The 89,079-nt window shown below is 39.6% G+C and carries 80 protein-coding genes (1 of these 80 running past the window's edge); 38 read left to right on the top strand and 42 right to left on the bottom strand.

Going from position 1 to position 89,079, the window contains the following annotated elements:
• The first annotated feature begins 768 nt into the window (after positions 1–768).
• From HDF25_RS13600 to HDF25_RS13550, 11 genes are all read left to right on the top strand, one after another.
• On the top strand, positions 769–1,698 hold the full coding sequence (locus HDF25_RS13600; RefSeq protein WP_184625552.1) for an outer membrane protein assembly factor BamD: 930 nt from the start codon (positions 769–771) through the stop codon (positions 1,696–1,698).
• Complete coding sequence (locus HDF25_RS13595; RefSeq protein ID WP_184625550.1) at positions 1,698–2,024, top strand: DNA-directed RNA polymerase subunit omega; 327 nt, start codon at positions 1,698–1,700, stop codon at positions 2,022–2,024. Before HDF25_RS13600 ends, HDF25_RS13595 begins: the two co-directional genes overlap by 1 nt.
• A 46-nt stretch (positions 2,025–2,070) precedes the next feature.
• Positions 2,071–3,270 (top strand): bifunctional phosphopantothenoylcysteine decarboxylase/phosphopantothenate--cysteine ligase CoaBC, encoded by a 1,200-nt coding sequence (gene coaBC / locus HDF25_RS13590; RefSeq protein ID WP_184625548.1) that lies wholly within the window; start codon positions 2,071–2,073, stop codon positions 3,268–3,270.
• Entirely contained in the window at positions 3,267–4,166 is a 900-nt protein-coding gene (locus HDF25_RS13585; protein WP_184625546.1) for a DUF4835 family protein, read from the top strand. The genes coaBC and HDF25_RS13585 overlap by 4 nt, the downstream gene beginning before the upstream one ends.
• An 87-nt stretch (positions 4,167–4,253) precedes the next feature.
• Positions 4,254–4,637: a BlaI/MecI/CopY family transcriptional regulator gene (locus HDF25_RS13580; protein WP_184625544.1), complete on the top strand. Its 384-nt coding sequence runs from the start codon at positions 4,254–4,256 to the stop codon at positions 4,635–4,637.
• A 4-nt stretch (positions 4,638–4,641) separates the two neighbouring features.
• Positions 4,642–6,396: a M56 family metallopeptidase gene (locus tag HDF25_RS13575; RefSeq protein ID WP_184625542.1), complete on the top strand. Its 1,755-nt coding sequence runs from the start codon at positions 4,642–4,644 to the stop codon at positions 6,394–6,396.
• Positions 6,397–6,505: 109 nt separating this feature from the next.
• Complete coding sequence (gene recN, locus HDF25_RS13570) at positions 6,506–8,167, top strand: DNA repair protein RecN (protein WP_184625540.1); 1,662 nt, start codon at positions 6,506–6,508, stop codon at positions 8,165–8,167.
• Between the two features lie 37 nt (positions 8,168–8,204).
• Positions 8,205–9,026: an enoyl-ACP reductase gene (locus HDF25_RS13565; RefSeq protein ID WP_184625538.1), complete on the top strand. Its 822-nt coding sequence runs from the start codon at positions 8,205–8,207 to the stop codon at positions 9,024–9,026.
• Between the two features lie 82 nt (positions 9,027–9,108).
• The gene (locus tag HDF25_RS13560) at positions 9,109–10,338 is read left to right on the top strand and encodes a carboxypeptidase-like regulatory domain-containing protein (protein ID WP_184625536.1); all 1,230 of its coding nucleotides are present in this window, start codon (positions 9,109–9,111) and stop codon (positions 10,336–10,338) included.
• A 41-nt stretch (positions 10,339–10,379) separates the two neighbouring features.
• A complete protein-coding gene (locus tag HDF25_RS13555; protein ID WP_184625534.1) occupies positions 10,380–11,453 on the top strand; it encodes a PA0069 family radical SAM protein in 1,074 nt (357 codons plus the stop codon).
• Between the two features lie 68 nt (positions 11,454–11,521).
• Positions 11,522–13,114, top strand: coding sequence for a hypothetical protein (locus HDF25_RS13550; RefSeq protein WP_184625532.1), 1,593 nt, complete (start codon positions 11,522–11,524; stop codon positions 13,112–13,114).
• A gap of 18 nt (positions 13,115–13,132) precedes the next feature.
• On the opposite strand, the gene HDF25_RS13545 is transcribed toward HDF25_RS13550, so the two are convergent.
• From HDF25_RS13545 to HDF25_RS13535, 3 genes are all read right to left on the bottom strand, one after another.
• A complete protein-coding gene (locus HDF25_RS13545) occupies positions 13,133–14,578 on the bottom strand; it encodes a TlpA family protein disulfide reductase (protein WP_184625530.1) in 1,446 nt (481 codons plus the stop codon).
• A 96-nt stretch (positions 14,579–14,674) separates the two neighbouring features.
• The gene (locus tag HDF25_RS13540; RefSeq protein ID WP_184625528.1) at positions 14,675–17,215 is read right to left on the bottom strand and encodes an ATP-dependent Clp protease ATP-binding subunit; all 2,541 of its coding nucleotides are present in this window, start codon (positions 17,213–17,215) and stop codon (positions 14,675–14,677) included.
• 345 nt (positions 17,216–17,560) lie between these two features.
• Positions 17,561–17,782 carry a hypothetical protein gene (locus HDF25_RS13535; protein WP_184625526.1) on the bottom strand — a complete coding sequence of 74 codons (222 nt, stop codon included), beginning with the start codon at positions 17,780–17,782 and terminating at the stop codon, positions 17,561–17,563.
• A gap of 91 nt (positions 17,783–17,873) precedes the next feature.
• Between HDF25_RS13535 and HDF25_RS13530 the strand changes: the two genes are divergently transcribed.
• From HDF25_RS13530 to ettA, 3 genes are all read left to right on the top strand, one after another.
• The gene (locus HDF25_RS13530) at positions 17,874–18,464 is read left to right on the top strand and encodes a Crp/Fnr family transcriptional regulator (RefSeq protein ID WP_184625524.1); all 591 of its coding nucleotides are present in this window, start codon (positions 17,874–17,876) and stop codon (positions 18,462–18,464) included.
• 76 nt (positions 18,465–18,540) lie between these two features.
• Positions 18,541–18,897, top strand: coding sequence for a DUF4406 domain-containing protein (locus HDF25_RS13525; RefSeq protein ID WP_184625522.1), 357 nt, complete (start codon positions 18,541–18,543; stop codon positions 18,895–18,897).
• 491 nt (positions 18,898–19,388) lie between these two features.
• Entirely contained in the window at positions 19,389–21,068 is a 1,680-nt protein-coding gene (gene ettA, locus HDF25_RS13520) for an energy-dependent translational throttle protein EttA (protein ID WP_184625520.1), read from the top strand.
• A gap of 6 nt (positions 21,069–21,074) precedes the next feature.
• On the opposite strand, the gene HDF25_RS13515 is transcribed toward ettA, so the two are convergent.
• From HDF25_RS13515 to HDF25_RS13500, 4 genes are all read right to left on the bottom strand, one after another.
• A complete protein-coding gene (locus HDF25_RS13515; protein WP_184625518.1) occupies positions 21,075–23,774 on the bottom strand; it encodes an outer membrane beta-barrel protein in 2,700 nt (899 codons plus the stop codon).
• A gap of 157 nt (positions 23,775–23,931) precedes the next feature.
• Positions 23,932–24,180 carry a DUF1456 family protein gene (locus HDF25_RS13510; protein WP_184625516.1) on the bottom strand — a complete coding sequence of 83 codons (249 nt, stop codon included), beginning with the start codon at positions 24,178–24,180 and terminating at the stop codon, positions 23,932–23,934.
• A gap of 2 nt (positions 24,181–24,182) precedes the next feature.
• Positions 24,183–25,490 (bottom strand): DEAD/DEAH box helicase, encoded by a 1,308-nt coding sequence (locus HDF25_RS13505; protein WP_184625514.1) that lies wholly within the window; start codon positions 25,488–25,490, stop codon positions 24,183–24,185.
• 93 nt (positions 25,491–25,583) lie between these two features.
• Positions 25,584–25,802, bottom strand: coding sequence for a hypothetical protein (locus HDF25_RS13500; RefSeq protein ID WP_184625512.1), 219 nt, complete (start codon positions 25,800–25,802; stop codon positions 25,584–25,586).
• Between the two features lie 221 nt (positions 25,803–26,023).
• Between HDF25_RS13500 and HDF25_RS13495 the strand changes: the two genes are divergently transcribed.
• Positions 26,024–27,805 (top strand): glycoside hydrolase family 15 protein, encoded by a 1,782-nt coding sequence (locus HDF25_RS13495; RefSeq protein WP_184625510.1) that lies wholly within the window; start codon positions 26,024–26,026, stop codon positions 27,803–27,805.
• A 19-nt stretch (positions 27,806–27,824) separates the two neighbouring features.
• Here HDF25_RS13495 and HDF25_RS13490 read toward each other — a convergent pair whose 3' ends face one another.
• Positions 27,825–30,020, bottom strand: coding sequence for a bifunctional alpha,alpha-trehalose-phosphate synthase (UDP-forming)/trehalose-phosphatase (locus HDF25_RS13490; protein WP_184625508.1), 2,196 nt, complete (start codon positions 30,018–30,020; stop codon positions 27,825–27,827).
• 216 nt (positions 30,021–30,236) lie between these two features.
• Here HDF25_RS13490 and HDF25_RS13485 point away from each other — a divergent pair, with 216 nt between their 5' ends.
• Positions 30,237–30,710: a ribonuclease H-like YkuK family protein gene (locus HDF25_RS13485; RefSeq protein ID WP_184625505.1), complete on the top strand. Its 474-nt coding sequence runs from the start codon at positions 30,237–30,239 to the stop codon at positions 30,708–30,710.
• A 10-nt stretch (positions 30,711–30,720) separates the two neighbouring features.
• Here HDF25_RS13485 and HDF25_RS13480 read toward each other — a convergent pair whose 3' ends face one another.
• Genes HDF25_RS13480 through HDF25_RS13470 form a run of 3 tightly spaced genes read right to left on the bottom strand, consistent with a single transcriptional unit; the run spans position 30,721 to position 33,792 of the window.
• A complete protein-coding gene (locus HDF25_RS13480) occupies positions 30,721–31,344 on the bottom strand; it encodes a hypothetical protein (protein WP_184625503.1) in 624 nt (207 codons plus the stop codon).
• Positions 31,334–32,368 (bottom strand): outer membrane beta-barrel protein, encoded by a 1,035-nt coding sequence (locus HDF25_RS13475; RefSeq protein ID WP_184625501.1) that lies wholly within the window; start codon positions 32,366–32,368, stop codon positions 31,334–31,336. The genes HDF25_RS13480 and HDF25_RS13475 overlap by 11 nt, the downstream gene beginning before the upstream one ends.
• A gap of 41 nt (positions 32,369–32,409) precedes the next feature.
• On the bottom strand, positions 32,410–33,792 hold the full coding sequence (locus HDF25_RS13470; protein ID WP_184625499.1) for an ammonium transporter: 1,383 nt from the start codon (positions 33,790–33,792) through the stop codon (positions 32,410–32,412).
• A 323-nt stretch (positions 33,793–34,115) separates the two neighbouring features.
• Here HDF25_RS13470 and HDF25_RS13465 point away from each other — a divergent pair, with 323 nt between their 5' ends.
• Positions 34,116–34,604, top strand: a complete 489-nt coding sequence (locus HDF25_RS13465) for an SRPBCC family protein (RefSeq protein WP_184625497.1) — start codon at positions 34,116–34,118, stop codon at positions 34,602–34,604.
• Here HDF25_RS13465 and HDF25_RS13460 read toward each other — a convergent pair.
• Entirely contained in the window at positions 34,577–35,539 is a 963-nt protein-coding gene (locus HDF25_RS13460) for a TIGR01212 family radical SAM protein (RefSeq protein ID WP_184625495.1), read from the bottom strand. The genes HDF25_RS13465 and HDF25_RS13460 overlap by 28 nt on opposite strands.
• A 181-nt stretch (positions 35,540–35,720) precedes the next feature.
• Here HDF25_RS13460 and HDF25_RS13455 point away from each other — a divergent pair, with 181 nt between their 5' ends.
• Complete coding sequence (locus tag HDF25_RS13455) at positions 35,721–36,185, top strand: hypothetical protein (protein ID WP_184625494.1); 465 nt, start codon at positions 35,721–35,723, stop codon at positions 36,183–36,185.
• Positions 36,186–36,228: 43 nt separating this feature from the next.
• Here HDF25_RS13455 and HDF25_RS13450 read toward each other — a convergent pair whose 3' ends face one another.
• Positions 36,229–37,650, bottom strand: coding sequence for an APC family permease (locus tag HDF25_RS13450; protein WP_184625492.1), 1,422 nt, complete (start codon positions 37,648–37,650; stop codon positions 36,229–36,231).
• A gap of 382 nt (positions 37,651–38,032) precedes the next feature.
• Here HDF25_RS13450 and HDF25_RS13445 point away from each other — a divergent pair, with 382 nt between their 5' ends.
• The 4 genes from HDF25_RS13445 to HDF25_RS13430 all read left to right on the top strand — a co-directional run bounded on the left by HDF25_RS13445 (position 38,033) and on the right by HDF25_RS13430 (position 44,233).
• Positions 38,033–40,297, top strand: a complete 2,265-nt coding sequence (locus HDF25_RS13445; RefSeq protein ID WP_184625489.1) for a sodium-translocating pyrophosphatase — start codon at positions 38,033–38,035, stop codon at positions 40,295–40,297.
• A gap of 127 nt (positions 40,298–40,424) precedes the next feature.
• On the top strand, positions 40,425–41,909 hold the full coding sequence (locus HDF25_RS13440) for an amino acid permease (RefSeq protein ID WP_184625487.1): 1,485 nt from the start codon (positions 40,425–40,427) through the stop codon (positions 41,907–41,909).
• Between the two features lie 184 nt (positions 41,910–42,093).
• Positions 42,094–43,578 carry an amino acid permease gene (locus tag HDF25_RS13435; protein WP_184625485.1) on the top strand — a complete coding sequence of 495 codons (1,485 nt, stop codon included), beginning with the start codon at positions 42,094–42,096 and terminating at the stop codon, positions 43,576–43,578.
• An 88-nt stretch (positions 43,579–43,666) separates the two neighbouring features.
• Entirely contained in the window at positions 43,667–44,233 is a 567-nt protein-coding gene (locus tag HDF25_RS13430; protein ID WP_184625483.1) for a MarC family protein, read from the top strand.
• On the opposite strand, the gene HDF25_RS13425 is transcribed toward HDF25_RS13430, so the two are convergent.
• From HDF25_RS13425 to HDF25_RS13405, 5 genes are read right to left on the bottom strand one after another with little or no spacing between them, the layout of a single operon-like run.
• Positions 44,234–45,397 carry an RsmB/NOP family class I SAM-dependent RNA methyltransferase gene (locus HDF25_RS13425; protein ID WP_184625481.1) on the bottom strand — a complete coding sequence of 388 codons (1,164 nt, stop codon included), beginning with the start codon at positions 45,395–45,397 and terminating at the stop codon, positions 44,234–44,236. It abuts the gene before it with no gap.
• A gap of 32 nt (positions 45,398–45,429) precedes the next feature.
• Positions 45,430–46,665, bottom strand: coding sequence for an ABC transporter substrate-binding protein (locus tag HDF25_RS13420; RefSeq protein ID WP_184625479.1), 1,236 nt, complete (start codon positions 46,663–46,665; stop codon positions 45,430–45,432).
• Positions 46,622–48,151 (bottom strand): glutamine-hydrolyzing GMP synthase, encoded by a 1,530-nt coding sequence (gene guaA, locus HDF25_RS13415; protein WP_184625476.1) that lies wholly within the window; start codon positions 48,149–48,151, stop codon positions 46,622–46,624. Before guaA ends, HDF25_RS13420 begins: the two co-directional genes overlap by 44 nt.
• An 8-nt stretch (positions 48,152–48,159) precedes the next feature.
• Positions 48,160–48,612, bottom strand: coding sequence for a deoxycytidylate deaminase (locus tag HDF25_RS13410; protein ID WP_260409372.1), 453 nt, complete (start codon positions 48,610–48,612; stop codon positions 48,160–48,162).
• A 4-nt stretch (positions 48,613–48,616) separates the two neighbouring features.
• The gene (locus tag HDF25_RS13405; protein WP_184625474.1) at positions 48,617–50,224 is read right to left on the bottom strand and encodes an MFS transporter; all 1,608 of its coding nucleotides are present in this window, start codon (positions 50,222–50,224) and stop codon (positions 48,617–48,619) included.
• 170 nt (positions 50,225–50,394) lie between these two features.
• On the opposite strand from HDF25_RS13405, the gene HDF25_RS13400 reads away from it, so the two are divergent.
• Positions 50,395–51,021, top strand: a complete 627-nt coding sequence (locus HDF25_RS13400) for a LysE family translocator (protein ID WP_184625472.1) — start codon at positions 50,395–50,397, stop codon at positions 51,019–51,021.
• Between the two features lie 24 nt (positions 51,022–51,045).
• Here the strand turns inward: HDF25_RS13400 and HDF25_RS13395 are convergent, their stop codons facing one another.
• Positions 51,046–52,260, bottom strand: a complete 1,215-nt coding sequence (locus HDF25_RS13395; protein WP_184625470.1) for an alpha/beta fold hydrolase — start codon at positions 52,258–52,260, stop codon at positions 51,046–51,048.
• A gap of 183 nt (positions 52,261–52,443) precedes the next feature.
• Entirely contained in the window at positions 52,444–54,345 is a 1,902-nt protein-coding gene (locus tag HDF25_RS13390; protein ID WP_184625468.1) for a class II glutamine amidotransferase, read from the bottom strand.
• A 318-nt stretch (positions 54,346–54,663) separates the two neighbouring features.
• On the opposite strand from HDF25_RS13390, the gene HDF25_RS13385 reads away from it, so the two are divergent.
• A complete protein-coding gene (locus HDF25_RS13385) occupies positions 54,664–55,776 on the top strand; it encodes an alginate lyase family protein (RefSeq protein WP_184625466.1) in 1,113 nt (370 codons plus the stop codon).
• A gap of 182 nt (positions 55,777–55,958) precedes the next feature.
• Here HDF25_RS13385 and HDF25_RS13380 read toward each other — a convergent pair whose 3' ends face one another.
• The 14 genes from HDF25_RS13380 to ubiE form a co-directional block, all read right to left on the bottom strand.
• Positions 55,959–57,137 (bottom strand): hypothetical protein, encoded by a 1,179-nt coding sequence (locus tag HDF25_RS13380; RefSeq protein WP_184625464.1) that lies wholly within the window; start codon positions 57,135–57,137, stop codon positions 55,959–55,961.
• A gap of 121 nt (positions 57,138–57,258) precedes the next feature.
• Positions 57,259–58,089, bottom strand: coding sequence for a glutamate racemase (gene murI, locus HDF25_RS13375; RefSeq protein WP_184625462.1), 831 nt, complete (start codon positions 58,087–58,089; stop codon positions 57,259–57,261).
• A 59-nt stretch (positions 58,090–58,148) separates the two neighbouring features.
• Complete coding sequence (locus HDF25_RS13370; protein WP_184625460.1) at positions 58,149–58,721, bottom strand: OmpH family outer membrane protein; 573 nt, start codon at positions 58,719–58,721, stop codon at positions 58,149–58,151.
• Positions 58,722–58,766: 45 nt separating this feature from the next.
• Entirely contained in the window at positions 58,767–59,294 is a 528-nt protein-coding gene (locus HDF25_RS13365) for an OmpH family outer membrane protein (protein WP_184625458.1), read from the bottom strand.
• Between the two features lie 7 nt (positions 59,295–59,301).
• Positions 59,302–61,857, bottom strand: coding sequence for an outer membrane protein assembly factor BamA (gene bamA, locus HDF25_RS13360; RefSeq protein ID WP_260409371.1), 2,556 nt, complete (start codon positions 61,855–61,857; stop codon positions 59,302–59,304).
• 63 nt (positions 61,858–61,920) lie between these two features.
• Positions 61,921–62,661 (bottom strand): isoprenyl transferase, encoded by a 741-nt coding sequence (locus HDF25_RS13355; protein ID WP_184625456.1) that lies wholly within the window; start codon positions 62,659–62,661, stop codon positions 61,921–61,923.
• 161 nt (positions 62,662–62,822) lie between these two features.
• Entirely contained in the window at positions 62,823–63,596 is a 774-nt protein-coding gene (locus tag HDF25_RS13350; RefSeq protein ID WP_184625454.1) for a DUF6089 family protein, read from the bottom strand.
• Between the two features lies 1 nt (position 63,597).
• Positions 63,598–64,479, bottom strand: coding sequence for an NAD kinase (locus HDF25_RS13345; RefSeq protein WP_184625452.1), 882 nt, complete (start codon positions 64,477–64,479; stop codon positions 63,598–63,600).
• A 38-nt stretch (positions 64,480–64,517) separates the two neighbouring features.
• Positions 64,518–65,180, bottom strand: a complete 663-nt coding sequence (locus HDF25_RS13340; protein WP_184625450.1) for a CBS domain-containing protein — start codon at positions 65,178–65,180, stop codon at positions 64,518–64,520.
• Between the two features lie 2 nt (positions 65,181–65,182).
• The gene (locus tag HDF25_RS13335; RefSeq protein WP_184625449.1) at positions 65,183–65,947 is read right to left on the bottom strand and encodes an alpha/beta fold hydrolase; all 765 of its coding nucleotides are present in this window, start codon (positions 65,945–65,947) and stop codon (positions 65,183–65,185) included.
• Between the two features lie 117 nt (positions 65,948–66,064).
• Positions 66,065–66,511, bottom strand: coding sequence for a GatB/YqeY domain-containing protein (locus HDF25_RS13330; protein ID WP_184625447.1), 447 nt, complete (start codon positions 66,509–66,511; stop codon positions 66,065–66,067).
• Positions 66,512–66,528: 17 nt separating this feature from the next.
• A complete protein-coding gene (locus tag HDF25_RS13325) occupies positions 66,529–67,287 on the bottom strand; it encodes an SDR family oxidoreductase (RefSeq protein ID WP_184625445.1) in 759 nt (252 codons plus the stop codon).
• Between the two features lie 59 nt (positions 67,288–67,346).
• Entirely contained in the window at positions 67,347–68,099 is a 753-nt protein-coding gene (locus HDF25_RS13320) for an outer membrane beta-barrel protein (protein WP_184625443.1), read from the bottom strand.
• Positions 68,100–68,108: 9 nt separating this feature from the next.
• Positions 68,109–68,843 (bottom strand): bifunctional demethylmenaquinone methyltransferase/2-methoxy-6-polyprenyl-1,4-benzoquinol methylase UbiE, encoded by a 735-nt coding sequence (ubiE, locus tag HDF25_RS13315; protein WP_184625441.1) that lies wholly within the window; start codon positions 68,841–68,843, stop codon positions 68,109–68,111.
• Between the two features lie 52 nt (positions 68,844–68,895).
• Here ubiE and yihA point away from each other — a divergent pair, with 52 nt between their 5' ends.
• The 4 genes from yihA to HDF25_RS13295 are packed head-to-tail and all read left to right on the top strand — an operon-like array spanning position 68,896 to position 74,132.
• The gene (gene yihA, locus HDF25_RS13310) at positions 68,896–69,525 is read left to right on the top strand and encodes a ribosome biogenesis GTP-binding protein YihA/YsxC (RefSeq protein ID WP_184625439.1); all 630 of its coding nucleotides are present in this window, start codon (positions 68,896–68,898) and stop codon (positions 69,523–69,525) included.
• A gap of 12 nt (positions 69,526–69,537) precedes the next feature.
• Positions 69,538–70,404: a UbiA-like polyprenyltransferase gene (locus HDF25_RS13305; protein WP_184625437.1), complete on the top strand. Its 867-nt coding sequence runs from the start codon at positions 69,538–69,540 to the stop codon at positions 70,402–70,404.
• 4 nt (positions 70,405–70,408) lie between these two features.
• Complete coding sequence (locus tag HDF25_RS13300) at positions 70,409–72,124, top strand: M3 family oligoendopeptidase (RefSeq protein WP_184625435.1); 1,716 nt, start codon at positions 70,409–70,411, stop codon at positions 72,122–72,124.
• Positions 72,125–72,176: 52 nt separating this feature from the next.
• A complete protein-coding gene (locus HDF25_RS13295) occupies positions 72,177–74,132 on the top strand; it encodes an amino acid permease (RefSeq protein ID WP_184625433.1) in 1,956 nt (651 codons plus the stop codon).
• Positions 74,133–74,213: 81 nt separating this feature from the next.
• Here HDF25_RS13295 and HDF25_RS13290 read toward each other — a convergent pair whose 3' ends face one another.
• From HDF25_RS13290 to HDF25_RS13270, 5 genes are all read right to left on the bottom strand, one after another.
• On the bottom strand, positions 74,214–75,494 hold the full coding sequence (locus HDF25_RS13290; protein WP_184625431.1) for a hypothetical protein: 1,281 nt from the start codon (positions 75,492–75,494) through the stop codon (positions 74,214–74,216).
• 28 nt (positions 75,495–75,522) lie between these two features.
• A complete protein-coding gene (locus HDF25_RS13285; RefSeq protein ID WP_184625429.1) occupies positions 75,523–76,179 on the bottom strand; it encodes a DUF6266 family protein in 657 nt (218 codons plus the stop codon).
• A gap of 35 nt (positions 76,180–76,214) precedes the next feature.
• On the bottom strand, positions 76,215–76,853 hold the full coding sequence (locus HDF25_RS13280) for a DUF6266 family protein (RefSeq protein ID WP_184625428.1): 639 nt from the start codon (positions 76,851–76,853) through the stop codon (positions 76,215–76,217).
• Between the two features lie 318 nt (positions 76,854–77,171).
• Entirely contained in the window at positions 77,172–78,386 is a 1,215-nt protein-coding gene (locus HDF25_RS13275; RefSeq protein WP_184625426.1) for a S41 family peptidase, read from the bottom strand.
• A 35-nt stretch (positions 78,387–78,421) separates the two neighbouring features.
• Positions 78,422–79,147: a porin family protein gene (locus HDF25_RS13270; RefSeq protein WP_184625424.1), complete on the bottom strand. Its 726-nt coding sequence runs from the start codon at positions 79,145–79,147 to the stop codon at positions 78,422–78,424.
• 265 nt (positions 79,148–79,412) lie between these two features.
• On the opposite strand from HDF25_RS13270, the gene HDF25_RS13265 reads away from it, so the two are divergent.
• The 9 genes from HDF25_RS13265 to HDF25_RS13225 all read left to right on the top strand — a co-directional run bounded on the left by HDF25_RS13265 (position 79,413) and on the right by HDF25_RS13225 (position 86,575).
• Positions 79,413–79,922: a T9SS type A sorting domain-containing protein gene (locus HDF25_RS13265; protein WP_221450900.1), complete on the top strand. Its 510-nt coding sequence runs from the start codon at positions 79,413–79,415 to the stop codon at positions 79,920–79,922.
• A gap of 140 nt (positions 79,923–80,062) precedes the next feature.
• On the top strand, positions 80,063–80,674 hold the full coding sequence (locus HDF25_RS13260) for a fumarylacetoacetate hydrolase family protein (RefSeq protein ID WP_184625422.1): 612 nt from the start codon (positions 80,063–80,065) through the stop codon (positions 80,672–80,674).
• 5 nt (positions 80,675–80,679) lie between these two features.
• Positions 80,680–82,401: a M23 family metallopeptidase gene (locus tag HDF25_RS13255; RefSeq protein WP_184625420.1), complete on the top strand. Its 1,722-nt coding sequence runs from the start codon at positions 80,680–80,682 to the stop codon at positions 82,399–82,401.
• Between the two features lie 2 nt (positions 82,402–82,403).
• Positions 82,404–82,868, top strand: coding sequence for a thioredoxin-dependent thiol peroxidase (gene bcp / locus HDF25_RS13250; RefSeq protein WP_184625418.1), 465 nt, complete (start codon positions 82,404–82,406; stop codon positions 82,866–82,868).
• A gap of 112 nt (positions 82,869–82,980) precedes the next feature.
• Complete coding sequence (locus HDF25_RS13245; RefSeq protein WP_184625416.1) at positions 82,981–83,826, top strand: transketolase; 846 nt, start codon at positions 82,981–82,983, stop codon at positions 83,824–83,826.
• A 53-nt stretch (positions 83,827–83,879) separates the two neighbouring features.
• On the top strand, positions 83,880–84,833 hold the full coding sequence (locus HDF25_RS13240; protein ID WP_184625413.1) for a transketolase family protein: 954 nt from the start codon (positions 83,880–83,882) through the stop codon (positions 84,831–84,833).
• 3 nt (positions 84,834–84,836) lie between these two features.
• Complete coding sequence (locus HDF25_RS13235) at positions 84,837–85,397, top strand: RNA polymerase sigma factor (protein WP_184625411.1); 561 nt, start codon at positions 84,837–84,839, stop codon at positions 85,395–85,397.
• Positions 85,398–85,483: 86 nt separating this feature from the next.
• The gene (locus tag HDF25_RS13230) at positions 85,484–86,122 is read left to right on the top strand and encodes a hypothetical protein (RefSeq protein WP_184625409.1); all 639 of its coding nucleotides are present in this window, start codon (positions 85,484–85,486) and stop codon (positions 86,120–86,122) included.
• Positions 86,123–86,128: 6 nt separating this feature from the next.
• On the top strand, positions 86,129–86,575 hold the full coding sequence (locus tag HDF25_RS13225) for a hypothetical protein (protein ID WP_184625407.1): 447 nt from the start codon (positions 86,129–86,131) through the stop codon (positions 86,573–86,575).
• Between the two features lie 3 nt (positions 86,576–86,578).
• Here the strand turns inward: HDF25_RS13225 and HDF25_RS13220 are convergent, their stop codons facing one another.
• Positions 86,579–87,499, bottom strand: a complete 921-nt coding sequence (locus HDF25_RS13220) for a DUF58 domain-containing protein (protein ID WP_184625405.1) — start codon at positions 87,497–87,499, stop codon at positions 86,579–86,581.
• A 46-nt stretch (positions 87,500–87,545) separates the two neighbouring features.
• Here HDF25_RS13220 and HDF25_RS13215 point away from each other — a divergent pair, with 46 nt between their 5' ends.
• Positions 87,546–87,977, top strand: a complete 432-nt coding sequence (locus tag HDF25_RS13215) for a hypothetical protein (RefSeq protein WP_184625403.1) — start codon at positions 87,546–87,548, stop codon at positions 87,975–87,977.
• 51 nt (positions 87,978–88,028) lie between these two features.
• Here the strand turns inward: HDF25_RS13215 and trxA are convergent, their stop codons facing one another.
• Together trxA and dnaE are read right to left on the bottom strand one after the other, a co-directional pair.
• Complete coding sequence (gene trxA / locus HDF25_RS13210; RefSeq protein ID WP_037439851.1) at positions 88,029–88,346, bottom strand: thioredoxin; 318 nt, start codon at positions 88,344–88,346, stop codon at positions 88,029–88,031.
• A gap of 72 nt (positions 88,347–88,418) precedes the next feature.
• On the bottom strand, positions 88,419–89,079 hold the 3' end of the coding sequence (dnaE, locus tag HDF25_RS13205; protein ID WP_184625401.1) for a DNA polymerase III subunit alpha. It continues 3,773 nt past the right edge of the window; only the last 661 of its 4,434 coding nucleotides appear in the window; its start codon lies beyond the right edge, outside the window; it ends in the stop codon at positions 88,419–88,421.

Raw genomic sequence — 89,079 nt, 5'->3', positions numbered from 1 at the left:
AAAACTCCTATTTTCACATCCTTTCAATCTTCTTCTTCTTTATCCTTTTCAAGTTTCCCTTCCTCCGAAGCGGGATGCAAAAGTAGGAAAATTATACCGTCCTCCAAACATTACACCACTATTATTTGTATTAAAACACTAATACGCTGGTTTTCAACTATAAAAATTTCAACACACTTAACACCGAGCTAACATTAACTTAATTTCAGCCCGGCAGATCAGGAAAATCAGCCCAAGCCCCTCCTCTTATATACTATATACCTGTGGCTCGGGTCAGCCTGCAGTCAGCCTTTGGATAGAACTATCGCTGACATACTGATACTACATAGTGAGTCCATACATTTCAACTAGTTCAAATACATGGACTGGCCATAGACCAACAACGTGCCCATACTGGCTCAGTCTCCACCAGTACCCGAACACCACCCGACTACAACCCTATTCATATACTATATAGTGTAGTCTGTTTTAAGAAGTCACATCGCAGCAATAATTTCCTGATATAACGTTATATATATGATACGTTTTAATCAGGTCATTCCAGGAAACTCCAAATCGGTTGTTTTAAAAACAAATTGACCAGCTGCAATGACAAGGAATAATTGCCCTCCCGGGTTCTTCTTTTACTATTTATGAAGGCGATTAGGGCCTTTACACGATTTATTTGTTAAAATATGTTAACAGCTTGACTTATAAAAAGGCTTTATATAGCTTAGCGGTCGATTATTTTTAATTGACGTTATCGTATTATTAACTTATCTTTGCACAATGTTTAAAATTAAACACGTTTTTATACTAACTTTTACTGTAATTGCCCTGAGTATTGCAGGTTGCAAAAGCCGTTTTGAGAAAATCAGGCTCAGCAATGATGTAGCCAAAAAATATCAGGAGGCAATTAAACTATATAACAAGAAGGATTATTCAAAAGCCCTTATCTTATTTGAAGATCTTTCCCAGAAATATAGAGGAAGAGCGGAAGCAGAAGATTTGAATTATTACTACGCTTATACGTTATACAGACTAAAAGATTACACTACTGCGCGTTATCAGTTCAAGTACTTCGCGGATACTTATCCAACCAGTAAAAATGCTGAAGAATGCCGGTACATGGGTGCTTATTGCTATTATCTTGACTCTCCGGAATTCCACCTGGAGCAGGAAAATACTTATAAAGCAATTGATGCCTTACAATTATTCATCAACTTATATCCAAAAAGTGAACGTGTAGCACAGGCAAGTCAGTATATTAATGACCTGCGTGCAAAACTGGAATTAAAAGCTTATACCAACGCAAGATTATACTATGATCTGGGCGGATATGATCTATCTTACTATAAATCTTCAGTAATTGCTTTGAAAAATGCGGAAATCGATTTCCCGGATATCAAGTATATTGAAGAAATGGATCTGTTAATTGTGAAATCACAATATTCATATGCTAAAAACAGTTATCCGTTCCGTCAGGAAGACAGATACAATGAAGCTATCGGATATGCGAATGATTTTATGGAAGCACATCCTGAAAGTAAATACCTTGCTGAAGTAAAAACACTGAAAACAAACAGCGAAGAAGGAATAGCAAATGCAAAACAAATCATGGCGCAGGATGCTAAACTAACCGCAAAATATAAAGCATTAATGGAAAAAGATGCAAAAAAAGACAGTACTAGTAATACGACTAAAACCCCCAACCCATAATGAATACGAATAAACCCGCAATACCAAATACTACGGTAACAAGAAATGTAAACGATTTAGATCAAAAGACCCACAATATTTATGAGTCTTTAGTGATTATTTCTAAAAGGGCTAATCAGATTTCTAATAACATGAAAGAGGAGTTACATGGCAAATTAGCTGAGTTTGCTTCTTCTAATGATAACCTGGAAGAGATTTTCGAAAACAGAGAGCAAATTGAAATCAGTAAGCATTATGAGCGCATGCCTAAGCCTAGCCTTATTGCAATTGATGAATTTCTGAATGATAAAATTTACCACAGAAATCCAGCTAAAGATTCACTATAATTCCGGCATAGGTATTAAATCGCATAAACATTTGCATTAATAAACCATGCTCAGAAATAAAAATATCATCCTTGGCGTTTGTGGCAGTATTGCAGCCTACAAATCGGCAGTATTAGTCAGGCTACTGATTAAAGCTGGTGCAAACGTCAGGGTTATTCTTACAGCAGATGCGGCAAACTTCATTACGCCGCTTACCCTTGCTACCCTATCCAAAAATCCAGTCTATACCAGGTATTTTGAAGAAGAAACCGGCGTATGGAGTAATCATGTTGAATTAGGCCTTTGGGCAGATTATATGATTATTGCACCAGCCAGTGCAAATACTATGGCTAAAATGGCTGGCGGACTTTGTGATAATCTGCTCAGTGCAGTTTATCTCTCTGCAAAATGCCCTGTCTTTTATGCTCCTGCAATGGATCTTGACATGTGGAAACATGAAAGTACACAAGCTAATATCAGTAAACTGACCAGTTTCGGTAATACGATGATTGCGCCAAATAATGGGGAACTGGCCAGTGGTTTACATGGTGAAGGCAGAATGGCCGAACCAGAGGAAATCGTGGCTTTTCTTACGGATACCATTAAAAAAAATCTTCCGTTGTCTGGGGTTAAGGTACTGGTCACTGCCGGCCCTACCTACGAACCTATAGATCCGGTACGTTTCATCGGTAATCATTCCTCAGGTAAAATGGGTTTTGCCCTGGCAGATCAAATGGCTGTTTTAGGTGCAGATGTGACACTGATCAGCGGACCTACAGCAGAAAAAAGTACGCAGCAGGTAACCCGGATCAATGTAACTACTGCCAGCGAAATGCTGGAAGCCTGCAAGCTCAATTTCTCTGGCACTTCAATTACAATCATGAGTGCTGCAGTAGCAGATTATACCCCTGTACATGTCGCATCGCAGAAAATCAAAAAAGCAACCGAAGAATTCAGTATTGAGCTTAAAAAGACCACCGATATCCTCGCAACCTTAGGAAAACTCAAAACCAAAGAACAGATTCTGGTGGGTTTTGCATTGGAAACGAATAATGAAGAGGAACATGCAAAAGGCAAACTGATTAAGAAAAACCTTGATCTGATTGTCCTGAATTCACTGAATGATGCCGGTGCCGGATTTCAAAAAGATACAAACAAAATTACTATCTTTAATCAGAGTCTGGAAAAAACGGTATACGAAGTAAAATCAAAAACTGAAGTTGCCAAAGATATCTGCACTGAAATATTAAAGCTGCGCATGGCATGAAAAGAATCATTACGCTCATTTTTGTCTCACTCTTCTTTGTCAAAGGTTACACCCAGGAATTAAATGCCAGGGTACAGGTTAGTGCTCCCGCAGTGCCTAACATGAATAAAAAGAATATTGAGCTGATCCAGACAACAGTACGTGATTTTCTCAATAACAATAAATGGACTAACGAGACCTACCAGCCTATTGAAAGGATTGAATGTAATCTGGTAATTACAATCAGTGCCTGGGATGGTGCATCTGGTTACAAGGCCGAAGCACAGATACAAACCAGCAGACCTGTATTTGGTACTTCCTACAACAGCACTATACTTAATCTGAGTGATAAGGATTTCGATTTCAGCTATAATGAAGGTGAACCTGTAAATTTCTCTGATCAGAACTTTCTCAGTAATCTGAGTTCCCTTCTGTCCTATTACGCTTATACAATCATCGGATTGGACAAAGACAGTTTCAGTAAATTAGGTGGTACTCCATACTATCTGAAAGCCCAGAATGTACTTAATATAGCCCAGACATCAGGAAACACAGGATGGAAAGCATATGATGGTTTGCGCAACAGATACTGGATGAATGAAAATCTGCTGGACAAAAGTTTTGAAGATCTCCGTATTTTCATCTATAACTATCATTCCAATACACTTGACCGCATCCAGGAGAATCCGACCAAAGGTGCTCAGATGCTGCTTGCCTTCTTACCCGATCTGAAACAGATGGATAAGCAAAAACTAGGTTCTATTTTCCCTAATGTCTATCTGGCAACAAAAGCAGATGAAATGGTCAATATCCTTTCTGCAGGGAATACGCAGGATAAAATCCAGGCTTACAATCTTCTCAGTGAGATTGATCCGGCCAATATCAATAAATACGAAGCGCTGAAAAAGAGCTTATAATCCCCCCTCTCTATTTTTTTTAAAATATATTTTGGATATACGAATATATTCGTACATTAGTACTACGAAACAATTCGTAAACAAGATATGTCATCACAACTTACGGCAAAGCCAACAGAGAGCGAACTGGAAATACTCCAGATATTATGGGAGAAAGGGAACTGTACAGTTAGAGAAGTGCATGAAATTCTGACTCTGAATAAAGAAGCCGGTTATACAACTACGCTTAAGCTCATGCAGATTATGCACGAAAAAGGGCTGGTTCAAAGAGATACCAGCTCAAAGACCCATATCTACAGCGCGCTGGCCAGTCAGCAAAAAACACAGCAGCATCTGGTATCCCGGTTAATTGAGAACGCTTTTAGCGGATCTGCAGCAAGTCTGGTTATGCAGGCACTCGGGAATCATACTTCGAGCAAAGACGAGATAGAAGCGATAAAAAAATACTTAAATGAACTAGAAAATAAATAATGTTATGGAAGCTTTATTAAACAATATAGTACAGGCAACCGGATGGAGTATTTTGCATTCACTGTGGCAGGGTGCCTTAATTTACGCATTGCTGATGCCAAGCCAGATGAAGATGTTTCATCTGTCAGCAAAAATTAAGTACACTTTTGCTTATACAGCAAACCTTCTTTTGTTTATAAGCTTTACCATTACCTTCTTTACGCTTTTTAAATGGCCGGCAGATCAGCAACAGGCCGCGATCAACGCAAATATGGCTTATCACCCTGCAATACTCTCTGATTCTGCCGCAGCAATTTTAACGCATTATGCGGAAAAACTGTTCCCTTATCTTGTTCTGTTTTATAGCGCAGGTCTTCTGGTACAATCATTTATCGTTATCAAAGGCTACAACAAAGTTCAGCAACTGAAAAAAGCTGCCCGGATAGCCATTCCAGAGGAATGGAATACCTTATTTAACAGTTTGATCGGCAAGATGAATATTAGTATACCTGTTACGTTTCATCTTTCGGCCCATGTTAATGTTCCGCTGGTTATCGGTTTTCTTAAACCCGTTGTTCTTTTCCCGGTGGCACTGGCTGCCCAAATGGAGATGAAACAGGTAGAGGCTATCCTGATCCATGAACTCTCCCATATCAGAAGAAACGATTATATGTTCAACCTGATCAGAACGATGATCGAAACAATCCTGTTTTTCAATCCGTTTGTATGGCTGACAGGTAAATTTATAGATATCGAGCGGGAACATGCCTGCGATGATCTGGTTGTGAAACTAACACATACCCCATTAACCTATGCCCATGCCCTTTTGCAACTGGAATTACTGGCTGATCAGAGTTCTCCGGTATTTGCACTGGCGGCAACAGGAAAAAACCAACACCTTTATCAACGCATTAAAAGAATCACAGATATGAAAACGAGCTATATGAATTCAAAACAGAAGCTTTTTGCCGTAACACTTACACTGGCAACTATAGTTTCCCTGGCCTGGATCAATCCTGCAAAAAGTGAAAAGACCAGAAAAAATTTAAATGTATTACCACTGGTATCTGTCGCTGCCCCTGCTATCCAGCTTCCTATAGATACTGGTAAAAAGAAAACAAAAAAAGTTATCATTAAAAATGTGGATGCACCAGCTGTAATGATGATCAGACTTGATACTACAGTTGCTAATCCTGAAGTATCCGTAAAAAGCATTTCAATAGATCCGAAAGTGACTACCAATCTTGAAACAGATTCAGTTTTAAGTCCAGAATTGAGTACTTCTATCAGTAATTTCACAGTAAATATCAAGGACATGGTCTTGTCTGGCCTCAATGGGGATCAGGCTAAGCTGGCCAAACTAAGTGCCGAGATGGAGAAAAGAGGCAATGAAATGCAAAAGAAATTTGATTCTCCCCAGCAGAAAGCTAAATGGGAAAAGATGGCAGCAGAGATGAAAGCCAAATATGATAACCCGAAAGAACGTGCCAGACTAGAAAAACTTGGCAAAGAGATGCAGCTTAAGTTTAATTCACCTGCACAAATGGAAAAGATGAAAAAATTGCAGGTCCTGGCAAAAGTACAAGCCGAAAAAGCACAAAAAATGATGATTAGTCCTGAGTTCAGGCAAGCAATGCAGATCAGGTTTGATTATGCACTCAATGCGAATGATGATCAGCAAAAGATCAAACAAACTCCCGAGTACCAGCAGCTGAAAAAGAAGTTTGATGAAGATGTAGAAAAGTTAAAAGCTAAAGAACTCCAAAAAAATAACAATTAAAATCAGGTTAACACACAGATAACCTTAACGGCAGAAGAAAATCTTCTGCCGTTTTTTGTTCAGAAAGAATAAACGCCGGTCGTAAAGTTTTCATATTTTAGCAATCAATATGCTACAGAAACTTTCTATACGTAACTATGCACTGATCGACAGTGTGGATTTGAAACTTGATCAGGGTTTGAATATCATTACAGGAGAAACCGGTGCAGGAAAATCTATTATGCTGGGTGCATTATCCCTGATTCTGGGACAGCGGGCAGAAACAAAATACTTTTTCAATCAGGCAAAAAAATGTGTCATAGAAGGTCAGTTTAAACTCTCCGGTTCCGGGCTGCAACTTTATTTCGAAGAGTTCGACCTGGATTTTCAGGAAGAAAGTATATTAAGAAGAGAGATTTCTATTGATGGAAAATCAAGGGCTTTCATCAATGATACTCCGGTAACCCTGGCTGTCATGAAACAAATCGGAGAAAAACTGATTGATATTCATTCACAGCATGCCACTTCAGAAGTGAATGATCCCGGTTTTCAATTATCGGTAGTTGATACCTTATCGGATCACCTGCCTCTGCTCACTCAATACAGACAGAAGTTTAAAGAATATAAAAAGAGCCTGCAGCATCTGATCAACTTGCAGACATCGGCCGATGAGGCCAGAAGCAAACAGGATTATGAACAATTTTTGTTTAATGAACTGGAAAATGCAAATCTGCAAAGCGGAGAACAGGCTGCACTGGAAATAGAGATAGAGGCACTAAACCATGCCGAAAGCATTAAAAGAGGTTTACTGAATGGCCATGTTTTACTCGCTGGCGAAGAAACTGCCGTATTACCTATCTTAAAGGAAGTAATTAATCAGATCCAGGGTATAGAGAAATTCAGTCCGGCATACAGTGCCATGAATGAACGCTTACGTTCTGCTTTGATTGAAATTAAAGATATCGCAGAGGAAACGATCGTACTGGAGGAAAATATTGTTTTCAGTCCGGCCAGGATTGATGAAATTAATACCAGACTGGATACACTCTACAGCTTACAACAAAAACACAGGGTAACTTCTGTCGATGAATTGCTTGCTATCCAGGCTGAGCTTTCAGATAATCTGAATACACTTTTAAACAGTGATGAAGAGATTGAACGTTTGATTTCTGCGATCAACAAGCTGAAAATCGAACTGGAAAAAATAGCTGATACTTTATCCAAAAACAGGACTAAGTCAATCAGTGTCGCTCAAAAACAGGTAGGCGAAATATTAGTTCGCGTGGGAATGCCTAATGCCAAAATTAAAATTGAGCAGACAGTCGTAGAGAACCTGAACAAGGATGGTAAGGATATGATCTCCTTATTATTCTCGGCAAATGCCGGACAGGCACCAGCTCCGGTTGGGAAAGTAGCTTCGGGTGGGGAATTATCCCGCTTAATGCTGGCTATAAAATCTATTATTTCAAAACATACTTCATTACCAACTCTGATTTTTGATGAAATCGATACGGGAATTTCGGGCGAAACTGCCCTTCGTGTAGGTGATGTCATCGGCGAGCTGGAACAGAATATGCAAGTAATCTGTATTACGCATCTTCCGCAAATTGCCGCCAAAGGAGAAGCACATTATTTTGTTTATAAAAAAGAGGAGTCTGAACGGACAACCACAGGAATACGCAGACTTGATCACCAGGAACGCATTCTGGCCATTGCAGAAATGCTAAGTGGTAAAAATCCTGGAGAATCTGCTTTAAAAAATGCGCAGGATTTATTAAGTTTCAAAGATTAAGAGGCTAATCATCGAATATCACAACTAAGAAAAAAATATGTATAATTTATTAAAAGGTAAACGAGGTATCATTACTGGTGCTTTGGATGAAAATTCTATTGCATGGAAAGTTGCAGAAAAAGCTCACGAAGAAGGTGCAACATTCGTTTTAACCAATGCTCCGATCGCTATGCGTATGGGAGAAATCAACAAACTGGCAGAAAAGACAAACTCTCAGATCGTTCCTGCCGATGCAACCAGTGTAGAAGATCTGACTAATTTATATATCCAGGCACAGGAAATACTAGGTGGTAAAATTGATTTTGTTTTACATTCTATCGGTATGAGTGTTAACATCCGTAAGAAGATACCTTATACTGACCTGAACTACGATTACTTCCAGAAAGGAATCGATGTATCTGCTTTGTCATTGCATAAAATGCTTGCTGTTGCCAAGAAACTGGATGCAATCAATGAAGGTGGAAGTGTGGTTGCCCTGACTTATATGGCTGCACAAAGAACTTATCCTTTCTATACGGATATGGCTGATATTAAAGCTATGCTGGAATCTATCGCCAGAAGTTTTGGTTATCATTACGGCGTTGAGAAAAAAGTGCGTATCAATACAGTATCTCAGTCACCAACTAAAACAACAGCTGGTACTGGAATTAAAGGATTTGGCGATTTTTATGATTTTGCCGATTCAGTTGCACCATTGGGAAATGCAGATGCAGCCTCATGTGCAGATTATTGTATCACGCTTTTCTCTGATCTGACCCGTATGGTTACGATGCAAAACCTGTTTCATGATGGCGGTTACTCCTCTACCGGAGTGAGTGATGACGTTATGCATAAACTAGGTGTCGACACCGAAGGATAAATTAACTTTTTTTAACATTTTAAAAGCCCTTTAAGGGCTTTTTTTATTGCAAAATAACTTGAATATCAGTTAAATTAGCTCCATGATTAAATATCTCCTCGGGACGGTTTTACTTTTGTTATTCTGCCTGAATACGCATGCACAGAAATTGTATTCGATTAACGGACAGGTAAAGGATAAAAAAGGAGAAACACTCCCCGGAGCGGGTATCTATCTGAGCGGATATACCACCGCTACAGTAACCAATCAGGATGGCCAGTTCAGTCTCGGAAAAATAAAGCCAGGCTCCTATGAAGTCGTGGTTCAAATGATTGGTTATCTGCCTTATAGTAAAAGTGTAATTATATCTGATCAGTCAGTCAACATCTCGATTACGCTCGCCGAAAATACCATACAACTGAACGAGGTAGTGATCAGCGCCGATCCGAACAGGGCTAAAAATCTCAAGGTGTTCGAGGACTATTTTATCGGAAAAACACCCAATTCTGCAAAATGCAAGATCTTAAATCCACAGGTATTGTATATTAAATACGATGGAGATGCCAAAGTCCTCAGTGTAACTACCAATGAGTTTTTGATAGTTGAAAATAAAGCACTAGGCTACCGGCTTAAATACATGCTTAACCTTTTCGAATACAATTACAATACGAGGATCGTTTATTTTTCCGGACTCCCAGTGTTTGAAGATCTTAAAGGTTCTGGCAGAAAGAGAAAAACGTGGTTGGCTAACCGCGAGATAGCCTATGCCGGTTCACCGCAGCATTTTTTCCAGTCCTTATATCAGAATAAGGTGGAGGAAAATGGGTTTATCATCTATAAACGGATTAAAACAAAAAATCCGAACAGACCTCCTGACAGTTATATCTATACGACTAAGGAGCGTTTACTCAAGAAAATGCATGGCTCTAGTATGATCGGTTCTGTCATCAGTGATTCGTTATTACTGATGCAACGTTTACAGGATATGCCAAAGGAATTTACTTCTCTGGATATGTCGGGCGTAGCCACTGATACACTGGTCAAAAGTATCTATCCCAATATGAAAACGATTAATTACAAGGATGAACTTTATGTCATGTATACAAAAGAGGAAGAAAGTATCGCATATTCCAATTCGGGACATTATGTAATGAGGCCATTAACCATTCCTAATTATGAAATTTCTGTGGTGAGTATGATTAAAGGGCCGGTAAGTTTTTATCCCAACGGAGCTATTCACGATTCCAGAGCCATATTGTTTGAAGGTTTCTGGGCCTATGAGAAGATCGGAGATATGGTCCCCATGGACTACATCCCTATGAGCAAAAGATAAATTCATTTTTTTAATTACTAATATTTTTAGTAATTTTAAACATGATAGCAGAGGAAAAGTCAGAAGAGCAATATTTGAAAGGCAGAGGTGCGCAATTTAACCCGCACAACCATTTTTTAGCCCATTCTTATGTTCGGGAACACGTTGAAGGGATTGATGACTGGGAGAACGAAAATAATAAAACCAGCTTCATTATCGGAAAGTCTAAATCTATTGTCAATAAAGTAGATAGTCCGGATGTGGGTATGGCCTACTCCCTGAATCCATACCAGGGCTGCGAACATGGCTGTACCTATTGTTATGCCAGAAATGCACATGAATACTGGGGTTTCAGTGCTGGCCTCGACTTCGAAAGAAAGATCATTGTTAAAAAGGATGCCCCATTGCTCTTCAAAAAATTCCTGGAACGCAAAGGCTGGGATGCAACTACCATCTCACTCTCTGGCAATACAGACTGTTATCAGCCTGCGGAACGGGAATACAAACTTACCCGTCAGCTGCTGGAGATTGCACTGGCCTACAGGCAGCCTATTGGATTGATTACAAAAAATTCCCTCATCCTCCGTGATCTTGATATCCTGCAGGAAATGGCTAAACTCAATCTCTGCCTGGCTTATGTATCCATCAATAGCTTGAATGAAAAACTCAGAGCGAAAATGGAACCACGTACAACAACGATAAAACAACGGTTAAGGGTCGTTGAGGAACTGAGTAAAGCTGGTATTCCAACAGGAGTTATGGTTGCTCCGCTGGTACCCGGACTGAGTGATCACGAAATTCCGGCGATCCTGAAGACCATTGCCGGTTGTGGTGCAACCAGTGCGGGTTACACTGTTGTCAGATTAAACGGGGCCATAGGGCCGATCTTTGAAGATTGGTTACGTCAGAATTTCCCTGACAGATTTGACAAGGTCTGGCATATGATCCAGTCCTGCCATGGCGGACAGGTCAATGACAGCCGGTTTGGAGAAAGAATGAAAGGTGATGGTCAGATTGCCAAAATAATTAATGATACTTTCAAACTGCATTGCAGGATCAATAAACTCAATACTAAAACCTTCCGGCTGGATTCTAGTTTATTTACTGTCCCCAAAGCGCAAATGAGTTTATTCTAAGCTTATCGCCTTAGCTAAAATAAAAAATGAGTTATATTGCTGGACAATAAACAATTTTAATACGGAGTATGCTGCCCTTTATCAGAAAACACCTTCCTATCACCTTACTTCCTTTTTGTATCATACTGATGTTCTCTGTGGCCAGCGCGCAGGAAAACAAAATCGCAGGTCTTTATCAGTACTCACAAAATGAAGCTGTGATACAGCTCTATCTCTCACCAGGTAATCGTTTTGCCATGGCACTGGAATATGGAGCAACTAATCTGGAAATAAGAGGGAAATATATCCTGAAAGGGGATTCTGTATACCTGGAACAGGATAAAACAGAGCAAACTTTTTTTGATATCCATGCGGCTTATAACCCAGCCATCCCCGAGGGTAAAAGAATCGTTTACAATTACCGGCCAGAGTTTGTCAATACGATGTTCTCTATTGGTAAAACCTATAATATCACTACTATAAGCTCTCCTGGTCTGAACCGCGAGGATAACAACTGGAGTGAAAAGGATATCACTTTAAACAAGGAGGATAAACTTTGGTTATATACACCAAATAACCCGCATATGGTCGAAGAATATCTATTACCGGAGAAATATAATGAGCTTAATATTGTACCTGATCTTTTGCTGATTAACCAGTTTAAATTGCCTCGTAAAATGAAAGCTGCATTTAATGTACAAAAAGATCTGCTTATCGAACTTAAGCCAGGATCAGAGGCCCTTCTGTTTAAACATTCTACCGACCTTTTAACTGAAACAGAGCGCCTGGGACTAGAGAAACCATTACCGATGAAACCTTTACACACAAAAAATGTAAGCTATACGACACTAAAGGTAAACCGGCAGTTTGAAGACAAGAATACAGATACGCTGACTATTATAGATGAAGAACTGCCTAATACAGGAAATCAGTCTTCGAAGAAATCCGGGACATTAGAAAAATATGATGGGGCATTCGCCGGTCATGACGAAGCAACTACTACAGCAATCTGGTTCAGACTGGAAAGACTAAATTTTGTGTCGAAGATCAGTCCAAAAAATCCGGCAAAAGGAGAGCCAGAAGAAATAGGGGTTGACGGCACTTTCAAATTAAAGAATGACACTGCTTACCTGACAAGTAAATCGACTTATGATGAGATCAGACTTTATGCAAGGGAAAATGAGAAGATTAAAAAAGGACAATTAAAAATAATTTTCCCTGCAGCAGAAAAATCAAAAATACGGTTCAAATCTGGTCATAATTATACTTCATCAGTGAATTACTCTAAATCAACAGATTTTATCAAGGTCAATGATACTACGCTTAGTTGCACTCTGAATAAAACAGATAGCCTGTGGGTTGCTTACACTGAGAAAGGGCCTCATATCTACACTTATACCTTCGATAATCCACTGACCAGCCCTTACAATGAAATCATCATCGCCCCTGGGCGGTATAAGGCTTTCAATATGGTTGAGTGTCCGGTTTATCAAAATAAAGAAGGGCAATTGTTTCTCAACCGGAATAAAAAGTCTACCCTTCAAATGCTGCCAGCTAATCAACAGACCGATATGGAAGACTTTACCACTCCTCCAAATGATTTCTTCAGGATAGACAATGGGCCCATTTTTGACGAACTGGAGCGAAAAGGGGTGTTCATTGATCCGGGATTAAAAAAATAGCATCAAACCACTACCATTTTAGTTTTTTACTAATCCCATTAATTTCTGAAGAAGTAATGGAGAAGAAGGTCTTTCTTCAAAAGGTGTAATCATATTACCTTCATTATCAATTAGGATATATCTTGGGACCGTATTGATGAAGTATTTATTACTAAAATCAGATTTATTATTGGTTAATATAGCATTTGTTCCACTAATTGGGTTTGATTTAATATATTTTTTCAGCTCATTAATATCATTATCCAGATATAGATTTAAAAAAATAATATTATCAGCCTTTTTAAATTGATCAGCAATCTTATTTATGTTTTTCAACTCTTCTACCGAATTATGGCAAGCTAAAGTCCAAACGTTAATAAAAACACTTTTACCTTTAAACTGTTCAAGGGTTATCTTTTTCTCATTAATATCTAGCATATCAATTTGAGGAGCTTTCTTTCCAGTACCAATTTCCTTTAATGCTGAATATTTTTCTGTTGCGACATTCAAGTACTTTGTATTTTGAAAAGTAGTTTGAGCAATTTTAACTTTTTCATTGAAAGCAGAGTCGAAGCCAAGGTCAAGTAAGCCTAAAAGGATCTGCGTTGTTAAAAATTGTGCAACCTCTTTGTCCTTGAATAAAGTAGTTGATAAAAGGAACTTCTCATTGAAAAAATTTAGTTGTTCTTCTTTTATGCTCATTTCTTTTGCGGCGGTGCTTCGTTTAATCAGACTGCTTGTGTATCTGGACAAAAGGTCAACGTAGTTCTTAGATAATAATCCATACTGATTATTTATGGAGATGTCTTCTGGTAAGTTACTGAAATGATATAGTGCAGGATTCTTTTCTTTCGTGAAATAATAGTGATAATCGGGATAATTCACCTTTCTAATGAACAGCAGAGAAGATATATCTGCTGAATCGTATTCTTTAAATCTATTATCAACCGTTGATGAAAAGGAATATTTCTTCCTGAGCGCAGTTATTTCAGAGCTAATAAGTTCGTTAAATGAACCAAATTTCTCAGGTGACATAGAATAAATATCCTTAATATCCATCGGCGTCAAAATGTCTAACTTATCTTTTTTTTCTGCCAGGTACTTATTGACATTTGAATAAGATCCCCCATAATTGAATACAGGTTTATTGCCTTTGTAGGTTATTGTAACGGAAGTTTTGCTCCCTTTATCAATATAAATCGGGTAGATCGAACTTTTACAAGTAATGTAGATTATTGAAGGGGAACTGCATTTAATTCTGATTATCTCGTTGTTCTTTTTAGGAATTCCCGAGTATAATATTTTTTCCTCTCCATTATTTATAGGCTCGTTCGTGCTTAAGTATATTTTATCAACTAAATCCAAAGGAGTATTAATTCGAATTTCTGCATAATCAATGTTATATGAAGATGAAGCAGAGTAGTAATTAAGCCCTACTAAAAGGAAGGTCAAGAGTAAAGTCCTGATGGTTGTAATTAGTTTCATGAAATGAGAAAAAGTTGAGAGACTACTTTAGTATTGTAAAAACAAAAAAAAGGCTGTCCTTTGGAGACAGCCTCATTATATAATTACCCGAAGGATTTATTCCACACTTCCTTCTTCTTTTTTCTTCTTTTTACCCGGGCTTCTATTCTCTACTACAATCAGATCAGTCTCTTTATTGTAGTCAATTTCAAGCGTATCTCCGTCATTGATTTCACCCTTCAGGATTTCCTCAGCAATCGGATCTTCCAGATATTTTTGTATTGCACGTTTCAACGGACGGGCACCGAAGTTAATGTCAAAACCTTTGTCAGCAATAAAGTCTTTTGCTCTTTCGGTTAACTTCACTTCGTAACCCAGTGTATGCACACGGCCAAACAAAGATTTAAGTTCTATATCAATGATTTTGAAGATTTCTTCTTTACCTAAAGTATTGAATACAACCACATCATCCACACGGTTTAAGAACTCAGGAGCGAAAGCACGTTTCAAGGCATTTTCGATCACTCCTCTTGAATGCGCATCTACCTGATTAGTTTTAGCATTGGTAGAGAAACCTATACCCTGACCAAAATCTTTCAGCTGACGTGCACCAATGTTTGAAGTCATAATGATGATCGTATTTCTGAAATCGACTTTACGTCCCAAACTATCAGTCAGCTGACCTTCATCCAATACCTGTAACAGGATATTAAACACATCAGGGTGAGCTTTTTCAATCTCATCCAACAGGATTACTGCATAAGGTTTACGACGAACTTTCTCAGTTAACTGACCACCTTCTTCGTAACCTACATATCCCGGAGGCGCTCCCACTAAACGGGAAACAGCAAATTTCTCCATGTACTCACTCATGTCAATCTGGATCAGTGAATCGTCACTGTCAAACATGAATCTCGCCAGTTCCTTAGCCAGCTCAGTTTTACCTACCCCTGTAGGGCCCAGGAAAATAAATGAACCAATTGGCTTTTTAGGATCTTTTAATCCTGCTCTTGTACGCTGAATAGCCTTACTTAATTTTTTGATCGCATCGTCCTGACCAATAATTTTGGTAGCAATAGTATCATACATATTCAGCAGTTTCACGCTGTCTGTCTGACCTACACGTTGTAAAGGAATACCAGTCATCATGGAAACAACCTCTGCAACATTATCCTCAGTTACGGTGTAACGTTTGGTTTTAGTTTCAGCTTCCCATTCTGTTTTTGCACGATCCAGCTCTTCCAAAAGATTTTTCTCTGTATCTCTCAGTTTCGCCGCTTCCTCATATTTCTGGCTTTTTACTACCTTATTTTTCTCAATCTTGATATTTTCAATTTTGTTTTCAATATCAATGATGTTTTCAGGAACGTGGATATTTGTCAAATGCACTCTTGAACCTGCTTCATCCAGTGCGTCAATAGCTTTGTCCGGAAGGAACCTGTCAGTAATGTATCTTGTCGTTAAAGCAACACAGGCATTTATTGCCTCATTTGTGTAAGTAACACCATGGTGCTCCTCATATTTTTCTTTAATACGATTTAATATTTCGATAGTCTCATCTGGTGAGGCTGGTTCGATCATTACTTTTTGGAAACGACGGTCTAATGCGCCATCTTTCTCAATATACTGACGGTATTCATCCAGGGTAGTTGCTCCGATACATTGTATTTCTCCCCTTGCCAAAGCAGGTTTGAACATATTGGATGCATCCAGGGAACCTGAAGCTCCACCAGCACCAACAATAGTATGGATCTCATCAATGAATAAAATTACATCAGTTGATTTTTCCAGTTCGTTCATAACTGCCTTCATGCGTTCCTCAAACTGTCCGCGATATTTAGTTCCTGCAACCAAAGAAGCAAGATCTAAAGTAACCACACGTTTGTTGAAAAGCACTCTTGATACCTTACGCTGAACAATACGCAGTGCAAGACCTTCAGCAATAGCTGATTTACCTACACCCGGCTCACCAATCAGAATAGGGTTATTCTTTTTACGACGGGAAAGAATTTGAGAAACACGCTCAATCTCTTTTTCACGCCCTACGATAGGATCCAGACGACCTTCTTCTGCAGCTTTTGTTAAGTCTCTTCCAAAATTATCCAGAACCGGGGTTTTAGATTTAATATCAGATACTTTTTTCGGACTGCTGAAACTTTCCTCTTCACGATAATCATCATCACCACCTGTAGAAGCGCTTCCCTGAGTTTCATCTCTGAAGCCGTTTTTATTTACTTCTACTTCCTGCTTGAAGATTTCGTAATTGATGCTGTATTGTAATAATATCTGAGAAGCGATATTATCATCATCGCGAAGGATGGACAACAACAGGTGTTCTGTTCCAATCAAATCACTTTTGAAGATTTTAGCTTCAAGATAAGTGATTTTTAATACTTTTTCGGCCTGTTTAGTTAAAGGGATATTTCCCAGGTTAACTGTCACACTGGATGTACCCCTTACTGCCTCCTCAATTGAGCGGCGCAATTTAGATGTATCAACCCCCAGCGATTTCAATATTTTGATAGCCATTCCATCGCCTTCGCGAATCAGACCTAACAAAAGATGCTCAGCGCCTATATAATCATGACCTAATCTCAGGGCTTCTTCCCTGCTAAACGAAATCACGTCTTTTACTTGTGGTGAAAATTTAGCTTCCATAATATACCTTTTCTTAAACGCAACGCCCCTAAACTATAAAATATGTTTTACAAAAGAGCGTCACCTATACGATTTATTTTATCAACAATTACGCCATACAACAGAGGAAGGATTTCGACTTTATCCTTATTTCACTAAACTTACTAAGTTTTGACACTAATAGCAATATTATTTAATTAGCCTTCGAAAAATAAAAACTACCCTAATAGTAGTTTAAATAACTATCTCTAAGATATCCATGCCATTTTCCTAATGAATTGTCCAGGAAATGTAATGATTATCATGCCATAAATCACCTGTCATTTTGTTAGTTAGACCTGCTTTAAAGCAACAAAATGGCAGTCTCTAGTTCGAATTTTCAATCCACTCCCCTATTTTACGCGCAATAGGCTTTAATACATCATATTCTGTTTTCCAGACCAGCCCGGTTTCATTGCTGACCGGGTTGATTGATCCGATAAATTTCGTTTCACAGAACACTCTGTACCCCGAACTATCAGCTACAGACAGGATTAATAATTTTCTTTTCTGTCCGCGGTATTCATCTTCATAGATGTATTGTTCCATATGCTGGCTTTAGTATATATTTAACGCGGTAAAGCTCTGAAAATTTCAGCAACCAACTCTATATATTTCCTTTTATTAAAAATACTGTCTGATGAACAAACCCCTGCCTGATCTTATCCTGAAAAACGTAGCCCGGCACATTACCATGAACCAAGAGGAAACTGCCTGTTTTGTTTCTTTTCTAAAACCATTAACCGTTCCCAAAAAAGAATTTATTCAGAAAGAAGGCCAGCTTTGCAGATATATCAACTTTGTTCATTCTGGTACACTCAGAGCTTACTACACAGACAAAACAGGCAGAGAGTCAACGATCATGTTTGCTGTGACCGACTGGTGGATAACCGACATGTTCTGCTTCATCAACCAGCAACCGGCCATGCTGACTATAGAAGCGGTTGAAGAGAGTTCTATCTTCCAGTTGCAAAAGAATGATATGGAAACCTTATACCTGAAGGTCCCAAAACTGGAAAGGTTTTTCAGGATAATTTTTCAAAATGCCTATGTACGCGAGCAGTTAAGGGTAATCCAGGGTTTATCGCTTTCGGCCGAGGAACGCTACGACATCTTTCTGGCTAAATATCCTCAGGTAGTCAGACAGGTTACCCAGAAGCAAATTGCTTCTTATTTAGGGATCACACCTGAGTTTCTGAGTATGATCCGCGGAAATAAGCGTAAAAAATGAATTTTGAATACGTTCTTAAACTACCTTATTTCTTTCCTGATTTTTCTTCCTTTGCTTTGTTAAAAAACCAAAAGATATGTTAATACTTATTGCAGGTCCGTACCGCAGCGGGACCAATGACGATCCTGAATTAATGAAACAGAATTTAAGCAGACTGGAAGCAGCGGCTTTACCTTTATTCAGACTAGGACATATCCCGATGATCGGGGAATGGGTTGCCTTGCCATTACTGCATCTTGCAGGTTCAACTCAGCCTGGCGACGAGGCTTATGAAGAAATTTTATATCCTGTCGCACATCGTTTACTTTTAAAGTGTGATGCTGTTCTCCGTCTGGAAGGTGCTTCAAAAGGCGCAGACGAAGATGTAAGGATTGCCAAAGAAAGAGGACTGAAAGTTTATTACAGTTTAGATGATGTGCCAAAAGCAGATTAGCCGTCATTTTTGTAACCTTTGACACTGAAGGGGACACCATTGTCCCCTTCTTTATACAGTAGACCTCCCGAAGTTACTTCGTTTAATCTTCCATTTTCTACCCTGATTTAAGAAACCATTTTTCAGGAACAGACAATATAGTTGTAGTTCTAGTTCTAGTTGGTTTCTCTTTTATGTTGATACGATGTTGAAGCGGGGTTGAACTGGGGTTGAAGTGCTTTAACCTAGTTCAACCCCTCTTCAATCCTACTTCAATCCCGTTAGAATAGAGATTAGAGACTAAACTTGGTTACAACTTGTTTAGTGTGTACCTATAAAAGCATCCATTTACAGATAAAGCATCTTATATCTGTCAAACCCCTTCTTTACTAACTTACCATTCTTATCTTTGTAGCCGCTGGCGATATCCGGATAAATTACCCTCCGTTATATCCCATTTAATTTTAATAGATACCAAAGTCCTATAACAGTATAAAACACAAAAACCATTTATGTCAGACGAAAAAATAATCTTTTCAATGGCGGGGGTAAATAAGATTTACCCCCCTCAGAAACAAGTATTAAAGAACATATACCTTTCATTTTTCTACGGTGCTAAAATTGGTGTAATTGGTTTAAACGGATCAGGTAAATCATCTGTTTTAAAAATCATTGCAGGAATTGACAAAGCATTTCAGGGTGAGGTTGTTTTTTCACCGGGTTATACTGTAGGTTATCTTGCCCAGGAGCCTGAACTGGATGAAAACAAAACTGTCCGTGAAGTAGTGGAAGAAGGAGTTTCCGAAATTACTGCTATTCTAAAAGAATACGAATCAATCAACGAGCAATTCGGTCTGCCCGAAGTTTATGAAGATGCAGATGCCATGGATAAACTGATGGCTAAACAAGGTGAACTTCAGGATAAAATTGATGCAGTAAACGCCTGGGAACTGGATAATAAACTGGAACGTGCTATGGACGCTTTACGCTGCCCTGATCCTGACACCAAAATCGGTGTATTATCGGGAGGTGAACGCCGTCGTGTAGCGATGTGCCGTCTGTTATTGCAGGAACCTGATGTTTTATTACTGGATGAGCCTACCAATCACCTTGATGCAGAAAGTATCGACTGGCTGGAGCAGTTCCTGAAAGACTATAAAGGAACTGTAATTGCAGTAACCCACGATAGATACTTCCTGGATAATGTAGCCGGATGGATTCTGGAGCTGGACCGTGGAGAAGGTATTCCATGGAAAGGAAACTACTCTTCATGGCTGGATCAGAAAGCCAAACGTCTGTCACAGGAAGAAAAAACTGAAAGTAAACGTCAGAAAACACTGGAGCGTGAGTTGGAATGGGTACGTATGGCCCCAAAAGCCAGACATGCTAAATCTAAAGCACGTTTATCCAACTATGATAAACTAGCCTCAGAGGATTCAAGAGAAAGAGAAGACAAACTGGAGTTATTTATTCCGGCTGGCCCAAGATTAGGTAATGTAGTGATCGAAGCCAACAATGTAACCAAATCATACGGCGACAAAATCTTATTTGAAAACTTGAGTTTCTCTCTGCCACCAGCAGGTATTGTAGGTATTATCGGGCCCAACGGAGCTGGTAAAACCACATTATTCCGCTTGATCACTGAACAGGAAACACCTGATGCAGGTACTTTCAGAGTTGGTGAAACTGTAGCACTGGGTTATGTCGATCAAATGCACAATGACCTTGATGGAGACAAAACAGTTTATGAAAACATCACTGGCGGACTGGATAATATTCAGTTAGGAAACAAAGTAGCCAACGGACGCGCCTATGTTTCAAAATTCAACTTCAATGGTGGAGATCAGCAGAAAAAAGTAGGTGTATTATCCGGTGGAGAACGAAATAGGGTACATCTTGCCATCACTTTGAAAAAAGGAGCAAATGTTTTATTACTGGATGAGCCTACCAATGATATTGACGTGAACACTTTACGCGCCTTAGAAGAAGCACTGGAGAACTTTGGTGGCTGTGCTGTAGTAATCAGTCACGACAGATGGTTCTTAGACCGTATCTGTACACATATCCTTGCTTTTGAAGGTAACTCACAGGTATACTTCTTTGAAGGTAACTACAGTGATTACGAAGAAAACCGCAAAAAACGTCTTGGAGACGTAACCCCACACAGAATCAAGTATAAAAAATTAAGCTAATCAAGTTTATTTATGCCCGAACTTCTGTAGACGGTAATTAAAACTCAAGAGGAAATATCTGGTAATTTGGTTGTACCTGCTATCGGTAATCGAATTATCAGATATACTTCTGACCAGGTTATTTCCCTGATTCAATAAATCATAAGCCTGCAAAGCAATCGTTCCCTGCCTGCTTTTAAACAAGGTCTTCTCTATTCCAAGATTAATCAGCAACGGGTTCGCCACGGCCAGTGAATAACCTGAGTTGATCTTTTTAGATACATCCGCATTCAAAGAAAGGCTTTTATTCAGAAAAGCACGGCCACTCAGGTTAAATTGCCAGGTTTCTATATTTCTTAACTGCATTTGTTCTATTGAATAGCGGTTACTGCTTAAGGTATAGGTCGCATAAGTTGACATTGTCAGTTTCCGCTGATTCATTCTAAACTTTAAGGTCTGTGAAAAATTGATATTCCTGTTTGTATTCAGGATACTATTCGCATAGGAAATCATATTTACATAATCAAGTGTTCCCCGCAGCTCTGCGCTAAATTTATTCTTTGCAAATGGCAACGCATAAGAATACATACTGCCTATTAAATATGCCCCCTTCGCATTCTCAAAATGAGTTTCCTGTTTCAGACTGTTTAGTGTATCCTTGATCAGCACAACATTACTCACAACCTGATCTTCTACAACCGATCCGTTCAGTGACAACTGTAGTGTAGATCCGTCTTTCTCATCTGTATGCTGGTAAGTCAGATTTCCGGAATGTGTGAAACTGGATCTCAGGTTAGGGTTACCAATAATAACATTTTGCAGGTTAGTGATATTAGGCACTGGCTGTAACTGATAAAACTCTGGGGCAGTACTATTTCCGCTATATACGAAAGCGACATTGTCCCAGTTCGACAAATTATAACTCAGATTGATGATAGGTGAAAGATTAAGTTCAAAGTTGTTTATTCTTTTATCATATCCATCATACTGTCCGATCAGCTGGCTGGGTTGGGCAGTTAACCCAAGACTGTAATTGAGCCGCTCGGACTGATAACGATAGTTTACTGCAAAACGCTGGAAAATAAAAGAAGTAGAATATCTGGAGCTTAATGAGTCTACAATATTGTTATTACCGGTATTGTTATTAGTCCTTGTATATAAACTGTTCCTGGTTTTAGAGAACGAGAAAAAGTAGGAGAAATCGATATTTCTTTTAACCAGCGAATCTTTATCTCCTTTTAAGGGTTCACTATATCTGAAATCTGCAGTGACCAGGTTCGTCCTGTTTTCGGTATCTACAAAACGGTTAATGAGAGAGTCTTTTACTACTTTATAGTTCTGGTTAATATCCGGCCTGCCATAATAAGTGATCAGGTTACCTAAATCATCCTTAACCTGATTGATTCCGCTGCTCAGCACCAATCCGGCGGACATACTTCTACCTGGTTTTTCCATACTCCTTGCCCAGACAAAATTACCATTCAGATTGGGAGTATTACTATTAGACTTACTGTTACTCGACAAATCCTGCTTAATCAACCCGGTCTGATTCGAAATAATATTCCCGTCCCTGTCCCTGATTGCTAATGTACCACCTAAAGAAGCCTGAAAATAGCTCTTATTGGCTATCGATTGTATATTAAAGTTAATCGTATGGTTATTTTCGTTTGAATTACTTTGTGATTCTAAACGATTGTAAATCGTTCCTTCAGGGTTGATAGTCTCAATTGAATTAAGCTGCCTGGACAAATTCTTATTATAGCTATAATTATAACCTGCACTGGCCGTAACACCATTGGATAATTTATCACGGTAATTAACCCCTGCCGTAGCAGTCGTATTGATACCTGCTTCATTATTAGTGTTGTTTGAACTGCTGCTCAACCCGATCTGCTTACTGCCATCCCAGATATTTCCATTTCCCTGAAGGCCATAACGCGAGTTAGTTCCCCCACTGGCCAGCACATTACCAAAGGTCCCCTTATTTTGTCCAGCTTTAGTAACCAGATTAAGCATTTTCTGAGGTTCTCCGGTTTTAATCCCCGTAAAATTAGCCTCATCGCCATAGTCATTAATAATTTCCAGTTTATCTACTACACTCGCCGGAAGCTGATTAATAAAATCTTTCACATTACTGGTAAAAAAGTCTTCGCCATTAACCCTCAGTTTCTGCAAAGGTTTACCCATTGTAGTTGCATTACCATGTTCGTCTACTTCTACCCCTGGCAACTGCCTCAGCAGGTCTTCCACCCTGTCATTTTCTGAGATCTGATAAAATGACGCGTTGTACTCGATAGTATCCTTTTTCAGCCTGATGGGTTTATCCCTCCCATTAATAACCACCTCATTTAACAGATTGGATTCCAGGTCCAGTACTATCGGTTCAAGAGACATCGTCTGCTGATTTGCCTTATATTGAAAAGTGCGGGTATAAGGTTTAAAGCCCACACTCATAATCAGCAGGGATATACGATCGGATTTAATGCCTGAAAATGAAAACTTTCCGTGAGAATTGGTGACCGAAGTCAGCGTGTCTTTATCAGCAATGATAAAAACATCCGCTCCTGGTACTACGTCTTTTAAAGAATCGATTACACTCCCGTTCAGCCTTCGCTGGACCTGAACCTGGGCATCAGCAGCTGCAGAACAAAGAAATAAAAAGACATGGAATAAAACTATGCATTTTAAATGACCCAAATTTCCAGGAAATTTTAAAAATCTAATCATTCGTCATGCAATCCTTTAGGCCGTTTTCAAAAATGCAATCCTTTTAAGCAGGAAGTTAATATTGCCTTCCTTTCACAAGTATAAGTGTTTATCCGGGCAAATTAATCCGTTTTCAAAAAATACGGGCTAATTTCCGGGATTCTGAGAGACTGGCCGGTTAACCAATACCCGGAGGAGTCAGTTTCTCTACTCTCGGTCCTCTTTTAAAAATAACTAATCCATTCAGGAAATTACGCAGGATCTGATCACCGCATGGTTTAAAATTCGGATGGTCTTCACTTCTGAAGAATGATCCCAATTCGCTTTTTGTCACCTTAAAATTTACCAGTTCAAGGATTTTAATAATATCTTCATTATTCAACTCGAGCGCTACGCGGAGTTTTTTTAAAATGTCATTGTTACTCATAATTACATCGCTACTTCTATCTTAACTTTCTTATTTTTTATTTTCTCGTTGGCCAGAGCCGAAAGCACTTTAGGAACCATATTACGCTTCACAGCAACATATGAACTTTGATCCTTCACTTCAATGAGTCCGACATCATCCTTTTCCAGACCGCCCTTTTTAAGCAGCAGACCTACGATATCTATTTTATTTACCTTATCCTTTTTACCCGCTGCAATATATAAGGTCTGCCACTGGCTGTCCTTTGGCAACTGATAATTTCCTTTCAGTTTCTCTACCTCGATATCCCCTTTCAGAAAAGGATATTTATCCTCTTCAGTCATCATTAAATAAGCTGTCCCTTTAGCATTCATCCGTGCTGTACGGCCATTTCTATGTAAGAAAGCATCTTCTGTGTAAGGTAACTGGTAATGAATAATATATTCAACCTCAGGAATATCCAGTCCTCTTGAAGCCAGGTCGGTAGTGATTAAGATTTTAATACTTCCATTTCTGAATTTTAGCAGCGCACGCTCCCTTTCGTCCTGCTCCATACCTCCATGAAAAATGTCATGCGCCAGGTCTTTATCGATCAGCAGATCACTGATCCGGTCAACGGTTTCCCTGTGGTTACAAAAGATAAGGGTTGTTTTATTTCCGATTTTGCAGATCAGTTCGAATAAAGTATCCAGTTTATCCTCTGCTGTTGTCATAATTTTTTTTAGCTTCAGGTCTGGTGCAACTTTTACATCCTTCAGGAAATTCACCTCTACGGAAGATTTCAGACCAGTAAATTCAGGAATAGCTTCCATCTGCGTAGCAGAAGTAAGCATTCTCTGCTTTAAAGAAAGCAGGTTACCTATGATATAGGACATATCTTCCTGAAAACCGAATTCAAGTGCCTTGTCAAATTCATCCAGTACCAGCGTGGTAATCGATGATTCATCAAAATTCTCTTTTCTCAGATGGTAGGCAATTCGTCCTGGTGTGCCAATTAACACCGCAGGAGGTTGTTCAAAATTATTTCTTTCAGTTTTCACTGGGTGACCGCCATAACAACAGTTCACTTTAAAACCAGTCCCCATTTGTCTGAATACCTGTTCAATCTGTAAAGCCAGCTCTCTTGAAGGGACTAATACCAAGGCCTGCACACCCTTTACAGCAGCATCAAGGTTTTTTAAAACGGGCAATAAAAAGCCAAGAGTTTTACCTGAACCTGTTGGCGCAAGCAAAACCAGATCCTTCCCTTTTGCTGTAGCGGCAATTGCTGCCTGCTGCATTTCATTCAAAGAAGTGATTTTTAAATTACCCAATACCTTTTCTACCATCATGCAGCAAAGATAACGGAATTAAGCTAAGAGCCTGTTTAAATTTAGATGATAAAATTGTTTACAGACTCTAAGAATGGAGTAAAACAGGATTGACTAGTATTTTAAGAATTTTTTTCTGATTTTATTCATCCGCAGCTGCGCATTCTTTTCCAGCTTCATCAGCATCTGACCCCGCTTTGTCATCCAGGAAGTGACTTTATTATTCGCCTTTTGAATAGGAGAGTATATTTTTTCCTCCAGAATATCAAGATATTTAGCATTAGACCTGCTTTGCTGAAGTAAATAGAATTCATTCATCAGTTCTGTATTCATCTCTAATTTTTTTAATGAGGATTGATTCGGGTTAATTAATTGATTTAACGACCGGTAACATCAAATATTACTGCCACCGCCCAGAATAAATGTAACAATAAATTACATCATATTCTCCAAAATTCCGGGCAAAATTAATGCACAATTACCAGCTATTAAATACGCATTGAGACAACAAATGGGCTGGAATTTTGTTCTAATAGTATAAAAAATCACATTTAATGGAGAGACATACCTATCAGACAGGAATAATTGGGAACTGTGCCTTTCTAGCGCACATCAACAAAAACACTAATATAGACTGGTTATGCTGGCCAAGATTTGACAGTTCTTTCGTTTTCGGCGGACTCCTTGATCAGGAAAAGGGTGGAGAGTTTTCTATCCTTCCTCAGGGAGCTTATAAATCAAACCAGTATTACCTGGAAAATACCAACATCCTTTGTACCGAAATCAGTAATGAGGAAGGGAAATACAGGATTACCGATTTTGCACCAAGATTTCACCAGTACGAACGTTACTATAAACCATTAATGCTGATCCGGAAGATCGAACCTCTTGAAGGAAATCCCCGGATTAAAGTAACCTGTAATCCGGTCTATGATTATGGTGAAGGAAAACAACTGGGATCAAGAGGAAGTAATCATATCCAGTTTACCGGAACCGGGCAAGATATGCAGTTAAGCACAAACATTTCTATTTCTTACATTGAGGATCAGAAATATTTTGCACTCAATGATACAAAATACCTGATCCTGACCTATGGTCATGATTTAGATGCACCAATCGAAAGTACTGCAGAACGTTTCCTTACTGAAACCAAAAAGTACTGGAGAACATGGATCAAACATTCAACTATCGCCGGTTTTCACCAGTCTCTGGTTATCCGTTCTGCATTAGTACTGAAAATCCATCAGTACGAAGATACCGGAGCCATTATTGCAGCCAGTACAACCAGCCTGCCCGAGTCTCCGGGAAGTACCCGTAACTGGGATTATCGCTATTGCTGGATGAGAGATACCTATTATGTGATCACTTCACTGAATCACATTGGTCATTTTGAAGAAATGGAAAAGTACTTTAACTATATCACGGACATTTCTTTCAGGGACGACAAACGTTATCAGCCACTTTTTGGGATTGCCGGGGAAAGAGTACTCACTGAACGTATCCTGACTAACCTGAAAGGTTATATGGGCAACCAGCCTGTACGGGTAGGCAACCAGGCTTATGAACACATTCAAAACGACATCTACGGCCAGGTACTGATCTCGATGCTCCCATTATATACAGACAACCGCTTTATTTTCGATGAACGTAAAGATTCGGTCCTATGGCTTGATTATCTGCTGACCAAAATTGAAAATACGATTGATGAAAAGGACGCTGGTATATGGGAATTCAGAAATCAGGCCAATATGCACTGTTATACTAACCTGTTCCAGTGGGCAGGTGCAGGTGCGGCCCTGAAAATGGCCAGAACTATAGGAAACAAAGCGTTTGAAGAAAGGGCAAGCCAGCTGATGAGCAGAGCAGCAGTACACATCGAAGCTTGCTATGACCCTGAAAGGAAAGTATATAATCATGCGGTAGGCAGTGCACACCTCGATGCCAGCACTTTACAGCTTATCCTGATGAATTACCTTGATCCTGATTCGCAGAGAGCAAAAGATCACCTGATTGCATTAGAGCAGGAACTCAAAGGTGCTAACGGACTCTTCTACCGTTACCGCCATACTGATGATTTCGGCAAACCTCAGACTACCTTCCTGATCTGCGCTTTCTGGTACGTCGAAGCACTGGCTATTGTAGGCAGGACCGACGATGCAATAAGGGAGTTTGAATTATTGATTGGATATGGTAATCATCTGGATCTTTTTGCAGAAGATGTAGATGAAAATGATGGCAGTCAATGGGGAAATTTCCCACAGGCTTACAGTCATGTCGGTTTAATGAATGCAGCACACCGGATTGCCATTAAACTGGACAGACCTGTTTTTTTATAACAGGTCTGTTTTTTGAATCTTATTCTGAGGAATTCCGCGTGGTTTCTGCAAGCATTTTCAGGAACTCGCGGACTTCTTCAAAATTTCGCAGATAATACCTTGCGGCCGAGATATTACTTCCTACTTTTATTGTATAGGCTTTGGGATCAAGCGCTTTAAAGATATCTTCGTCTGTATGGTCATCACCAAAGGCAATTATAAAATCGGGATGACTTCCATATAACCAGGCTAAAGTTGCCTTTCCTTTATTAACTTCGATATTTTTGAATTCAATTACCTTATTACCCGGCATCATCTGCAAACCTTTATCAGTAACTGCACTTTTCAGGTGATTGAAGATCTCGTTTGCCCTGAGTTCACCCAATCCTTCTTCTGTCTTACGGTAATGCCAGACGAGTGAATAACTTTTATCTTCTGTGAATGAGCCTGGCGTACGATCAGTATAAGTATCGAGTACTGTTCTGACTTCCTGCTTCCAGCGATCTGTCAATAAAGGCAGAGAATTCCAGCCTTGCCCGTAATGTTTCTGCCAGGCGCCATGTTCTGCAATTAAGTCCAGTTGCAGATGTCCAAACCACTCCTCTAATGTTTCATGTCTGCGCCCACTGACAATCACAACTTTATTAGCAGGATCAGTTGATAGTTGCCGGAGAATAGTATAGATCTCCTCATCTGGTGATGCTTTATCTATATCTCCCTGAAAACCAACAAGCGTACCATCATAATCCAGAAAAATATATCTGTCTCCGGCTTTTTCATAATCCAGTCTGATCTGCTCCCTTACGGCTTTTACCGCGTATTTTGTTAACAATGATTCCTGCATTTGTTTTACCTCGGTTAACTTGTCCATAAAATTCCTGACCCAATGATGTATATTAAACTTCTTCACGATATCCCGCATCCCTGACATTCTCATTTTCTGCTCTTCGACAGGCATATTGATCGCCTGTACAATTGCCCTCATGACCTCACCTATGTTATTAGGGTTCACAATCAGTGCATCGTTCAGTTCTTTAGAAGCGCCGGCCATCTCACTTAAAATCAGTACTCCTGTATTATCCGCCCTGCTGGCTACATATTCTTTACTGACCAGGTTCATTCCATCCCGCATTGGCGTAACCAGGCAGATATCGGCTGTGCTATATAAAGCAGAGAGGAATTCTACAGGAAAAGAGCGGTAAAAATAATGTACAGGTAACCAGCTCAGCGTTCTGAAACGGGCATTGATATTCCCGACCAACTGATCGACCTGGTCCCTTAGTTCTTTATATCTGGGTACAGTATCTCTTGAAGGTACCACGATCATATATAAAGACAATTTGTCTGTATATTCCGGATAGGTTTGCAGCAATAACTCATAAGCCAGCAAACGCTGTAAGATACCTTTACTGTAATCCAGTCTGTCGATAGTTAGAATAAGCTTGCAACCAGGCATAGTTTCCTGAAGAGAGCTGATGTGTTCTGCTACCACTGCATCATCCGTCAGCTGCTCAAACCTGGCCGCATCTATCCCCATAGGAAAAGATTCAACAACAACCTGTCTGTCTTTATAAGTGATTACATTATCTGAAACCTTTGCCAGAGAAAGACGGGAAGCTGCATTTAAAAAATGTCTGACATCATCGAAGGTATGAAACCCAATCAGATCTGCACCGAACATCCCCGAGAGCAGTTCTTCACGCCAGGGAATAATACGAAAGATCTCATATGACGGAAAAGGGATATGCTGAAAAAATCCTATAGTTACTTTAGGTTTGGTGGCACGGATCAGTTCAGGTAATAATAAAAGCTGATAGTCCTGTATCCAGATGGTATCCCCTTCTTCAAGATATGCATTAACAACAGTTCTGAATTTATGATTTACGCACTGGTAAGAATCCCAGTAAACCTGTTCGAAATTGGCGTAAGTGACCATATAATGAAATACCGGCCACAGGACTTCATTAGAGAAACCTTCATAATAAAGATTGATTTCATCAGCAGTCAGGAATACCGGGATCAGGTTTAATTCGGCCAGCTGCCTGGAGACTTCTTCCTGTCTTTCTTCGGGGATTTCAAGGCCGGGCCATCCGACCCAGATATTATTCCCCTTTTTATAAACCGACCCCAAACCGGTTGCCAGCCCTCCTTCACTTGGGCTCAGCAAATACTCCCCATCCTGTTCTACTATTTTTACGGGTAACCTGTTCGATATTATAATTGTTTTATTGACCATGTTCTGAATAATGAACAAGGCATCTTACATATTGTTTGAATTTTTACCTTTTAAAGAAACACAGATTTATTAACACAAATAGTCCTGTTCAAGTAAAAATGTTGACAACCTCCTGATTGTTAGCAAATAAACAATAAAAATTTAACGTATCTTTAACATAATCATTCTAATTTTAGGAAACCTGAATACGGGTTGTTATGCTAACACCAATAACGTATGATGTGGAAAAAATTCAATGGCGAAGTGATACACTCGCCGATCTTGGAAGAAGTAGAAAAAGCTATTATCAGGGAAACTGAAAAAGGCTATCATCTTAAAGTATGCGTTGGTACCGACTCGCAGGTAAAAGGAGCTACTACAGATTTTGCAACAGTGATTGTTTTACTGAGAGAACAGCATGGAGGTTTCATGTATATCCATCAGGAAAAAACCACGCAGAAAATGAGCATTAAAGAAAGAATGCTTATTGAAGTCCAAAAATCTATAGAAACTGCTTATGCGGTATGTGATCTGCTGGACTTGTATGATGTGGATCTGGAAGTTCATGCGGACATCAATACCAATCCGATGTTCAAGTCGAACAAAGCACTGAACGAGGCTATGGGATACATTTTAAGCATGGGGTTTATTTTCAAAGCTAAACCAGAGGCTTTTGCCAGCTCAACCTGTGCAGATAAAATGGTTCATTAGCCAGGCAGGTTTACCAGCTTCGGGTAGAAACAGGACGATCGGGTTCGTGAAAAGGTTTGGCCTTTTGCGATGCAGACAAGTATTCTTTGAACTCAGCGGCCAGGGCAGCCGATTGTCTTCCCGTCTCATTTACGCAGGAAGACCATTCCCCAGAATTTAATTTACCCGGATTGGTTTCTAAAGCTATACCCCGGGTAGTTGAAGGAACAAAATTACCATAGCGGTCACGCTGATAGGGGATAAACAGAAAATCTGTCAGCCAGAATCTGTATTTCCCTTTTTTGGTTTCAAATAACCAGTTATACCGGATTTCTCCCGAAGGATGTGTTAATACAAATGCTGTTTTACTGATAATCAATTTACCCGTTCCCTTCAGCAACCCATCCACAGATTGCTTTACATCCAGTTTTTTTAAGCTAAAAAAAGTAACCGCCCTATTCATCAGCGAATCGCCAGGGGCCCGGTTTTCTACTACTTCATAATGAATATATTTTCCCTGCTCATCTTTTTGCAGCCCCTGTTCTGTTTTCAGGCTTTGAGATTTCAGCTTAAACGATGTAATCAGCAGAACCAACAATACACCGGCCCATCTGAACCGGTGTATTGTAAGAATTATACTCCATTTAAAAAGCATACACTGCTGCTAACGAAAACTGTGAAGCATTTTTTGTCGGATCAAGATTATGATCAACAAATCTGGCAGTCGAACCATTGTCAAACCTTACTTCGGGGATGAATGTCAGCCCACCTGCTTTTAAATTTCCGGATAAGGTTACTGAAGTTACCGATGAACCTTTCAGATCGGGCACGTCTTTAATTTTAAAGTACTCTCCTCTCAGGCCGAGCGCAAAATTTGGAGTAAATGAATTTTGCAGATATAGTGCCGCCCCACTGTGTCCGCCACCATGATTTGCTACGGTATAATCAGCCGCATTCAGACCTATTTTGATTTTATTGCTAAGCTGATAAAAAGTGGTCAGGTCATAAATTGAACCTGTACCCACCGCCCCTGCAGCCCTTCCACTGAGTACATTTAAATAAGCTGTCCACCCATCTACAGGAACCAAGGTAAGCTGTGCGCCAAAATGAGTTACCCCATTTACATCTTTATAAACATTCCAGTCATTAAACAACCCCACCATCAATGCGATCTTTGGCGAAAAAACATAATTAGCCCGGATACCTGCATTCTGAAAGGGCCCGTTCGTAAACAAATAAGAAGTCGAATAATTAAAATTACCCGTAGGCACAATGACTTCATACCCGATAAATGTACTCATATACCCTGCTGTAACAGACAGCTTTCCTGTAAAAGCATAAGACATATACAGATTCTGAATATGAAATGAATTATCCCCGTTAAGTGCTTCTCCAGTGGGCAATGATCCCGACTGTCCTCTCGGCCCAAAAGACAACTCCCCTACAAAAGACGCTTTACCAGTGGTTTTCTTTAAAGCCAGATCAATCATTCCTATAGACACCGAATTCTGATCATTTGCAAAACTTGTCCCGATATTCGGCTTTCCCGAAAAATCGTATTTATAATAAACATCGGCCGCTCCCGAAATCTGCAATGGTGTAGAGGATGTGGTTTCCTGAGCATAAGTGGCCGCGCTCATGGTGAGCGCAGACAGTGTAAAAAAAGATTTAATCTTCATATCGGTTAGCTTGGTTGAGGTTGCGGATGATAGAAACCAGGTCAGCTCAATGGAGAATGCTCCATTTCGACACCTGTAGAAGCGACAATCAGTGTTCCCTGAGAATACTTCTCGTTATGCTGGCTGGCATCAAGGCCTTCTTCTTCCTCTTCAGAGCTTACCCGGATTGGCTGGATCACATTAATCAGTTTGAAAATCACAAAGGATACTACAAAACTAAATACCGCTACAATAAGTACTCCTTTCACCTGCGTGAAAAAGAAACTTGCATTCCCATAAAATAACCCGTCAGCACCTGCCGGATTGACTGTTTTGGTTGCAAAAACACCGGTCAGCAACATACCTACTATACCGCCCACACCATGGCAGGGAAACACATCCAGCGTATCGTCCAGATTAGTTTTGGATTTCCACATCACGGCCAGGTTAGAAATAATCGCAGCTGCAACACCGATAAAAATACTGTGTGGAATAGCGACAAAGCCAGCACCCGGAGTAATCGCAACCAGACCCACTACAGCACCGATGCAAAAACCCAGTACAGATGGTTTCTTTCCTCTCAACACATCAAAAAACATCCAGGAAAGACCAGCAGCACCCGCAGCGATATTAGTTGTGGCAAAGGCCGATACCGCCAGACTGTTTGCACCTAGTGCCGAACCTGCATTAAAGCCAAACCAGCCAAACCACAAAAGACCTGTACCAATTAATACGTAAGGGATATTTGCCGGAGGTATCTCCTGATGATCCTGATGTACCCTTCTTCTTTTAAGGACGAGGGCGCCTGCCAGTGCAGCCATACCTGCAGAAATATGCACTACTGTACCACCGGCAAAGTCAAGTACCCCCATTTTAAACAGGATACCATCCGGGTGCCAGGTCCAGTGAGCCAGCGGAGAATAGACGAATATGGCAAAAAGAACAATAAACAGGATATAAGAAGTAAAACGGATACGTTCAGCAACAGCACCTACAACCAGCCCAGGTGTAATGATGGCAAACATGAGCTGAAATAAAGCAAAAAGGGTCAGCGGAATAGTTGGCGCAAGACTCCAGGCCGGACCAGAATTTACGCCCTGAAAAAACAGAAAAGTTAATGGGTTCCCGATCAGCCCGTGTATACTTTCACCAAATGCCAGACTGAAACCTACAGTCACCCACAATACACTGATCACCCCTGCAGAAACAATGCTTTTTATCATCGTGGAAATCACGTTTTTCCGGTGAACCATGCCCCCGTAAAAGAAAGCCAGACCTGGAGTCATTAAGAAAACCAGTGCAGTTGCCACTAAAATCCACGCAATATCTGCCGCATTATACTTTCCAGCACTAAAATCAGCATGTAAAGGAACAAAAAGAGCTGCGATCGCCACAATTGCAAGAACTACAAAGGGAATAACCTGTTTAAACAGAACTTTATTCATAAATATTATATTTTTATTGGTTAATTAGTTGATTTATTATGTAATTAACATAAAAATATCAATAAAATTCAACAATTAACATTTACTAACCAATAAAAATCAAAAACAAACCACAAAACAACACTAACAAACAACAAAAACACATCATAAAAATTCATTTTTAGAATTTTAACACAAAACAAGAGGTACTTATTTAAAATAACTTCAAAAAATCACACAAAAATATATGATAATTACTTTTATTCTGTTTTCAGTGAAAAAACTCAAAACAACGTACCTACTTTCTGTGTTAATTTGAAGATTTCTATCTTTGCCCTCCAATTATGAAAGCTTTTCACCTTAAATTCTCTCAGAATCTGCCGGTCAGTCTTGATAAAGCATGGGAATTCTTCTCTTCTCCAATGAATCTGGCTAAGATTACTCCTCCTGAGATGGCTTTTACAGTAACTTCTCCTTTACAACAAACAGAAAAGATGTATCCCGGAATGATTATCACTTATAAAGTATCACCGATAGCAGGGATTAAACTAAACTGGATGACAGAGATCACCCAGGTGGAGGAGCATAAATATTTTATTGACGAGCAGAGGTTCGGCCCTTATAAATTCTGGCACCACCAGCATCACTTCAAAGCAATAGAAGGTGGGGTTGAAATGACTGATATACTAACGTATGGTTTACCGATGGGGATCTTTGGAACTATGGCAAACAGCCTGTTCATTGCCACTAAACTGCAACACATTTTTGATTTCAGAAAACAGAAAACAATAGCCTTATTCGGAGATTATACCGCAGCAGCAACAGGCACATAAGCAGAACCCTGTATGACTCCTCTTTTTTCAATTTCCCGGTCTATGTAAGTCTGAATAGACGATTTATTTAATCCCCAGTTAGGCGCGATCAATAAATCCCAGTCTGAAATACCGAATAACCGTTGAATAACTACATCAGGTCTCAGTAATGGAATCAGTTTACATAACAGATCGGTATATTCTTCAAGCGTAAACAGCTTAAATGGTTCTTTTTTGTATTTAACCCCCATGATTGAGCCTTCCACAATGTGAAGGTGATGGAATTTAACAAATTTAATCTGTGGAAACCTGTTGATTTCATGGATATATCCAAGCATCATTTCTTCTGTTTCCCATGGAAAACCAAAGATAGTATGCACACAAAGATCAAGTTTACTGTTTTCCAGCAGTTTTACAGCCTCTACAAATTCCCCGTGACTGCATCCTCTGTTAATCTGGTTTAAGGTTTCATCATAAATAGATTCCATCCCCATTTCCAGATCCACATCAAAACGGTCTGCATAACTTTCCAGCAGCGCTACTTTTTCTGCATCGATACAATCCGGGCGGGTACCTACAGAAAAACCAACTACATCTTCTGGATTAATTGATAAAGCCTCATCGTACATCATCTTTAAATAATGTACAGGCGCATAAGTGTTGGTATTCGGCTGGAAATAAACGATAAATTTATCCGCCTTATAAAAACCCTTACCACGTTCCATTCCCTGCTCCAGCTGTTCTCTGATCGTAGGTAATTTCCTGGAAAGTTCAGGGGTAAAAGAATCTACATTACAATAGGTACATCCCCCATAACCTTTACTGCCATCCCGGTTAGGACAGGTAAACCCGCCATCAACAATTACTTTGAACACACGTTGTCCTTTGTACTTTTCTTTAAGGTGAGTACCGTAATTGTTATAACCTTTTATGCCTGAATCTAATGGAGTTCCCAATTGCTTTTTCTTTTTTCTGCAAAAATACAGCTTTATTTCATAACAACAGACATCCGAAAGTAATTCCCTCCTCTTTCGGTCCTAATGGCTGTTTAAATATTATATTTTATTGGATCATCAGCAGAAATTCAATACCTTAATCCTCTAATAGACAGAGTCCTTAAAATTAAACATCACAGCTATGAAACGTCTGCGGACCTTATTTATCGCATTAACTTTAATCATGACCGGCTCCGGTATCGCTAATGCACAAGTTGTAAAAGCTACAGATCCTGCATTACAAAAGATTATAGATACCTTTTTTAAAAAATATGAAAGCTCTCCCGGCGATGCTGTCGATTATATTTTTGGCACGAACAAATCATTAAGAGCATCCAATCTGCAGCAGATAAATACTTTAAAGGAGAAACTAACCGCTACCACCTCAGTGATCGGTGCCTTTAACGGAGCAGAACGGATAATGAGTAAAAAAGCGACTTCCAGCTTCATTTTTTTTAGCTATCTCGCTAAACATGAGAATGAACCCCTCCGGTTTACATTTATCTTTTACAAACCAAAGGATGAGTGGGAGCTTTACAGATTTAAATTTGATGACAGCGTCGATGCTGAACTGGAAGAAGCAGGTAAATTAAACCTGATCAAATAATTTTATGCGCTACGCTGATTAAGCGTAGCGCATAAATTCAATATTACAGAGAAACCTCTTTAGGTTTAGAAAGATAATACACTGGTATACCAGCCAGCATAATCAATACTCCCCAACCACAGGTACTGAATTTTGTGATCAGCAGCGCGACACAAATAGCTGTTGCTACGATGATATAAACAAAAGGTAATACCGGATAACCAAAAGCCTTATAAGGACGAACAGTATCCGGCTGTTTCTTTCTCAGGATAAAAATCCCGAAGATCGTCAGGATATAAAAAATAACCACGATGATCATTACATAATCCAGCAGATCACCATATTTCCCAGTCAGACATAAGAAAGAAGCCCAGATACACTGGAACCACAAAGCCCAACCCGGTACACTTGACTTATTCAGTTCGGCAGCCTTCTTAAAGAAAAGACCATCTTTAGCCATCGTATAATAAACCCTGGCCCCTGCCATAATCAATCCGTTATTACATGCAAAAGTGGAAATCATGATCATCACAGCAATAGTGGTAGTACCTATATCTCCAAAAATATATTGAGCAGCTACTACAGCTACCCTGTCAGATTTGGCAAAAGCAATTTCATTCAATGGCATGACAGAGATATACATCAGGTTAGCCAGAATATAAATTACACTGACAATGAAAGTGCCCAAAAACAGGCTTAATCCTACGTTTCGTTCAGGCTTTTTAATCTCACCTGCAATAAAGGTTACCCCTACCCAGGCATCACTCGAAAATAGAGAACCTACCATCGCCGCAGCAATTCCCGAAAGCAGGGCTGTACCACCAATGGATACCCATGAACCACTGTGTGCATCAAAAGCTCTCGTACTCCAGGCATCTGCCCAGTTGGCATTCCATACCTTGGTACTTGCAGCGAAGAAAAATCCACCCGCCACTAAACCCAGTAAAGAGAAAATTTTAATAATAGTCAGAAATGTCTGCAGCATTTTACCATCCTTCACTCCCCTGCTATTGATATAAGTAAGCAGAATAATGGTTACAATAGAAACCAGTTGCGCTGCATTCAGGTGAAAAGAACCTACAGTGAATAAGATATTGGCATCACTTAAAGGCTCATAGAGGTAAGCCGCAAATTTAGAGAAAGCCACTCCTACCGCAGCAATAGTACCCGTCTGGATGACAGCAAAGAAACTCCATCCATATAAAAATGCAATCAGTTTATTATAGGCTTCCTTCAGGTAAACATACTGTCCACCTGCTTTTGGAAACATTGCACTGAGTTCTCCGTAACTAACCGCGGCAATTACGGTTACCAGGCCGGTCAGCACCCAGATCAGAATTAGCCAGCCAGCTGATCCGACCTGCCTTGCAATATCAGCACTTACAATAAATATACCTGAGCCGATCATGGAGCCCACGACGAGCATGGTTCCATCTAATAACCCCAGCTCTCTTTTGAAGGAGGTATCCTGAATTTCTTTGTTCATTTTTTTGGTTGGTTGATTGGTTGATTCTATGTCCTGCAAAGGACGGTTTAAGGTTTGCTAATATATTTAAATTATCAAAATATTAGCACCCTAAGAGCTGGTTTAAATTTAGATGCTCAAATTGTTTATAGCATATTTTTATGCGAAACGAGAATTATTTATTTCTGGTAGCCTTCCTACCTGAAATGAATAAGACGATGTTGCACTAAAAAGAAGCATAAACAAATGAGCAGATGAATTTTAAACCGGCTCTAAAATACTCAGCTACAAAATTTTGCACAGTGGCAGCCAAACACGATTAATTTGGCAATGTCAGAAACTCTCTTTATTTTGTATAACGGCCGGACATGCCTTTAACCCTGAAACCAAATTTAAACTACATATGATTTTTTTACAGCACAATTTAATTTACTTCATCCCCTTATTTGGCCTCATCGGGATCCTCGTCATGGCCTTCCAGAGTGCCTGGGTAACCCGGCAGGAAGCAGGAGACAAAAACATGTCTGAACTGGCAGGTTACATAGCAGATGGCGCTATGGCCTTCCTGAAAGCAGAGTGGAAAGTTCTCAGTTATTTCGTCATTATTGCTGGTATATTACTGGCCTGGTCCGGTACCCTTTCGGGCAGTCCGGAAAGCCCCATCCACTCCAGTCCTATAATTGCCGTAGCCTTTTTAATAGGTGCTGTATTTTCTGCATTCGCAGGATACTTAGGAATGCGTATTGCTACCAAAGCCAATGTAAGAACCACACAGGCGGCAAGAACAAGTTTAGCACAGGCTTTAAAAGTTTCATTCAGAGGCGGAACGGTAATGGGCTTTGGCGTTGCCGGATTAGCCATTCTGGGCCTGGGAGGGTTATTTATTATTCTCTACCAGACTTTTGTTCATCCTGGATCGGCAGGCTCTTCAGCAGAATTAAAGAAAACAATTGAAGTGCTGGCAGGCTTCTCACTGGGTGCAGAAAGTATCGCTCTTTTTGCCAGGGTTGGCGGAGGTATCTATACCAAAGCAGCCGATGTTGGAGCCGATCTGGTTGGAAAAGTAGAAGCGGGTATTCCGGAAGACGATGTACGTAATCCGGCAACTATTGCCGATAACGTTGGAGATAATGTCGGAGACGTAGCAGGGATGGGAGCAGATTTATTTGGCTCTTATGTAGCTACAATCCTTGCGACAATGGTATTGGGACAGGAAATCGTCTCTGTCGATCAGTTTGGCGGAATGGCACCAGTACTCCTGCCGATGCTGATTGCCGGTTTAGGTTTAATCTTTTCTATTGTTGCTTCCCTGTTTGTAAAAATAAATAAAGAGACTGATAGTGTACAGGCTGCCCTGAATATGGGCAACTGGTTGTCTATTGTATTAACAGCTATCGCTTCTTTCTTTGCGGTCAAGTGGTTATTACCACCGGTCATGTCTATCCGCGGATTTGAGTTCACTTCTATGTCTGTTTTCTATGCGATATTAGTCGGACTGCTGGTAGGTACACTGATGAGTCTGATCACAGAATATTATACGGCCATGGGTAACCGTCCGGTAAACTCCATCATTCAGCAATCTTCTACCGGCCATGCGACAAATATTATTGGTGGTCTTTCTGTAGGTATGGAATCTACTGTACTGCCTATTCTGGTACTTGCTGCCGGGATATATACCTCTTATTCTTTTGCCGGATTTTATGGAGTAGCTATCGCTGCCGCCGGTATGATGGCCACAACAGCCATGCAGCTGGCTATTGATGCTTTCGGGCCAATTGCAGATAATGCAGGTGGTATTGCCGAAATGAGCGGGCTGCCTAAAGAAGTAAGGGAAAGAACAGATATGCTGGATGCAGTAGGAAATACTACAGCTGCTACAGGAAAAGGCTTTGCAATTGCTTCAGCTGCATTAACCTCACTGGCTTTGTTTGCTGCATTCGCAGGAATCTCAGGAATCACTTCTATAGATATCTATAAAGCGAACGTACTTGCAGGATTATTTGTAGGCGGGATGATTCCGTTTATCTTCTCCTCTCTTTGTATTGCCGCGGTCGGCAGGGCAGCGATGGCGATGGTCCAGGAAGTGAGAAGACAATTCAGGGATATCCCCGGAATTATGGAATACAAAGCTAAACCTGAATATGAAAAATGTGTCGCTATTTCAACTGAGGCCTCTATCCGCGAAATGATGCTTCCGGGAGCTATCGCTTTGATTGTACCACTGATTGTCGGATTTACTTTTGGCCCTGAAGTACTGGGGGGCCTGCTGGCTGGTGTGACCGTATCGGGTGTATTGATGGGGATCTTCCAGTCCAATGCTGGTGGTGCCTGGGATAATGCCAAAAAATCATTCGAAAAAGGCGTAATGGTAGCCGGAAAAATGGAGTATAAAGGATCAGATCCACACAAAGCTTCCGTAACGGGAGATACTGTTGGAGATCCGTTTAAAGATACCTCCGGTCCTTCTATGAACATCCTGATCAAACTGATGTCCATTGTTTCACTGATTATCGCTCCTCATATTGCTGTAGGCATCAGCACTGCTGCCGGAACAACTGGCAATACAGAAATCAGAAAAGAAATTCAGATCAAAAAATCCACTGATTCCAGAGGAAAGATCAAAATTGACACTGTTAAAAACATAACAGACACCGTCATCAAACCTTAACCGAACCATATATTATTCTGAATAAAAGGGATTTCCAGCGAAAATCCCTTTTATTTTTAAATATATTTTAATTAGGTTTGGAATTGAACTTACCCTAAAACAAAACACTTTAACCACTAAACTAAACATGTTATTTAAAAAATCTATTCCACAACTGTTAGCTGAGGCAAATGAAAGCGGCGAAGGTACCTTAAAACGGACCCTGACCAGCTTTAACCTGATCGCCCTGGGTGTTGGTGCTATTATTGGTGCGGGATTATTCTCTCTTACCGGTATAGCAGCGGCTGATAATGCCGGCCCCGCGGTTATCCTTTCCTTCATTATCGCTGCAGTTGGTTGTGGTTTCGCAGGACTTTGCTATGCTGAGTTTGCTTCTATGATTCCTGTTGCCGGAAGCGCCTACACTTACTCTTATGCCACTATGGGAGAGTTTATGGCCTGGATCATCGGCTGGGATTTAGTCCTGGAATACGCACTTGGATCGGCCACAGTAGCCTCCAGCTGGTCTCAGTATTTCTCGCAGTTCCTTCTCGAATTTGGTATTACCTTCCCCGCAAACCTCTTACATGGCCCATGGGAAGGCGGAATTGTAAACATCCCGGCAATCGTTATTGTCTGTCTGTTATCATTACTTTTAATGAAAGGCACCAAAGATTCTTCTACAGTAAATAACATCCTGGTTATTGTTAAAGTATCAGTTGTACTGATATTTATTGCTTTAGGCTGGAGCTTTATCAACCACGCCAACCATCACCCTTTCATCCCGCCTAATCCAGGTGAAGAAGCTGTAAAAGCAGGAACTAAAGGTTTCTTTGAGTTTTTTGCCAGTGATGATTTCGGACATTTCGGTATCAGTGGTATTCTACGCGGTGCAGGTGTTGTTTTCTTTGCATTTATTGGTTTTGATGCCGTAAGTACAGCAGCTCAGGAAGCTAAGAACCCACAAAAAGGTATGCCTATTGGTATTATCGGTTCATTGGTAGTCTGTACTTTATTATATGTATTGTTCTCTTATGTGATGACAGGTCTGGAAAACTACACCAAATTTGCTGGTGATGCCAAACCGGTAGCTACGGCTTTCGCTCAGACAGGCTATACCTTCCTGAACCGCTTTTTAATGATTGCTATTCTTGCAGGTTATACCTCAGTAATCCTGGTGCTGTTATTAGGACAGAGCCGTGTATTCTATAGTATGAGTAAAGATGGTTTATTGCCAAAAATGTTCTCTGACCTTCACCCTAAAAACCAGACACCATGGAAAACTAACCTGATGTTTATGCTTTTCGTAAGTCTTTTTGCGGGATTCGTACCGGTTTCAGATTTAGGCCACATGGTGAGTATCGGTACATTGTTCGCCTTCTCACTGGTTTGTATCGGTGTATTGATTTTAAGAAAAACAGATCCTCAGCTGGAAAGACCATTCCGCACCCCATGGGTACCTTTAGTTCCAATATTGGGTATTATCGTTTGCGTGCTGATGATGGCTTCCTTACCACTGGTTAGCTGGGAACGTCTGGCAATCTGGATGGGACTTGGAATAATCATTTACTACGCTTACAGTAAAAAGCATAGTAAGATCAGAAATGAACACAAGGCAGGTCTTAACGCATAGTCCTGCTACAAAATGAATTAAAAAAAAGAAGCTGTATCAAAACCCGATACGGCTTCTTTTTTTTAAAAGGTATCCAAACGTTCTTATGGAGAAAATGCCTTTTATTTTTAAATATATTTTAATTAGGTTTGGATTTGAATTAACCTCATCCTAAAAAACAAAACAAACAACAATCAAACTAAACATGCTATTTAAAAAATCTATTCCACAACTATTAGCTGAGGCAAATGAAAGTGGCGAGGGTACCTTAAAACGGACTCTAACCAGTTTCAACCTGGTAGCCCTGGGCGTTGGCGCCATCATTGGTGCGGGATTATTCTCCCTTACCGGTATAGCAGCGGCTGACAACGCTGGTCCGGCAGTTATACTTTCCTTCATTATCGCTGCAGTTGGTTGTGGTTTCGCAGGACTTTGCTATGCTGAGTTTGCCTCTATGATTCCTGTTGCCGGAAGTGCCTACACTTATTCTTATGCCACTATGGGAGAGTTTATGGCCTGGATCATCGGCTGGGATTTAGTCCTGGAATACGCCCTGAGTGCGGCTACTGTAGCCTCCAGCTGGTCTCAGTATTTCTCGCAGTTCCTTCTCGAATTTGGTATTACCTTCCCTTCAAACCTCTTACACGGCCCATGGGAAGGCGGAATTATCAATATCCCGGCAATTGTTATTGTATGCCTGCTATCGCTGCTTTTAATGAAAGGCACGAAAGATTCATCGGCTGTAAATAACATCCTGGTTATTGTTAAAGTATCGGTTGTACTGATATTTATTGTTTTAGGATGGAGTTTCATCAACCATGCCAATCATCATCCGTTCATCCCGCCTAATGCTGGTGAAGAGGCTGTAAAAGCAGGTACCAAAGGTTTCTTCGACTTTTTCTCCAGTGAAGATTTCGGACACTTCGGTATCAGCGGTGTACTACGTGGTGCAGGTGTTGTTTTCTTTGCATTCATCGGTTTTGACGCCGTAAGTACAGCAGCTCAGGAAGCTAAAAATCCACAAAAAGGTATGCCTATCGGTATTATCGGTTCATTAGTGGTATGTACCTTATTATATGTATTGTTTGCCTACGTGATGACAGGTCTGGAAAATTACACCAAATTTGCTGGTGATGCCAAACCGGTAGCTACGGCTTTCGCCCAGACAGGTTATACCTTCCTGAACCGCTTTTTAATGATTGCTATTCTTGCAGGTTACACCTCAGTAATCCTGGTGATGCTGTTAGGACAAAGCCGTGTATTCTATAGCATGAGTAAAGATGGTTTATTACCAAAAATATTCTCTGACCTTCACCCTAAAAACCAGACACCATGGAAAACTAACCTGATGTTTATGGTTTTTGTGAGTTTCTTCACCGGACTGGTACCGGTTTCAGATTTAGGTCACATGGTAAGTATCGGTACTTTATTTGCCTTCTCACTGGTTTGTATCGGTGTCTTGATTTTAAGAAAAACAGATCCGGATCTGGAAAGACCATTCCGTACCCCATGGGTACCTTTAATTCCAATATTAGGAGTTATCGTTTGCGTGCTGATGATGGCTTCACTGCCGATTGTGAGCTGGGAACGTCTGGCGATCTGGATGGCTTTAGGTGTAATTATTTACTACACTTACAGTAAAAAACATAGTAAGATCAGAAATGAATATAATGCCGGACTAAAGTCTTAAGCAGCCTTCAAAATGATTTAAATAAAAAAGCCACTACTTAGTGGCTTTTTTATTTAAATCATTTTACATTTACACAAAACGATCTGTTATGGAATTCAATCTAAGTCAAATACTCTCTACCTCAATGGTCTTATTTGCTATCATTGATATATTAGGTGCCATACCAGTAGTTATTCAGTTACGCAGAAAAGCAGGCCATATCGAATCAGAGAAAGCTACGCTGGTTGCCACTGTTTTAATGATTATCTTTCTCTTTGCAGGCGAAGCCCTGTTAAAAGTCATCGGACTGGACGTAGAGTCATTTGCCATTGCCGGCTCACTGGTTATTTTCTGTATTGCTATGGAAATGGTACTCGGACTTACTCTTTTTCATGAAGATGCACCCGAAACAGTTTCGATTGTCCCTTTAGCCTTTCCACTGATCGCAGGTGCCGGAACCATGACTACTTTACTTTCCCTGAAAACAGAATATGCTACTCAGAACATTATTATCGGTATTCTGATTAATATGACCTTTGTCTATTTCGTTCTCAAAAATACAGAAAGACTGGAAAAGCTTTTTGGCAAATCAGGTCTGAATGTCTTGAGAAAGGCTTTTGGAGTGATCCTGCTGGCTATTGCTATTAAACTCTTCAGAAACAATACCGGTCTGTAATCAGGTTTTAATCAGTCTGGCAATAAACATCGTATCTGCTTTATCATTATACCCCGTTATACTCTGCATACTTTCCAGTTTAAGTGGTAAGTTATCCGTCAGATAAGTGATCACATCTTCATTCTCCTGTTTAAATACTGAACAGGTAATATAGATAAGCGGTTTATCAGTCTTAAGATACTTCACCACATGGGCAGCAATATTTTGCTGCAATTTGGAAAAGTATTCAATTTTATGAGTCTCAAAATAGTACAACATTTCAGGCGTACGTCCCCAGGTTCCGGATCCGGTACAGGGTGCATCGAGGATAATTCCGTCAAACGCATAATCATGTAAATCCTGATCGTTGTTTTGCTGGAGATCCAATACCTTCTTCTGATATTTTTTAATACCAGCAGCCTGAAAACGCTCATCGAGGTTATGGAGGCTGTTCTCTCTGACATCACTAACCAGCAATTGTATTTTAGGCTCGATATCATGCAGCAGCAGGGACTTTCCGCCCGAAGCAGCACAACAGTCCCACCAGTAATCATAAGGCTTTGGAGCGAAGGATTCACCTGTTCTCTGAGAAGACAAATCCTGCACCTGATAGTACTGATTATCCGGAAGCACTTTTTCTAATTTTGTTCCGTTAGGCAGCGCCAGAGTTTGAACACTGATTTCGCGGACAGCTATTTCAGCTTTAACCAGTTGCTCAAATATCTGCTGATGATCAGCTGATCTGATCCGGAGAAACAAGTCCGGCTGTATAAAAAATGACGTCAGGAACTCTACAGTATCAATTCCTTCAGATAACTCAGTCGCAAAAGAAAATACATCCTCCAGTTTAAATGCAGGAAAAGCATCTTCCACTAATTTTAACTTTGCCTGTACCGGCAACAACAGCTGATCTTTAAACTGAGGCAAATAATGGCTAACGACTAAACTTTCAGTCTGGTTACACAAAAAATCAGCTACAGCAAGACGTATCAGCTGCTTCTCTTTTTTTAAGGCCATACCCAGACGGAAATAGCTGTACAGATACCTGGTTGCCCAGCGCCTGTCTGACGAGCCCATCTGTTTGTGCTGCTTAAAATAAGTAAACAGGAATCTGTGCAATGGCAAAAGGCCATCGTATTGCTTGAAGGCCTCCTCGAAGGAACGTATCTGATATTCTAACTTCATCTGTTTTATCTATTGTTTTTCTTGCGTGTCCCCTACTCTATAGGATTTAACTCGTAATTTTTATACTCGAGCAGGTAAAGACTCGTATTGATGTAACCTAGTTTTTCGTCCTTAACGAAACGGAAAGAGTTTTCCAGTCCGTCATAACGCTCAGTAGTCAGATGTTTCAGGTAACCAGCTCCATATTGCGCAAAAAGTTTTCCAAAGAAAAAGCCTATATCAAATCCTTTAAAGGAGTATTCGGTAGGTTCAAATTTGTTTTGATGACGATACTGTTTCACAAAACGGATGACGTCTCTGTTCTTATAATCTACCCAGTAAGAAGAAGTAATACGGGTATGCAGCTGCTGGAGTTTTTCTGTATTGTAATTTTGTTTATTCCAGTTTGGATGCCCAAAAAGATCAATCTGATTGCCGGATTTTTGCATTTTAGCGAGCTTGTCCAGACTCGCTACTACAAAAGTCCTGTCCGAAGAAGAAATCAATACCACGTACTGTTTCCCTGGAACCATCTTTGTTTCCATTGTAAATACTGAAGCAAACTCCTGGAAAGTATAGGAGGTACCTTTACCCTGCTGAAAATACTCACGCAATGGGCTGCCTAATATCTCATCTCCTGGTTTTTTGGGATTAATCAGTACAACAACAGTTTTACCCGGATTATATTCTCTCCTGATGTAATCGCCTATTTTACCTGCATGAAGATCAATATTATTCACGACAGAAATCAGGTTAGGATTATTAAATTCATCGGGATGACTGGCCGCAAGCGGTGAAACAACGGGGATATTATTCGCTATGGAGTAATTAGTGATGAACTTGACCCCATCAGGAAAAATCGGACCTACAATTAAATTGCTGCCTGTCAGCTGACCTGATTTAAGCAGTGAAGTAATCTGAACATTATTATCGCGTGTATCCAGCACTTTTACCCGGAAGTTCATCCCGGCAGAAGCGGCAGAGTCAACGCCCATCTTGAAGCCCTGGTAAAAATCAATGGCCATAGCCGATTTTTCCAGTTCAGCCTTGCTTCCCGATTTGATCCTGGCATTATTAAGATTGAAAGGGATCAGCAGAGAGATATTGGCCTCAGTAAATTTCTTTTCCGGTACGGCTTCTTTCTTCTCTTCTTTTTTCCCGGTGTCTTTTTTAGGCAATTTATTTGTTCTTGTCTTAGGCGAACAAGCCGCCAGACAAAAACAAATAAATATCAGATACCAGAATCTATTCCCACTCAATCGTTGCAGGTGGTTTTGAACTAATATCATATACAACCCTGTTTATACCTTTTACTTTATTGATGATTTCATTTGAAATTTTCGCAAGAACCGGATAAGGTAAATGACACCAGTCAGCAGTCATACCGTCAACAGATTCTACAGCACGGAGACAGATTACATTTTCGTATGTACGCTCATCACCCATTACCCCTACTGACTGAACAGGAAGGAATATTGCACCAGCCTGCCAAACCTGATCGTATAAACCAGCTTCTTTAAGGTTATTAATATAGATTGCATCAGCTTCCTGAAGGATAGCCACTTTCTCGGCCGTTACATCTCCTAATATACGGATAGCCAGACCTGGTCCCGGGAAAGGGTGACGGCCTAAAATGAAATCAGCCAGTCCTAAAGACTTACCTACTCTTCTGACTTCGTCTTTAAATAAAGTATTCAGCGGTTCCACCACTTTAAGTTTCATGAAATCAGGTAAACCACCAACGTTATGGTGAGACTTGATTGTCGCTGAAGGACCTTTTACAGAAACAGACTCAATCACATCAGGATAAATAGTTCCCTGTGCCAGCCATTTCACATCCTGTACTTCGTGTGCTGCATCATCAAATACTTCAATGAATACGCGGCCTATAGCTTTACGTTTCAGTTCAGGATCTTTAATTCCCGCAAGCTGACTTAAAAAGCGGTCTTTTGCATCAATACCTTTGATGTTTAAACCTAAATGTTTGTATTGTTCCAGAACAGCTGCATATTCGTCTTTACGAAGTAATCCGTTATCTACAAAAATACAGTGAAGGTTAGTACCAATTGCTTTATGTAATAAAATTGCTGCAACGCTTGAATCAACACCGCCCGAAAGACCAAGGACAACCTTATCGTTCCCCAATTTTTCTTTCAGCTCAGCAATCGTAGTTTCTACGAAAGCATCTGGTGTCCAGTTCTGACTGCAACCGCAGATATCTACCAGGAAGTTTTCTAATAATTGTTTTCCGTCAGTACTATGGGTAACTTCCGGATGGAACTGAATCGCGTAAGTATCCGAGTCTTTAATATGAAAACCGGCAACTCTTACACTATCAGTACTTGCTATAATCTCAAATGATTCCGGAACGACAGTGATGGTATCACCATGTGACATCCATACCTGAGAATCAACGCCTATGTTTTTTAATAATTTATTTGCTGACTGAACAAAATTAAGATTTGCTCTTCCATATTCACGGGTTGAGGAAGCCTGAACTTCGCCACCTGAATGCTGTGCAAGATATTGTGCACCATAGCAAACAGCCAGTACCGGAAATTTCTGATGAAAACGTGTTAAATCAATTTGAGGTGCATCTTCCTGACGCACAGAATACGGGCTACCTGAAAAGATAATACCTTTAACATCTGATAAGGTTTCCGGAATATTATTAAATGGATGTATTTCGCAATAAACATTGAGCTCACGCACTCTGCGGGCTATCAACTGTGTGAATTGAGATCCAAAATCGATAATGATGATTTTTTCTAGCATGGCCAAAGTTAGTATTTATTCACCTCAACACCGAATCTTTTTAAGAAATCCACCCCCTCATCACTGGGCAGTCCCTTATAGGCTGCGTAAGAGTCTTTAAAAACAACTACTTTGATGCCTGAAGAGAGAATTAACCTTGCACAGGCAATACAAGGCGAAAGGGTCGTATATAAAGTTGCCCCTTCAATTTTAGATCCGTTTCTGGAGGCATAGAGAATAGCATTCTCTTCTGCATGAAGTGCCAGTGAGCAACTGCCCCTGGAATCTTTGGCACACCCATGTTCGGGCCATTCTTCATCACAATTATGTGTTCCGGACGGCGGCCCGTTATATCCAATAGAAATAATACGGGTATCCTTTGTTAAAACGGCTCCCACCTGCGCCCTTACACAATGAGATCTGGCAGCAAGATCTACTGCCAGATTCATATAAATATCATTAAAACCGCGTTTAACTGTCATAGAACTAGTGTCCTCCTTCTGCTTCAATATGTTCTACATCGATTCCCTGTCTTTTCAGTACAGTACTCACTTTCCAGGCAAAGAAAATCAGATAGGCAAAACCCATCAGCGGCACAATGTAAGAATGGTGGATACCATGTGTATCTGCCAACTGTCCTTGTACCGGTGGCAGGATCGCTCCGCCTAAAATCATCATAATCAGGAATGAAGAACCCTGACTGGTATATTTTCCCAATCCTGTAATAGAAAGTGCAAAGATAGATGGCCACATAATTGAACAGCACAAACCACCACTGATAAAAGCTAATGTAGCAACTTCACCAGTAGTCAGTAAACCGACCAGCATACAGGTTACACCTAAAGTGGCAAAAATAGCTAGTGTTTTAGCTGGTTTCTCCTGACCAAGGAAGAACCCTACAATCAGTATAGCGATACAAACACCGTATATATATAAGTTACCTACATCTGTACCAGTAAAGTGGTTCACTAAAAGAATCACGCCAAAAGCAACGAAAGGAACAATTACTGTCAATATGTGTTTAGTCATTTTCGATAAGCTGAAAGCACTTACTGCACCAGTCCATCGGCCAACCATCATACTTCCCCAGTATAAAGCGATATAGGGTTTAATAGCCGATTCAGGAAAACCACCGAATTCTTTCAGGTGAAGTAAAGCACCCAGATTACTCTGGATTGTTACCTCTACACCTACATAAGTAAATATGGCAATCATACCCATAATCAACTGAGGATACTGCATCGCTCCCCATTGATTTAAATTGTCTTTCTTTTTAAGGAGTACAAAAATCAATGCCCCTACAATAATGGCCAGTGAAGAATAGACAAAATTTGCTTCAGCTACTCCGGTCATACCAGAAAGTGGCTTAGCAGCCAGTACCATTAAGAACCCAAGGATAATCACAACCAGTGGTCCGTTTGATTTCGGACTGGCTTCCATTGTTTCTTTACTGGTCACTTCTGGTAATTTAGTGATTGCATAGAATCCGGCTACCAATAAGAACAAACCTGAAAGCGCATAATATAAAGTGGTAATTGAGGAAATTTCTACGGTTTTAGCTACGGCATCATTGGCCGAACCAAAAAGCACAAGACTTACAATTACCGGTCCCATTAAACCGCCAAAGTTGTTTACACCACCGGCAAGGTTTAACCTGTGCGTACCGCTTTCGGGCGCACCCAAAGCTACTACGAATGGCTGGGCAGCGGTCTGTTGCAGCGAGAACCCGATCGCAATCACAAAAAACGCGACCAGAATAAACATAAATGAACCTGAATGAACTGCAGGAACCATTAAGAGTGCCCCTCCTGCCGAGATAATCAGCCCGAGGATAATTCCTTTTTTATAACCTATCTTATTTAAAATATCGACTTTACTGGCCTGTGATGCAAAATATAAAATCAATGAACCAATAAAATATCCGCCGTAGAACGTGAAATCAATCAGTTGTGATTCAAATTGTGTGAGGTGAAAATGTGCTTTACAGAAAGGTATAAAAATACCATTCGATGCGGCCACAAAGCCCCAGAAAAAGAACACGGTGATGATGGAATACAACGCCGTTCCATAGTTTTTTTGTTTTTGGTTTTCCATTGAAATTACAAGTTTTTTTTTGGTTATAGTGATCTGCAGGACATAGGCCTGTACAAACAAGCCATAAACATAATTAAAATATTGTGTATAACGTACACAATAAATGAAGCAAAAAAAATAGGCGTAGTTATCCATTAAAATCTGATATTAGCACGAAATATATTGTTTGAATGATTGAAGCAATTTTACAAGGGATTGGTGCGGGTGTTTTATTTTCGTTTTTGACGGGTCCCGTTTTCTTTTCCATGATTAAGACCAGTATTGAAAAAGGTTTCAAAGCTGGTTTTTCTTTGGCTATAGGGGTAATTTTAAGTGACATCATCTTTATCAGCCTTACAATCTTTAGTACTCAGTTTGTAGATTACAATGCGGATTACAACCAGTATATAGGTATTATCGGCGGACTTTTCCTTTTGGGAATAGGATTATATTATCTGATCAACAAGGTAAAAGTCAATTATGATACCTCAGAAATTATCAAGGTCCGTAAACGCGGGTATATACTGAAGGGCTTTTTAATGTGCCTGCTTTCTCCGACAACACTGATGTTCTGGATTATGGTTGGCGGAATTGTTTCTGCCCAGCTGCATTATGAAATGGCCGAAAAAATTGTATTTTTTGTAGTCGCTATGGCGACACAACTTTCGGTCGATTTTATCAAAACCTATTACGCAGCTAAATTAAGATACCGCATCAAAGAGAAAAACATTAAAATCCTGAACCGGATTGCCGGCGCGGTGATTATCATTTTTGCCATCAGGCTGTTTATCGAGGTGATGATTAAATATTACAGCTAATGTCTTTTTGATATTTTCTCCAGCTTAAGGCTTATCCAGATCTGCTATTTTTTCCTTATACTTTTCTATACTAGAATTTGACTGGGCTCTTTTTAAATTTTCAATTGCCCCTTTTTTATTCCCTTGTTTAATCAAAATATCAGCCATTAAAGCAAATGGTGCATCATCATTCGGATGCGAGATAATAATTTGGTCTGCTATGTATTTTGCTTTCACAAGATTGCCTTTGTCCAGATAAAAGTTGGCAAATTGATCATAGAGAAAATCTGGCAGGGCGATGTCAGTTCCGTAAGATTGTTTAATCTTTAACTGTTGTTTATTCAACGCATCGATAGGGTCTGTCTTTTGAGTGGAAAGAACATCCATGGCTAAGCTGTCAGAAAAATGCCAATCCTGATAGATAAAGCAAAGACCTGCTGGAATGCTTACCAATGGAGTTGTCATATGATTAAAGCCTTTAAATTCATCAAAATGCCATTTTAAAAACGCTGGATTGGAACTAGTTAATATACTATCTGCTGTTAATGCCCCCAGGCGAAACATACTATCCTGCATTCCATCATCCCCCACAGAAAAATAATATTTTTGAGGAATACCGATGCTAACTTTACTTTTTACATATTTTTCCATTTGCGTGAGTACTTTCCTTTTATAAAAATTATACTCCTGATTATTGGCCGGATAATTCAATGCTCCACTAATACTAATAACAGATTTAAAAATCTCGGGGTATTTCATCATCGCATCGGACACGAACTGTCCTCCTAAAGAATGGCCTATAAATGTAAAATAATCAGCTATATTATAATTGCTCCGTAGATATACGACAAGGTCATCTTTAATAAATTGCAAAAATTTCATGCTGGTTATCTCGCTCCTTTCCACACCTAACTCCTTACCTCTGTCCTTTTGACAAACCCCAACTAATATAGCTTCCGGAATATCCTTAGTACTCATCAACCGATCAACAACAGCTGAGGTATAGTCAAACAATGTGGGATCGTGTGCATCAAAAATTACAATCACCGGGTAACGCATTTTTGAATGACCATACGATTTAGGTAATTGAATAAAGATCTTATGATCTACCTGTTCTGCTTGTGAGGGGAGAGAAACGATCTTCTTTTCATTTAAGCTTTGCTGCTGCGCTGATAAACGGCAAGATAAAATGACTATTAATAGTATGGTCAGTGAATATATTTTCATGATACCATTAGTAACACCTGCATTAATCTTCATAATCTGATTTGTTTAATTTGCTGTGTTAGACGCCTCCTGTTTGATAAAGGTTGCGACAATAATCAAACTGAGTATATCTAATAGTCTGTCATCAGCCAATACAAAAAATTTCAGCCAAAAAAAAGAGGTTGGTCATCTTTTTACAGATGACCAACCTCTTTTTTGTAACGGATTAAACGCTTATTAGTAAGCTCTCTGGTTGTTACCTTCTCTCCAGTTCACAAATGCCTTATTGACAACTTTGTTTCCTCCAGGGGTTGGATAGTTACCTGAGAAATACCAGTCTCCTGTATGGTTAGGACAAGCGATATGTAAATTATCCAGTGTCTGGTAAATTACTTCAACTTCTGCCTTTGTATTTTCAGGGGTAATGATTTTTGTAATCTGTGCAGAGATCTCTTCCTGTTTGAAAGGTCTGTAGATATCTTTCACGTGATTGACAATTTCTTCTTTTGGTAATAAAAGTGAAGCTTTACATTTCTGATATACTTCTTCAATGATATGTTCCAGTCCACGTTCTTTCAGCAACTGTATAGCTGCCTCGAAAGCTACGAACTGTCCCAGTTTCGACATATCGATACCGTAACAGTCAGGATAGCGGATCTGTGGCGCAGAAGAAACAATGATAATTTTCTTTGGATGCAGTCTGTCAATAATTTTTATAATACTTTGTTTCAGTGTAGTACCCCTTACGATAGAGTCATCTACTGCAACCAGTGTATCGACATGGTTTTTAATTACCCCATAGGTCGTATCGTAAACATGGGCAACCATTTCTTTACGGTCAGCATCAGCAGTAATAAAAGTACGTAGTTTAACGTCCTTAATAGCCAGTTTCTCTACACGCGGAGCCATTGACAATAATTCATCCAGCTCTGCGTCAGTCAGACTTTCCTTACGCTCAATCAACGTATCCTTCTGAATTTTTTTGATGTGTTTATGTAATCCTTCAACCAGACCATAGAATGAAATCTCGGCGGTATTTGGGATAAAAGAGAAAACCGTATTTTTCAGGTCTGAATTCACTGAACGCAGGATCTGATCAATTAATAATCTTCCCAGTTGTTTTCTTTCTTTATAGATATCAGCGTCACTGCCACGGGAAAAGTAAATACGTTCAAATGAACATGCTCTTTTTTCCTGAGGCTCTCTGAAGATTTCCTGGGTAACAGTTCCGTCTTTTTTAACGATTAAAGCATGTCCGGGTTCAATTTCTTTCACACTGTGGATGCCTACGTTAAAAGCGGTCTGGATTGCAGGGCGTTCTGAAGCCGCCACAACGATCTCATCATCCTGGTAGTAATAAGCAGGACGGATACCTGAAGGGTCACGCAGAACGAATGCATCACCGTTTCCTACGATTCCTGATATGGCGTAACCACCATCCCAGGTTTTAGCAGAACGGCGAAGGATATTCGCGATATTTAAATTCTGAGATATTTTAGCTGTAATTTCTACATTGGATAGCCCTTCCTTTTTGTAGGTATCAAAAAGCTCCTGATTTTCATCGTCCAGGAAGTGGCCGATTTTTTCTAATACAGTAACCGTATCAGCTTGTTCTTTGGGATGTTGTCCCAATTCATATAATTGCTCCAGTAACTCATCCACGTTAGTCATGTTGAAGTTACCAGCAATAACCAGGTTACGTGTCATCCAGTTATTCTGACGAAGAAAAGGGTGACAGTTCTCAATACTGTTCTGGCCATGTGTACCATAACGAAGGTGTCCTAACAATACCTCTCCTATGAAACTCACATTTTGTTTCAGCCATTCTGCATCCTGCATGAGCTCGGGTGTTTCATTCTGAATGTCAGCAAATTTACCCTGAACGTATCCGAAGATATCTGCTACTGCATTCTGAGCCATCGACCGGTAACGGCTGATGTACCGGTGACCTGGTTTTACATCTAATTTGATTGTTGCAATACCTGCCCCATCCTGCCCTCTGTTGTGTTGTTTCTCCATCAGAAGGTAGAGTTTGTTCAGCCCGTAAAGCGCTGTGCCGTACTTTTCCTGATAGTATGAGAGAGGTTTTAAAAGACGGATAAAAGCAATTCCGCACTCGTGTTTTATCTGGTCACTCATTTGTTTGTGGTTTGAGCCGCAAATTTACCTTTAATAAAAATCAGAACCTAGCTAAAAATACAATCTTTCATCAGGGAAATGTATGTTTTTTAGCTGCTGGCAAAGAATATTTAGCTGGCCTGTCCAGGACAAAACCCATATACATGATTTGCTAACCACGTTAAAAACAAGATATTAATCTATTGGCAACAGTAAATTAAGGACTCCTGCTGAAAAGGTCCCGATTTAGAATTCCACCCCTCATTAGTTAGGATTTTCTCCTCCTGGATAATTTTTCTATAACTAATTTTCCCTTATCAAATTAACTATTAAAGAATTATGAAAAAACTAAGCTATTTAGCGATTATCGGAATGGTGACCTGTACCGTTGCCTGTAAGAAAGAAGGCACTCCAGGGAAATTGGCTGGTACTGCTACAAAAACACAGAGTGCCATGGACTCGGTGATGTATTCCACAAATCTGGTTTTTAGTGCCAGCGGTTTGTCTAAAATCGGTACAGATCTATCTGGAAGCAATCAGGGCCAGGTACAAAGACTAATTACCAATGTGGCCTATGGTGCTCTGACTAAAACCACTAATACATCCGCAGTCGGAAGCCAGGGAACAGAACTCAAATGTCTGGCGTTGCAATGGGCCATTTCCCCGGGACGGGATACTGCTGTCAAATACCTGGATAAGGCTAAAGGTAATTTACTGGCCTGGGCAGCAGTAAATACACCATCAAGCAGTACGCCTACCGAAGCCGCTTTTATAGAGGTATTCGAAGCCTACTCTTTAATCAGGGCAAACGTAACCGGGACAGATAAAAGCACAATCGACGCATGGTTGAAAAAGACTGCAAACTATTACATCACCAATGCTTCGGGATATACCAGCAGAAAGAACAACTGGGAGACTATCCGTTTAAATCTTCTATTTGATATCGGTTATATCTTAAATGATGCAACCATATTGAATCATGTTAAAAATGCCTATAATGTACAATTGAATGCAAACCTTTTTGCAGGCGGACAAACAGAAGATTATGTAAACAGGGATGCGTTCGCTTATCATGCCTACGACCTTTATTTCTATGCACGGATTTTACGGGCCGTGACTTTGTATGAAGGAACAACTGCCGGAAATACCCTGCTGAATAAAACCAACAATATTAATGTTGCCCTACCGGATGCAATGAGTTTCTGGACACCCTATATGATTGATCCGACAAATAATGTTCATCTGGAATTCGTCAACACAGGATATGCACCGGATAAAAAACGCTCGGACTATAACAAACCATACAATCCTTCAAGTACTGTATATGTACTGGATCAGCTGGCTTATAGTTTTCCGGAAGCAATAGATGACGAAAATATCATAGTAGGTGCCAGTGCCAGCAGATTCAGATCACTGGAATATTATTTGAACACACTGGAATATAATTTGTAAATTATCCTCTCACCAGGATGTTCAGATAAAACTAAAACAGTTCGGGTACTGTTCGGTAAAAGGCCACCATAAGGCCACCATTACCCCACGATTACCCCACCTTTTGCTATAGAGAAAAGGTGGGGTATGGTTGTGTTTAACGGGAGGTATTCGTGGGCATTTGACGAACACAATATTAACTCTTATGGAATATCAAAGACAGGTGTTCCACCGACTACTTTATATTTATAAGACCTGGTTTGGAAACTACCATTCTCTTGTTGCAAACGGACATTCAACTGGTAAGGTCCATCATGATTTGTTCTGAATTCACTAAAAGGCATCGCGACATAAAAACTGTCTAAACCAACCGGGGGACTGGTCCATACCGATGTATCATAATCTTTATTCACCCCGATATCCTGAATATTTCCGTTGGCATCATAAGTCCCCGGATCATTGTAGAAATTGAGTGAATTGACTTTGGTATTAGTTGTAAATTTCCCCGAGACGATAATATTGTTATCCAGCACTTTGGCATGGAAACTACTGATTGAAGTAACAGGTGCGACATACCAGCCGGTTTTAGTAACCGTACTAAAACATTGATTGTTAGCTAAAGTTGCACAATCGGCCCGCGTCAGGAAAGTTGGTGTCTTTAAATAGGATGTATTTCCTGCCCCCATCAGGGATGTCCCGTTCGCAGCACAATCCGTTTTCAGTCCGCCGTTATGTGCCAGCCCCAGGCCATGCCCCAGTTCATGAAAAAGACCACCGATATAAGCAGTTTTACCTGCTTTCGCATCATCAAACATCGTTGGATAATCTACAGCAAAACAGGAGTTCCCACCTACATAACCAAAGAAGGCCCTGCCATTGGCATCATCATGATCCTTACAACCCAGGATCATCAATAATGTTTCACTTGTTTTTTCTGAAGGATGGGCAGCAAAATAGGCATCCACCTCTGACCGGATGACCCCGCTTTTTGCAGAGACATAATAGGCCTGGTCGTTAACACCAGTAATCGTAGTAATTTTAATCAGGTTCTTACTGTTCTTCAGCAAGCCGAAGGTATTTTTACCATAACCGTTTTTATCCATCCAGTCTCTGTAGAAATCCTGGCATTGCAGCATATAAGAACTGATGCGCTGCCGGTAATTTGAATCTGGTGTACGGTCTTTCCCGATAAAATAAATCACATTGAGATTATAGGGCACCGCAGATGTGTAATCAGATAAAGAATCGATACTATGCGTGCTTTTTAATCTTCCGGTATCGGGAGAATCACTCAACTCTTTTTTTTTACAGGAGATAAGACATAACAGCACCACAATCAGGAATGGCGCTCTGTTTTTCAATAAGTTTTTAATGGATTTCATAGTTAAAGGGTTTATAATCTAATATACCCTGAACTATGATGTTGTCTGATTTGTATTTTATTCAAAAAATAAACGCAATCGTTTGATATTCAATTTCAAACGATTGAAATTCTATTTACCGCTATACTTTTAAATCTACATGAGTAGACACAACTTCTTTAGGAAAAAAGATGGAAGCATGTTTATTGAAGTCCTGATCATCACCTGAAGTATAGAATTGCATCTTCCCTTCTTTGCCCAACTGGCTTTCTATTTCGGGATGATTCGCCAGATATTTTTTCAGACTGCCTGCTACTATTTCTCCCTGGGCTACCAATTGTATCCCTTCAGGAAGATAAGCTGCTATCTTAGGAATTAACAGTGGGTAATGGGTACAAGCCAGTAATATGGCATCGATATCAGGGGACTGCTCCAACAGGTTATCGATATACTTGCGAACGAAATAATCTGCTCCCTCATTGACATGTTCATTATTTTCTATCAGTGGAACCCACATCGGGCAACTTTGCTGAATGACTTTAATTTCGGGGTAAAGATGATGGATCTCCAGAAGATAGGACTCTGAGTTTACAGTCCCTCTGGTGCCCATGACTCCAATGGTATCAGATACTGTATAAGAACCAATCACCTCGGCAGTCGGGCGGATCACACCAAGTACGCGGTAACCGGGATATTTGAAAGGCAGTACTTTCTGCTGAATGGTACGCAGGGCCTTTGCTGAAGCAGTATTGCAAGCGAGGATAACCAATGGGCAGCCTTGCGCGAATAACCACTCTACGCATTCTAAGGTGTACTGGTAAATAGTCTCATAGGAATGATCTCCATAAGGGGCACGGGCATTATCACCGAAATAGATATAATTGTAATCAGGTAACTGATCTGCGATTGATCCAAAGACTGTCAAACCACCATAACCCGAATCAAAAATACCTATGGATTTCTTATTTATCATGACAAAAAAAAACGGCACCGGGGAAATACCCGGTGCCGCAATTTAAATATTTTTTAAGATTATTTCTTAGGCGCTGGAGTTGCAGATGCAGAGATCCCTAATTTAGTTTTAACCAAAGCAGTGATATCATCACCACCTTCCCATGCTAACAGGTTGTTTGCACCATTCTGTGCTGAACTGTCAAATACATAAGCTAAACCTTTTTCTCTCGCTACAGCTTTAACTGCAGTCTGGAATTTAGCGTTTAATGGTGCTAATAATTCACCTTGTTTAGTAGCAAGATCTTGTTGAGCTTTCTGGCTTGCTTCACCGATACGTTTTTCCATATCCTGTAATTCAGCACCCATAGCTTGTAATTCTTTACCTACTGTTTCTTTGTTAGCTTCACTTAAAGTTTTGTTTTTAGCAACCGCTGCTTCGTACTTTACAGAATACTCACTTTTCATTTTTTCAACTTCAGCTTGTTTCTGTTTGCTAAGAGCTTCTAAAGTAGCCGATGCAGTTTTCGCTTCAGGCATTACTGCAAAAATAGCTTCAGAATCAAGATGTGCAATTTTTTGTTGAGCACTAGCAACATTAGCAGTAAATACTAAACCAGCTGCTACAAAAAATACGTTAATTAACTTTCTCATTTTTATTGTTCTTAATAATTGTTTTTAAAATTTATTTAGGTGTGTCTATTTTACGGTGTTTGGTTTATAACCTAATCTGATAATAACATCATTGCTCAGATCGTAATTACTGCTTGCATAAATCATCATGGTCGCTTCGCTGCTTTTATCAAAGATAAAGTCAAGAAACTTAGTTTTTGCAAGATCAGAAATCACAGCAGTTACTTTGTCCTGGATAGGCTTCAATAATTTTGCCCTGGTCTGGAAAAGCTCACCATCCGGTCCGAATTTCTGACGCTGGAATTCTTTAGCTGCTTTTTCTTTTTCAATAATATCATTTTCTCTGCGCTTACGCATATCATCAGTCAACAACACCTGGTCCGCCTGATAAGCCTTATACATTTTGTCAATCGAAGTAAAATTAGCATCGACATCTTTCTGCCACTGCTGAGACAATACGTTAAGTTGATTCTGAGCAGATTTATATTCAGGTAGATTCTTTAGAATGTACTCTGTATCTACATAAGCAAACTTTTGTGCAAAAGCGCCAAATCCTGCGAAAACCAAAAACCCGATTAAAATAACTTTCTTCATTTTTCTATTAATTAAATCCACCCAATTGCTGAGCGATACTAAATGTGAAATTCTGTTTACCCCCATCAGTAACTCCGGGAATTTTATCAAACGGAAATCCATAATCGATACCCAACATTCCAAATATCGGTAAAAATATTCTAGCTCCAATACCTGCAGACCTTCTAATGTTAAAAGGATTAAAATCTGAAAACTTGTTCCAGGTATTACCACCCTCAGCAAAACCCACAAGGTAAGCTGTTGCCTGCTGACTTGCAATAACAGGATATCTTATTTCCATTACATATTTACTGTAGATCGGGCTACCTGAAGCTGTTGCATTATTAACCTGGGTAGTTGTCGTAGCTGTTGCCGGAATAACCACGTTGTTCGCATAACCACGCATCGTGATTAACTCTGATCCCTGAAGAAAATCGAATCCCTGCATACCATCACCACCTAGTTTAAACCTTTCAAAAGCTGACTGACCTACAGCCTGGTTGTATGATCCTAAGAATCCGAACTGAGCCTGAGCTTTCACTACAAACTTACCAGCCAGTCTCTGGAACCACTGTCCTTCAAATTTCCATTTGTGATATTCAGTAAATTTATAACGTTCCTTATCTGATGCTGTTGCATAGTTCACATTGTTTAGCAATGAATACGGAGGCGTTGCCTGTACCGTGAATTTAAAATATGAACCTTCAGTCGGGAAGATCGGTGAATTTCTTGAATCTCTGCTGATCTCCTGAGTTAAGTTAAAGTTATATGAAGTTCCAGTGCTGAATAAATAACCTGGATAATTGTTCAGGATATACTGTTGTATGTTAATGGCATGAGATATCTGGAAATAGTTATCAGGCCATTTCAATTTTCTTCCCAAACTAACAGTCACACCGTTTAAACGGATCTTCTGCTGAGCAGTACCTGAACCACCATTCGAAGAAAGAGAGGTGAAAGCACTTAAACCAAAACTCACTGGTTTTTTACCACCTAACCATGGCTCAGAGAAAGAGAAACTGTAAGACTGGTAGTACTGACCGTTGGTCTGACCACGAAGACTTAATTTCTGTCCATCACCTTTAGGTAGTGGTTTGTAAGCTTTTGGATTTAATATATTTCTTAAAGAGAAGTTGTTAAAAGTTAAACCAACTGTTCCGATGACACGACCACCACCAAAACCACCTGATAATTCTACCTGATCGGAAGGTTTCTCTTCTACAGCATACTCAATATCTACAGTACCATCAGAAGGATTAGGTTTCGGAGTCGGTACGGTTTTAGATTCATCAAAGTTACCCAGCTGACCTAAATCACGTACTGTACGAACTAACAAATCTTTGGAAAATTTATCACCCGGTCTTGTACGAACCTCACGTAATACAACCCTGTCATTCGTGATTGTATTTCCTTTTACAGTAATCCTGTTATTGGTATACTGTGGTCCTTCATAGATCCTGATTTCTAAATCTACAGTATCGTTGTATATTTTTGTCTGAACAGGCTCAACGTTAAAAGTCAGGTAACCATCATTCAGATAAATACTCGATACGTCATCGCTTTCTGCACCGTTACCATGAAGTTTGGTATTCAGTTTTTCTTCGCTGAAAACTTCACCTTTCTCCAGACCCAATACTTTGGTCAGATCCTTTGTTGCATATTTTGCATTTCCGGACCAGGTAATATTTCCGATGTAATATTTAGGACCTTCGTATAAATCAATTTTAATCCCTACAGATTTATCATTGTATCTGTAAGTGGTATCTTTGATGATCACCGCATCACGGTAACCTTTATCCTGCATTTTAGCAATCAGCTTCTCTTTATCCTCTTTATATTTATCCTGGCTGAATTTACCAGAACCAAAGACTTTGTAAAATGCCTGCTGCTTGGTTTTTTTAAGATACTTACGCAGGGTAGCTGCCTTAAAATCCTTATTACCTGTAAAGTTGATCTCATGCACCTTTACCTTGTTTCCCTTATTTACAAAAATCTGTAATACCACCCCATTTTCCATATTCGGATCAGGTTTGGTTTTGTAGTCAACTTTAGTAAAGAAATAGCCCTTCTCAGCCAGGTATTTATTGATTATCGCTGTCGTACTGTTGTAAGTATTTTCATTGATAATGGTTTTACCTGATTTTGAATTCAGCTTCTCTGTAATATCCGTTTTCTGTGATTTACTCAGACCATTCAGTTCGAATGAACTTAAACGGGGCCTTTCAACTACCTGAATATCAAAATAAACAGTATCGAGATCTACCTTTGAAATATTCAATTCAATATCATCAAACAGGCCCTGTGCCCAAAGTGTTTTAATGGCATTGGAAGTAGCATCACCCGGAAGTAAAACCTTTTCACCTTTAATTAACTTGGAAAGTGTGATAATAACTTCCTTGTCAATAAACTTTGCGCCACTTAAAGTAGTTCCTCCTATGATATATTCTTTAGGTTGAAAATAGTCCATATCTGTTCCGCCAACTTTTAGGCTCGGGGTATTGGGATTGGACTTTGGACGGGTAATCTGTGCCATCGTCGGAAGCCCGATCAATAGCAATAATATGAGTTGGTATATTCTTTTCATTTACAATCTAAAAAACGTTGCTAAGTTAATTTAAACACATGTTAAAAAGTGTTAAAAGTAAAATTAGTTCAACTGTTCACTAATTTTACCGAAGCGACGCTCGCGCTTTTGGTAGTCTACAATTGCTTCAAAAAGGTCTTCCCTTCTGAAATCGGGCCATAAAGTTTCTGTAAAATAGAGTTCCGTATAAGCCATCTGCCATAGCAGAAAATTACTTATGCGATGCTCTCCGCTGGTACGGATCATCAACTCAGGATCCGGGATATTTAAAGTAGTTAACTGAGAAGAAAATCGCTCCTCATTAATTTCATCTACTTTGATTTTCCCTTCCTGAACCAGTACAGCCAATTTTTTTGCGGCTTCCAGGATTTCCCATTTAGCGCTATAACTTAAGGCAAGGGTCAGCGTACAGGTTGTATTTCCTGCCGTTTTTTCCATCGCACTCTTTAAATCATCTATACATTGCTGAGGTAAGGAAGCAATATCCCCGATTGCATTTAACCGGATATTATTTTTATTCAGTGTATCCGTTTCATTATTGATTGTAGCAATCAGCAATTCCATCAAAGCATTGACTTCATCAATAGGACGGTTCCAGTTTTCAGTTGAAAAAGCATAAATCGTCAGATATTTTACACCTATATCTGCACAACCTTCCACAATATCCTTCACGGATAACACCCCACTTTCATGTCCGAAAGACCTGAATTTACCTTGATTTTTAGCCCATCTTCCATTACCATCCATTATAATAGCGATGTGTTCAGGTAAGCGACTAGTATCGATTTGTTCTTTAAATCCCATTTATTTGTGCAAATATGGCTAAAATGTCTAACATTCAGAAGAATGGCAAGTTTTTAATATGAAGATATCAAAGTTATAAGTTATTTTGTTTATTTCTACCATATCCTGGAAGCAAAACGAAGGATATGTACATTTTATGTTAGATGAGGTAAGAAAATTGATCAGAATTTATAACACTTATCGGAAGTGAATGTATAGGAAAGACCTACATGGACGAAGAAATAAGTATCATTTTTAACATAATTTCCCCGCTGGCTTCCCGGCGGAAAGTTCTGTCCTGAAGGATCTGACAGGTTAAACCCATTCTTTCCAAGAGCAGATACCAGCGGATATTTATCTCCGACATCATCCAGATAATCTGTTTTTGCGGTCCGGTACCCCAGTTGTGTAAATACAGCTAAGCGTTCTCCGATCCTGTATTTCATTCCTACTCCATAAGGAATACTGACTGCATAGTTTTTATATTTCTTACCCTCTGTCTGGTAATATCTTAATTCATATTCGACACCATCATACCTGGCTTTCGGATTGAACAACACTCCGCCAACACCTGCAAACATATAGGGTGTGAACTTCTTGGTCCCTCCCCCGGCAAAATACTCCAGAAAGTTAAAATCTACCTGTACACTCAATTCATTCAGGGAAGTAGAGAAATTGAGATTACGGGCTCTCAGGCTCGCATCATCAGAATTTGCATCATTAGCTTCGACATGACCATAATTATAATGGATACCGATAGCCCAGTAAGGATCTAGATTGTCTTTCACAAAGACACCAAAAGCAACACCGCTGGGTTTGAAAAGATCCTTTGGATTAAGATCTCCGATATATCCCGCAGCCCCCGCATTGGCTCCTATTTCTATAATCTGAGCATGTGCAGCTGTAGACAAAAAACATCCCAGAATAACAGAAAATACAATCTCTTTATACCTCATTTTAATAGTTACGTGTATCAATTCCCCAAAGCAATTTGTTCCTTAAGGTAGTCAGATAACTTTCATTATTCAAACGGATCAGGTTGACATGAAAAGCTGCTTTACTGACAATGATCTTTACAGACCTGTCCACTGTCGCCGTTCTGGAGTCGCAGGACACCAGAAATTTGGTACTCCGGGCTTCTACTTCAAACCGCAGTGTAACATCATCCGGAATAATTACTGGTCTCACATTCAGGTTATGAGGTGCAATCGGGGTAATTACAAAATTCTGTGCACTGGGAAAAATAATAGGGCCACCACAACTTAATGAATAAGCAGTTGAGCCTGTAGGAGTAGCTATAATTAGTCCATCGGCCCAGTATGAATTGATAAATTCATCATTCATATAAGCATGAATAATCATCATGGCTGTATTATCACGCCTGTGAATAGTGATGTCATTCAACGCAAAATTCTCTTCTCCAAAAAGGTTGTGCTTAGACTCTACATTCAGCAGGGTACGTTTATCCAGGGTATATTCCTGGTTAACCAATGCCTCAATGGCATTTCTGATCTCATTTTTATTGATACTTGCCAGGAAACCCAATCTTCCGAAGTTAATTCCTATAACCGGAATCCCGGAATCCCGGATCAGGGCAAGTGTATCGAGTAAAGTTCCATCACCTCCCAGACTGATCAGAATAGTTGCAGGATCGCGTAATTCAAGATGATTGGAAAAGGTTTGAAGGCCCACAGGGAGTTTTACCTTGTCTTCAATAAAGTCATAGTACTCTTTATATACCAATGTCTTGATCCCCATCTGCTGAAGGGCATTAAAGACATCCTGTACAAAGGGTAAAACGCTATTATTAAACTCTCTGCCGTAAATTGCAATCTTCATTCGGTAAATATTGTGTGTTGAATGGTTATAGTAATGAACTAAACATTTAAATAACTCATTAACAAATTGTATCTGTCTTCGGTCCCGTTATCTGTTATGGTACTGTTAAAAACTGCTTTGACCTGATAATCATACCGCTCGAATGCGGATATAATACCAGAAAGCTCTGTTTTATTAATTTTCAGTGTCACCTCTAACCGTGTGGAATCAGGGAAATTCTGGACATAAGAGGATAGGATTTGTGCATTATCAGCCTCTACGATCTGGGCCATATGCGATAAGGAATTGTTACGGTTACTGATTTCCAGAACGATAATCCCACCCGGTTCTTTTACAGCAAAAATATCCGAGGTGTATTTCAATAAATCATGAATAGAAATAACACCCAGATAGTTTTTTTTATAATCCAGTACAGGGACCACTGAAAGTTTCAGCTGGTCAAATATTCTGATAACATCATAGACATGTACGTCCTGGTAAACAAATGGATTCAGAATAGTCAGTGAAAGGGTTCCGATGGGTTCTTCCACATTTCTGATTTCCAGCAGGTGATCTTCGGCAACTATACCGAGAAAAGTGCCATTATTGAGTACCGGTAAATGCGTGAGCTTGAACTCAGCCATCCTATCCAATGCAGTATGTACCGTTTCAGAGGTCTGTAGTGGAGGGATCGAATTGGATATGAGTTCGGATGCAAACATATTTATTTCAGTAAAATTCTATCTAAAAAAGTATTCAGATAATTATTAAAAATTTCGGGATGCTCCATCATAGGTACATGTCCGCATTTATCAACCCAGTTCAATTCAGAATTGGGTAACAGCTGATGGAATTCTTCAGCCACATCAGGAGGTGTTACCTGATCATTTTTACCCCAGATTAAAGAAACCGGGATAGTAATTTTATTCAGCTCTTTAGACATATTATGACGGATCGCAGATTTTGCCAGCGCCAGAATACGGATAACTCTTGACCTTTCGTTTACTGTTTTGTAGATTTCATCCACCATCTCTTTAGTGGCAATAGACGGATCATAAAAAGTAAACTCTACCTTTTCCCGGATATAATCATAACTTTCTCTTCTCGGGAAAGTACCACCAAATGCATTTTCATATAAACCAGAACTACCTGTCAGGACTAATGCTTTCACGCTTTCCTGATGTGCTGCTGTCACAATCAATCCCAGATGTCCGCCTAAAGAGTTACCAATAAGGACAACCTGACCCAATTTCTTGAATTTGATAAATTTATGAATGTATTTAGCCAGGCTTTTAACACCCAGTGTCAGGATAGGCAGTTCATATATTGGTAAAATTGGCACCAGTACATTGTAGCTTTCTTTAAAATGATCAATAACCAGCTCCCAATTACTCAATTCTCCCATCAAACCATGAAGTAATACCAGGGTCTCGCCTTTGCCGGCCTCTATATACTTAAACCCATCCTCTTCTATTACTTCGTATTTCATGTATATATAATTTATTATTTCTTAGATTGCTACTAAGTTAGTCGCCTAATTTAATTTTAACCAAAAAAAACTGTTAATTTTAAAAATAAAGTTCTGCTGAGATCTAACTAACACAATTTATGCCAATTGGGTTTTCACAATTTCAGCAATCAATTTGCCATCTGCTTTACCAGCCAGTTCTTTATTTGCCAGGCCCATGATGCGTCCCATATCTTTTACCGAGCTCGCACCTGATTCTTTAATAAGCGCTGCAATAATGCCTTCTACTTCTTCTTTACTTAATTGCTTTGGCATAAACTGACTGATCACTTCAATTTCTTCCTCTTCAATCACTGACAAATCTTCTCTGCCTTGTTGTTTGTATATATCAGCAGATTCTTTTCTTTGTTTAATCAGGCGCTGAAGGATCTTCATTTCTGCATCCTCAGTAATCTCTTCGGCAGAGCCTTTTTCTGTTCTCGCCAGCAATAAAGCAGCTTTAATTGCACGTAAGCCTCTCAGTGTTGCCTGATCTTTAGCTAACATTGCTTTTTTTATTTCCTGATCTATAATTGTTGATACCATATAATTTTGATTCTATTTTATTGTTTTCTGTTTACTAAAGTTGCAGATGCCTGTGCTGTTGGCATAATCAACATATCATTAATATTTACATGTGCAGGACGACTAACTACAAACCAGATCGCATCTGCTATATCCTGGGCAAGCAAAGGCTCTAGCCCCTCATAAACTTTTTTGGCTTTATCTTCATCGCCCTTAAAACGGACTACAGAAAATTCTGTTTCCACCATACCCGGATTAATCGCTGTCACTTTGATCCCATAAGGAAGAAGGTCCATACGCATTCCTTTATTTAGGGCATCAACAGCATGTTTTGTCGCACAGTATACATTACCGTTAGGATATACCTCTTTACCAGCAATAGATCCGATATTAATAATGTGGCCTTTTTTCGCTTTGATCATCCAGCCGGAAACTATCTTAGTCACATAAAGCAATCCCTTGACGTTGGTATCGATCATGGTATCCCAGTCATTGGTGTCCCCTTTATCAATCGGATCCAGTCCCTGACTTAAACCTGCATTATTGATCAGAACATCTACCTGTTTCCAGTCTTCCGGCAGGCTTTCTAAAACCTGGGTCAATACAGTATTATCCCTGACATCAGCAATCAGCGTCTGAATGGCTATACCGTACTTATCTGTAAGATGTTTGGCGATCTCGTCCAGTTTTTCTGCTCTTCTGGCTACCAGAACCAGTTGATACCCCTGTTGTGCAAACAAGTGTGCACATGATTTACCTATTCCTGAAGTCGCTCCTGTAATTAATGCTATTTTCATCCTTGTATTGTTTTTTATCTGCAATTGAGACAAAGCTATATTTTTTTATCAGCGGCACATCATTCGAAGAATAAACTGAATGTTACGTGACGCAGCATTAATTTATCAATTGGTGCATTGTAAGCATTAATTACCTTGCTATCCATAATATCACTTAAAGAATAAGACAGCTTAATTTCCGGAGACATTTTGAAATATTCAAAATATAAATCCATTCCAAATGCAGCTTCAACAGAGATAAAGTTCTTTTTATTTTTCAGAAATTTATCTAATTCAGCAGCCCCGGCATCATCTGTTTTTTTCTTAGAGGCAATATCCATTGAATATTTTGCTCCGTAAAGCATATAGGCCCTGAAGTTATTTCTCCGGTTAGATTTGATTTTGATCCCCAGCGGAAATTCAACCATCGTAGCAACTACCTTCTTTTCGACATTACCTACATATAACGGATCTGTAACATCATATTCATATTCCATCAGCCTGTCTGTAAAAACCAGCGTAGGCGTCAGGCGCACATCAAGATTATTACTTAACCTGCCATTCACGACAAAGCCAATTCCAAAACCGGGAGATGGCTTACTATATAATGAAGTTAAGGAAGGAGTTATCGGCAGGTTCTGCGGATTATCCACAACAGGTACATAAGGTAAACGCCAGTCCGCTTTTTTTACAACTTTATAGCTGGAGCTGGTATATTGAAAGGTAAAGCCAAAATGGACCAGTTCGTCATCTACACCGCCACCCCAGTTCTGAGCCCTGGCAGCAACGAATGGTAAAAGAAGAAGAACCAGCAGGCTTAGCTTTAATCTCATTTATTTATATTAACCTTTTATACCAGTATATATTGTACTGATCCCAAATGTCAGTGGCCTGTACTTTGTATTTTTATATCCTACCTTATCCATGACCGTGGTCAGGGCCTCTCCGTCCGGGAAAGCTACGGCAGATTCATTTAAGTAAGTATATGCTCTGGCATCTTTGGAAAACATTTTCCCAAAAACCGGCAGGAGGTGTTTAAAGTAAAAATTATAAAGTTGTTTTACCGGAAAAACTACTGGTTTTGAAAATTCAAGGATCACAATTTTTCCGCCTGGCTTGAGCACACGTAACATATCGGATAATCCTTTTTCAAGGTTTTCGTAATTTCTCACCCCAAAGGCAACTGTAATCGCATCAAAATAATTGTCTTCAAAACGAAGCCCTTCAGAATCTCCGGTTTCAACGGTAAAAACATGCTGTAAATTACGCTCTGTAATCTTTTTCCGGGCAACATCCAGCATTCCCACAGAAATATCGACACCAATAATCTTTTTTGGCTGAAGTATTTTGATAGCTTCAAAAGCAAGATCCCCTGTACCTGTCGCAACATCCAGAATAGTCTGGGGTTTCAGGGCTGATAATTCACGAATGGCCTTTTTACGCCAAATAATGTCTATTCCTACAGAAAGAAAATGATTCAGGAAGTCATAAGTACCTGCAATGTTATCAAACATTGTACTCACTTGTTCCTTTTTTGTTATCGTAGCAGATTGGTATGGAGTTATTTTTTCGCTCATGGTATGGGGCAAAGATAAGTATTGTTGAAAACTAATTTTCTACCTTTGTCAAATGATTATAAAATCAGCAACATTTATTTGCAGTAATACCAAGATTTCAGCACTGCCTGTAGCCAACATGCCGGAATATGCTTTTATTGGCCGTTCTAATGTAGGAAAATCTTCTTTGATCAATATGCTGGTGAATCAGCATGGTCTGGCAAAAACGTCCCAAAAACCTGGAAAAACACAGTTAATCAACCATTTTCTGGTTAATGAAAAATGGTATATCGTCGATTTACCTGGTTATGGCTACGCTAAAGTCTCCAAAAACAGCCGCGAGAGCTGGGAGAAGTTTATCCGTAATTATATTACCAAGAGAGAAAGCCTGCAATGTGTATTTGTCTTAATCGACAGCCGCATCCCACCGCAAAAAATCGATATTGAGTTTTGCTGCTGGATGGGTGAGATACAAATACCTTTTGTACTCGCTTTCACCAAAGCCGACAAACAGTCTATCACGAAAACCAATCAGACTGTAGCCTTGTTTAAGAAAGAGCTTTCAGGCTGGTTCGAAGAGATTCCACCGATATTCATTACTTCGGCAGAGAAACAGGCGGGAAGAGATGAAATACTGAATTTCATTGAGCAGACCAATCTTGATTTTGCGATGCCAATCTTAACTCCAGAAGAAGATTTTTAATATCAACCCCAAATGAAGAAATATTTTTCACTGGTGCTTTTCGCACATTCAATTTTCGCCTTACCTTTTGCGATGATTGGTTTCTTTTTAGGCGTTACCACTACGGATCACCCCTTCAACTGGGTGATTTTGTTATTAGTACTCCTTTGCATGGTCTTTGCAAGAAATTCGGCAATGGCTTTTAACAGATATCTGGACAGGGATATAGACGCCAAAAATCCGCGGACTAATATGCGCGATATCCCGGCCGGAAGAGTTTCAGCAAACGAAGCCCTTATTTTTGTAATCGTTAACTGCGTACTTTTTATTATTACAACAGCATTTATTAACAGACTCTGTTTATACCTCTCCCCTGTCGCCCTTTTTGTTGTCCTGTTTTACAGTTACACCAAAAGGTTTACAGCATTATGCCATATGGTACTCGGATTGGGTCTATCTCTGGCTCCTATAGGTGCATATATTGCGGTAACCGGCGAATTTAATATTGTTCCGGTCCTTTATTCACTGGCAGTATTATTCTGGGTAAGTGGTTTTGATATTATTTATGCGCTGCAGGACGAAGAGTTTGACAAGGGAGAAAAATTACATTCTATTCCTTCGGCCATTGGCAGAAAAAGAGCACTTCGTCTTTCAGAGGTTCTGCATGTTTTTTCTGCAATATGTGTCATTCTGCCTTTAATATTTACCCCTTTCAGCTGGGCTTATTACCTGGGTGTGGCTTTCTTTTGTTCTATGTTGATCTATCAGCATCTGCTGGTTAAACCAAATGACATCAGTAAAGTAAACAGGGCATTTGCTACTACCAACGGACTGGCTTCAGTGATTTTTGCTGCCTGCTTTTTACTGGACGCTTTTTTAAGAACAATCTGCAAATTCTAAACCTATGATCAATCTAATTATACCGAAAAAAACCAGAGTATATATTCCTCAGGACCTTGAAATCAAATGGGATAATCTCTCTCCTATCCTGGATGAGTTACTGAACAGATCAATCAGTAATGTCGCTGAACTGGAAAAATGGCTGAAAGACAAAAGTGAATTTGAAGCTGCACTGGAAGAAGATTTTGCCTGGAGATATATCAAAATGAGCTGTGATACAGCTAATGAAGAACTGGTGAATAGTTTTCAGTATTTCGCTACCGAGATCGAGCCTAAGATATCTCCTGTGGCAAATCTGTTGAACAAAAAGCTGGCAGACAGTCCATTTATTGATGAGCTGGATCAGGCTAAATACTTTGTTTATTTAAGAGCGGTCAAAAAAGCACTGGAGATATACAGGGATGAAAACGTAGAATTATTTACTAAACTACAGGTTACACAACAAAAATATCAGGCGACTACAGGCGCGATGAGTGTCGTGATCAATGAGCAGGAATATACCCTTGAGCAGGCTGCTAATTTTATTAAAGATACCGACCGGGCTGTACGTGAACAGGCATGGGAAACTATACAGCAACGCCGTCTTTTAGATAAAGATGCTTTGAACATAGTTTTTGATGAATTAGTATCGATGCGTCATCAGGTATCACTAAATGCCGGATTCGAAAACTACCGGGATTATATGTTCCAGGCTTTAGGCAGATTTGACTATAGCCCTAAAGATTGTTATGCTTTTCATGAAGCTATAGAAAAAGAAATTGTCCCTATTTTAAAACAACAGGCAGAAAAAAGAGCAGAATTATTGGGTCTTGAAGAACTGAAGCCATGGGATATGGAAGTCAGTACTTCAGGGAAAGCAGCACTTAAACCTTTCCGTAACGGAGAGGAACTGATTGAAAAAACGATTGCAGCTTTTAGTGCTATCGATCCCAAATTAGGCCAGATGCTTTCGGTGATGAAAGCAAATAACCTGTTTGATGTGGAAAGCAGAAAAGGTAAAGCTCCAGGAGGATATAACTATCCACTGGCAGAAACTGGCGCGCCTTTTATTTTTATGAATTCGGCAGGTTCACTCAGAGACCTGACTACGATGGTTCATGAAGGTGGACATGCAGTACATACTTTTCTGACTGCTGATCTGGAACTGAATGACTTTAAACATTGTCCTTCTGAAGTTGCAGAGCTGGCTTCCATGAGTATGGAATTAATTTCTATGGATCAGTGGCATATTTATTTTGACGATCCTGCCGAGCTGATCCGTGCAAAAAAAGAACAATTGCAGGATGTACTCAAAACACTTCCATGGGTAGCCGTGATCGATCAGTTTCAACACTGGATTTACACGAATCCAACACATAATGCTGCAGACCGGGAAACCGCTTTCAAACAAATTTATGAGCGTTTTGGTGCTGGCTTTGCAAACTGGGACGGACTGGATCAGGAATTTGGAAATTTATGGCAGAAACAACTGCACCTGTACCAGGTACCATTCTATTATATAGAGTATGCCATTGCACAACTGGGTGCTATTGCGATCTGGAAAAACTATAAGGAAAATCCGGAAAAAGCATTACAGCAATACCTGGATGCTTTAGCGCTTGGCTATACAAAACCTATGAATGAAATCTATGAAACTGCAGGAATTAAGTTTGATTTCAGTGTGAGTTATATCAGGGAATTGGCTTCATTTGTAAAAGATGAACTAGATAAATTGGGTTAGTTCTATAATATTTTTATAATTTCAGCGAATCAATCTAACCAAATTGCCCATTATGTTTGAAAATCTTTTCAGAAAAAAATCAATTACTAAAATATTAGAAGATGCCGAAAAGGGCTATGGCGATCATGGTGCACATTTAAACAAAACATTGGGGGTAAGGGACCTTACCGCATTTGGTATAGCAGCAATTATTGGAGCAGGAATTTTCAGTACGATCGGAAAAGCGAGTGCAGACGGAGGACCGGCGGTCATCTTCTTATTTATATTCACTGCGGTTGCCTGCAGTTTTGCAGCCTTTGCCTATGCTGAATTTGCCTCCATGGTTCCGGTATCAGGAAGTGCCTACACTTATTCTTATGTTGCCTTCGGAGAATTGGTAGCCTGGATTATAGGCTGGTCACTCATTATGGAGTATGCTATCGGGAATATTACCGTCGCTATCTCCTGGTCGGATTATTTTACGGGTTTACTCTCTTCTATCCGGATACCGGCATTAGGGATAAACGGGATTAATCTCCCAGACTGGACGACTATGGATTATCTGACGGCATTCAATGGTCATAAACATGCTGAAGCCTTATTAAATGCAGGTAAAAGCTTTGCCAATCTGGATGACGCAACCCGGATTGCTAATAATGCATGGATTACTGCACCTAAAATTGGTAATTTTCACGTTGTAGCCGATCTGCCTGCACTAGGCATTATCATATTAATTACCTGGTTGGTTTACAGAGGAATGAAAGAATCCAAAAATGCCAGTAATGCCATGGTAATTGTAAAACTGGCAGTCATCTTACTGGTTCTTTCTGTTGGAATTTTCTATGTAGATGTTAAAAACTGGAACCCTTTTGCACCAAACGGAGTTTCTGGTATCCTCAAAGGAGTCTCTGCTGTGTTCTTTGCTTATATTGGTTTTGATGCCATTTCCACAACTGCTGAGGAATGTAAAAACCCACAGCGGGATTTACCCAGAGGGATGATGTGGGCAATCATAATCTGTACTGTATTATATGTAGCGATTGCACTGGTATTAACTGGTATTGTAAGATATGATTTACTGGCAGTAGGTGATCCGCTGGCTTTCGTATTCGACCATATCAATCTTAAACTGATGAGTGGTATTATTGCTGTCAGTGCTGTATTTGCAATGGCAAGTGTACTGCTTGTTTTTCAAATGGGCCAGCCAAGGATCTGGATGAGTATGAGTCGGGACGGGTTATTACCTAAAAAATTCTCTAAAATACATCCGGTTTATAAAACGCCATCCTTTGCTACTATTGTCGTAGGTTTTGTGGTTGCTGTTCCTTCGTTGTTTATGAACCTGACCATCGTTACAGATCTGTGTTCTATAGGTACATTATTTGCCTTTGTACTTGTTTGTGCCGGTGTACTGGTTTTACAAAACAAAACTGATATCCCAAGGGGTAAATTCAAAACTCCGTATGTAAATTCAAAATATATCATTCCGTTTGCATTTATAGGTCTTATTGTTCTTGGATTCACCTACTTTAAAACGGAGACTTCTAATTTCATCACCAATAAAGATAAGGTACGTGACCCGATCAGTTTCATTACTTTACTCAACAGCACTGAACTGAGCAGTATTAAAACTGAAATCAAGGCAGAACAGAAATTACTGAATGTAATTGAGAAAAATGTAGATTCTGAAGCCTACTTAAATAGTCTTACCCCGGAGCAGTACCAAAGTTTTATGGATAGAAGTACTGTTAGTGCAGACAAGAAATTTGAAAGTGGCTGGTCTTTGTTTAAGCATAAAATCCCGATGTGGATTTTCTTTGTGATCTGTCTGGTAATTGCTTATTTCTGCGTCACCAAGAACCTATCATTAATTCCTGTTTTAGGACTACTGAGCTGTTTATATATGATGTGCGAATTAGGTATTTCCAACTGGATAGGTTTCGGCATATGGCTGGTTGTAGGCCTTGTCGTGTACTTTATGTATGGATTTCATCACAGCAAACTGAATGTAAAGAACAATCCTGCTTAGAGGTAGGTATTAATACAACAAATCCGTCTTTTGAAATGATCAGAAGACGGATTTGTTGTATTCGGATAAAATGGTTTCTAATCAGGAAATGATAAACAATTCCGGAAAAAGGTTCATCAATTCAGCAATCCCCCATATCAGCAAAGCCATACCCAGGATTCCAGGGATTTTCCTATGTTCCCAATTCCAGCCAAGTAAAGATGGGACCTCCCAATACTTAATCAGTACATAAAGAAATAATCCACCCAGACCAGACCAGCTAATCAAATTAACACCTAACTTACTACCAACAAGTACACAGGCGCACAGATATACAATTGTAATCAACTGTACCCATATATAGTTTTTAAAACCACTATTACCTACGAAAAAGTCATCAACAGAAAAGCATAACAATAAAAATATCAGCAATAAAGTAATTGTCACCAAAGGTGATACTGGTGTCACAGGTATAAACAACAGACCAACCCACAATATCATCGTCAGCACAATATAAGAAGCTAATACTACATTTTTGTTCTGGTATTTAGTCGGAAAAGGCAGGAACAATATGCTCAACCGGGGCAATAACCAGTTTACCGGTGGAAATGAGTATAATGTAATCAAAGCCATTACACTTATTTCAAAAGGGTACCATGCATCTTCACAAACATAGATTAACCATCCCATTGCCAATACAGTAGTCAATGAAGGCATAGTTATTTGCAACAAAACCTCTTTTACATTGAAATCCCTGAAGTTATGCCTAAAAGAATCCCAATATAATCTATGAAATCTTCTTCTTGTAGTCATCGCTGTTAGCTGTGTCCATAGTAACACAAGGCCAAGCTGCACTGCTATTGTACGAAACATCAAATCCTGTATTTTCACCCCCCAGATAAGCGCAATCAATGCAATTAGCAACAATTGAACCTTAAGTATTTTAGGTGAAAAGAGCAACTGAAATACAGGAGCCAGATACTTAACTGCCAGGTCATATATTCTATACCAAAACCGCTTCAAAAGAATTAATAAAGCCCCAACTGCAATTAAAGCTGCCGCTCCCATGAGAAGACGGGATGCAGTAAATATCCCCATTAATGCCCGTAAACGTGACGGTTGTTTAATATTGTAAACCAATTCCGTATTAACTATTAAATCAGCAGACAGGATATTTGCCTGTTCTTTAGTCAGCCTGTTTAATTCAGTTTGATGTTTAACCCAATAACTGGTTGCTGTTGCCGAATCGCTATAGGTACGCAAGGTGCCATATTGATACAAGACGGTTTTCTGTCTGGGTGATAGTCCTGTCATTATTTTAGCCAGATCATAATCAGGCTCAGCACGGGGAATCAATAAAAGGAAGACTAGTATCTTAAACATTCAAACAGGTTATAATTCGTCTAATATATCAATTCTCCACATTGAATTCTCCCAGATACTGCGTCTGCGACACAAATTTATGATCCTCAGACGCAAAGAAAATCCATACATGCACCTTATTATCAAATGCAGATGGCAAATTAACTTCAAGACCCAATTCACTTCTCTGGGGAGGAATCGGGTTGATAAATATCTTTTTTCCGTGATGATATATAAATGAATAAATCCGGTCTGTAGGTTTTGTCCCATCATATTCCGGCAGCTCATCTGCTTCCCAGGATATTTTGATTTTTTTACCAGACGCCATCCCCGATACATTAAATCCGTTATCAATTTCAGTTGTATAATCTGCAGGTTCACTTAACTTCACCCGAGCATAATCCATACCAAAATCAGGATACATACCACTAATTGAATGTTTTAGGTTATACAGCATGGCGTAGTTCATCGCATTCATCTTTTTAGGTACCTTTTGAAAACTAAAATGGACCACAGACTGAACCATACGCAGAAATTTGCCTGCTATTCTGAACTTAGACTGCTGAGCATCCAGTAAAACTGCAGTCTTTTTCGATACTGATTTTGGCTTACTTTTGCCAACATACTTATCTTTCCACTTAACAATTACTAACGCACCTATTTTCCCGGTGAACACTCCTATTGAGCCTTGCTTTAAGATTGCCATAATTATTTACTTTTCAATTTATTTCCAGCCTGTATTTACCAGATAACCTGGCCCGCATAAATACTGTTCGAAACCCTTTTTCGATTTTCAGAGATGAATGAGATATAAGTTTCCAGTAATAATGGTTTTCTTCTTTTCCGAATGGATAAACTGGCTTCCCCCTCACTTCTCCTACCAGCATTCAATTGAAATACAGTACCTGAACTGCCTGGAGCATAAGCCATCAGCATTACCTGGTCATTTCCGTTTACCCCCACCTCAGTAAAGCTGGCATCCCAGTTAAAAATCAACCCTTCCTCCGTCCGGCGTACAGAAATATTCGGTGTAACCGGCATCTTGCCACGGCTAAATAAAACTTTTGTAAAATCTATTCGCTGCTCAGGGTAGGTACCTGAAATTGCATTTAACCGGTTATAAGAAGTGGCGACAGTATAATAACTCTTAAGTTCAAGTTTTCCTTCCAGTTCAAACCCAACAGCAATGAAGCTTTTAACAGGTTTCAGTAAAGCTGTCGTCAGGGCAGTTACCTGCCTGCTCCTTAATACTGGAACCGTAGGTACATCTGTGCGTAAACCAATTGTTCTCTTTACGAGTTTTCCATATCGCCAATAGGTGACTGTATTACCAATCCTGCCTGTAAAACCATCATTCGAACCTTTGCTAAATATCGCCATAATCGCAGATTTTTATATAAACTATACCATATTAACAATATAGATATTAAAATCCAGTATAAAAATAATATTACAACAAATATTAACCCTATACTTCCCCTCAGTTTATTACGTCTTCGACACGCGTATGATACGGGTTTGAAACGCACTGCCCCGTTTCAAACCCGTATCACATACGTATCAGATCCACTTTAGAGACAGCTGGAATATAGGGCGTCACGCCTTTAAAGAATAATGAATAGACACCGTACCAATACAAAAAGCCGTCCCCTACTTACGTAGAAGACGGCCTTCAGGAATATGCTCTAAAAAAAATATTTACTGCGGGATCAGGCTAATTGCTTTTTCCAGTTGCGGATCAATTCCTGCATCAAGGGCAGCTTTATTGTACTTCACTTCTACATCGGGAGGAAAACCCAATCCTTCATAAATCTTTCCATCTTTATAACGCATCATTAAAGTCGAAGTATAGACCAGGCTCATGAAATCTGTTTTAAATTGTCCTCCATTATAAAAATCGTCATTGCCAACCAATGGGCCGTTACCTCCCCAGGTACGCTCCCCGACAAAAGTAGTATTCCCCGCAGGTAATGCTTTCAATGCCATCGTGGTCATCTCAGCCATACTCACAGAATTCAGATCGGCTAATACCACAATCGGGGCAGTGAATGCTTTTGCATCTTTGGCAGGATGAACACGGGCATCTATCCAGGGTGTATAATCCAGACGTCCCATTCCTCCTTTCGAGCGTGTCGCTCCAATACTATAGGATTTGTCAGTCAGGGCGCCCACCAGAAGATCCAGATCTGCCAGTGCACCACCGCCATTACTTCTTACATCCATAATAATCCCCTTCAGACCAGCCGTATTTTGTAACTGATCAAAATAATATTTGAGTGTCTTCTGTGCATTATTTGGAGTAGGTGATCCATAAACTGTCTTCAGCCTGAAACTGTTAAAATGGAGATAGAGAATATTATTTTTAATCTTCCCGGCTACTGCAAAAAACTGGCTTCCATCCGAAAAATTGAGAACCCCTTTCACATAACCCGGATCAAGATATTTTGGCGGGATAGTACTATAAAAGAAATTAGGGTTAATATTTCCATGGTATCCGGGTTGCTTTGAATGTCTTATACCAGAAGGACTGATATAAGTAGCCGAGTCTTTCACATATTTACTGTTAATCTGTAAAGCATAATGCGAATCAACCAGCTGTGATGTCATTTCCTTAAAATAGGTATATGATTTCCTGACGTCAGTAGAATCATTGATATTCATCTGAGCGAATAAAGGTTTGTATTTTTTGTATACATCATCCCAGTTAGTTGGGTCTATATCCCAAAAAATGTAGTTATTATTCATTCCGTTCCAGTAGGCTTCAAAAGCTTCGCTGAAATTCCCGGAAATGTAACGTTCAGGCTGATTAATCTGAGGTAGTTCTTTCCGGCAGGAAGTGACTGTAGTGATGATCAGGATGCAAACTGCGGCCCGGAACATATTTTTATATAGAAATAGGTAAGTTGATTTCATAAAATTGTGATAATTGATGTTAATTAATAGCCTCCTTATTTGCCTAACCGATACATACATCCTACCTGGATGACGAAAGTATCATTATAGCGGGGGATCTGACTGAGCATATAGTTCTTTTGCTGATCAGTCAGTGCACGATAGTATCTCCCTTCTGCAAAAAGCTCATACCGTGGTTTAAGCTGATAGCTGACACCTGTTCCTGCAAGCACACCTAATTCAATCCGGCGGTCGCGACGGCTGTCGAAATTATATTGCTCATCATAGTTATATCCAGGTATGTAATCCAGATATCTTTTGGATTGAAAATCATCAGGAACAACATTAGGTTGCCCAAAAACATCGAGCTGTGTTCCCTTAATATGTGAGGCTGTCCAATAACCCGCATATCCCCCGAGATTGAAGAACCCTTTGAGTTTATGCCCACCGAATGTAAAATGTGCCATCAGCGGCAACTGAATATAACTGTTCGTATTTTTCTGATAAACTCCTTCAAAAAAACCAGAACGTTCAATCCGGTTACTTTTACGTATAAACTGCGGATCGGCCTGTACACCGAACCAGTCATTCAGCGTATACTTAACCGGTATACCAATGTTAAAACCTTCTTCAGGTTTGTACCCTGTAAAAGCTCTGAACCCGGAATTGGTAAAGAGATAATTTTTGTTGTACCCAGCTTCAAGTCCTAAAGACCATTGGGCATGCGAGGTCAGTGTCCCTGCTATAATGCAGAGAACAAAAAGCAAACACTTTTTTTTCATAGATATTGGTTCAGGTTTAAATTGTTTTTAAAATTAATAAAATATCGACAAAAAGCCAACAAAAATAATCAATAAAACAATTTTGAAATTATAGAAACAATGCCAACAAACGCTGGCCGCGTGACATTTATCAGTATTGTTACGTATAAAAAAGACCCTATTATTGTTATAATTGAGCGGTAACTGTTAAATTGTGTTAAATATTGTTTAGAAGATAAATTCTTTAATTATTCTGCGGAATTATTCACTACTTTTGTTGCAATAGATGAATACAAAAACTAAAACGGTCTCACTGATTTACTTGATTTGCATATTTTGCATCAGTTTATGTTGTGCAACCACAGTTTTTGCGCAAAGGGCTGACAGTACCAGCAAATACAAAAGAATAGTCAGGACCCCACAGATCAGAGGAGATGTCCCTTCTTATAAACCCAGCTATCTTCCTGGTTCAGGTTTCACCCCCTATAACAGCCTGCTTTCACACAGCAGATCAGGTAACGGCAGACCCGATAAAATCCTTTCTGTACTTAAAGTTTATCCTAATCCTGTTGATGACCAGATCAATCTTACCCTGCGTCTGGAACGTGAATCAAACCTGTCTATTAAAATCATGGATTTATTAGGCAATGAAGTGGTTACCTTATCCAACGAGCGTTTATCTGCAGGTGAGCAGACTAAAACGTTTACTATTCCCAACCGTCTGAACAGTGGAATTTACTTCCTTCGTTTTGTTGCCGGTTCAGAGACGGTAGTTAAACGGATCTCAATTTTATAATTCTGCTTTTTCCCGCTAATTTCTCCCTCCCAGGATTAGAAAATACTTTTATAAGTCTTTTTTTACCGGATATAATTTACTTTTACAGTGCATGCAGAAGCATGCTAAGATAAAGGATCAGTTATTATATACCTATTTGAATGAAAGTAATTGCCATTGGCCGAAACTACGCTGCTCACGCTAAAGAACTAAATAACCCACTTCCTTCAAGTCCTGTAATTTTTTTAAAACCAGACACGGCTGTCCTGAAGGATAACAAACCTTTTTATATTCCTGAATTCTCTTCAGATATCCATTATGAACTGGAAGTTGTACTTAAAGTTTGTAAGGAAGGAAAACATATTGCAGAAAAATTTGCCAGTAATTATTTTGAGGAAATTGGCCTGGGCATAGACTTCACTGCCCGTGATATTCAAACTATACATAAAGAAAAGGGCTTACCCTGGGAATTGGCTAAAGCATTCGACAACTCGGCTGCAATCAGTCATTTTATTCCAAAATCACAGGTAGCAGATATCAATGATCTGCAGTTTGAACTCAAAATAAATGGGGAGACCCGTCAGAATGGAAACACAAAAAATATTCTGTTTTCGTTTGAAAAAATCATCGCTTTCGTTTCACAGTATATCACCCTAAAAAAAGGAGACCTCATTTTTACCGGAACTCCTGAAGGAGTCGGACAGGTACACCAGGGTGACAAGCTCGAAGCCTGGATTGGTGAAGAGCAATTTCTGAATTTTGACATAAAATAAATTTAATGACCAGAAAAAGCATCCTCCTGTTTCTACTTAGCTTATTCGCAATCAGTACACAGGCGCAGCAAATTTTCAGTAACAACAAATATCCGCTGGTCGATTTCCGGCCACCTTTAGATATAGTCCCCCCTGCACTGGCAGGATCATTTGGTGAACTCAGAGGTAATCATTTTCACTCTGGAATAGATTTTCGCACCAATCAGCGCGAAGGTTACCCTGTTCACGCTATTGCAGACGGATATGTATCCAGAATGCGGGTACAAAACAGTGGGTTTGGCCTGGCCTTATATCTTGTTCATCCGAATGGATATACTTCCGTTTACGGTCACTTATCCCGTTTCGCCCCAAAAATAGCTGCCGCAGTAAAAGCGCTGGAATATCAGAAAAAAACATTTGAACTGGACGAGTTTCCTGCCGCAGATCTTTTCCCTGTACATAAAGGTGATATCATAGCCTACTCCGGAAACCGGGGAAGTTCAGGTGGCCCGCATCTGCATTTTGAAATCAGGGATACCAAGACAGAAAACACCATTAATCCCCAGTTATTTGGCATCGAAATACCAGATAACATCCCTCCGGTCATCTATGCGTTGTACGTTTATAAGCTAAATAAAAAACCGTTCAACGAATATACGCCTAAGCAATATGAGCAGGTGACCGGTGCAAACGGAAAATACGCATTGAATAAGGCAACCCCTATAAATATCAGTGGCGAAACCGGCTTTGGTATTACAGCTACTGACCGACATAACGGCGCATCTGGTATTAATGGTGTATATTCCATAGAACTCGAAGCGGACGGAAAAAAAATCTTTACATCTGCAATGGAAAGGTTTGCTTTTGAAAACAGCAAAGCCATCAACTCTCATATAGACTACCCTGCCTATATGACCAGTAAAAAAAGCATTCAGAAGAGTTTTGTGGATCCGGGAAACCCGCTTCAGATTTACAGCAGTCTGGTTAATAATGGCAGGATCGATTTTAAAGATCAGCAGGTACACGAAATGAAATATATCGTCACCGATGCCAAAGGAAATAAGAGCATACTGCAGTTTACGGTAAAGTCTGATGGTAAGTCAGTAATTTCTACCCCCGACCAGCCAGATGGGATTCCCTGCTTGTATAGTAAAGAAAATGAGTTCTCTGCCGAAGGCCTTAAAGTGGTTCTTCCCAAAGGCACTTTGTACAACGACTTTAACCTGATTTACAAAATCAAACCGGAGCCAGCCAGAGGGGCCTATTCTCAGGTCTATCAGATCCATAATAATCTTACGCCATTACATAATGGTTTTGATCTCTGGATTAAAGCCGATTCGAAACTGGGTAACCTAAAGGACAAAGCAGTTATCGTTAGTACCAGCGGCGCATCGCAAGGCGGGGTTTTCGAAAATGGTTATATCAAAGCCACTCCAAAAAACTTCGGAAGTTTTTACGTCACCATAGATACCATTCCGCCTACAATTATCCCTTTGAACATAGGGGATGGCAAAAATATGTCTGGCATCGCAAAAATGACTTTCAAGATTCATGATAACCTGTCCGGTATCAAAAGCTTTAACGGTTATATTGACGGAAACTGGGTGTTGATGGAATTTGATACTAAAACAGCTACCTTATGGCATTCTTTCGATGAACGCACCCAACCAGGAAAACATTCCTTTAAACTGGTTGTGGATGATCTTAAAGGCAACAGCAAAACTTATTCAATTAATTTTATAAAATAATTATGAGCGAATTAAAAGAAGGTCAGAAAGCTCCTGAATTCACCGCAGCAGATCAGGATGGAAATACAATCAGCCTGAATCAGTTCCAGGGAAAAAAGGTAGTGTTATATTTCTACCCTAAAGATGATACCCCGGGCTGTACAGCTGAAGCTTGCGATTTCAGGGACAATTACCAGGGATTAAAAGCACAGGGAATAGTTGTACTGGGCGTAAGCGTTGACGATGAGAAATCTCATCAGAAGTTTGCCACCAAACATAACCTCCCGTTCACCTTACTGGCCGATACTGATAAAAAAATTGTAGAGGCTTATGGCGTCTGGGGAGAAAAAAACATGTACGGTAAAAAATATATGGGTACTAACCGTACTACATTTGTCATTGATGAAAATGGTCTGATAGCCCATATCATTAAAAAAGTTGACACTAAAAACTCAACTTCACAGATACTGGAACTACTCCATAATTAATCGTTTAAGGACGGTTAAAATCATATTAAAAGGTATTTTAAGGCCTTTATATTAAATAATAAATGCTGGCAATAAACTATATTTGCTAGCATAGTTAAACAATCCAATTTAGATGAAACACACGATCAATGAATTAGAGGACATTGTTTCTCAGGTACGAAGAGATATTGTAAGAATGGTACACGGCTGCCAGTCAGGACATCCGGGCGGATCTTTAGGTTGTGCAGAATTTATGACTGCATTATACTTTGAGACCATGAACCATTCCACAGATTTTAAAATGGATGGTAAAGGAGAAGATCTGTTTTTCCTTTCAAATGGTCACATTTCTCCAGTATTTTATAGCGTGCTTGCCCGTTCCGGTTATTTTGAAGTCAGTGAATTAGCTACTTTTAGAAAATTAAATTCCCGTGTACAGGGTCACCCAACTACACATGAAGGTTTACCAGGTATCAGAATTGCTTCCGGATCTTTAGGTCAGGGCATGTCTGTTGCGATTGGTGCAGCATTAACCAAGAAACTAAATAAAGATCACTCTCTTGTTTTCAGTTTACATGGAGACGGAGAATTACAGGAAGGCCAAAACTGGGAAGCGATTATGTTCGCTCCACATAACAAGGTGGATAACCTGATTTCTACCATCGATTACAATGGACAGCAGATTGACGGTCCTACTGAAAAAATATTATCATTAGAAAATCTTCAGACAAAATTTGAAGCTTTTGGCTGGCATGTCATTACTTCCAATGGAAATAACATGGAAGATATTGTTAAAGCTTTAGAATATGCTAAATCACTTACTGGTAAAGGCAGACCGATCCTGAACCTGATGAGTACTCAAATGGGACATGGCGTAGATTTCATGGTTGGTTCACACAAATGGCATGGTACAGCGCCAAATGACGAACAACTGGCATCTGCTTTAAGCCAGAACAAAGAGACATTAGGGGATTATTAATTAAAGGTTCATCATGCCTTTTTTAACCAGGCATATTACAATTGAAATTAAAAATGAAGAAATATACATATTCAGAAAAGAAAGATACACGTTCTGGTTTCGGAGCTGGTTTACATGAAGCTGGTCAGCAAAACCCTGATGTAGTAGCACTTTGTGCGGATCTGAAAGGTTCCTTGAAAATGGACGCTTTTGCCGATGAATTTCCTGAGAGATTTATCCAGGTAGGAATTGCTGAAGCAAATATGATTGGTATTGCAGCAGGAATGACTATCGGAGGAAAAATTCCTTTTACCGGTACATTTGCCAATTTTTCTACAGGCAGGGTTTATGATCAGATCAGACAGTCTGTTGCTTACTCCAATAAAAATGTTAAAATCTGCGCTTCACACGCTGGTTTAACATTAGGAGAAGATGGTGCTACTCACCAGATTCTGGAAGACATAGGTCTGATGAAAATGTTACCTGGAATGGTTGTGATCAATCCTTGTGATTATAATCAGACTAAAGCAGCAACTTTAGCTATTGCAGCTTATGAAGGACCTGTGTACCTGCGTTTTGGCAGACCAAGTATTCCGGTTTTTACTGATCCTGATCAGAAATTTGAGATTGGTAAGGCATGGATGGTGAACGAAGGCACTGACGTGACTATTATCGCAACGGGACACATGGTATGGAAAGCTATTGAAGCTGGCGAACAATTAGCCGAACTGGGTATTGATGCCGAAATTATAAACATCCATACAATCAAACCTTTAGACGAAGAGGCGATATTAAAATCAGTTCAAAAAACAGGTTGCGTAGTGACTTGTGAAGAACACAATAAATTTGGTGGTTTAGGAGAAAGTGTAGCACGTTTATTATCTACAGAACTTCCTTCACCTCAGGAATTTGTTGCTGTGAATGACAGTTTTGGAGAAAGTGGAACACCGGATCAGCTGATGACAAAATACGGACTGGATACTATCCATATTGTTGAAGCAGCTCAGAAAGTAATCAAAAGAAAATAATAGATGAAGCAGGTTGAAGATGATGAAATATTGGCGAAGTTTTCTGTAGAGAGTAGTCGTAATGAAGCCTTTAACCTGCTTATCAAAAAATATCAGGAAAAAGTCTACTGGCATATCCGCAGAATAGTCATCGATCATGATGATGCCGATGACCTTGTTCAGGAGGTCTTCATCAAAGTATGGAAAAACCTGTCTAAATTTAGAAATGATTCTAAGTTATATACATGGATTTACCGTATTGCAACAAATGATTGTATTACCTTTTTGAATAAAAAGAAACAGCGGAATAACGTCTCAATGGAGGATGTTTCCGATGAGCTTTCTGAAAGCCTGATTGCTTCTTCCTATTTCAACGGAGATAAAATACAAATGAAACTGCAGCAGGCACTCCTTATTCTTCCCGAAAAGCAGAGGCTGATTTTTAATATGAAATATTATGATGACCTGAAGTACGAAGAGATTTCTGAAATCCTGGGAACCTCAGTAGGTGCTTTAAAAGCCTCTTTTCATATCGCAGTTAAAAAAATAGAAACTTTTATGCTAAATGATGACATTACCTTTTAAACCTTTTGAGGTTTTATGCATCCATATAACATATAATTTCAGATAATTCTGATGTTACAGACCTGGGAAAGCTAAAATTATACACAATGAAACACGATATAGACGACGGATGGAAACAAGAAGCACCTTATCTGGCTTCCCTTCAAAAGGAAAATCCATTTAGTGTTCCTGAAGAGTATTTTAATAAACTGCCTGAGATGATTAACGGCGCGCGCTATGCCGATAAACTCAGAGAAGCTATTCCTATGTCTGGTTTTACCGTTCCTGAAGAATACTTCAGCGAGCTGCACAACCGTATTTCACTCGAAACTGAAATCATCAGCAGATTACAAAATTTCCCGAAGGAGGAAGGTCATCAGGCACCTGATCTGTACTTCGAGAAATTGCAGGCGCGCATACTGGCTAAAACTACCGAGGCATTAATACCAGTAAAACATGAACCTAAAATCATTCGTTTATGGCATAATGACCTGATCAAATACGCTTCGGTTGCCTGTTTTATTCTGGTCACTGCCTTTGGTCTTTTTCTCAATCAGCAAAGAGAGATTGGAATTACTGAAATAGCCAACGAACAAATGTTATATGATATGAACGAACAGGATATCATCGACCATATTCAGGGGGACAATACTGCTGTGAAAAATAGCGATACCACTAATGAAAATCTGGAAAATTATATTCTGAACAATTTTTCTCAAAGTGAACTATCACCAGTAAATAATTAACACACCATGAAGAACTTACTTGCAGCACTTTTATTCCTGTCTCTTCCTTTTTTTGTGTCTGCACAACATAACAAAGGCAGAAATACTGAGATAGAAGCTTATAAAGTTTCTTATCTGAAAGAAAAACTAGAACTAAGCCCGGAAGAAGCGAAGATATTCTGGCCAATTTATAACTCATGGCAGGCAGAACAGGGTGCCTTACGCCAGGAGCGCAGAAAAAACATGATCAGCTTTAGAAAGACTACTGAAATTGAAGAACTCTCCGATACACAAGTGGAGACCCTGATTAATAATGAACTGAATTTTAAGCAGAAAGATCTGAATATTGAGCGTAAGTACTATAATAAGCTAAAAACAAGTCTTCCGATAAAAACTGTAGGTAAATATTACAGAGCAGAACAAACCTTCAAAAAAGAGTTACTGAGCCGGTACAAAGACACTAAAAAGTCTTAGTATCTAATTCATTTTTTGTCGTTTAATCAGCCAGGCAGTTAGTATGCCCGAGAACCCGGTGGCTATATCAGCATCAATGAGGTCAATTTTATATTGCGCACATTTTAGCGTAATCATTTTCCGGTAGGCCCGATAGGCTTCCAGGTAATTGTCTTTGACAGAGGCTGTATTGGTTTTAATTGATTCACCGGTCTCCATATCGACGAACAGGTAAGGTCTGTTTCCAAAGTCAAAGTCCACTTCTTTAGCCTTATCTGTAACATTGAAAATGATCACCTCATGTTTATTAAATTTCAGGTGCTGTAAAGCTGAAAATAAAGCATCCTGATCATGAGCTGTTTGTACTGTTGTCAGAAGATCACTGAAAATAACTACCATAGAACGTTTGTGAACAGACTCTGCTACCTGATGCAATGATCTTTCCAGGTCTGTCTTTACGTTCAGTACAGAGGCTCTTAACACCTCCTCAAGATGGGTTAGCAAATATTTCTGATGGACTGTAGTTGATCTGGCCTGGGTATTGAACACCAGCTGATCTGTAAACAGACTCAATCCAAAAGCGTCTCTTTGCCTTTTAAGTAATTCGATCAGTGCAGCAACAGCCTGAACTGAAAAGGTGAGTTTATTATAGCTCCCTTCAGGGAAATACATGGAGGACGAAGTATCAATTACAAACTGGCAGCGCAGATTCGTTTCTTCTTCGTACCGTTTGGTGTATAATTTATCAGTCTTTGCAAATAATTTCCAGTCAATATTCCTGACATTGTCACCACTGTTATAAGCTCTGTGTTCTGCAAATTCAACAGAAAATCCATGAAAAGGACTTTTATGTAAACCTGTAATAAATCCTTCCACAACCTGTTTGGCCAGTAATTCCAGGTTACTGTTAAACTGATAAGCAGACTGGTCTCTTTGAACCTCCATTTTGTAAATTTAATGAATTAAGCTAACTTACCATTCATTGAAAGGTATGAATAAATCTCCTGGTCTCAAACACCGGCTTTTATTAAGAAGCATTGCTATTTTTTACGGATTGTTATTCCTTAGCGGTCTGATCTCCTCTGCTTATTTTCTGACAGATATAGTCCGGTTAAAACCGATTCCAATGATTGGTTTACTCAAATATAGTCTGTTGTGTATTTTGTTTTTAATTCTTCTGGTTCATGCAGCCAGGGCACTAAGCCTCAAAAGCCGTTATCTCAGTCTTTTTGCCGGCAGTACTAAAAATTTCAAATGGTTATTCACTATTGCCATTATAATCTGCCTTATGGCAAAGATGGGATTATTTGATCTTGCGAAGGATCACCCGATAGAAATATCTTATATCCAGCTAGGGGTATTAACTGTTGTCGGGATATTTTGCTTCTGGAGCGACAAGCTGCTGAAGCAAAATGAAATATGAAGACATAAAAAAAGCATCCGGAGATGCTTTTTTTATTATATATAGAATTGATTACAATTGTTTATCCAGTTTACCAGCTAATACTGATTTTGGAACTGCACCAACTTGTTTATCAACTACCTCACCATTTTTGAAGAATAACAAAGCAGGGATATTACGGATACCGAACTGAGTAGAAATCTGTGGGTTATTATCCACGTTTACCTTACCCACAACTGCTTTTCCTTCGTATTCTTTTGATATTTCATCTACTACCGGACCTACCATGCGACATGGACCACACCATTCTGCCCAAAAGTCTACTAAAACGGGTTTATCTGATTTCAACACAACTTCCTCGAAGTTGGCGTCTGTGATTTCTAAAGCCATAATTATTATTTTTATTTGTACAAAGATATAATCAATTGTAATGCCACCAAGTTTTCTAGTGCCAAAATGACATTAGTTCAACTTATAACTGACTACATTCATCGTTTTGAGCTGCTCCAGGAACCGGTTATCAGGATTGATTTTCAAAGACTTAGAAGGAAGATCCAGCGAAACATTTTGTTCTCTGTCGTACACAATAAAATTCAATTGACAGTTTTGCTGTTCTGTATTTTCCTTATTTTCTTCAATAATCGCCAGTAACTGAGTAATGATCTGATCATTTATTCCATGTATCGGGATTTGCACAGTAATAGTTTTCGCCAGTTTATCCCTTAAATCTGATAATAAGGCTATAGAAGTGATTTTAAACTCCCAATCCCCTTCTTTACGGAAACGTTCGCCAACACGCCCCCTGATCTGCAGGAAATACCCGTCAGTCATAAACTGCTTAAACTTCACAAAATCCTCGCCGAACAAGGCCAGTTCACAGCTATCATTATAATCTTCAAAAACAATCGTTCCGAATGGTTTACCTGTTTTTGTCATCCTTTGTGCAGAGATTACTACTAATCCCCCAACGACAAGCTCTCTGTTTTTGATTCCTTCAAATTCTGCCAATACGTCTTCATTTGTATCACCCATCCGTATTTTATTCACAATAGAAAGGTGACGAACACTATGCTGACAGAATTCTTTCAGTTCCAGTTTGTAATTATCCAGGGGATGTCCGCTC

The sequence above is a fragment of the Pedobacter cryoconitis genome (assembly GCF_014207135.1).
Taxonomy (GTDB): domain Bacteria; phylum Bacteroidota; class Bacteroidia; order Sphingobacteriales; family Sphingobacteriaceae; genus Pedobacter; species Pedobacter cryoconitis_D.
The sequence above is the reverse complement of the archived record's forward strand: the minus strand, read 5'-3'. Positions and strand labels throughout refer to the sequence as shown.

Bases quoted from the DNA above. Each gene is read 5' to 3' on its own strand.
- HDF25_RS13600 (WP_184625552.1), top strand. From the start codon at position 769: ATGTTTAAAATTAAACACGTTTTTATACTAACTTTTACTGTAATTGCC.
- HDF25_RS13595 (WP_184625550.1), top strand. From the start codon at position 1,698: ATGAATACGAATAAACCCGCAATACCAAATACTACGGTAACAAGAAAT.
- coaBC (WP_184625548.1), top strand. From the start codon at position 2,071: ATGCTCAGAAATAAAAATATCATCCTTGGCGTTTGTGGCAGTATTGCA.
- HDF25_RS13585 (WP_184625546.1), top strand. From the start codon at position 3,267: ATGAAAAGAATCATTACGCTCATTTTTGTCTCACTCTTCTTTGTCAAA.
- HDF25_RS13580 (WP_184625544.1), top strand. From the start codon at position 4,254: ATGTCATCACAACTTACGGCAAAGCCAACAGAGAGCGAACTGGAAATA.
- HDF25_RS13575 (WP_184625542.1), top strand. From the start codon at position 4,642: ATGGAAGCTTTATTAAACAATATAGTACAGGCAACCGGATGGAGTATT.
- recN (WP_184625540.1), top strand. From the start codon at position 6,506: ATGCTACAGAAACTTTCTATACGTAACTATGCACTGATCGACAGTGTG.
- HDF25_RS13565 (WP_184625538.1), top strand. From the start codon at position 8,205: ATGTATAATTTATTAAAAGGTAAACGAGGTATCATTACTGGTGCTTTG.
- HDF25_RS13560 (WP_184625536.1), top strand. From the start codon at position 9,109: ATGATTAAATATCTCCTCGGGACGGTTTTACTTTTGTTATTCTGCCTG.
- HDF25_RS13555 (WP_184625534.1), top strand. From the start codon at position 10,380: ATGATAGCAGAGGAAAAGTCAGAAGAGCAATATTTGAAAGGCAGAGGT.
- HDF25_RS13550 (WP_184625532.1), top strand. From the start codon at position 11,522: ATGCTGCCCTTTATCAGAAAACACCTTCCTATCACCTTACTTCCTTTT.
- HDF25_RS13545 (WP_184625530.1), bottom strand. From the start codon at position 14,578: ATGAAACTAATTACAACCATCAGGACTTTACTCTTGACCTTCCTTTTA.
- HDF25_RS13540 (WP_184625528.1), bottom strand. From the start codon at position 17,215: ATGGAAGCTAAATTTTCACCACAAGTAAAAGACGTGATTTCGTTTAGC.
- HDF25_RS13535 (WP_184625526.1), bottom strand. From the start codon at position 17,782: ATGGAACAATACATCTATGAAGATGAATACCGCGGACAGAAAAGAAAA.
- HDF25_RS13530 (WP_184625524.1), top strand. From the start codon at position 17,874: ATGAACAAACCCCTGCCTGATCTTATCCTGAAAAACGTAGCCCGGCAC.
- HDF25_RS13525 (WP_184625522.1), top strand. From the start codon at position 18,541: ATGTTAATACTTATTGCAGGTCCGTACCGCAGCGGGACCAATGACGAT.
- ettA (WP_184625520.1), top strand. From the start codon at position 19,389: ATGTCAGACGAAAAAATAATCTTTTCAATGGCGGGGGTAAATAAGATT.
- HDF25_RS13515 (WP_184625518.1), bottom strand. From the start codon at position 23,774: ATGATTAGATTTTTAAAATTTCCTGGAAATTTGGGTCATTTAAAATGC.
- HDF25_RS13510 (WP_184625516.1), bottom strand. From the start codon at position 24,180: ATGAGTAACAATGACATTTTAAAAAAACTCCGCGTAGCGCTCGAGTTG.
- HDF25_RS13505 (WP_184625514.1), bottom strand. From the start codon at position 25,490: ATGATGGTAGAAAAGGTATTGGGTAATTTAAAAATCACTTCTTTGAAT.
- HDF25_RS13500 (WP_184625512.1), bottom strand. From the start codon at position 25,802: ATGAATACAGAACTGATGAATGAATTCTATTTACTTCAGCAAAGCAGG.
- HDF25_RS13495 (WP_184625510.1), top strand. From the start codon at position 26,024: ATGGAGAGACATACCTATCAGACAGGAATAATTGGGAACTGTGCCTTT.
- HDF25_RS13490 (WP_184625508.1), bottom strand. From the start codon at position 30,020: ATGGTCAATAAAACAATTATAATATCGAACAGGTTACCCGTAAAAATA.
- HDF25_RS13485 (WP_184625505.1), top strand. From the start codon at position 30,237: ATGATGTGGAAAAAATTCAATGGCGAAGTGATACACTCGCCGATCTTG.
- HDF25_RS13480 (WP_184625503.1), bottom strand. From the start codon at position 31,344: ATGCTTTTTAAATGGAGTATAATTCTTACAATACACCGGTTCAGATGG.
- HDF25_RS13475 (WP_184625501.1), bottom strand. From the start codon at position 32,368: ATGAAGATTAAATCTTTTTTTACACTGTCTGCGCTCACCATGAGCGCG.
- HDF25_RS13470 (WP_184625499.1), bottom strand. From the start codon at position 33,792: ATGAATAAAGTTCTGTTTAAACAGGTTATTCCCTTTGTAGTTCTTGCA.
- HDF25_RS13465 (WP_184625497.1), top strand. From the start codon at position 34,116: ATGAAAGCTTTTCACCTTAAATTCTCTCAGAATCTGCCGGTCAGTCTT.
- HDF25_RS13455 (WP_184625494.1), top strand. From the start codon at position 35,721: ATGAAACGTCTGCGGACCTTATTTATCGCATTAACTTTAATCATGACC.
- HDF25_RS13450 (WP_184625492.1), bottom strand. From the start codon at position 37,650: ATGAACAAAGAAATTCAGGATACCTCCTTCAAAAGAGAGCTGGGGTTA.
- HDF25_RS13445 (WP_184625489.1), top strand. From the start codon at position 38,033: ATGATTTTTTTACAGCACAATTTAATTTACTTCATCCCCTTATTTGGC.
- HDF25_RS13440 (WP_184625487.1), top strand. From the start codon at position 40,425: ATGTTATTTAAAAAATCTATTCCACAACTGTTAGCTGAGGCAAATGAA.
- HDF25_RS13435 (WP_184625485.1), top strand. From the start codon at position 42,094: ATGCTATTTAAAAAATCTATTCCACAACTATTAGCTGAGGCAAATGAA.
- HDF25_RS13430 (WP_184625483.1), top strand. From the start codon at position 43,667: ATGGAATTCAATCTAAGTCAAATACTCTCTACCTCAATGGTCTTATTT.
- HDF25_RS13425 (WP_184625481.1), bottom strand. From the start codon at position 45,397: ATGAAGTTAGAATATCAGATACGTTCCTTCGAGGAGGCCTTCAAGCAA.
- HDF25_RS13420 (WP_184625479.1), bottom strand. From the start codon at position 46,665: ATGATATTAGTTCAAAACCACCTGCAACGATTGAGTGGGAATAGATTC.
- guaA (WP_184625476.1), bottom strand. From the start codon at position 48,151: ATGCTAGAAAAAATCATCATTATCGATTTTGGATCTCAATTCACACAG.
- HDF25_RS13410 (WP_260409372.1), bottom strand. From the start codon at position 48,612: ATGACAGTTAAACGCGGTTTTAATGATATTTATATGAATCTGGCAGTA.
- HDF25_RS13405 (WP_184625474.1), bottom strand. From the start codon at position 50,224: ATGGAAAACCAAAAACAAAAAAACTATGGAACGGCGTTGTATTCCATC.
- HDF25_RS13400 (WP_184625472.1), top strand. From the start codon at position 50,395: ATGATTGAAGCAATTTTACAAGGGATTGGTGCGGGTGTTTTATTTTCG.
- HDF25_RS13395 (WP_184625470.1), bottom strand. From the start codon at position 52,260: ATGAAGATTAATGCAGGTGTTACTAATGGTATCATGAAAATATATTCA.
- HDF25_RS13390 (WP_184625468.1), bottom strand. From the start codon at position 54,345: ATGAGTGACCAGATAAAACACGAGTGCGGAATTGCTTTTATCCGTCTT.
- HDF25_RS13385 (WP_184625466.1), top strand. From the start codon at position 54,664: ATGAAAAAACTAAGCTATTTAGCGATTATCGGAATGGTGACCTGTACC.
- HDF25_RS13380 (WP_184625464.1), bottom strand. From the start codon at position 57,137: ATGAAATCCATTAAAAACTTATTGAAAAACAGAGCGCCATTCCTGATT.
- murI (WP_184625462.1), bottom strand. From the start codon at position 58,089: ATGATAAATAAGAAATCCATAGGTATTTTTGATTCGGGTTATGGTGGT.
- HDF25_RS13370 (WP_184625460.1), bottom strand. From the start codon at position 58,721: ATGAGAAAGTTAATTAACGTATTTTTTGTAGCAGCTGGTTTAGTATTT.
- HDF25_RS13365 (WP_184625458.1), bottom strand. From the start codon at position 59,294: ATGAAGAAAGTTATTTTAATCGGGTTTTTGGTTTTCGCAGGATTTGGC.
- bamA (WP_260409371.1), bottom strand. From the start codon at position 61,857: ATGAAAAGAATATACCAACTCATATTATTGCTATTGATCGGGCTTCCG.
- HDF25_RS13355 (WP_184625456.1), bottom strand. From the start codon at position 62,661: ATGGGATTTAAAGAACAAATCGATACTAGTCGCTTACCTGAACACATC.
- HDF25_RS13350 (WP_184625454.1), bottom strand. From the start codon at position 63,596: ATGAGGTATAAAGAGATTGTATTTTCTGTTATTCTGGGATGTTTTTTG.
- HDF25_RS13345 (WP_184625452.1), bottom strand. From the start codon at position 64,479: ATGAAGATTGCAATTTACGGCAGAGAGTTTAATAATAGCGTTTTACCC.
- HDF25_RS13340 (WP_184625450.1), bottom strand. From the start codon at position 65,180: ATGTTTGCATCCGAACTCATATCCAATTCGATCCCTCCACTACAGACC.
- HDF25_RS13335 (WP_184625449.1), bottom strand. From the start codon at position 65,947: ATGAAATACGAAGTAATAGAAGAGGATGGGTTTAAGTATATAGAGGCC.
- HDF25_RS13330 (WP_184625447.1), bottom strand. From the start codon at position 66,511: ATGGTATCAACAATTATAGATCAGGAAATAAAAAAAGCAATGTTAGCT.
- HDF25_RS13325 (WP_184625445.1), bottom strand. From the start codon at position 67,287: ATGAAAATAGCATTAATTACAGGAGCGACTTCAGGAATAGGTAAATCA.
- HDF25_RS13320 (WP_184625443.1), bottom strand. From the start codon at position 68,099: ATGAGATTAAAGCTAAGCCTGCTGGTTCTTCTTCTTTTACCATTCGTT.
- ubiE (WP_184625441.1), bottom strand. From the start codon at position 68,843: ATGAGCGAAAAAATAACTCCATACCAATCTGCTACGATAACAAAAAAG.
- yihA (WP_184625439.1), top strand. From the start codon at position 68,896: ATGATTATAAAATCAGCAACATTTATTTGCAGTAATACCAAGATTTCA.
- HDF25_RS13305 (WP_184625437.1), top strand. From the start codon at position 69,538: ATGAAGAAATATTTTTCACTGGTGCTTTTCGCACATTCAATTTTCGCC.
- HDF25_RS13300 (WP_184625435.1), top strand. From the start codon at position 70,409: ATGATCAATCTAATTATACCGAAAAAAACCAGAGTATATATTCCTCAG.
- HDF25_RS13295 (WP_184625433.1), top strand. From the start codon at position 72,177: ATGTTTGAAAATCTTTTCAGAAAAAAATCAATTACTAAAATATTAGAA.
- HDF25_RS13290 (WP_184625431.1), bottom strand. From the start codon at position 75,494: ATGTTTAAGATACTAGTCTTCCTTTTATTGATTCCCCGTGCTGAGCCT.
- HDF25_RS13285 (WP_184625429.1), bottom strand. From the start codon at position 76,179: ATGGCAATCTTAAAGCAAGGCTCAATAGGAGTGTTCACCGGGAAAATA.
- HDF25_RS13280 (WP_184625428.1), bottom strand. From the start codon at position 76,853: ATGGCGATATTTAGCAAAGGTTCGAATGATGGTTTTACAGGCAGGATT.
- HDF25_RS13275 (WP_184625426.1), bottom strand. From the start codon at position 78,386: ATGAAATCAACTTACCTATTTCTATATAAAAATATGTTCCGGGCCGCA.
- HDF25_RS13270 (WP_184625424.1), bottom strand. From the start codon at position 79,147: ATGAAAAAAAAGTGTTTGCTTTTTGTTCTCTGCATTATAGCAGGGACA.
- HDF25_RS13265 (WP_221450900.1), top strand. From the start codon at position 79,413: ATGAATACAAAAACTAAAACGGTCTCACTGATTTACTTGATTTGCATA.
- HDF25_RS13260 (WP_184625422.1), top strand. From the start codon at position 80,063: ATGAAAGTAATTGCCATTGGCCGAAACTACGCTGCTCACGCTAAAGAA.
- HDF25_RS13255 (WP_184625420.1), top strand. From the start codon at position 80,680: ATGACCAGAAAAAGCATCCTCCTGTTTCTACTTAGCTTATTCGCAATC.
- bcp (WP_184625418.1), top strand. From the start codon at position 82,404: ATGAGCGAATTAAAAGAAGGTCAGAAAGCTCCTGAATTCACCGCAGCA.
- HDF25_RS13245 (WP_184625416.1), top strand. From the start codon at position 82,981: ATGAAACACACGATCAATGAATTAGAGGACATTGTTTCTCAGGTACGA.
- HDF25_RS13240 (WP_184625413.1), top strand. From the start codon at position 83,880: ATGAAGAAATATACATATTCAGAAAAGAAAGATACACGTTCTGGTTTC.
- HDF25_RS13235 (WP_184625411.1), top strand. From the start codon at position 84,837: ATGAAGCAGGTTGAAGATGATGAAATATTGGCGAAGTTTTCTGTAGAG.
- HDF25_RS13230 (WP_184625409.1), top strand. From the start codon at position 85,484: ATGAAACACGATATAGACGACGGATGGAAACAAGAAGCACCTTATCTG.
- HDF25_RS13225 (WP_184625407.1), top strand. From the start codon at position 86,129: ATGAAGAACTTACTTGCAGCACTTTTATTCCTGTCTCTTCCTTTTTTT.
- HDF25_RS13220 (WP_184625405.1), bottom strand. From the start codon at position 87,499: ATGGAGGTTCAAAGAGACCAGTCTGCTTATCAGTTTAACAGTAACCTG.
- HDF25_RS13215 (WP_184625403.1), top strand. From the start codon at position 87,546: ATGAATAAATCTCCTGGTCTCAAACACCGGCTTTTATTAAGAAGCATT.
- trxA (WP_037439851.1), bottom strand. From the start codon at position 88,346: ATGGCTTTAGAAATCACAGACGCCAACTTCGAGGAAGTTGTGTTGAAA.